The 113,827-nt window shown below is 69.8% G+C and carries 104 protein-coding genes and 3 pseudogenes (1 of these 107 cut by a window edge); 60 read left to right on the top strand and 47 right to left on the bottom strand.

What is annotated here, in order from left to right:
* The 3 genes from GA0115254_RS25565 to panB form a co-directional block, all read right to left on the bottom strand.
* On the bottom strand, positions 1-462 hold the 5' portion of the coding sequence (locus GA0115254_RS25565) for an ABC transporter permease (RefSeq protein WP_093897626.1). 387 nt of this gene lie to the left of the window's left edge; only the first 462 of its 849 coding nucleotides appear in the window; its start codon is at positions 460-462; its stop codon lies off the left edge, out of view.
* Positions 459-1,481, bottom strand: a complete 1,023-nt coding sequence (locus tag GA0115254_RS25560; RefSeq protein ID WP_093897625.1) for an ATP-binding cassette domain-containing protein — start codon at positions 1,479-1,481, stop codon at positions 459-461. The genes GA0115254_RS25565 and GA0115254_RS25560 overlap by 4 nt, the downstream gene beginning before the upstream one ends.
* Positions 1,482-1,638: 157 nt before the next feature.
* The gene (panB, locus tag GA0115254_RS25555) at positions 1,639-2,526 is read right to left on the bottom strand and encodes a 3-methyl-2-oxobutanoate hydroxymethyltransferase (RefSeq protein ID WP_093897624.1); all 888 of its coding nucleotides are present in this window, start codon (positions 2,524-2,526) and stop codon (positions 1,639-1,641) included.
* A gap of 178 nt (positions 2,527-2,704) precedes the next feature.
* On the opposite strand from panB, the gene GA0115254_RS25550 reads away from it, so the two are divergent.
* From GA0115254_RS25550 to GA0115254_RS25540, 3 genes are all read left to right on the top strand, one after another.
* Entirely contained in the window at positions 2,705-4,309 is a 1,605-nt protein-coding gene (locus GA0115254_RS25550; protein ID WP_093897623.1) for an MFS transporter, read from the top strand.
* Positions 4,310-4,445: 136 nt separating this feature from the next.
* A complete protein-coding gene (locus tag GA0115254_RS25545; RefSeq protein WP_093897622.1) occupies positions 4,446-5,120 on the top strand; it encodes a TetR/AcrR family transcriptional regulator in 675 nt (224 codons plus the stop codon).
* A gap of 165 nt (positions 5,121-5,285) precedes the next feature.
* Complete coding sequence (locus tag GA0115254_RS25540; RefSeq protein ID WP_093897621.1) at positions 5,286-6,317, top strand: endonuclease/exonuclease/phosphatase family protein; 1,032 nt, start codon at positions 5,286-5,288, stop codon at positions 6,315-6,317.
* Between the two features lie 45 nt (positions 6,318-6,362).
* On the opposite strand, the gene GA0115254_RS25535 is transcribed toward GA0115254_RS25540, so the two are convergent.
* The 7 genes from GA0115254_RS25535 to GA0115254_RS25510 all read right to left on the bottom strand — a co-directional run bounded on the left by GA0115254_RS25535 (position 6,363) and on the right by GA0115254_RS25510 (position 13,320).
* The gene (locus tag GA0115254_RS25535) at positions 6,363-7,271 is read right to left on the bottom strand and encodes a CPBP family intramembrane glutamic endopeptidase (RefSeq protein ID WP_218105579.1); all 909 of its coding nucleotides are present in this window, start codon (positions 7,269-7,271) and stop codon (positions 6,363-6,365) included.
* A gap of 192 nt (positions 7,272-7,463) precedes the next feature.
* On the bottom strand, positions 7,464-9,218 hold the full coding sequence (locus tag GA0115254_RS25530; RefSeq protein WP_093897732.1) for an NAD+ synthase: 1,755 nt from the start codon (positions 9,216-9,218) through the stop codon (positions 7,464-7,466).
* A 77-nt stretch (positions 9,219-9,295) separates the two neighbouring features.
* Positions 9,296-11,005: a multicopper oxidase family protein gene (locus GA0115254_RS25525; protein WP_093897620.1), complete on the bottom strand. Its 1,710-nt coding sequence runs from the start codon at positions 11,003-11,005 to the stop codon at positions 9,296-9,298.
* 63 nt (positions 11,006-11,068) lie between these two features.
* Positions 11,069-11,239, bottom strand: a complete 171-nt coding sequence (locus GA0115254_RS44690; protein WP_176740281.1) for a hypothetical protein — start codon at positions 11,237-11,239, stop codon at positions 11,069-11,071.
* 149 nt (positions 11,240-11,388) lie between these two features.
* A complete protein-coding gene (locus tag GA0115254_RS25520) occupies positions 11,389-11,814 on the bottom strand; it encodes a CBS domain-containing protein (protein ID WP_093897619.1) in 426 nt (141 codons plus the stop codon).
* Positions 11,815-11,941: 127 nt separating this feature from the next.
* Entirely contained in the window at positions 11,942-12,646 is a 705-nt protein-coding gene (locus tag GA0115254_RS25515) for a DUF305 domain-containing protein (RefSeq protein ID WP_256102765.1), read from the bottom strand.
* Complete coding sequence (locus tag GA0115254_RS25510; protein ID WP_093897618.1) at positions 12,643-13,320, bottom strand: DUF3105 domain-containing protein; 678 nt, start codon at positions 13,318-13,320, stop codon at positions 12,643-12,645. Before GA0115254_RS25510 ends, GA0115254_RS25515 begins: the two co-directional genes overlap by 4 nt.
* 245 nt (positions 13,321-13,565) lie before the next feature.
* On the opposite strand from GA0115254_RS25510, the gene glnA (GA0115254_RS25505) reads away from it, so the two are divergent.
* On the top strand, positions 13,566-14,927 hold the full coding sequence (gene glnA, locus GA0115254_RS25505; protein WP_093897617.1) for a type I glutamate--ammonia ligase: 1,362 nt from the start codon (positions 13,566-13,568) through the stop codon (positions 14,925-14,927).
* A gap of 1,003 nt (positions 14,928-15,930) precedes the next feature.
* Positions 15,931-16,608: a GAP family protein gene (locus GA0115254_RS25495; RefSeq protein WP_093897615.1), complete on the top strand. Its 678-nt coding sequence runs from the start codon at positions 15,931-15,933 to the stop codon at positions 16,606-16,608.
* Between the two features lie 200 nt (positions 16,609-16,808).
* Here GA0115254_RS25495 and GA0115254_RS25490 read toward each other — a convergent pair whose 3' ends face one another.
* Positions 16,809-17,399, bottom strand: coding sequence for an acyl-CoA-like ligand-binding transcription factor (locus GA0115254_RS25490; protein WP_093897614.1), 591 nt, complete (start codon positions 17,397-17,399; stop codon positions 16,809-16,811).
* A 480-nt stretch (positions 17,400-17,879) separates the two neighbouring features.
* On the opposite strand from GA0115254_RS25490, the gene GA0115254_RS25480 reads away from it, so the two are divergent.
* Complete coding sequence (locus tag GA0115254_RS25480; protein WP_093897612.1) at positions 17,880-18,680, top strand: putative protein N(5)-glutamine methyltransferase; 801 nt, start codon at positions 17,880-17,882, stop codon at positions 18,678-18,680.
* 39 nt (positions 18,681-18,719) lie between these two features.
* On the opposite strand, the gene GA0115254_RS46440 is transcribed toward GA0115254_RS25480, so the two are convergent.
* Positions 18,720-18,830: a DUF6191 domain-containing protein gene (locus tag GA0115254_RS46440; RefSeq protein WP_256102764.1), complete on the bottom strand. Its 111-nt coding sequence runs from the start codon at positions 18,828-18,830 to the stop codon at positions 18,720-18,722.
* A gap of 76 nt (positions 18,831-18,906) precedes the next feature.
* Between GA0115254_RS46440 and GA0115254_RS25475 the strand changes: the two genes are divergently transcribed.
* The gene (locus GA0115254_RS25475; protein ID WP_093897611.1) at positions 18,907-21,897 is read left to right on the top strand and encodes a bifunctional [glutamine synthetase] adenylyltransferase/[glutamine synthetase]-adenylyl-L-tyrosine phosphorylase; all 2,991 of its coding nucleotides are present in this window, start codon (positions 18,907-18,909) and stop codon (positions 21,895-21,897) included.
* A gap of 135 nt (positions 21,898-22,032) precedes the next feature.
* On the opposite strand, the gene GA0115254_RS25470 is transcribed toward GA0115254_RS25475, so the two are convergent.
* On the bottom strand, positions 22,033-22,665 hold the full coding sequence (locus GA0115254_RS25470) for a TetR/AcrR family transcriptional regulator C-terminal domain-containing protein (protein WP_093897610.1): 633 nt from the start codon (positions 22,663-22,665) through the stop codon (positions 22,033-22,035).
* Between the two features lie 151 nt (positions 22,666-22,816).
* Between GA0115254_RS25470 and GA0115254_RS25465 the strand changes: the two genes are divergently transcribed.
* Both GA0115254_RS25465 and GA0115254_RS25460 read left to right on the top strand, forming a co-directional pair.
* Positions 22,817-24,289: an APC family permease gene (locus GA0115254_RS25465; protein ID WP_093897609.1), complete on the top strand. Its 1,473-nt coding sequence runs from the start codon at positions 22,817-22,819 to the stop codon at positions 24,287-24,289.
* An 11-nt stretch (positions 24,290-24,300) separates the two neighbouring features.
* Positions 24,301-25,899, top strand: a complete 1,599-nt coding sequence (locus GA0115254_RS25460; protein ID WP_093897608.1) for an amidohydrolase — start codon at positions 24,301-24,303, stop codon at positions 25,897-25,899.
* Positions 25,900-26,047: 148 nt separating this feature from the next.
* On the opposite strand, the gene GA0115254_RS25455 is transcribed toward GA0115254_RS25460, so the two are convergent.
* Positions 26,048-27,022 carry a phosphatase PAP2 family protein gene (locus GA0115254_RS25455; RefSeq protein ID WP_093897607.1) on the bottom strand — a complete coding sequence of 325 codons (975 nt, stop codon included), beginning with the start codon at positions 27,020-27,022 and terminating at the stop codon, positions 26,048-26,050.
* Positions 27,023-27,129: 107 nt separating this feature from the next.
* A complete protein-coding gene (locus tag GA0115254_RS25450; protein ID WP_093897606.1) occupies positions 27,130-28,197 on the bottom strand; it encodes a LacI family DNA-binding transcriptional regulator in 1,068 nt (355 codons plus the stop codon).
* A 357-nt stretch (positions 28,198-28,554) separates the two neighbouring features.
* Between GA0115254_RS25450 and GA0115254_RS25445 the strand changes: the two genes are divergently transcribed.
* The 9 genes and pseudogenes from GA0115254_RS25445 (at position 28,555) to GA0115254_RS25405 (ending at position 45,068) form a co-directional block, all read left to right on the top strand.
* A complete protein-coding gene (locus GA0115254_RS25445) occupies positions 28,555-29,829 on the top strand; it encodes an extracellular solute-binding protein (RefSeq protein WP_093897605.1) in 1,275 nt (424 codons plus the stop codon).
* A 19-nt stretch (positions 29,830-29,848) separates the two neighbouring features.
* A pseudogene (locus tag GA0115254_RS25440) lies at positions 29,849-30,853 on the top strand (carbohydrate ABC transporter permease); the annotation flags it as partial.
* Positions 30,854-30,862: 9 nt separating this feature from the next.
* Positions 30,863-31,756 (top strand): sugar ABC transporter permease, encoded by an 894-nt coding sequence (locus GA0115254_RS25435; RefSeq protein WP_093897730.1) that lies wholly within the window; start codon positions 30,863-30,865, stop codon positions 31,754-31,756.
* A 298-nt stretch (positions 31,757-32,054) separates the two neighbouring features.
* Positions 32,055-33,731: a glycoside hydrolase family 13 protein gene (locus GA0115254_RS25430; protein WP_093897604.1), complete on the top strand. Its 1,677-nt coding sequence runs from the start codon at positions 32,055-32,057 to the stop codon at positions 33,729-33,731.
* Positions 33,716-34,783 (top strand): LacI family DNA-binding transcriptional regulator, encoded by a 1,068-nt coding sequence (locus tag GA0115254_RS25425; RefSeq protein WP_093897603.1) that lies wholly within the window; start codon positions 33,716-33,718, stop codon positions 34,781-34,783. The genes GA0115254_RS25430 and GA0115254_RS25425 overlap by 16 nt, the downstream gene beginning before the upstream one ends.
* Positions 34,784-35,195: 412 nt before the next feature.
* Positions 35,196-36,902, top strand: coding sequence for a carbohydrate-binding module family 20 domain-containing protein (locus GA0115254_RS25420; RefSeq protein WP_093897602.1), 1,707 nt, complete (start codon positions 35,196-35,198; stop codon positions 36,900-36,902).
* Between the two features lie 154 nt (positions 36,903-37,056).
* Complete coding sequence (pulA, locus tag GA0115254_RS25415; RefSeq protein ID WP_093897601.1) at positions 37,057-42,369, top strand: pullulanase-type alpha-1,6-glucosidase; 5,313 nt, start codon at positions 37,057-37,059, stop codon at positions 42,367-42,369.
* Between the two features lie 189 nt (positions 42,370-42,558).
* Positions 42,559-44,593, top strand: a pseudogene (locus GA0115254_RS25410) (NB-ARC domain-containing protein).
* Between the two features lie 124 nt (positions 44,594-44,717).
* Complete coding sequence (locus tag GA0115254_RS25405) at positions 44,718-45,068, top strand: 5-carboxymethyl-2-hydroxymuconate Delta-isomerase (RefSeq protein ID WP_093897600.1); 351 nt, start codon at positions 44,718-44,720, stop codon at positions 45,066-45,068.
* 12 nt (positions 45,069-45,080) lie between these two features.
* Here the strand turns inward: GA0115254_RS25405 and GA0115254_RS25400 are convergent, their stop codons facing one another.
* From GA0115254_RS25400 to GA0115254_RS25375, 6 genes are all read right to left on the bottom strand, one after another.
* Entirely contained in the window at positions 45,081-45,803 is a 723-nt protein-coding gene (locus GA0115254_RS25400; RefSeq protein WP_093897599.1) for a TetR/AcrR family transcriptional regulator, read from the bottom strand.
* 250 nt (positions 45,804-46,053) lie between these two features.
* Positions 46,054-47,136 (bottom strand): PDR/VanB family oxidoreductase, encoded by a 1,083-nt coding sequence (locus GA0115254_RS25395; protein WP_093897598.1) that lies wholly within the window; start codon positions 47,134-47,136, stop codon positions 46,054-46,056.
* Positions 47,137-47,138: 2 nt separating this feature from the next.
* A complete protein-coding gene (locus GA0115254_RS25390) occupies positions 47,139-48,044 on the bottom strand; it encodes a metal-dependent hydrolase (protein ID WP_093897597.1) in 906 nt (301 codons plus the stop codon).
* 76 nt (positions 48,045-48,120) lie between these two features.
* Positions 48,121-50,085: a hypothetical protein gene (locus GA0115254_RS25385; protein WP_093897729.1), complete on the bottom strand. Its 1,965-nt coding sequence runs from the start codon at positions 50,083-50,085 to the stop codon at positions 48,121-48,123.
* A gap of 84 nt (positions 50,086-50,169) precedes the next feature.
* Positions 50,170-50,817 (bottom strand): LuxR C-terminal-related transcriptional regulator, encoded by a 648-nt coding sequence (locus GA0115254_RS25380; RefSeq protein ID WP_093897596.1) that lies wholly within the window; start codon positions 50,815-50,817, stop codon positions 50,170-50,172.
* Positions 50,802-52,070, bottom strand: a complete 1,269-nt coding sequence (locus GA0115254_RS25375) for a sensor histidine kinase (RefSeq protein ID WP_093897595.1) — start codon at positions 52,068-52,070, stop codon at positions 50,802-50,804. Before GA0115254_RS25375 ends, GA0115254_RS25380 begins: the two co-directional genes overlap by 16 nt.
* 288 nt (positions 52,071-52,358) lie before the next feature.
* Here GA0115254_RS25375 and GA0115254_RS25370 point away from each other — a divergent pair, with 288 nt between their 5' ends.
* Positions 52,359-54,497, top strand: a complete 2,139-nt coding sequence (locus GA0115254_RS25370; protein ID WP_176740280.1) for an MMPL family transporter — start codon at positions 52,359-52,361, stop codon at positions 54,495-54,497.
* A 78-nt stretch (positions 54,498-54,575) separates the two neighbouring features.
* On the opposite strand, the gene GA0115254_RS25365 is transcribed toward GA0115254_RS25370, so the two are convergent.
* The 4 genes from GA0115254_RS25365 to GA0115254_RS25345 all read right to left on the bottom strand — a co-directional run bounded on the left by GA0115254_RS25365 (position 54,576) and on the right by GA0115254_RS25345 (position 59,421).
* On the bottom strand, positions 54,576-55,190 hold the full coding sequence (locus tag GA0115254_RS25365; RefSeq protein ID WP_093897594.1) for a winged helix-turn-helix domain-containing protein: 615 nt from the start codon (positions 55,188-55,190) through the stop codon (positions 54,576-54,578).
* 421 nt (positions 55,191-55,611) lie between these two features.
* Positions 55,612-56,655 (bottom strand): glutamine synthetase, encoded by a 1,044-nt coding sequence (gene glnII / locus GA0115254_RS25355; protein WP_093897592.1) that lies wholly within the window; start codon positions 56,653-56,655, stop codon positions 55,612-55,614.
* A gap of 145 nt (positions 56,656-56,800) precedes the next feature.
* Positions 56,801-57,934: an ARPP-2 domain-containing protein gene (locus GA0115254_RS25350; RefSeq protein ID WP_093897591.1), complete on the bottom strand. Its 1,134-nt coding sequence runs from the start codon at positions 57,932-57,934 to the stop codon at positions 56,801-56,803.
* Entirely contained in the window at positions 57,931-59,421 is a 1,491-nt protein-coding gene (locus GA0115254_RS25345) for a hypothetical protein (protein WP_093897590.1), read from the bottom strand. The genes GA0115254_RS25350 and GA0115254_RS25345 overlap by 4 nt, the downstream gene beginning before the upstream one ends.
* Before the next feature lie 209 nt (positions 59,422-59,630).
* On the opposite strand from GA0115254_RS25345, the gene GA0115254_RS25340 reads away from it, so the two are divergent.
* Positions 59,631-60,542, top strand: a complete 912-nt coding sequence (locus tag GA0115254_RS25340) for a Gfo/Idh/MocA family protein (protein ID WP_093897589.1) — start codon at positions 59,631-59,633, stop codon at positions 60,540-60,542.
* Positions 60,543-60,907: 365 nt separating this feature from the next.
* On the opposite strand, the gene GA0115254_RS25335 is transcribed toward GA0115254_RS25340, so the two are convergent.
* The gene (locus GA0115254_RS25335) at positions 60,908-61,336 is read right to left on the bottom strand and encodes a MarR family transcriptional regulator (RefSeq protein ID WP_256102772.1); all 429 of its coding nucleotides are present in this window, start codon (positions 61,334-61,336) and stop codon (positions 60,908-60,910) included.
* Positions 61,337-61,439: 103 nt separating this feature from the next.
* Between GA0115254_RS25335 and GA0115254_RS25330 the strand changes: the two genes are divergently transcribed.
* Positions 61,440-62,294, top strand: coding sequence for an alpha/beta fold hydrolase (locus tag GA0115254_RS25330; protein ID WP_093897587.1), 855 nt, complete (start codon positions 61,440-61,442; stop codon positions 62,292-62,294).
* A 19-nt stretch (positions 62,295-62,313) separates the two neighbouring features.
* On the opposite strand, the gene GA0115254_RS25325 is transcribed toward GA0115254_RS25330, so the two are convergent.
* Positions 62,314-62,673 (bottom strand): arsenate reductase family protein, encoded by a 360-nt coding sequence (locus GA0115254_RS25325; protein WP_093897586.1) that lies wholly within the window; start codon positions 62,671-62,673, stop codon positions 62,314-62,316.
* Positions 62,674-62,793: 120 nt separating this feature from the next.
* On the opposite strand from GA0115254_RS25325, the gene GA0115254_RS25320 reads away from it, so the two are divergent.
* Together GA0115254_RS25320 and GA0115254_RS25315 are read left to right on the top strand one after the other, a co-directional pair.
* Positions 62,794-63,063, top strand: a complete 270-nt coding sequence (locus GA0115254_RS25320) for a hypothetical protein (RefSeq protein WP_093897585.1) — start codon at positions 62,794-62,796, stop codon at positions 63,061-63,063.
* Positions 63,064-63,429: 366 nt separating this feature from the next.
* The gene (locus GA0115254_RS25315; protein WP_093897584.1) at positions 63,430-63,915 is read left to right on the top strand and encodes a hypothetical protein; all 486 of its coding nucleotides are present in this window, start codon (positions 63,430-63,432) and stop codon (positions 63,913-63,915) included.
* A 57-nt stretch (positions 63,916-63,972) separates the two neighbouring features.
* Here GA0115254_RS25315 and GA0115254_RS25310 read toward each other — a convergent pair whose 3' ends face one another.
* From GA0115254_RS25310 to GA0115254_RS25295, 4 genes are all read right to left on the bottom strand, one after another.
* A complete protein-coding gene (locus GA0115254_RS25310) occupies positions 63,973-64,878 on the bottom strand; it encodes a helix-turn-helix transcriptional regulator (protein WP_093897583.1) in 906 nt (301 codons plus the stop codon).
* 271 nt (positions 64,879-65,149) lie between these two features.
* Positions 65,150-65,977, bottom strand: coding sequence for a hypothetical protein (locus GA0115254_RS43945; protein ID WP_141720905.1), 828 nt, complete (start codon positions 65,975-65,977; stop codon positions 65,150-65,152).
* Positions 65,978-66,326: 349 nt separating this feature from the next.
* Entirely contained in the window at positions 66,327-66,539 is a 213-nt protein-coding gene (locus tag GA0115254_RS25300) for an acyl-CoA carboxylase epsilon subunit (RefSeq protein WP_093897581.1), read from the bottom strand.
* Positions 66,536-68,134 carry an acyl-CoA carboxylase subunit beta gene (locus GA0115254_RS25295; protein WP_176740279.1) on the bottom strand — a complete coding sequence of 533 codons (1,599 nt, stop codon included), beginning with the start codon at positions 68,132-68,134 and terminating at the stop codon, positions 66,536-66,538. The genes GA0115254_RS25300 and GA0115254_RS25295 overlap by 4 nt, the downstream gene beginning before the upstream one ends.
* Positions 68,135-68,230: 96 nt before the next feature.
* Between GA0115254_RS25295 and GA0115254_RS25290 the strand changes: the two genes are divergently transcribed.
* On the top strand, positions 68,231-69,277 hold the full coding sequence (locus tag GA0115254_RS25290) for an acyltransferase domain-containing protein (RefSeq protein ID WP_256102763.1): 1,047 nt from the start codon (positions 68,231-68,233) through the stop codon (positions 69,275-69,277).
* Here GA0115254_RS25290 and GA0115254_RS25285 read toward each other — a convergent pair.
* Positions 69,238-71,448, bottom strand: coding sequence for a multicopper oxidase family protein (locus GA0115254_RS25285; protein ID WP_093897579.1), 2,211 nt, complete (start codon positions 71,446-71,448; stop codon positions 69,238-69,240). The genes GA0115254_RS25290 and GA0115254_RS25285 overlap by 40 nt on opposite strands.
* A gap of 111 nt (positions 71,449-71,559) precedes the next feature.
* Here GA0115254_RS25285 and fabG point away from each other — a divergent pair, with 111 nt between their 5' ends.
* From fabG to GA0115254_RS25235, 10 genes are all read left to right on the top strand, one after another.
* Positions 71,560-72,300: a 3-oxoacyl-ACP reductase FabG gene (gene fabG / locus GA0115254_RS25280; protein WP_093897578.1), complete on the top strand. Its 741-nt coding sequence runs from the start codon at positions 71,560-71,562 to the stop codon at positions 72,298-72,300.
* Between the two features lie 10 nt (positions 72,301-72,310).
* Positions 72,311-73,795 carry a peptide MFS transporter gene (locus GA0115254_RS25275; protein ID WP_093897577.1) on the top strand — a complete coding sequence of 495 codons (1,485 nt, stop codon included), beginning with the start codon at positions 72,311-72,313 and terminating at the stop codon, positions 73,793-73,795.
* A gap of 180 nt (positions 73,796-73,975) precedes the next feature.
* A complete protein-coding gene (locus tag GA0115254_RS25270) occupies positions 73,976-74,296 on the top strand; it encodes a TcmI family type II polyketide cyclase (RefSeq protein ID WP_093897576.1) in 321 nt (106 codons plus the stop codon).
* 49 nt (positions 74,297-74,345) lie between these two features.
* Positions 74,346-74,771 (top strand): cupin domain-containing protein, encoded by a 426-nt coding sequence (locus GA0115254_RS25265; RefSeq protein ID WP_093897575.1) that lies wholly within the window; start codon positions 74,346-74,348, stop codon positions 74,769-74,771.
* Entirely contained in the window at positions 74,768-76,033 is a 1,266-nt protein-coding gene (locus tag GA0115254_RS25260) for a beta-ketoacyl-[acyl-carrier-protein] synthase family protein (protein WP_093897574.1), read from the top strand. The genes GA0115254_RS25265 and GA0115254_RS25260 overlap by 4 nt, the downstream gene beginning before the upstream one ends.
* Positions 76,030-77,247 carry a ketosynthase chain-length factor gene (locus tag GA0115254_RS25255; RefSeq protein ID WP_093897573.1) on the top strand — a complete coding sequence of 406 codons (1,218 nt, stop codon included), beginning with the start codon at positions 76,030-76,032 and terminating at the stop codon, positions 77,245-77,247. The genes GA0115254_RS25260 and GA0115254_RS25255 overlap by 4 nt, the downstream gene beginning before the upstream one ends.
* A gap of 61 nt (positions 77,248-77,308) precedes the next feature.
* A complete protein-coding gene (locus GA0115254_RS25250; RefSeq protein ID WP_093897572.1) occupies positions 77,309-77,563 on the top strand; it encodes an acyl carrier protein in 255 nt (84 codons plus the stop codon).
* A 1-nt stretch (position 77,564) separates the two neighbouring features.
* Positions 77,565-78,032, top strand: a complete 468-nt coding sequence (locus tag GA0115254_RS25245) for an SRPBCC family protein (RefSeq protein WP_093897571.1) — start codon at positions 77,565-77,567, stop codon at positions 78,030-78,032.
* A complete protein-coding gene (locus tag GA0115254_RS25240) occupies positions 78,029-78,352 on the top strand; it encodes an antibiotic biosynthesis monooxygenase family protein (RefSeq protein ID WP_256102762.1) in 324 nt (107 codons plus the stop codon). Before GA0115254_RS25245 ends, GA0115254_RS25240 begins: the two co-directional genes overlap by 4 nt.
* Before the next feature lie 16 nt (positions 78,353-78,368).
* Positions 78,369-78,803, top strand: a complete 435-nt coding sequence (locus GA0115254_RS25235) for an SCP2 sterol-binding domain-containing protein (RefSeq protein ID WP_093897570.1) — start codon at positions 78,369-78,371, stop codon at positions 78,801-78,803.
* A gap of 126 nt (positions 78,804-78,929) precedes the next feature.
* Here the strand turns inward: GA0115254_RS25235 and GA0115254_RS25230 are convergent, their stop codons facing one another.
* Both GA0115254_RS25230 and GA0115254_RS25225 read right to left on the bottom strand, forming a co-directional pair.
* Positions 78,930-79,670, bottom strand: coding sequence for a SchA/CurD-like domain-containing protein (locus GA0115254_RS25230; RefSeq protein ID WP_093897569.1), 741 nt, complete (start codon positions 79,668-79,670; stop codon positions 78,930-78,932).
* Between the two features lie 16 nt (positions 79,671-79,686).
* Entirely contained in the window at positions 79,687-80,133 is a 447-nt protein-coding gene (locus GA0115254_RS25225) for an anthrone oxygenase family protein (protein ID WP_093897568.1), read from the bottom strand.
* Positions 80,134-80,376: 243 nt separating this feature from the next.
* On the opposite strand from GA0115254_RS25225, the gene GA0115254_RS25220 reads away from it, so the two are divergent.
* The 5 genes from GA0115254_RS25220 to GA0115254_RS25200 are packed head-to-tail and all read left to right on the top strand — an operon-like array spanning position 80,377 to position 83,340.
* Complete coding sequence (locus tag GA0115254_RS25220; protein WP_256102761.1) at positions 80,377-80,814, top strand: anthrone oxygenase family protein; 438 nt, start codon at positions 80,377-80,379, stop codon at positions 80,812-80,814.
* Positions 80,815-80,865: 51 nt separating this feature from the next.
* Complete coding sequence (locus GA0115254_RS25215) at positions 80,866-81,918, top strand: methyltransferase (protein ID WP_093897724.1); 1,053 nt, start codon at positions 80,866-80,868, stop codon at positions 81,916-81,918.
* A 48-nt stretch (positions 81,919-81,966) separates the two neighbouring features.
* Positions 81,967-82,716, top strand: a complete 750-nt coding sequence (locus GA0115254_RS25210) for an SDR family NAD(P)-dependent oxidoreductase (RefSeq protein WP_093897567.1) — start codon at positions 81,967-81,969, stop codon at positions 82,714-82,716.
* 1 nt (position 82,717) lies between these two features.
* On the top strand, positions 82,718-83,029 hold the full coding sequence (locus GA0115254_RS25205; RefSeq protein WP_176740278.1) for an antibiotic biosynthesis monooxygenase family protein: 312 nt from the start codon (positions 82,718-82,720) through the stop codon (positions 83,027-83,029).
* Positions 83,029-83,340 (top strand): antibiotic biosynthesis monooxygenase family protein, encoded by a 312-nt coding sequence (locus tag GA0115254_RS25200; RefSeq protein ID WP_093897566.1) that lies wholly within the window; start codon positions 83,029-83,031, stop codon positions 83,338-83,340. Before GA0115254_RS25205 ends, GA0115254_RS25200 begins: the two co-directional genes overlap by 1 nt.
* Before the next feature lie 295 nt (positions 83,341-83,635).
* Here GA0115254_RS25200 and GA0115254_RS25195 read toward each other — a convergent pair whose 3' ends face one another.
* From GA0115254_RS25195 to GA0115254_RS25185, 3 genes are all read right to left on the bottom strand, one after another.
* A complete protein-coding gene (locus GA0115254_RS25195; RefSeq protein WP_093897565.1) occupies positions 83,636-84,637 on the bottom strand; it encodes a beta-ketoacyl-ACP synthase 3 in 1,002 nt (333 codons plus the stop codon).
* A 129-nt stretch (positions 84,638-84,766) separates the two neighbouring features.
* Positions 84,767-85,801: a hypothetical protein gene (locus GA0115254_RS25190; RefSeq protein ID WP_256102760.1), complete on the bottom strand. Its 1,035-nt coding sequence runs from the start codon at positions 85,799-85,801 to the stop codon at positions 84,767-84,769.
* A gap of 173 nt (positions 85,802-85,974) precedes the next feature.
* Positions 85,975-86,490 carry a MarR family winged helix-turn-helix transcriptional regulator gene (locus GA0115254_RS25185; protein ID WP_093897564.1) on the bottom strand — a complete coding sequence of 172 codons (516 nt, stop codon included), beginning with the start codon at positions 86,488-86,490 and terminating at the stop codon, positions 85,975-85,977.
* Between the two features lie 160 nt (positions 86,491-86,650).
* On the opposite strand from GA0115254_RS25185, the gene GA0115254_RS25180 reads away from it, so the two are divergent.
* Positions 86,651-87,076: a DUF6069 family protein gene (locus GA0115254_RS25180; RefSeq protein ID WP_093897563.1), complete on the top strand. Its 426-nt coding sequence runs from the start codon at positions 86,651-86,653 to the stop codon at positions 87,074-87,076.
* Between the two features lie 98 nt (positions 87,077-87,174).
* Positions 87,175-89,043, top strand: coding sequence for an asparagine synthase (glutamine-hydrolyzing) (asnB, locus tag GA0115254_RS25175; protein WP_093897562.1), 1,869 nt, complete (start codon positions 87,175-87,177; stop codon positions 89,041-89,043).
* A gap of 68 nt (positions 89,044-89,111) precedes the next feature.
* Here asnB and GA0115254_RS47235 read toward each other — a convergent pair whose 3' ends face one another.
* Positions 89,112-90,896, bottom strand: a complete 1,785-nt coding sequence (locus GA0115254_RS47235) for an AfsR/SARP family transcriptional regulator (RefSeq protein WP_305137709.1) — start codon at positions 90,894-90,896, stop codon at positions 89,112-89,114.
* Between the two features lie 272 nt (positions 90,897-91,168).
* Here GA0115254_RS47235 and GA0115254_RS25165 point away from each other — a divergent pair, with 272 nt between their 5' ends.
* Both GA0115254_RS25165 and GA0115254_RS25160 read left to right on the top strand, forming a co-directional pair.
* Positions 91,169-92,767, top strand: a complete 1,599-nt coding sequence (locus GA0115254_RS25165; RefSeq protein WP_093897560.1) for an MDR family MFS transporter — start codon at positions 91,169-91,171, stop codon at positions 92,765-92,767.
* A gap of 346 nt (positions 92,768-93,113) precedes the next feature.
* Positions 93,114-93,479 carry a holo-ACP synthase gene (locus GA0115254_RS25160; protein WP_256102771.1) on the top strand — a complete coding sequence of 122 codons (366 nt, stop codon included), beginning with the start codon at positions 93,114-93,116 and terminating at the stop codon, positions 93,477-93,479.
* Here the strand turns inward: GA0115254_RS25160 and GA0115254_RS47760 are convergent.
* The 3 genes from GA0115254_RS47760 to GA0115254_RS25150 form a co-directional block, all read right to left on the bottom strand.
* Positions 93,430-93,741, bottom strand: coding sequence for a DUF6059 family protein (locus GA0115254_RS47760; protein ID WP_370740939.1), 312 nt, complete (start codon positions 93,739-93,741; stop codon positions 93,430-93,432). The two genes, GA0115254_RS25160 and GA0115254_RS47760, sit on opposite strands and share 50 nt — an antisense overlap.
* A gap of 550 nt (positions 93,742-94,291) precedes the next feature.
* Positions 94,292-94,861: a GNAT family N-acetyltransferase gene (locus tag GA0115254_RS25155; RefSeq protein WP_093897558.1), complete on the bottom strand. Its 570-nt coding sequence runs from the start codon at positions 94,859-94,861 to the stop codon at positions 94,292-94,294.
* On the bottom strand, positions 94,858-95,631 hold the full coding sequence (locus tag GA0115254_RS25150) for a GntR family transcriptional regulator (RefSeq protein ID WP_093897557.1): 774 nt from the start codon (positions 95,629-95,631) through the stop codon (positions 94,858-94,860). The genes GA0115254_RS25155 and GA0115254_RS25150 overlap by 4 nt, the downstream gene beginning before the upstream one ends.
* 971 nt (positions 95,632-96,602) lie before the next feature.
* On the opposite strand from GA0115254_RS25150, the gene GA0115254_RS25145 reads away from it, so the two are divergent.
* The 10 genes from GA0115254_RS25145 to GA0115254_RS44685 all read left to right on the top strand — a co-directional run bounded on the left by GA0115254_RS25145 (position 96,603) and on the right by GA0115254_RS44685 (position 102,942).
* Entirely contained in the window at positions 96,603-96,911 is a 309-nt protein-coding gene (locus GA0115254_RS25145; protein ID WP_093897556.1) for a hypothetical protein, read from the top strand.
* Entirely contained in the window at positions 96,911-97,195 is a 285-nt protein-coding gene (locus tag GA0115254_RS25140) for a DUF6303 family protein (RefSeq protein WP_370740941.1), read from the top strand. Before GA0115254_RS25145 ends, GA0115254_RS25140 begins: the two co-directional genes overlap by 1 nt.
* The gene (locus GA0115254_RS25135; RefSeq protein ID WP_093897721.1) at positions 97,192-98,196 is read left to right on the top strand and encodes a DUF2637 domain-containing protein; all 1,005 of its coding nucleotides are present in this window, start codon (positions 97,192-97,194) and stop codon (positions 98,194-98,196) included. Before GA0115254_RS25140 ends, GA0115254_RS25135 begins: the two co-directional genes overlap by 4 nt.
* On the top strand, positions 98,193-98,705 hold the full coding sequence (locus GA0115254_RS25130; protein WP_093897554.1) for a hypothetical protein: 513 nt from the start codon (positions 98,193-98,195) through the stop codon (positions 98,703-98,705). Before GA0115254_RS25135 ends, GA0115254_RS25130 begins: the two co-directional genes overlap by 4 nt.
* Complete coding sequence (locus GA0115254_RS25125) at positions 98,702-99,040, top strand: RRQRL motif-containing zinc-binding protein (protein ID WP_093897553.1); 339 nt, start codon at positions 98,702-98,704, stop codon at positions 99,038-99,040. Before GA0115254_RS25130 ends, GA0115254_RS25125 begins: the two co-directional genes overlap by 4 nt.
* A 9-nt stretch (positions 99,041-99,049) precedes the next feature.
* On the top strand, positions 99,050-99,442 hold the full coding sequence (locus tag GA0115254_RS25120) for a DUF3307 domain-containing protein (protein WP_093897552.1): 393 nt from the start codon (positions 99,050-99,052) through the stop codon (positions 99,440-99,442).
* 13 nt (positions 99,443-99,455) lie between these two features.
* Positions 99,456-100,019: a plasmid transfer protein TraA gene (gene traA, locus GA0115254_RS25115; protein WP_093897551.1), complete on the top strand. Its 564-nt coding sequence runs from the start codon at positions 99,456-99,458 to the stop codon at positions 100,017-100,019.
* Between the two features lie 65 nt (positions 100,020-100,084).
* Positions 100,085-102,088, top strand: a complete 2,004-nt coding sequence (traB, locus tag GA0115254_RS25110; protein ID WP_093897550.1) for a plasmid transfer protein TraB — start codon at positions 100,085-100,087, stop codon at positions 102,086-102,088.
* Positions 102,089-102,306: 218 nt separating this feature from the next.
* Positions 102,307-102,759 carry a hypothetical protein gene (locus GA0115254_RS25105; RefSeq protein WP_093897720.1) on the top strand — a complete coding sequence of 151 codons (453 nt, stop codon included), beginning with the start codon at positions 102,307-102,309 and terminating at the stop codon, positions 102,757-102,759.
* 9 nt (positions 102,760-102,768) lie between these two features.
* Positions 102,769-102,942 carry a hypothetical protein gene (locus GA0115254_RS44685; protein ID WP_176740276.1) on the top strand — a complete coding sequence of 58 codons (174 nt, stop codon included), beginning with the start codon at positions 102,769-102,771 and terminating at the stop codon, positions 102,940-102,942.
* Positions 102,943-102,952: 10 nt separating this feature from the next.
* On the opposite strand, the gene GA0115254_RS25100 is transcribed toward GA0115254_RS44685, so the two are convergent.
* Positions 102,953-103,264, bottom strand: coding sequence for a hypothetical protein (locus tag GA0115254_RS25100; protein ID WP_093897549.1), 312 nt, complete (start codon positions 103,262-103,264; stop codon positions 102,953-102,955).
* Between the two features lie 113 nt (positions 103,265-103,377).
* Between GA0115254_RS25100 and GA0115254_RS25095 the strand changes: the two genes are divergently transcribed.
* From GA0115254_RS25095 to GA0115254_RS25075, 5 genes are all read left to right on the top strand, one after another.
* Positions 103,378-104,283 (top strand): bifunctional DNA primase/polymerase, encoded by a 906-nt coding sequence (locus GA0115254_RS25095; RefSeq protein WP_093897548.1) that lies wholly within the window; start codon positions 103,378-103,380, stop codon positions 104,281-104,283.
* The gene (locus GA0115254_RS46430; protein ID WP_256102759.1) at positions 104,280-104,633 is read left to right on the top strand and encodes a hypothetical protein; all 354 of its coding nucleotides are present in this window, start codon (positions 104,280-104,282) and stop codon (positions 104,631-104,633) included. The genes GA0115254_RS25095 and GA0115254_RS46430 overlap by 4 nt, the downstream gene beginning before the upstream one ends.
* A complete protein-coding gene (locus tag GA0115254_RS25085; RefSeq protein ID WP_093897547.1) occupies positions 104,630-105,805 on the top strand; it encodes a DUF3631 domain-containing protein in 1,176 nt (391 codons plus the stop codon). Before GA0115254_RS46430 ends, GA0115254_RS25085 begins: the two co-directional genes overlap by 4 nt.
* A 211-nt stretch (positions 105,806-106,016) precedes the next feature.
* Positions 106,017-106,238 (top strand): helix-turn-helix transcriptional regulator, encoded by a 222-nt coding sequence (locus GA0115254_RS25080; RefSeq protein ID WP_093897546.1) that lies wholly within the window; start codon positions 106,017-106,019, stop codon positions 106,236-106,238.
* Between the two features lie 73 nt (positions 106,239-106,311).
* Positions 106,312-107,580, top strand: a complete 1,269-nt coding sequence (locus GA0115254_RS25075) for a tyrosine-type recombinase/integrase (RefSeq protein WP_093897545.1) — start codon at positions 106,312-106,314, stop codon at positions 107,578-107,580.
* A gap of 111 nt (positions 107,581-107,691) precedes the next feature.
* Here the strand turns inward: GA0115254_RS25075 and glnA (GA0115254_RS25070) are convergent, their stop codons facing one another.
* Positions 107,692-109,101 carry a type I glutamate--ammonia ligase gene (glnA, locus tag GA0115254_RS25070; RefSeq protein WP_093897544.1) on the bottom strand — a complete coding sequence of 470 codons (1,410 nt, stop codon included), beginning with the start codon at positions 109,099-109,101 and terminating at the stop codon, positions 107,692-107,694.
* A 253-nt stretch (positions 109,102-109,354) separates the two neighbouring features.
* Here glnA (GA0115254_RS25070) and GA0115254_RS25065 point away from each other — a divergent pair, with 253 nt between their 5' ends.
* Entirely contained in the window at positions 109,355-109,822 is a 468-nt protein-coding gene (locus GA0115254_RS25065) for an RDD family protein (RefSeq protein ID WP_093897543.1), read from the top strand.
* Between the two features lie 107 nt (positions 109,823-109,929).
* Here the strand turns inward: GA0115254_RS25065 and GA0115254_RS25060 are convergent, their stop codons facing one another.
* From GA0115254_RS25060 to lipB, 4 genes are all read right to left on the bottom strand, one after another.
* Positions 109,930-110,637, bottom strand: a complete 708-nt coding sequence (locus GA0115254_RS25060; protein WP_093897542.1) for a DUF4191 domain-containing protein — start codon at positions 110,635-110,637, stop codon at positions 109,930-109,932.
* A 19-nt stretch (positions 110,638-110,656) separates the two neighbouring features.
* Positions 110,657-110,857 (bottom strand): SCO2195 family GlnR-regulated protein, encoded by a 201-nt coding sequence (locus GA0115254_RS25055; protein WP_093897541.1) that lies wholly within the window; start codon positions 110,855-110,857, stop codon positions 110,657-110,659.
* Positions 110,858-111,186: 329 nt separating this feature from the next.
* On the bottom strand, positions 111,187-112,152 hold the full coding sequence (gene lipA / locus GA0115254_RS25050; RefSeq protein ID WP_093897540.1) for a lipoyl synthase: 966 nt from the start codon (positions 112,150-112,152) through the stop codon (positions 111,187-111,189).
* Positions 112,153-112,284: 132 nt separating this feature from the next.
* Positions 112,285-113,097 carry a lipoyl(octanoyl) transferase LipB gene (lipB, locus tag GA0115254_RS25045; RefSeq protein WP_093897539.1) on the bottom strand — a complete coding sequence of 271 codons (813 nt, stop codon included), beginning with the start codon at positions 113,095-113,097 and terminating at the stop codon, positions 112,285-112,287.
* Between the two features lie 262 nt (positions 113,098-113,359).
* Between lipB and GA0115254_RS25040 the strand changes: the two are divergent.
* A pseudogene (locus GA0115254_RS25040) lies at positions 113,360-113,827 on the top strand (regulator); the annotation flags it as partial.

The following is a 113,827-nucleotide window of genomic DNA, read 5'->3' as shown; positions in this document are numbered from 1 at the left end:
GCCCATGCCCAGCAGGATCAGGGTGGCGACCATCATCCGGCCGAGCTCGACCACGATCTTGGCGATGAGCACCGAGGAGCGGGCGATCGGCATCGTCCGGAACCGGTCCATGACCCCCTTGCGGAAGTCGTCGTTGACGCCGGTGCCGACCGCCATGGCGATGTTCATGCCCATCATCGCCATCAGCCCGGGGACCAGATAGTTCAGATACTCCTGCCGACCGCCGCCCATGCTGCCGCCGACCGAACCGCCGAACACGTACACGAACAGCAGGATGAAGATGACCGGCATCAGGAGTACGTCGAACATCGACTCCGGATCCTTCTTGATCTGGAGCAGATTGCGCCGCGCCAGCGCCCCGATGTGCCGCAGATTGCCGCGCAGCCCGATCCGGCCCTCGTCATGGGGCGCCTTCGCCGGTGCGGTCTCGGTGGGGGTGGGCGTCAGAGTCGCCGTGCTCATGCCGCGACCTCCTCGGGGGTCGTGTCGGTGACGGAAGAGCTCTTCTCGCCGGTGATGGCCAGGAAGACCTCGTCCAGGCTGGGCAGTGCGGTGGCGACGTGCGCCAGCGAGAAGCCCCGGGCGCCGAGCAGGCCGATGACGGCGGTCAGCTGCTCGTCGCTGAGGATCGGTACGTACAGCAGGCCCTCGTCCGGGACTGCCTGCGCGCCCGCGACCCCGTCGAGTCCGGCCTCCCGGATCGCCTGCGCCATCGCGGGCAGCTGCGCCGGGTCCGACGGCCGGATCTGCAGGGTGCGGCCGCCGACCTTCGCCTTGAGCTCGTTCACCCCGCCCCTGGCGATGATCCTGCCCTTGTCGATGACGGTGAGCTCATTGGCGAGCTGCTCGGCCTCTTCCATGTACTGGGTGGTGAGCAGAACGGTCGCCCCCTCCGCGACCATCCGCTGCACCTCGTCCCAGACCTCGTTCCGGGTCCGGGGGTCGAGCCCCGTCGTCGGCTCGTCCAGATAGAGGACGGCCGGGCTGCCGATCATCGAGGCGGCCAGGTCGAGCCGGCGCCGCATGCCGCCGGAGTAGTCCATCGCGGCACGCTTGGCCGCGTCGGTGAGGGAGAACCGCTCCAGGAGCTCGTCGGCCCGGGACCGGGCGGTCCTGCGCGGCAGGTCGAGCAGCCGCCCGATCATGTAGAGGTTCTCCCAGCCGGAGAGCTTCTCGTCGACCGAGGCGTACTGCCCGGTCAGACCGATGGTGCGGCGCAGCTGCCGGGGCTGCTTCACCACGTCGTAGCCCGCCACGGTGGCGTGTCCGGCATCGGGGATGATCAGGGTGGACAGGCAGCGTACGAGCGTGGTCTTGCCGGCGCCGTTGGGGCCGAGCACACCGAGCACGGTGCCCTCGCGGACATCGAGGTCCACGCCGTCCAGAGCCTTGGTCGAGCCGTAGTGCTTGACCAGCCCCCGGACCTCGACGGCGTTCGGGCCGCTCCTGGGGTTCTTGTCGATTCGCGTCATGTCCACCATGGGACCAGGCGCCACCGACAGTCCACCGACAACAGGCCGACAGCCCGCCGATGGGGGATGTCGGCGGGCTGTCGGTGGTGCGGGCAGTGGCCCTGCCCAGGGCCTGATCGCGGGATCGGCCCAAGGGGACCTTCCTCCGGATCAGGCCCGGGTGGAACTAGTGGAAGGTGTGCTCGGGGGCCGGGAAGCTGCCTCCCACGACCTCCTCGGCGAACTCCTTCGCCGCGTCACCGAGCACCTTGCGCAGGTTCGCGTACTGCTTGGTGAAGCGCGGCACCTTGCCGCCGGTCAGTCCGACCATGTCGGTGTAGACCAGCACCTGGGCGTCCGTGTCGGGACCGGCACCGATGCCGACGGTCGGGATCTGCAGGGTGCGGGTGACCTCGGCGGCCAGCTCGGCCGGTACGAGCTCCAGGACGACGGCGAACGCGCCCGCGTCCTGCACGGCCTTGGCGTCGCGCAGCAGTTGCTGGGCCGCCTCCTCGCCGCGGCCCTGCACCCGGTATCCCATCGCGTTGACGGACTGCGGGGTCAGACCGATGTGGGCCATGACCGGGATGCCGGCATCGACCAGCAGCCGGATCTGCTCGTGGCTGCGCTCACCGCCCTCCAGCTTGACCGCACCGACACCGGACTCCTTGATCAGCCGGGTTGCGTTGCGCAGGGCCTGGACGGGCCCTTCCTGGTACGCCCCGAAGGGCAGGTCGGCGACGATCAGGGCGCGCTTGGTGCCCCGTACGACAGCGGCGGAAAGGATGGCGATCTCGTCCATCGTGACGGGCACGGTGGTCTCGTAACCGAGGTGACAGTTGCCCATGGAGTCGCCGACGAGCATGACCGGGATACCGGCCTCGTCGAAGACGGACGCGGTCATCGCGTCGTAGGCGGTGAGCATGGGCCACTTCTCACCGCGCCCGGTGGCGGCGGCGATGTCATGGATGGAGATACGGCGGGTGCTCTTGCCCCCGTACAGCGCCTTGCTGCTGTCGGTGGGGGCACCCGCGGGGGATGCGGCGGAATTGTTCTGCGCAGCCTGAAGCGACATTGCCAACGGCTCCTTCGTCATCTCGAGGCGCCCTGACGGCGTCCCCGGACCGGTTCCATGGTGGCATCCCGTGGCCGTCCACGGGAAGTGGGCCCGTACACGTCCCCAGGAGGCGCCCACCCGGTAAAGACTTTATAATACGAGACGGTATCGTATCGAAATCGTATAACCTCCTGGCATGTCAATACCGTCGGGCGCTCGCGCCGCCCTGCCCCAGGTCCCCGAGGCGGTCCACCGCCGCCGTTGGGCGATCCTCGTCGTTCTGATGTTCAGCCTGCTCATCGTGGTGCTGGACAACTCGATCCTGAACGTCGCGGTCAAGACCATCGCCAGCCCCGCACCCACCGGCCTCGGTGCCACCCAGAGCGAGCTGGAGTGGGCGATCAACGCCTACACGCTCGTCTTCGCCGGACTCCTCTTCACCGCCGGTCTGCTCGGTGACCGCATCGGCCGCAAGAAGGTGCTGCTCTCCGGCATCCTCCTCTTCGGCGTCGGTTCCGCCCTCGCCGCCATGTCCGGCTCGCCCGGCGAGCTGATCACCTGGCGTGCCGTGATGGGCTTCGGCGCGGCCTTCGTCATGCCGGCCACGCTCGCCGTCCTGGTGAACGTCTTCGAACGCGACGAGCAGCCCAAGGCCATCGGAATCTGGGCCGGCAGCGTCGGCCTCGCCATCGCCATCGGCCCGATCACCGGCGGACTGCTGCTCGAACACTTCTGGTGGGGCTCGATCTTCCTCGTCAATGTGCCCGTGGTGATCGTCGCGCTGATCGCGATGGCGGTGCTGGTGCCGGACTCCAGGGACCCGAACCCGGGCCGGACCGACCCGCTCGGTGTCGTGCTGTCCGTCGTCGGTCTGGTCCTGCTGGTGTACGGCATCATCCGCGGCGGCCAGCTCGCCGACTTCGCCGACCCCACCGTGCTCCTCTCGATCACCGGCGGTCTGGTCGTCCTGGCCGCATTCGTCCGGCACGAGAAGCGCACCAGCCACCCGGCCATCGACATCTCGTACTTCAAGGCGCCGTCGTTCTCCGCTGCCGTCGCCGCCATAGCGCTCGCCTTCTTCGCGCTGATGGGCGTGACCTTCTTCTCCGCCTTCTACATGCAGAGCGTGCGCGGCTGGAGCGCGTTGCAGGCCGGTCTGCTGATCCTGCCGCTGGCCGTCGCCCAGATGATCTTCGCGCCGCGCGCCCGGCTGGTCGTCGACCGGTTCGGCGCCCGCGTGGTCTGCACGGTCGGCATGCTGCTGGTCGCGCTCGGCCTCGCGGCGTTCGCGCTGTTCGACGCCACCACGCCGGTCTGGGTGCTGTGCGTGCTCTTCTTCGTCCAGGGCACGGGCATGGCGCATGTGATGACACCGGTCACGGTCTCGGTGATGCAGGCACTGCCCAGGGAGAAGGCCGGTTCCGGATCGGCCATCAACAACACGTTCCGGCAGGTCGGTGGGGCGCTCGGCATAGCCGTGCTCGGCTCGGTGCTCTCCACCGTCTACCGCGGCGGCATCGAGGGGCACCTCGGTGCGCTCCCGGCCGGTGCCAGGGAGGCGGCGGGTGAGTCGATCGAGGCGACGCTCGGCCTCGCGGACAAACTGGGCCCGGCGGGCGCCCCTCTGGTCGCCGCGGCGAACGACGCGTTCCTGAAGGCGATGCACGTCACCGCCATCGGTTCGGCGACCATCGCCCTGGTGGGCGCTCTCGTGGTCGCGATGTTCCTGCCGGGGAAGACACCCGCCGGACAGAAGTCCGGCGAGGGCGAACGGTCGGTACGGGCCGGGGCGGGCCGGTGACAGCCACGGCCCCGGAGAACTGAAAACGCCGCCCCAGGGTTCCGGGCGGCCCCGGAACCCTGGGGCGGTTCACAGAGGCACCGCCGGTGTCGGCGAGAATCGGAACGGCGGACGGTGCGGCGAGAGGTGGATTCACATGCAGGCAGAGGCGCAGGTACAGGGCCAGGGCTGCCCGGTCCGGAAGGATCCGGAACCGCGAAGGGGCCGGCCGCGCAGTGCGGCGGCCGAGCGGGCGATCCTGGACGCCGTCGTCGAGCTGCTGGAGGCCGGTGAGCCCCTCGCCGGCCTGTCCATCGAGCGGATAGCCCGGACCGCCGGGGTCGGCAAGGCGACCATCTACCGGCGATGGAGCGGCAAGGAGGAGCTCTTCGTCGATGTCCTGCGCGACATCGAGCCCCCGGAACCCACCGTCTCCGGCACCGCCGGACTCGACGACCTGCGGCTGCTGCTGGAGTCACTGCGCAGGCGCGGTCTGGCCCAGCGCTCCTCCGTCCTGCTCCACAACGTATTCGCGCAGATGAAGAGCCACCCCAAGCTGTGGTCCGAATACCAATGCACCGTCATAGCCCCCCGCCGCGCCGCCATGCTGGCCGCCGTGCAGCGGGCGGTCGACGCCGGCGAGCTCCGCGGGGACCTGGACGTGGAACTGATGAATGACCTGTTCCTGGGGCCCATGCTCGTACGCACCATTCACCGGCCCGAAGCGCCGCTGCCCGAGGATCTCGCCGACAGCATCATCCGGGTTCTGGCCGAGGGCCTCGCCCCCGGCCCGCCGTCGACGGCTGACACCCCCGGACCCGCCCGAGTGTGATCGTTCTGTCACAAGCCCCCGCAGATCCCTCCCGACCGGAACCCGCCGGACCCCGTCCTTCGTCCTCGTGGCAGTACAGCCGTCGTGGACGGCGCGAAACACGCCGCCCATCGCCTAGGGTCGAGGGCGCGGCGACATGCACGGCAAGGCAGTGAGGACAGCGCGATGGTGCAGGCGTACGGAGCGGACACCGGGAACGACCGTGCGGAGCCGCGACGTACCGGGTCCGGATCCCGTTTCCGGGACCTGCGCGACAGATGGACCCGCGACAGGGGCATCTGGCGGCGCGGAATCGTCCTTGCCGTCTGTGCGGTCCTCCTCACCCTCGTGATGATCCTCCACGCGGACATCCCGAACACCATCGGCAACCTGGGCAGCCTCACCGAGACGTTCCTGCCGTGGATCGGCGTGTTCGTCCCGCTGCTGCTGATCCTGGGCCTGGTGCGCCGCTCGGCGACCGCGCTGATCGCCCTGCTGCTGCCGGTCGTGGTCTGGCTCAATCTCTTCGGCGGGCTGATGCTCTCCGACAAGTCGGGCAGCGGTGGCGACCTCACCGTGGCCACCCACAACGTGAACGCCGACAACCCCGACCCCGCGGGCACCGCCCGGCAGGTCGCGGACTCCGGCGCCGAGATCATCGCCCTGGAGGAGCTGCCGAGCGGCAAGGTGTCGGCGTACCAGAAGGCGCTTGCCGACCGCTTCCCGTACCACTCGGTGCAGGGGACCGTCGGCCTGTGGAGCAAGTATCCGATGAGCGACACCCGGCCGGTCGACATCAAGATGGGCTGGACCCGGGCGATGCGTTCCACGGTGACGACGCCCAAGGGCGAGGTCGCCGTCTACGTGGCCCATATGCCGTCCGTACGGGTGAAGCTGCACGCGGGATTCACCGCCAACCAGCGCGACGACAGCGCGGACGCCCTGGGCGAGGCCATCGCCGACGAACGGCTGGACAAGATGATCCTGCTCGGTGACCTCAACGGCACGATGAACGACCGCTCGCTCAACGAGATCACCTCCCAGATGAGGTCCACCCAGGGCGCGGCCGGCGACGGATTCGGCTTCAGCTGGCCGGCGTCGTTCCCGATGGCACGGATCGACCAGATCATGGTGAAGGGCGTCGAGCCGATGTCGTCGTGGACGCTCCCGGCGACGGACAGCGACCACCTTCCGATCGCGGCGCGCGTGCAGCTGTGACCGGCGGCCGGTCCGGTTCCAGCGGGCTCGGCGGCGTTCAGTGCCTCAGCCCCGGTCGGTCCGGGCGCCGGGAAGCGCGAGCCTGCCCGTACGGGCGAGGACGACAACCAAGAGGGCCATGGCCAGCCAGCCGGGCCAGCCCGCGAGGCTCATGTGCAGCGGCTCCAGCGGGGCGTCCGGTTCGGCGAACTCCCTGACCATGCTCACACTGGCCGAGCTGACGAAGGCATGGCCGATCACCGCCGGTACCACCGATCCGGAGGCCAGCCGCAGCCAGGTGAAGACCGGCAGCGCGAGGCCGCAGCTCACCAGCATCGCGGGCACGGCGACGTACCACGGCTCACCGGGGTACTGCCCGCCCATCAGCAGGGTCGGCAGGTGCCAGAGCGCGAAGGCGGCACCCGTGCCCAGATAGGCGCGCAACGCACGCGTGGTTCCCTTCCCCTGAGCGAGCCGGGGGAGCAGATAGCCCTGCCAGCCCAGTTCCTCACCGAAGAACAGCGGCAGGGACAGCAGCATCTGTACGAGCGCCGTTCCGGCCCAGGCGGCCGCCCCGCTCCAGCTCGCACCCTCGAAGGGGTAGACACCCGCCGCCGTGCCGATGGCGAGCGTCGCGACGGTGAGACCGGCCGGGACCGCGACGGCCGTCAGCAGCCACCCCACCGCGCGGGGCCACGGCTTCGGAAGACGCAGCGCGAGCGCGTCGCGCACCCGGCTGTCGCCCTCCATCCACCGCACCGCCACGACGGCGGCGACGGCCGGGGCCATCATGGCCGCCGATATGCACAGGTTCTCCAGGTCGCCCGGTTGCGCCCGGCCGTCGGTGCGTCGGAATCCCTTGATCAGCAAGGGGGACATGGCCAGCCACATGCCTGAATAGGCAAGGGTCAGATAGACGATCAGGCTGCGGATCCGGGTGCGCGGAGGAAGGGCCCTCGGTGTGGTGACGGTCATGGCTACGACGCTAGGAGCGTCCGTGACGGGGTGGAAGGAAGCCCGCTCCCGTCGTGCGGTGGAGCCCGTTCCGGTCGTGGGGTGGAGCACGCTCCACCATCCAGCCGGTCCCCGTCGTCCCGGGGATACGCACCGTGGTGCCCGCCGGGACGTCCGGCGGGCGGCCGATGGTGCTCCCTGGGCGCACCCCGGTCACCCCGACTCGCGCCACCGATTGGTGATCGGCAGCCGCCGGTCCTTGCCGAAGCCCTTCGGGGAGATCTTCGTGCCCGGCGGGTACTGCCGCCGCTTGTACTCCGCCGTGTCCACCATTCGCAGCGTCTTCGCCACCAGCGCCGCGTCGAACCCGGCCGCGACGATCTCGTCCAGACCCTGGTCCCGGTCGACGTACAGCTCCAGGATCCGGTCCAGTACGTCGTAGTCGGGAAGCGAGTCCGTGTCGACCTGGCCCGGGCGCAGCTCGGCGCTCGGTGGCTTGGTGATGGACGCCTCCGGGATCGGAGGGGTCTGCCCGCGCTCCTCGGCGGCACGGTTGCGCCACTTCGCGAGGCGGAAGATCGACGTCTTGTAGACATCCTTGATCGGGCCGTACGCCCCGACCGAGTCGCCGTACAGCGTCGAGTAGCCGACCGCCAGCTCGGACTTGTTGCCCGGCGCGAGGACGATCTGGCCCTCCTGGTTGGAGACGGCCATCAGCATCGTGCCGCGCAGCCGGGACTGGAGGTTCTCCTCGGCCAGGCCGGTGAGCCCCAGCGAGCCCATGTACGCGTCGAACATCGGCTCGATCGGTACGGTGCGGAAGTTCAGCCCGGTACGGCGGGCCAGCTCGGCCGCGTCGCCCTTGGAGTGGTCCGAGGAGTACTTCGACGGCATCGAGATGCCGTACACGTTCTGTGCGCCCAGCGCGTCGCAGGCGATGGCCGCGACCAGCGCCGAGTCGATCCCGCCGGAGAGCCCGATCAGCACACTGCTGAAGCCGTTCTTGGCAGCGTACGCACGCAGGCCCACCACCAGCGCCGAGTACAGCTCCTCGTCGTCGTCGAGCCGCTGCGCGTAACCGCCGGTCAGCTCCGAGTCGTACGCCGGGAGGGGCTCCTCGGAGAGCACCACGCGGTCGATTCGCAGCCCGTCGTTCACGACACCGGACGGCGCCTCGGCCGCGGCGGCCGGCAGGTCCAGGTCGAGGACGACGCTGCCCTCGGCGAACTGCGGGGCGCGGGCGATCACTTCGCCGTTCCGGTCGACGACGATCGAGTCGCCGTCGAAGACCAGCTCGTCCTGGCCGCCGATCATCGCCAGATACGCGGTCGTGCAGCCGGCCTCCTGGGCCCGCTTGCGGACCAGTTCCAGCCGGGTGTCGTCCTTGTCCCGCTCGTACGGCGAGGCGTTGATCGACAGCAGCAGCCCGGCGCCGGCGGCCCGCGCGGCCGGTACCCGGCCGCCGTCCTGCCAGAGGTCCTCGCAGATCGCGAGCGCCACATCGACGCCGTGGACCCGCACGACCGGCATCGAGTCGCCCGGAACGAAGTACCGGAACTCGTCGAAGACACCGTAATTGGGGAGGTGGTGCTTGGCGAAGGTCAGCGCGACCTGCCCGCGGTGCAGCACCGCGGCGGCGTTCTGCGGGGCGCCGGCGGGCTGCCCGTAGCGCGGCTGGGCCGTCTCGGAGCGGTCGAGGTAACCGAGGACGACCGGCAGTTCCCCGAAGCCCTCCGCGTCGAGACGGGCGGCGAGCGCACGCAGCGCCTGACGCGAGGCCTCGACGAAGGACGACCGCAGGGCCAGGTCCTCGACGGGGTAGCCGGTCAGCATCATCTCGGGGAACGCCACCAGATGGGCGCCCTGTTCGGCGGAGTGCCGGGTCCAGTGGACGATCGCCTCGGCGTTGCCGGAGAGATCACCGACGGTCGAGTCGATCTGATTCAGTGCGAGGCGTAGTTGAGGCACGCGCACCAGTGTAATCGTCTGACTGACGCGATGTCCTGGCGGGCCGCGCGGTCGCGGAGCCGCCCGCCAGGAACGGGTCAGTGGCGGTAGCCGACGACCGTCATCATGCCCACGTCCGAGTGGTAGATGTTGTGGCAGTGGAGCATCCAGAGACCCGGGTTGTCCGCGTCGAACTCCACGGCGATCGAGGTGCTCGGCCGGACGATCGCGGTGTCCTTGCGCGCCCATGCGGCCTCGCGCCGGTGGGAGGCCCGGCGCTCCGGCCCCGCCGATCCCACCAGCCCGAACGAGTGCCCGTGCAGATGGATGGGATGCCACATCTTCGTGACGTTGTAGAACTCCATCCTGACCCGCTCGCCCGCCTTCACCGGATGGCGCTGTCCGGGCCTGTACGGCTTGTGGTCGAAGCCCCAGTTGTACGCGGCCATGTTGCCGGTCAACTTGAACCGCAGGGTCCGGTCGGGCTCGCGGACGGACAGTGCCACGGATTCGTCCGGCGACAGGTCGCCCGCCTCCACCAGTTTTCCGTCCAGCTCCTTCGGCCGTACGGAGGCGGTGGGCGCCGCGCCCTGTCCGGTACGGAGCAGGGCCAGCGCCGACGCCCCCTTGCCCTCGGCGAGCGCGGTCAGTGGGAACACCCCGTCCCCCGCGGTGACCACCACGTCGTACCGCTCACCCATGCCCAGTAGCAGGGCGTCCGTCGTGGTGTGCCGGCACGGGTAGCCGTCCGTGTGGGTGATCGTCATCCGGTGGCCGCCGAGCGCGACACGGAAAGCGGTGTCGCCGCCCGCGTTGATGATGCGAATCCGGATCCGGTCGCCGGGCTTGGCGGCGAAGGAGGTGGGGGCCTTCGGGATGCGGCCGTTGATCAGGTAGTGCGGGTAGTCGACATTGCCCCCGTGGCTGTCGAGCAGTTCGCTGAACGAGTTCCTCATGACCCGGGAGGGGCCGGAGCGGCGCTTGGGGGACTTGGGGGACTTGGGGGAACCTCCGTGCCCGGTGTTGCCCGAATCGCTCTTGTCGCCCATCCCGTCATGGCCCATCCCGTGGCCCATGCCGCCCCGGCCTCCGCTGAGTTCGTCGAGCACCCCGTCCGGCGTGGAGCCGTCCACCCCGTCGACCCAGTCGTCGAGGACGACGACCCACTCCTTGTCGTACTTGAGGGGCTCCTTGGGGTCGTCGACGATCAGTGGCGCGTACAGACCGCGGTCCTGCTGGACGCCCGTGTGCGGATGGAACCAGTACGTTCCCGGATGCGGCACCTTGAAGCGGTACGCGTATTCGGCGCCCTGCTTGATGGGCGGCTGGGTCAGGTCGGGTACGCCGTCCATGTTGTTGCGCACATTGAGCCCGTGCCAGTGCAGGCTGGTCGTCGCCGGAAGGTGGTTGGCGAGGGTGAGCGCCAGGGTGTCGCCGACCGCGACCCGGAGTTCCTTGCCGGGCAGCCGCCCTTCGTAGGCCCAGGAGCCGACGACGAGCCCGCCGCCCAGATCGAGGCGGGACGGGGTGGCGGTGAGGTGGATCTTGTGTACGGGGCCGTGACCTCGCCCGGCCTCGGCCGCGGCGACCTCCTCCCCGTCGGGGGAGACGTACTCGCCCTCGGGTTTCGTGTGGGGGGCGGTCCCGTGGTTCGCACCGCTGTGGCTCGTGCCGCCGGCGTTCGCGCCGCCGGCCTTCGTACCGCTGCGGGCCGTGTCGGATTCGCCGGAGCAGGCGGCCAGGACTGCCGTACCGGCAGTGGCGACAGCGGCGCCGAGCACGGCGCGTCGGGTGGGTGGAGTACGCATGGCGGAAGCACCTCGGGGTGTTGTCGGTATTTCGGTCTGCTGGGGGAGGGGGAGGCACCCCTCCTATATGCACAGCACCGACAACGAGGCGAGAGGGGTACGGCCCGGCCGGGAAACCGGCCCCGCGGCCGACGACACCTGCGCCACGACGTCCCCGAGGAGGTGAGCGATGGAGATGAGCAGCGCAACGAACAGCGACAACTGTCCGTACGTCGCACATCCACTCAGGGTCATGCCGAGCACCCTACCCCCGCCTCGTATGCATTGCGCGCGGAAACGTATCGCCGCAGCAATACAGGGCCCGTCGGCGAGAACGCACAGCGACCCGGCACCCCTCGTGGGCAAGAGGTACCGGGCCATTGGGCTGGGTGGTCGCGAGCCGGTCAGCCGGGGGCGTAGACCTTCTCCACCCAGAGGGCGATCTGCTCGTCGGACAGGTGATGCGCCAGATCGGCTTCGCTGATCATGCCGATCAGCTTCTTGTTCTCGACCACGGGAAGCCTGCGGATCCGATGGGTCTGCATTTCCTCCAGAACCATGTCCACATCCGCCTCTGCGTCGATCCAGCGAGGGGTGCCCTGGGCGAGGTCGCCCGCGGTCATCCTCGACGGGTCGTGCCCCATCGCCACACAGCCGACCACGATGTCGCGGTCCGTGAGTATGCCGATCATCCGGTCCTGTTCGCCTTCGGCCGAGATGGGCAGCGCGCCCACTTTGTGGTCGCGCATCAGCTGTGCGGCGCGGTCGAGCGTCTCGTGCGCGGGGATCCATGTGGCCCCGGTGTGCATGATGTCCTTGGCGGTGGTCATGAGGGATTCCTCCTGCGTGCCGGTGGGCATGCTGTACGACCCCGAGCGAACCCATCGTCATGGGCCCGTTCGGGGCACGCGAGCGCTATCACCCATTCGGGTGCATATATGGCTCGGAGGGAATCTTTCAGGACCGGGGCTTCGCACCTCGCGCCGCCAGCATCCGGGCCATCATGTCCAGCTCGGACTGCTGGGCCTCGACCATTCCCCGGGCCAGCCGCTTCTCCACCTTCACCGTGCACAGCCGGGCGCAGCCGCGGGCCATGTCGACGCCGCCCTTGTGGTGGTCGGTCATCAGCTGGAGGTACAGGATCTCGGCCTTCTCGCCGTTCGCCCTGCGGAGCCGGTCCAGCTCGGTCCTGGTGGCCATACCGGGCATGAGGGAGCCGTCATGGGCCCGGTAACCGGTCCCCATGCCCGCCATGCCGTCCATCGTGTGTCCCTCGTGCCCCGCCGCCATCCAGGCCATCGGCTCCTGCCCGGCGGCCGCCTTCGGCAGCTCCCACAGGTCCAGCCAGCCGAGCATCATGCCCCGCTGGTTGGCCTGCGTATTGGCGATGTCGTACGCGAGACGCCGCACGTCCTCGTCCTTCGTACGGTCACGCACGATGAAGGACATCTCGACGGCCTGCTGATGGTGAACCGCCATGTCGCGGGCGAAACCGGCGTCCGCCGAGTCCACCGCGGGTGTGTGCGGGGCGGGGGCGGCGGTGTGGTCCGCGCCGTCGTCCCGCGCGGAGGCGACCGTCGCCACCCCCGCGAACAGCAGCGCGAGCACGACGGCGGAGCCCGCCACCCACTGGATGCGCCGGTCGCGTCTCACCGCGGTCACCGGGCCCCCAGCCCGCCCGTGCACGCGGCACCGGGCTCGGGCGTCTGCGACCCCTGGACGAACTTGGCGAAGAACTGGTCGACCCGCCGGTCATCGGCGCTGTCCACCGTCACCTGATTGCCCCAGGCACTCAGCATGATCGTCCCGGCCTGGCCCTCGTACGGACTCATGAGCGAGTACGGCGTCCTGCCGACCCGCTCGGCGAGCTTGGCCACATCGGCGTCCGAGGTCTTGTCCGTGTACGTCACCCACACCGAACCGTGCTCCAGCGAGTGCACGGCGTTCACGTCGGGGATCGGCTTTTTGTACACCTCGCCGTCGCAGTTCATCCATACGGGGTTGTGGTCACCGCCGACCGGGGGCTTCATCGGGTACGTGACGGGCTCGGTGACGTGGTTGCGGGTCAGCTTCTTCGCGTCCCACGTCTTCAGCCCCTCGATCGGCTCGGCGGCGAGCTTCTTCTGCTCCGCCGCGGACGCCTTGGCGTCCTCCGCCTGAACGGCCTTCTTCTTCTCCGACGCCTCGGACTTGTCCAGCACCATGTACGAGCCGAAGCCGACCAGGCCCACGACGACGAGGACGCTCAGGCTTATGGCCAGGACACGGTTGCGGCGCTCCCGCGCGTGGTCGGCGTTGCGCATCTGCTCTATGCGGGTCCTGCGGTCGAAGCTCATGTCGTCAGGTCCTTCTGCGAAGGGGCGGGGAGGGACAAGAAGCGGTCGGGAAAACCGGTGCGTACCGGGCAGTCGCGAAGCCGCTCCGTCCCGTGCGCACCATGGGCGCCGATCGTAGTGGGTGGCCGAGTGCTCCATCTCACGTCGTGTGCGTAATCTGGGTGAAATCCCGGGTCGTGATACTGGAGCTTCTTCCCTACCCCGGGCGGTGGTGCACGGACCGTCTGAACTGCAAGGATGTGGCTATGGACAAGCAGCAGGAATTCGTCCTCAGGACGCTTGAGGAGCGCGACATCCGCTTCGTACGGCTGTGGTTCACCGATGTGCTCGGCTACCTCAAGTCCGTTGCCGTGGCCCCCGCCGAGCTGGAACAGGCGTTTGACGAGGGCATCGGCTTCGACGGGTCGGCCATCGAGGGCTTCGCCCGGGTGTACGAGTCCGACATGATCGCCAAGCCCGACCCGGGTACGTTCCAGATCCTGCCGTGGCGCGCGGAGGCCCCTGGCACGGCCCGGATGTTCTGCGACATCCTGATGCCCGACGGTTCGCCGTCCTTCGCGGACCCGCGCTATGTCCTCAAGCGCATCCTTGCCAAGACCTCCGACCTGGGCTTCACCTTCTACACCCACCCGGAGATCGAGTTCTTCCTGCTGAAGGACAAGCCGGTCGACGGCAGCCGCCCCACCCCCGCCGACAGCTCCGGCTACTTCGACCACACCCCGCAGAACGTCGGCATGGACTTCCGCCGCCAGGCGATCACCATGCTCGAATCGATGGGCATCTCGGTCGAGTTCAGCCACCACGAGGGCGCTCCCGGCCAGCAGGAGATCGACCTGCGGTACGCGGACGCGCTCTCCACCGCCGACAACATCATGACCTTCCGCCTGGTGATGAAGCAGGTCGCGCTGGAGCAGGGCGTGCAGGCGACGTTCATGCCGAAGCCGTTCTCCGAGTACCCCGGCTCGGGCATGCACACCCACCTCTCCCTCTTCGAGGGTGACCGCAACGCCTTCTACGAGTCGGGCGCCGAGTACCAGCTGTCCAAGGTCGGCCGCTCCTTCATCGCCGGTCTGCTCACCCACGCCGCGGAGATCTCCGCCGTGACGAACCAGTGGGTCAACTCCTACAAGCGCATCTGGGGCGGGTCCTCCCGCGCGGCGGGTGCCGGCGGCGAGGCCCCCTCGTACATCTGCTGGGGGCACAACAACCGCTCCGCGCTCATCCGTGTCCCGATGTACAAGCCCGGCAAGACCGGCTCCGCCCGTGTCGAGGTCCGCTCCATCGACTCCGGCGCCAACCCCTACCTGACGTACGCGGTGCTGCTTGCCGCGGGCCTCAAGGGCATAGAGGAGGGCTACGAACTCCCGGCCGGCGCCGACGACGACGTCTGGGCACTGTCCGACGCCGAGCGCCGCGCGATGGGCATCGAACCCCTGCCGCAGAACCTCGGCGAGGCCATCTCGCTGATGGAGAAGAGCGAACTGGTCGCCGAGACGCTCGGCGAGCACGTCTTCGACTTTTTCCTGCGCAACAAGAAGCAGGAGTGGGAGGAGTACCGCAGCGAGGTCACGGCCTTCGAGCTGAAGGCGCTGCTGCCGGTGCTGTAAGGGCTGGTCGGTCAGCGCTGTTGGAGCGCCTTTACGCGGCTTCGGGCCGACGGTGTCGCACCGTCGGCCCGAAGCTGTTTCACTCGCTCCGGGCCGTCTGCGGGCCGTCCGGTGCCGCATCGACGGATTCGTACGCAGACCTGCCGCCCGAACGCTGCCGTGCGTTGCGCACGGTCGGGCGGTGGCCGGGCCTCTGATCAGCGGAGGCTGCTGTACTTCCCTGCTGTACAGCAGGGATTGTGATCGCCGGTCGCTTGCCGTGCCGTTGCATCAGCCGGCCTCATCGGGCCGGGCCGAGTACCTCGTCGGCGCTGCGCGGTTCTGTACGCGCGCTCGGGGTGAGCTGACTGGGTTGCACCTGTCGTCGCAGTCATCGTGAGATTCTCCTGCCCCGGATCGGTCCGAGAGTCGCCAGGCGCCCGGAGGTCTACCGGCGATCCTCCATCGAGCGCCACAAGCTCAACCAGCAGCCCAGCGTTGGCGAGCATGGCGAGATCCTCACGCAGCGCATCCGCATGGCCCGGCTTGATCTTGGTGAAGACGGTGAACTCGCTGCAGACCCCATCCGACCTGCCCGGGCATGCAGGGTGCCGATCTGGCGCACCGCCGCATGGACCCTCTCGTCATCCGAGCATGAGGCGCCATCGTCCTCACATGTCAATCCTCACTGCGGATGCACTGCCTCGCATCCCGGGTCCTGGGCATTGTGGTCGCCTGATGTGGGTTCCCGGGAAACTCCGGCACCGCGGGGGCCAGCCTGATTCCTCCCGTCCCGAGAAGCTTCCGAGGACAGATCCGGCCAGGCGCAGGAACATGGAACCGGTGGGATGTGCCGAGTGCGGCGTCGTCACCCATTCTCGGGCAGTCACTTCCGCAGGGCCGTGAAGACAGTGGCGCAGCCGATCGCACACCAACCCGTTGCGCCGCCGAGGCGGTCGAGGCACCCTCTCGTGCCAAGCCCTACTCAACTGGATCGCCACCCGGACCCCACACGGAGGCAACCATGGGCGCAGTTCTCGGTGACGTACTGGGTTTCGCGGCCGCCGTCGCGGTCAGCCCGCTCCCGATCATCGCCATCATCCTCGTACTCGCCACGCCTCGGGGGCGTCGCAACGGAGTCCTCTTCACCATCGGCTGGATCCTGGGACTCTCAGTACTGGGCGCGGTGATGCTGGCGATCGCTTCCCCGGCAGGTGCCTCCGCCCACAACCACCCGGCCACCTGGGTGGGAGCCCTCAAGCTCGCCCTGGGCCTGTTCCTCGTCCTCTTCGGCGCCCGGCAATGGCACCGGCGCCCAAAGGATTCCTCGCAAGCTCAGCTGCCGAAGTGGATGAGCGCGATCGACCGCCTCACGCCGGTCAAGGTCTTCGCACTCGGACTGGCCCTGGCCGCGCTCAACGCCAAAAACGCCCCGCTGACCATCGCCGCGGGCGCCGCGATCGGCTCAGCCGGACTGCCGGTCGGGCGACAGATCGCATCGCTGGCGATCTTCGTCCTGATCGCCACCCTCGGCCTGCTGGCCCCACTGGGAGTCTTCCTTCTCGGGGGCGAGCGAGCCAGGACCACGCTCGGCAACTGGAAAGACTGGGCAGCCCAGCACAACGTCGCCGTGATGGCGGTCCTGTTCTTCGTCCTCGGACTGAAGCTGCTAGGAGACGGCATCGGCATCCTCACCTCCTGACGGGCATGCTCGCGTCGCCGTGTTCGAGGTGGCTCGGAGCGCGTACAGCTTCCTGCGCAACAAGAAGGCAGGAGTGCGAGGAGTACCGCAGCGAGGTCACGGCCTTCGAGCGGAAGGCGCTGCTGCCGGTGCTGTCCGAGCGAACGCAAGCGGCTTCGGGCCGGCGGTCTCGCACCGCCGGCCCCTCGCCGTATCCCGTCTCAGTCGAACCGGCAGGCCATCTCGTCCAGGATCTCGTCGATCACCTCGACCGGCTCCCGGGCCAGGTCCTCCTCGATCCACATGCGCATGGCGATCCGTAGCGAGGAGAGGAACGCCGCGGCCAGGACCAGGGGGCGGACCGACTTCTCCGAGGGGCTCTGGCGGGACGCCACGGCCTCGGCCAAGTCCCCTTCCAGGGCCGCGTGGTTGGCGAGCTGCCGGGCGAGCAACGAGGGGTGCTGCATCGCCAGCCTGGTCCGCAGGGCCCACTCGCGTTCCGGTGGTGCGACCCGTTCGGCGAACTGTGTCATGGCCGCCCGCAGCGCCGCCCATGCGGTCTCCTCGGCGGGCCGCTCGCGCACGGTCCGCACGAGGTCCCTGATCTGCTGCTCCTCGCCGTGGAGGAGGGCGTCCTCCTTGCCCGTGAAGTAGTTGGAGAACGTTCTGCGGGAGATCCCGGCCGCGTCCGCGACGGCCTCCACCGTGACGTGATCGAAGCCGTGTTCGACGGTCAGCCGCAATGTCGCCTCGTGCACGGCCTGTCTGGTGGCTTCCTTTTTGCGTTCCCGCAGTCCCGCAGAGCTCTCCATGGGTTCATTGTCTCCGTGCCGAGAACGATTGCGCAGTGCGCAAAATTGCTCGTACATCGCCGTGACCCCGCTCTCGCCGTCGTTGCGAGCCTCGCGGCCGGCATGGCGATGTCCGGCGGAGCAGCCTTCTTCGGCCGGTACTTCCGGATCGGCCGCACCCACCGTCACCGACCGAGGCCGGTGACGGCGGGTGCGGGGGGAGAGCCGTCGAGGCGGGGCGCGCCTGAGCGCGCAAAGAGCTGACGATGACCCAGGCCCGCGCCACCGCGCCGGACATCTCCGCCAGGTGGCCTTCCCGGCCGGGATGCCACCCGAGGCCGCGACTGGGGTAATGTGACCCCTCCCAACACGGGGACCGACCAAGGAGGTGAGACCCATTACCGCTGTATCAGGCTGGGTGCTCACCCCTCACGATCGCGTGGTCGACCCGACATAATCGACCGCGGAGCGCCCATCGGCTTTCCCGAAAGGCTCCGCTTCATGTCGGTTTCCGCTTCACCGCTCGCCGTTTCCTCCATCGTCACCACACTCCGCGCCGCCGGCTGCGTATTCGCCGAGGACGAGGCGGAGTTGATCGTCTCCACGGCCGCCGACCACGCCGAACTCGCGGCCATGGTCGAACGGCGGGTGGCCGGTCTGCCCCTCGAACACGTCCTCGGGTGGGCCGAGTTCAGCGGTCTTCGGATCGCCGTGGACCCCGGCGTCTTCGTACCCCGTCGCCGCACCGAGTTCCTGGTCCGACAGGCCGCCGCCCTCGCCGGGCCCGAGGCGGTCGTCGTCGACCTCTGCTGCGGTTCGGGAGCCCTCGGCGCCGCGCTCGCCGCAACGCTGGACCGGGTGGAACTGCACGCTGCCGACGTCGAACCCGCAGCCGTACGGTGCGCCCGCCGCAACGTCGGCGACGCGGGCCGGGTGTACGAGGGCGACCTCTTCGCGCCGCTGCCCGGCTCGTTGCGCGGCCGGGTGGAGATCCTGCTCGCCAATGTGCCGTACGTACCGACGGAGGACGTCGAACTGCTTCCCCCGGAGGCCCGTATCCATGAGCCCCGCGTCGCACTCGACGGCGGCCGGGACGGCCTCGACGTCCTGCGGCGGGTCACCGCCGAGGCCCCGCGATGGCTGGCACCGGGTGGGCATCTACTGGTCGAGACGAGCGAGCGCCAGGCAGCACGGGCCGAGGAGACCGTCGCCCGCAGCGGCCTGATCCCGCGCGTGGTCACCTCCGACGAGCTGTACGCGACCGTCGTCATCGCGACCCGGCCGGAGCCGTCCGGGAACTGAGCGCGGACGGGCGCAGGGGCGGTCCGGTCCGGTCCGGGCTCAGGATTCCGGCTTCCGCCTGACCACCGCCGTCCCGGCGTCCAGGTCCACCCCCATGCGGGGCGGCGCGCCGTCCAGCGCGTCGTCCTTCAGGAAGTGCGGACGGTGCACCCGCTACGAACTCATCGGTGCGAGGCTAGGCTCGGAACGCTGGAGTGTGTGTGGGCGGCGAGCAGGAGAGCACGGAATGACGACGGTGCCGGGGCGCAGGAGCAGTACGTTCACCCGACTGCTGCGGCACGGATTCACCGACCCCTCCGCCGCCGAGCGGCTCCTCGACCTGCCCGAACTGTCGTCCGTACGCTCCGATCCGGTGCTGCTCGACGCACTCGGGGCCACCGCCGACCCCGATCTGGCACTGCGCGGCGTCGTCCGGCTGGTGGAGGCCGAGGAGCCGGACGAGCGGCAGGTCCTCCTGGACACCCTCGTCACCGCCAAACCGCTGCGGGACCGGCTGCTCGGGGTGCTCGGGGCGTCCGAGGCGCTCGGTGACCATCTCGCCCGCCACCCCCGCGACTGGCATGCGCTCGTCACCTACGAGGCCACCGATCTGCACCCCGGGGTGGCCGAATTCGAGCAGGGGCTCTCCGGGGCCGACGACCCCGACTCGCTGCGCGTCGCCTACCGCCGGTGCCTGCTGGCCATAGCGGCCCGCGATGTGTGCGGTACGACGGACGTCGCCGAGGCGGCCGCCGAACTGGCCGATCTGGCCACGGCGACCCTGCGGGCGGCGCTTGCCATCGCCCGTACGGCCGCGCCCTCCGACGCCGCCCAGTGCCGGCTCGCCGTCATCGCGATGGGCAAGTGCGGTGGGCACGAGCTGAACTATGTCTCCGACGTCGACGTCATCTTCGTCGCGGAACCCGTCGACGGGTACGAGGAGAGCGCAGCCGTACAGGCGGCCACCCGGCTGGCCGCGCACATGATGCGGATCTGCTCCGACACGACCGTCGAGGGCACCATCTGGCCCGTCGACGCCAACCTCCGTCCCGAGGGCCGCAACGGGCCCCTCGTACGGACGCTGTCCTCGCACCTCGCGTACTACCAGCGCTGGGCCAAGACCTGGGAGTTCCAGGCGCTCCTCAAGGCCCGGCCGGTGGCCGGCGACCCCGAACTGGGCGCGGAGTACGTCGAGGCCGTCTCACCGCTCGTATGGCAGGCCGCGGATCGCGAGAACTTCGTCGCCGACGTACAGAAGATGCGCCGTCGAGTCGTCGACAACATCCCCGCCGACCGCGTCCACCGCGAGATCAAGCTCGGTCCGGGCGGGCTGCGGGACGTCGAATTCGCCGTACAGCTGCTCCAGCTGGTGCACGGCCGCAGCGACGCCACCCTGCACAGCGGCACCACGCTGGAGGCCCTTCGGGCGCTCGCCGCGGGCGGCTATGTGGGGCGGGTGGACGCCGCGCAGCTGGACGACGCGTACCGCTTCCTGCGCGCCATGGAGCACCGGATCCAGCTCTACCGGCTGCGCCGCACCCATCTGGTCCCCGAGGACGAGTCGGATCTGCGGCGGCTCGGGCGCTCCCTCGGGATGCGTACGGACCCGATCACCGAGCTCAACCAGGCGTGGAAGCGGCACGCCTCCGTGGTGCGGCGGCTGCACGAGAAGCTGTTCTACCGGCCGCTGCTCGACGCCGTCGCCCAGCTCGCGCCCGGCGAGTCCAGGCTCAGCGCGAAGGCGGCCAAGCACCGGCTCGAAGCGCTCGGATACGCCGATCCGGCCGCCGCGCTGCGGCACCTGGAGGCGCTGTCGTCCGGGGTGTCCCGCAAGGCCGCCATCCAGCGCACCCTCCTGCCGGTGCTGCTCGGCTGGTTCGCGGACTCCGCCGATCCGGATGCCGGGCTGCTCGGCTTCCGCAAGGTGTCCGACGCACTGGGCAAGACCCCCTGGTACCTGCGGCTGCTGAGGGACGAGGGCGCGGCCGCGGAGAACCTCGCCCGGGTGCTCTCGGCCGGCCGGCTCGCCCCCGACCTGCTGCTCCGTGCGCCCGAGGCGGTGGCGATCCTCGGCGATCCGCAGGGGCTGAAGCCGCGCAGCCGGGAGCACCTGGAGCAGGAGGTGCTGGCCGCGGTGGGGCGCGCGGAGGGTGCCGAATCCGCCGTCGCCGTGGTCCGCGGGGTGCGTCGGCGCGAGCTGTTCCGGACCACGGCCGCGGACCTCATCGGCTCGTACGGTACGGAGGAGAGCCCCGCCGAGGAGGACCCCGGTGCCCTCGTCGACCGGGTCGGCAACGCTGTCACCGATCTCAACGCCGTCACGATCGCGGGCGCCCTGCGCGCCGTCGTACGTGAACAGTGGGGGGACACCCTCCCCACCCGGTTCGCGGTCATCGGCATGGGCCGTTTCGGCGGACACGAGCTCGGCTACGGCTCCGACGCCGATGTGCTGTTCGTCCACTCACCGCGCGAGGGCGTCGACGAGCAGGAGGCGGGCCGGGCCGCGAACCAGGTGGTGTCCGAGATGCGGAGACTGCTGCAACTGCCCACCGCCGACCCGCCGTTGATCATCGACGCGGATCTGCGGCCGGAGGGCAAGAGCGGGCCGCTCGTGCGTACGCTGAGGTCGTACGAGGCCTACTACCGGCGGTGGTCGCTGGTCTGGGAGAGCCAGGCACTGCTGCGCGCCGAGCCCATGGCCGGTGACGAGGAACTCGGCCGTGACTTCATCGAGTTGATCGATCCACTGCGCTACCCGATGGAGGGTCTCGGGGAGGACGCGGTCCGTGAGATCCGCCGTCTGAAGGCCCGGATGGAGTCCGAACGGCTGCCGCGCGGCGCCGACCCGACGCTCCACACCAAGCTGGGGCGCGGCGGGCTGAGCGATGTCGAGTGGACGGTCCAGCTGATGCAGATGCAGCACGGCTGGGTGGAACCGGGGCTGCGGACGACCCGTACCCGCGAGGCGCTGGCCGCGGCGTGCGCGGCGGAGCTGATCTCGGGCGAGGACGCGCAGACGCTGGACGAGGCGTGGGTGCTGGCGACGCGGGTCCGCAATGCGGTGATGCTGGTACGGGGGCGGCCGGGCGACACGTTTCCGTCGGGGCCGCGTGAACTCACGGCGGTGGGACGGTATTTGGGGTACGAGCCGGGGCATGTCGGGGACATGCTGGACGACTACCGGCGGATTACGAGGCGGGCGCGGGCAGTGGCGGAGGAGCGGTTCTACGGGGCGTGAGGGGTGGCCGCTGCGGCGCGGGGCCTTTCTCGGGGCTTCCGGCCCCGGGCCCCGCTCCTCAAGCGCCGGACGGGCTGAAGAGTGTCCTCGAGCGCCGGGCGGGCTCGGTTCCGCCCGGCGCGCTGAAAGGCGCCCTCAGGCGCCGGACCGGCTTGATGCGTCCTCCGCGTCCAGCAGTGCGCGGCAATGTCCGATGAACGCGCCCAGCGCCAGTTCGAACGCCGCGTCCGCCCGGCCCGTGCCCACCGCGGCCAGGGCCTCCGCGAGGCGGGGTGTCGTGGTGTCGTCGGGGAGTTCCCACATCGTCTCCGGGGCCGCCAGGTCCAGCGCCGAGCCCAGGACCAGGTTCTCCAGAGCGGTGATCACCGTCATCACCTCGGTCATGGTGAAGCCGGCGTCCAGCAGCAGCCGTACCGCGCTCTCGTACTGCTCCAGGACCTTCGGGGCGCGCACCGGTGATGTCGTCAGCAGTGGGATCACGTGCGGGTGGGCGGCGAACGCGGCGCGGTAGGAGCGGGCCCAGGCCGTCATGGCCGCGTCCCACGGCTCCAGGTCGAGGGTCGCGGAGTCGATCGCCGCGCAGACGCGTTCCCGGACGAGCTCGACGACCCCGCCCCTTCCGTCCACATGATGGTAGAGCGACCCGGTCTGTACCCCGAGCCGCCGGGCTATCTGAGGGACGCTGAACTCGCCCTGCTCGTCGATGAGTTCGAGCGCCGTGGTGGTGATGCGCTCCCGGTCGAGCAGCGCCGTGCGCGGCCGTCCCATGTGCGGTTCTCCTGACGTAGGTCTGCACGCAAGTCTGCCGAGAGGTCTTCCCGGATGCCCTTGGGCGAGGCTACATTGCGCAAACCGAAAGCCTTTAGGTTTCTGGTTCCCGGTCCCTGCCCCGCCAGTCGCAGAAGGGCTCCCCTTTCGTATGTCTGCGCCCACCCTCAGGAAAGGCACCCTCGGCACCGCCGACATCGCCTTCTTCGTCATCTCGGCCGCCGCCCCGCTCACGGTGATGGCCGGAGTCGCTCCCATCGCCATCCTGCTCGGCGGCATCGGTGCCCCCGTCGGCTATCTGCTGGCGGGCATCACCCTCGCGGTCTTCGCCGTCGGGTTCACCACGATGAGCCGCCATGTCCGCAGCGGCGGCGCGTTCTACGCATACATCACCCGAGGGATGGGCCGCCCCATCGGCATCGCCGCCGCTCTGCTCGCGATGCTCGGCTACAACGGTATGGAGATCGGCGTCTACGGGCTCCTCGGATCGGCCACCGCCGACACCGCCCAGGCCCTGTGGGGCATCGACCTTCCGTGGCTGCCGATCTCCCTCGCCGGACTGCTGCTCATCTGGTACGGAGGCTTCCGCTCCATCGACTTCGGCGCCAAGGTCCTCGGGGTGCTGCTCGTCGCCGAGACCGGCATCCTCGTGCTGCTCGCGGGCGGTGTGCTGCTGGACGGCGGAGCCGACGGGATCTCGCTCGCCTCGTTCACGCCCGGCAATGTCTTCGTACCCGGCATGGCGGCCGTACTGGCCTGCGCCTTCGCCGCGTTCACCGGCTTCGAGTCCACGGTGATCTATCGGCGCGAGGCACGGAACCCGGACCGCACCGTCCCGCGCGCCACCTATATCGCCGTCGCGTTCCTCGGACTCTTCTACTCCTTCATCGTCTGGACCGTCATCCAGGCATTCGGCGACGCACAGGTCGTCAAGGCCGCCGCCACCGACCCGGGCGGACTGTTCTTCTCCGCCATCACCCACTACGTCGGCGGCTGGGCCGCGGACCTGATGCACATCCTCATCGTCACCAGCGTGCTCGCCTCGCTGCTCGCCTTCCACAACGCCATCAACCGGTACGGGCTCGCGCTCGCCGAGGAGGGTGTGCTGCCCGCCGCCCTCGGCCGCATCCACCCCCGGCACCGTTCTCCGTACGTGGCCGGTCTCGCCCAGATCGCGCTCGGCGCCGTGATCGTCATCGGCTTCGCGGCGGCCGGCGCCGATCCGTACTCGCAGCTGCTGCTCTGGGTCAACACTCCGGGAATGATCGGCCTGATGGTGCTCCAACTGCTCGCGGCGATCGCCGTACCGCTGTTCTTCCGGCGGTTCGAGCACGGCGAGGGCAGGCTCCGTACCGTCGTCGCGCCGGTCGTCGCGGCCGTGCTGCTGGCCGCCGCGATCGTCCTGGTCACGGACAACGTCGATCTGTTCTCCGGGGCCTCGACCGGCGTGAACATCGTGCTCGTCTCGCTGGTGCCCGCGGTCTTCCTGATCGGGCTCGTACTCGCGCACCGGCTGAAGCGCACCAGACCCGAGGTGTACGCCCGGTTCGCGGCCGAGCCGTCACCGCCGGAGGGGGCCGTGACCGCCCCCGGCCCCGCCACACCCACCTCCCTCACCGTCTAAGGAGTCCCACCGTGCCCGCAGCCGATCTCCTCCTCACCGGAGCCCGTGTCCGCACCCTCGACCCGGCCCGGCCCGAAGCCACCGCCGTGGCGGTCAAGGATGGGGTGATCACCGCCGTCGGCGACGAGGCCGAACTGCGCGAGTGGCACGGGACCGGCACGGAGAGAGTCGATCTGGCCGGGGCCACCCTCACGCCCGGCCTGGTCGATGCGCACAGTCACCCCGTCTGGGGCCTGGAGATGGCCACCGGCACGGACCTCACCGCTGTCCGCGACCTCGGCCGACTGCGGGCCGCACTCGCCGGGGCCGAACGGACCGAGGGCTGGGTCATCGCCTGGGGCCTGGACCACAACGCCTTCGGCGGCCGGCCCGTCGACCGGGCCCTCATCGAGGACGCCATCGGTGGCGCACCCGCCTTCATCCGGCTCTACGACGGGCACTCCGCCCTGGTCAGCGGCGCGGCCCTGGAACGAGCCGGGATCACAGGCCCCCGCACCTTCGCCCAGCGCTCCACCGTCGTCTGCGACCCCGACGGGCGTGCCACCGGCCATCTGATCGAGCACGCCGCGATGGATCTGGTCGCCGGACTGCTGCCCAGGCCCTCGTACGCCGAGCGCCGCACCCGCCTCGTGGAACTCCTCTCCGGCATGGCCGCCACCGGTCTGACCGGGGCTCATGTGATGGACCTCGGCGACGGTTCCGTGCCCGAGCTGCTGGCCGCGGTGGAGGAGGAGACGGATCTGCCGGTACGGCTCCGGCTGGCGCCCTGGTGCATGCCGGGCGCCGACAAGGAGGCCCTGGACGAGCTGGTACGCGTGCAGAGCAAGGCGGGCCGGCTCTGGCGGGTCGGCGGCGTGAAGTTCTTCATGGACGGCACCGTCGAGGGCGGCACCGCGTGGCTGGAACACGCCGACTGCCACGGGGAGGGCACGGAGGCGTTCTGGCCGGACCCGGAGGCGTACACCGCTGCTGTTCACCATCTGCACCGCGCCGGGGTGGGGACCGCCACGCACGCCATCGGGGACGCGGCCGTGCGGCATGTGCTGGACACGGTGGAGGCGCTGGGGGAGAGCGGTCGGCTGCGCCACCGCATCGAGCACATCGAGACCGTGCCGCGGGTCCTGGCCGCCCGGTTCGCCTCGCTCGGGGTGATCGCCTCGATGCAGCCCACGCACACCGCGTACACCCGTGCCGACCACACCGACGAGTGGTCGAAACGGCTCGGCGACGAGCGGGCCGGCCGGGCCTGGCGCTGCCGGGACCTGCGCGATGCCGGGGCGTATCTGGCGCTGGGCTCGGACTGGCCGATCGCCCACTACGACGTACGGCAGGTGCTGGCCACGGCCCGGCTGCGGCGGCTGCCCGGGGCGTACGACACCGAGCCGGTCACCGCTGAGCAGGCGCTGACGGGGCTGATGGCCCTGGAGGGATGCACCTCGCACGCGGCGGTCGCTGCCGGGGAGCAGGGGGTCGCGGGGCGGATCGCCGTGGGATACCGGGCCGATCTGACGGCGCTCGGGGTGGACCCGGTGCTTGCCCCGGCGGACGAGGTGGGGGAGGCACCGGTGAGGGTCACGGTGTGCGGGGGGCGTGTGGTGCACAGGGGGTGAGGTGGGGCGGGGCGGCGTGGAGAGGGCGGGCGCCCGCGGCGGGCCGGTGCCCCACCCCCGTCCCTTCCCGGCAGCGCCGATATGCGGCTGCTCCGCCCCGGCCCCCGGTCCTCGAACGCCGGACGGGCTGAAAGATGTCCTCGAAGCGTCAAGCGCCGGACGGGCTTGAATCGCGTGCTGCCGTCTCCGTCGCCGGGCGCTGTGTCCGGATCGGCGTGCCCGCGGACAGGCCGGCCGGCCGCGGCCTCTCCCACGGCAGCGGAACCTGCTTCGGGAGGTGGTGCGGCAGCGAGTCGTACCAGGCGTACGAGATCGCGTAACCGAAGGCCAGACACGTCATGCCACCCAGCGCGTCCAGCCAGAAGTGGTTGGCTGTCGCCACGATCACCAGCAGGGTGACTGCCGGGTAGAGCAGGCCCAGGATGCGCGCCCAGGGGGCGGAGGCCAACGCGAAGATGGTCAGGCCGCACCAGAGAGACCAGCCGATGTGCATCGAGGGCATCGCCGCGTACTGGTTCGACATGTTCTTGAAGTTGCCCGAGGCCATCGACCCCCAGGTCTGATGGACCAGGACGGTGTCGATGAAGTGGCCGCCGTTCATCAGGCGGGGCGGCGCCAGTGGATACAAGTAGTAGCCGAGCAGTGCCACGGCCGTAGTCGCGAACAGGGCCAGACGGGCCGCCGCGTAACGGCCGGGGTGACGGTGGAACAGCCACACCAGCACACAGACGGTGACGATGAAGTGCAGTGTCGCGTAGTAGTAGTTCATCGACACGATCAGCCATGTCACTGAATTCACCGCATGGTTGACCGTCTGCTCCACGGCGATGCCCAGGTAGGTCTCGACCGACCAGATCCAGTCGGCATTGTGGAGGGCTTCGGCCTTCTGCTCGGGGACGGCGTTGCGCACCAGCGAGTACACCCAGTAACTGGCTGCAACCAACAGGATTTCGAACCAGATGCGCGGCCGACGAGGGGATCGCAGGGAACGCAGTCTCGCCGGGCCGCCGCCCTGCCCCCCGGCGTTCTGCCGAGCGTTCGCCGTGGGGGCCGCCTCGTCCACGATGGGTGACGGGGTGGCCTCCGGCCGGCCTTCCTGTGCAGTCACGCTCAATTCACCCATAGGCACAGAGTCTGCCAGAAATGTTGCCCCCGCCCGATCATCCTCCGATCGGTTCGGGGCTGCACATCTGACTGCTGGTAATGCGCGCCAAGATCTTCAGTACGCTCCTAAGAGCGGGCGTGTGATCCCGGAACGGCTCCGACGGCGGAGGCCGGAGCGGGCCCGGGACCCGCGGCCGTTGAACCACGAACGACCAGTTCGGGCATGAAGACGAACTCGCTGTGCGGAGCGGGTGTGCCGCCGATCTCCTCCAGGAGGGTGCGCACGGCGGCCTGGCCCATGGCCGTGACCGGCTGACGGATCGTGGTCAACGGCGGATCGGTGAACGCTATGAGCGGCGAGTCGTCGTAACCGACCACCGACAGATCGCGCGGCACCTCCATCGACAGCCGGCGGGCGGCCCTGATCGCGCCGAGCGCCATCATGTCGCTCGCACACACCACCGCCGTGCAGCCCCGTTCCATCAGCGCCGACGCGGCGGCCTGCCCGCCCTCCAGGGTGAACAGCGAGTGCTGGATCAGCTCCTCCACCTCGTCCGGGGCGAGGTTCAACTGCTCCTGCACGGTGGAACGGAAGCCCTCGATCTTGCGCAGGACCGGCACGAACCGCTTGGGCCCGACCGCCAGTCCGATGCGCTGATGGCCCAGCGACACGAGGTGGGTCACCGCGAGCCGCATCGCGGCCCGGTCGTCCGGCGAGATGAACGGTGCCTGGACCTTGGGCGAGAAGCCGTTGACCAGGACGAACGGGACGCCCTGGGCGCGCAGTTGCTCGTAGCGCTGCATATCGGCCGAGGTGTCGGCGTGCAGCCCGGAGACGAAGATGATGCCCGAGACGCCACGGTCGACCAGCATCTCGGTCAGCTCGTCCTCGGTGGAACCGCCGGGGGTCTGGGTCGCCAGCACCGGGGTGTAGCCCTGCCTGGTCAGAGCCTGGCCGATGACCTGGGCCAGCGCCGGGAAGATGGGGTTCTCCAGCTCGGGCGTGATCAGCCCGACCAGTCCCGCGCTGCGTCTGCGCAGCCGTACGGGCCGTTCGTAGCCGAGAACGTCGAGCGCGGCGAGGACGGATTCACGGGTGGCCGCTGCAACACCGGGCTTGCCGTTCAGTACACGGCTGACCGTCGCTTCGCTGACCCCCGCCTGAGTTGCGATATCGGCAAGCCGTGCGGTCATGGAAGTGGACTGTACCGGGCGTATGTCGGATTGCCCACCATCCGCAGGAATCGGGCGACCGTACCTGTGGGGTGGTCCGGGGTGGGATCGCGGCAACATCTTGCAAGGTCTTGCGAGCCCGGATTGCAGAGGGCAGTCAGATCATCGCACTACGGGAGCGTGGGCTGTGGCCTGCCTCTGCCAGGGATTGATGGCCCGCGTCAAGAGGCTTGACGGCAACCGTGAGGACACGCGAATGTAACGATCGGCGGCGCTTGCAGAAATCTTCCGCAAACTCTTTCCGCGTTCTTTCATCCTTGTTACGTTCACGTCGACCCGGCGCCGCGACGGAGCGGTACGGCAGTTGAAGGAGTTCAGATGCGACGTGGCATAACGGCCACCGCCCTGGTCGCGGCCCTGGCGCTCGCGGCGACCGCCTGCGGCAGCGACAGCAAGTCCGACGGCACGAGCAAGAGCTCGGGCGAGCTCTCCGGCACGGTGACGTGGTGGGACACCTCCACCGCGGGCAGCGAGGACAAGGTCTTCAAGAAGATCGCTGAGGACTTCACCAAGCAGCACCCGAAGGTCCACATCAAGTACGTCAACGTGCCCTTCGGCGATGCGCAGAACAAGTTCAAGAACGCGGCCCAGTCCGGCTCCGACGCCCCCGACGTCATCCGCTCCGAGGTCGCCTGGACCCCCGAGTTCGCGGACCTCGGCTACCTCGCCCCGCTCGACGGCACCGCCGCGCTGCAGAAGCCGGACGACTTCCTGAAGCAGGCCGCCGCGTCCACCAAGTACAAGGACAAGACGTACGCGGTGCCGCAGGTCATCGACTCCATGGGTATCTTCTACAACAAGAAGATCTTCAAGGAGGCCGGCGTCGAGGTCCCCAAGACCATCGACGAGCTGAAGACCGTCTCCAAGAAGATCAAGGACAAGACCGGCAAGACCGGCATGTACCTGCGCGGCGACGACGCGTACTGGTTCCTCTCCTTCCTGTACGGCGAGGGCGGCGACATGGTCGACGCCTCCACCAAGTCCGTCACCATCGACAACCCCGAGGGCGTCAAGGCGATGAAGGTCGTCAAGGACCTCGTCGACTCCGGTGCGGCCAAGACCGATGCCACGGACGGCTGGGAGAACATGCAGGCGTCCTTCAAGGACGGCAAGGTCGCCATGATGATCAACGGCCCGTGGGCCGTCGCCGACACCTACGCCGGCAAGGAGTTCAAGGACAAGGCCAACCTGGGTATCGCCCCGGTCCCGGCCGGCTCCGCCGCGCAGGGCGCCCCGCAGGGCGGTCACAACCTGGCCGTGTACGCGGGCTCGAAGAACCTCGACGCCTCCTACGCGTTCGTCGACTACATGACGTCCGCCGACACCCAGGCCAAGGTCACCAAGGAGCTGAGCCTCCTGCCGACCCGTACCTCCGCCTACGCCAAGCAGGACGTCGTCGACAACGAGATCGTCGGCTTCTTCAAGCCCGTTGTCGAGACCGCCGTCGAGCGCCCCTGGATCCCGGAGACCGGCAGCCTCTTCGCGCCGCTCGTCACCGAGTACACCAAGGTCCTGACCGGCCAGACCACGCCGGAGAAGGCCGTCAAGACCACCGGCGACTCCTACCGCAAGCTCCTCAAGGGCTGGAAGTAACAGGAAGGCAGGCCGACTGATGGCTGTCCACACCAGCCAGTCGGTGGCGAAGGCCGCGGGCGACGACGTCGCCCGCGGCCGCAGCCGCGGTACTGGCAACCCCCCGCCGCCGAGCAGGCTCCGGCGGGCTCTGTCGACTCACTGGTACGCCTGGACCATGGTCGCCCCGGTCGTCGTCGTGATCGGCGTGATCATCGGCTACCCGCTGGTCCGCGGCATCTACCTGTCGATGACCGATGCCAATGAGCGCAACGTCGAGCGGTCCATCGGTGTCAACCACATGCCCGCCACATACAAGTTCGTGGGCCTGGACAACTACACCGAGGCGCTCACCGGCAATCAGTTCCTCGGCACGCTCGGGTGGACCCTGGTGTGGACGGTCTCCTGTGTGGCCATCACCTTCTCCCTCGGCATGGCCCTCGCCAACATCCTCAACCGCAGGATCGCCGGACGCTCCGCGTACCGGATGGCGCTCATCCTGCCCTGGGCCATCCCCGGTTTCGTCTCCGTCTTCGCCTGGCGCTTCCTCTACAACGAGGACCGCGGGCTGCTCAACAAGATCCTCTCCGGCGGCGGAATCGACGCCGTCCCGTGGCTGAACGACCCCACCTGGGCGAAGCTCTCCGTCATCGCCGTCAACGTCTGGCTCGGTGTGCCGTTCATGATGGTCGCGCTGCTCGGCGGACTGCAGTCGATCCCCAGTGAGCAGTACGAGGCCGCGGAGATGGACGGCGCCACCGCCTGGCAGCGGTTCCGCCACATCACACTGCCCGGACTGCGGCCGGTCTCCACCACGGTGATCCTGCTCTCCACCATCTGGACCTTCAACATGTTCCCGGTGATCTACCTGCTGACCCGCGGCGGACCCGGTGAAGCCACCCAGATCCTGGTCACCCAGGCGTACAAGTTCTCCTTCGAGATCAGCCCGCGCGACTTCGCGCAGTCCTCCACCTGGGGCGTGCTGATCCTCGTACTCCTGATGATCTTCGCCGCCGTCTACCGGCGAGTCCTGCGCACACAGGGGAGACGACTGGTGACCACCGCCCCCGCAACCACCGTCCCGGCGACCCCCGCACGGCACTCCGCGCGCAAGGTCCGGCGGCGCGGCGAGCGTTCGCCGATCGCCTCCGTCGGGCTGCACCTCACACTCATCGTCGCGTCCGTGATCGCCGTCTTCCCCGTGCTGTGGGTCCTGCTCACCTCGCTGAAGCCCGCCGCGTACGCGACCACCACGGACTTCTTCAAAGAGACGACATTCGAGAACTATACGAACCTGATCCAGAACACGAAGTTCCTCACCTGGTTCGGCAACTCCCTGCTCATCGCGGGGCTCACCACGCTTCTCGGCGTCATCGTCTCCGCCTCCACCGGCTATGCCGTCAGCCGCTTCCGCTTCCCCGGCAAGCGCGGGCTGATGTGGACGCTGCTGATCACCCAGATGTTCCCGGTCGCCGTCCTCATCGTGCCGATCTACAACATCATGTCGGGCTTGGGGCTGCTGAATCAGCCCGCCGGCCTCGTCATCACCTACCTGACCATCTCGGTGCCGTTCTGTGCCTGGATGATGAAGGGCTTCTTCGACACCATCCCGCGCGAGATCGACGAGTCCGGGCAGGTCGACGGCCTCACCCCGTTCGGCACGTTCTGGCGGCTCATCCTGCCGCTCGCCAAGCCCGGCCTCGCCGTCACCGCGTTCTACTCCTTCATCACCGCATGGGGCGAAGTGGCGTACGCCTCCGCCTTCATGGTCGGCGAGGACAACCTCACCCTCGCGGGCGGACTGCAGCTCTTCGTCAACCAGTACGGAGCCCAGTGGGGGCCGATGACCGCCGCGTCCGTGCTCATTGCGATACCTGCGGCCCTGGTCTTCCTCTTCGCCCAGCGCCATCTGGTCACCGGCATGTCCGCCGGAGCCGTCAAGGGCTGAGAGGCTGTCGGGTGACCTCTGACCGGGCGGCCACGCCCTGGCACGCACGCTTCCCGCGTTGTCGTCGGTCGGCGACTCCCCCATAGCCTCAAGGGCATGGGAGGGGCCCCCTTCGCGTCGCCTCCCTCCTCCGCCTTGGAATCGCACGCACCAGACCGCGTCCGCTTTCCGGTCCGAGGTCACCCGACAGCCTCTGACGCGGCCCGCCCCGTACGAACCGCACGCACCAAGTCACGGCGTCGCCGGAATCCCGACCCGGTCCCGGCGACGCTCCCCACCCAGACACCCCAGGGACGACATGACCCAGCACCTCGCTGCCCCCTCCACCGGCACGTCCGGCGACGCTCCGGCCCACCAGACCGGCTGGTGGCAGGACGCGGTGATCTACCAGGTCTATCCGCGGAGCTTCGCCGACGGCAACGGCGACGGCATGGGCGATCTCGCAGGCGTACGGGACAGACTTCCGTACCTCAAGGACCTCGGCGTCGACGCGGTCTGGCTCAGCCCGTTCTACGCGTCCCCGCAGGCCGACGCGGGCTACGACGTCGCCGACTACCGTGCCATCGACCCGATGTTCGGCACCCTGCTGGACGCCGACGCGCTGATCCGGGACGCCCATGACCTGGGCCTGCGGATCATCGTGGACCTGGTGCCCAACCACTCCTCCGACCAGCACGAGTGGTTCAAGCGCGCCCTCGCCGAGGGCCCCGGCTCCGCGCTGCGAGAGCGTTACCACTTCCGCCCCGGCAAGGGCGCGGACGGCGAACTCCCGCCCAACGACTGGGAGTCCATCTTCGGTGGCCCCGCCTGGACCCGGACCACCGACCCGGACGGCACCCCGGGCGACTGGTACCTGCACCTGTTCGCGCCCGAGCAGCCCGACTTCAACTGGGAACACCCGGCCGTCGCCGACGAGTTCCGCTCGATCCTGCGCTTCTGGCTCGACATGGGTGTCGACGGCTTCCGGGTCGACGTCGCCCACGGGCTCGTCAAGGCCGAGGGCCTGCCCGACCTCGGCACCCACGACCAGCTCAAGCTGCTCGGCAACGACGTCATGCCGTTCTTCGACCAGGACGGTGTCCACGACATCTACCGCTCCTGGCGCACCATCCTCGACGAGTACCCCGGCGCGCGGATCGCCGTCGCCGAGGCCTGGACCCCGACCGTCGAGCGCACCGCCAACTACGTGCGCCCCGACGAGATGCACCAGGCGTTCAACTTCCAGTACCTCTCCACCGCCTGGGACGCCGCCGAACTCCGCAAGGTCATCGACACCTCGCTCGACGCGATGCGCCCGGTCGGCGCCCCCACCACCTGGGTGCTCTCCAACCACGACGTGACCCGGCACGCCACCCGGTTCGCCAACCCGCCCGGCCTCGGCACTCAGATCCGCACGGCCGGCGACCGCGAGCTGGGCCTGCGCCGGGCCCGCGCCGCCACCCTGCTGATGCTGGCGCTGCCCGGTTCCGCGTATGTCTACCAGGGCGAGGAGCTGGGCCTGCCCGACGTCACCGACCTGCCCGACGAGGCCCGCCAGGACCCGTCGTTCTTCCGCGCGGAGGGCCAGGACGGCTTCCGCGACGGCTGCCGGGTGCCGATTCCGTGGACCCGCGACGGCAGCTCGTACGGCTTCGGCAGCGGCGGCAGCTGGCTGCCCCAGCCCGACAGCTGGGGCGGGCTGAGCGTCGAGGCGCAGACCGGCGAAGCCGATTCCACGCTGGAGCTGTACCGGGCCGCGATCGCCGCCCGCCGGGTGCACCCGGGGCTCGGCGCAGGCACCGCGGTGGAGTGGCTCCAGGCCCCCGAGGGTCTGCTGATCTTCGCCCGGCCCGGATTCGTCTGCACCGTCAACACGACAGGCCGTCCGGTACGCATCCCGGTACGCGGCACCGTCCTGCTGTCCAGCACCCCGGTCGCCGCCGACGGCGCCGAGATCGAGCTGCCCGCGGACACCACGGTGTGGTGGACGGTGTGACCGTCCCCCTGCCCAGAGGCCCTGGGGCCGGCGGTGCGCCGAGGCTCTCGGACATCGCCGGCCAGGCAGCGGTCAGCGAGGCGACCGTCAGCCGGGTACTCAACGGGAAACCGGGCGTCGCGGACACCACGCGTCAGCGGGTGCTCGCGGCGCTGGACGTCCTGGGCTACGAACGCCCCGTACGGCTGCGGCAGCGCAGCGCCGGGCTGATCGGACTGGTGACGCCCGAGCTCACCAACCCGATCTTCCCGGCGTTCGCGCAGTCCGTCGAACAGGTACTGGCCGGGCACGGCTACACCCCGGTGCTCTGCACCCAGCTGCCCGGCGGCGCCACCGAGGACGAGCTCGTCGAGCAGCTCGTCGAGCGGGGCGTCGGCGGGATCGTCTTCCTCTCCGGGCTGCACGCCGACATGTCGGCCGACCCGGCCCGGTACGCCGCGCTCACCGAGCGCGGCGTGCCGTTCGTCCTGATCAACGGCTACAACGAACGGATCAGCGCCCCCTTCGTCTCGCCCGACGACTCCGCCGCCGTACGGATGGCCGTCGGACACCTCGCCGATCTCGGCCACCGCAGGGTCGGCCTGGCCATCGGACCGCAGCGCTATGTGCCGGCCCGCCGCAAACGGGAGGGCTTCGTCGAGGCTGCCGTGAACCTGCTGGGTCTGGGCCGCGCCGCGGCCGAACTCCTCGTCTGCTCCACGCTGTTCAGCGTCGAGGGCGGTCAGGTCGCGGCCGGTGCGCTGCTCGACCAGGGGTGCACCGGCATCGTCTGCGGCAGCGACCTGATGGCGCTCGGCGTGGTGCGTGCGGCCCGGGAGCGCGGGTTCGACGTGCCGCGCGATGTGTCGGTGGTGGGTTTCGACGACTCGCAGCTGATCGCGTTCACCGATCCGCCGCTGACGACGGTGCGTCAGCCCGTACAGGCGATGGCGGCGGCCGCGGTGAGCGCCCTGCTGGAGGAGATCGGCGGCAGCCCCGTGCAGCGTACGGAGTATGTGTTCCAGCCGGAGCTGGTGGTGCGGGGCTCCACCGCCGCGGTTCGCGGCGTCTGAGGCCCGGCGCGAAGGTGTCCGGGCGTACAGGAGAGGCACCGGGAGTCGGCCCTGAATGGGCCGGCGGGGAGTGAGCGACTCCGGGTGCCTCTCTTGTCCGTGACCGGCCCGGCCGGCCGGGCGCGTGGGGTCCGGGGTCACCGGAACCCCCGGCCGACCGGACCGGAGTCGGGTCAAACGTAACAGTGCTGCAATGTTTTGCGTAAGACCTTGCAGAAAGAAAACTGCTGGATTTCGTGGATGTAAGCGGGCGGTGTCCAAAGGGTTGACCGAGACCGGACAGGCTCGTACGGTCTGCACCGCGGCAAGGTTTGCATTCTTGCAGCAAGAACCTTCAGGAGCCTTGAGGGCAGGGCGCGTTGCCACGTGAGGCTGCACCGTCACCCGCATTTCCCCCACAGCAGGAGGAAACATGGCACGCAGACCACTGTCTGCGGCGCTCGCCCTGATAGCAGGCGCCGCCGCTCTCGTGGCCCCCACCACGACCGCCCAGGCCTCCACCCCGGGCGACAAGGACGTCACCGCCGTTCTCTTCGAGTGGAAGTTCGACTCCGTGGCCAGGGCGTGCACGGACTCCCTCGGCCCGGCCGGCTACGGCTACGTACAGGTCTCGCCGCCCCAGGAACACATCCAGGGCGGCCAGTGGTGGACCTCGTACCAGCCGGTCAGTTACAAGATCGCCGGACGGCTCGGCGACCGTGCCTCCTTCGCCAACATGGTCAGCACCTGCCACAGCGCGGGCGTCAAGGTCGTCGCCGACTCCGTCATCAACCACATGGCGGCGGGATCGGGCACCGGCACCGGCGGCTCCTCGTACACCAAGTACAACTACCCCGGCGTGTACTCCGCGGCCGACATGGACGACTGCACCGCGCAGATCAGCAACTACCAGGACCGGGCCAACGTCCAGAACTGCGAACTCGTCGGCCTCGCCGACCTCGACACCGGCGAGGACTACGTCCGCGGCAGGATCGCCGGATACCTCAACGACCTGCTCTCCCTCGGAGTCGACGGCTTCCGCATCGACGCCGCCAAGCACATGCCCGCGGCCGACCTCGCCAACATCAAGTCGCGGCTGAACAACCCCGGCGTCTACTGGAAGCAGGAGGCGATCTACGGCGCGGGCGAGGCCGTCTCGCCCGACGAGTACACCGGCACGGGGGACGTCCAGGAGTTCCGCTACGCCCGCAGCCTCAAGCAGGTCTTCAACAACGAGAACCTCGCCTACCTGAAGAACTACGGCGAGGGCTGGGGCTTCATGCCCTCGTCGAAGGCCGCGGTCTTCGTCGACAACCACGACACCGAGCGCGGCGGCGACACCCTGAACTACAAGGACGGCGCGAACTACACCCTCGCCAATGTCTTCATGCTGGCCTGGCCGTACGGCTCGCCCGACGTCCACTCCGGCTACGAGTGGTCCGACAAGGACGCCGGTCCGCCCAATGGCGGCACGGTCAACGCCTGTTACAGCGACGGCTGGAAGTGCCAGCACGCCTGGCGCGAGATCTCCTCCATGGTCGGCTTCCGCAACACCGCGCGCGGGGAGGCCGTCACCAACTGGTGGGACAACGGCGGCGACCGGATCGCGTTCGGCCGCGGCGCGAAGGCATACGTCGCGATCAACCACGAGGGCTCCTCGCTGACCCGTACGTTCCAGACGTCGCTGCCCGCCGGTGACTACTGCGACATCCAGTCCGGCAAGGGCGTCACCGTCGACGGCTCCGGCCAGTTCACCGCGACGCTCGGCGCCAACACGGCCCTGGCGCTCCAGGTGAACGCCCGTACCTGCGCGGGCGGCGGCACCACGGACCCGGGCACCGGCACCTCCGGCGCATCGTTCGGAGTCGACGCCACCACACAGCTGGGCCAGAACATCTACGTGACCGGCAACCAGGCCGCCCTCGGCAACTGGAACACCGGCAGCGCGCTGAAACTCGACCCGGCCACGTACCCGGTCTGGAAGCTCGATGTGAACATGCCTGCCGGTACGTCGTTCGAGTACAAGTACCTCCGCAAGGACGCGAGCGGCAACGTCACTTGGGAGAGCGGCGCGAACCGCACCGCGACGGTGCCGCCCTCCGGCAAGGCGGCGCTGACGAGCGACGTCTGGCGCAGCTGAACCCGGCGGCCGGGCCGGGGCGGCCGACGACGTCGTCCCGGTCCGGGGGCTGAACAGGGGAGCGGGGGCCATCAGGGCGTCGGACCTCGCTCCAGCCCACAGGACCGTCCACCCCGAGAACCCCATAGCCCTCGCAACCAAGGAGACCCCGCCCGTGTCCCGTTCCACCCTCAGACGGGGAGCCGTCGCCGCACTCTGCGCGGCGCTCCTCCCCGTCGTCCCGGCGGCAGCCGCCTCCGCCGCGCCGAGACCCCCGGGCCCGCCGTCGGACGCGGCGCTCGCCGCCGAGCCCGCCCGTCACGACCTGACGCGTGAACAGTTCTACTTCGTCATGCCCGACCGGTTCGCCGACGGCGACACCTCGAACAACCGCGGCGGCCTCACCGGCTCGCGCCTGGAGACCGGCTACGACCCCACGGACAAGGGCTTCTACCAGGGCGGCGACCTCAAGGGGCTGACCGAGCGGCTCGACTACATCAAGGGCCTCGGCACCACCGCCATCTGGCTCGCCCCGATCTTCAGGAACCGCCCCGTCCAGGGCACCGGCAAGGACGCATCGGCCGGATACCACGGCTACTGGATCACCGACTTCACCCAGGTCGACCCGCACTTCGGCACCAACGCCGACCTGTCGAAACTGATCGACAAGGCCCACGGCAAGGGCATGAAGGTCTTCTTCGACGTCATCACCAACCACACCGCGGACACCGTCGACTACGCCGAGAAGAAGTACGGGTACAAGCCGAAGGGCGCCTACCCGTACCTCGACCGGGACGGCCGCCCGTTCGACGACAGCAAGGGCCTGGCGAAGGTCGACGCGGACTCGTTCCCGTACACGCCGAAGAACACCGGGGAGAAGGTCCCGGCCTGGCTCAACGACCCGACGATGTACCACAACCGCGGTGACTCGACCTACGCCGGAGAGTCCACCACGTACGGCGACTTCTCCGGCCTCGACGACCTGTGGACCGAGCGCCCCGAGGTCGTCTCCGGCATGGAGAAGATCTACGAGAAGTGGGTCCGCGACTTCGATATCGACGGGTTCCGGATCGACACCGTCAAACACGTCGACCTGGACTTCTGGACCCAGTGGGCGACCGCCCTCGACGCCTACGCGGCCAAGCGCGGGCGCAAGGACTTCTTCATGTTCGGCGAGATCTACTCCGCCGACACGGCCATCACCTCGCCCTACGTCACCCGGGGCCGGCTCGACGCGACGCTCGACTTCCCGTTCCAGGAAGCGGCACGCCAGTACGCCTCGCAGGGCGCCCCGGCCTCGAAACTCGCCGCCGTCTTCGGTGACGACTACCGGTACACCACCGACAAGGCCAACGCCTACGAACAGGTCACCTTCCTCGGCAACCACGACATGGGACGTATCGGCTCGTTCCTGAAGCAGGACAACCCGAAGGCCGATGACGCGGAACTCGTCGAGCGCGCACAGCTCGCCAACGAGCTGATGTTCCTCAGCCGCGGCAACCCCGTCGTCTACTACGGCGACGAGCAGGGCTTCACCGGCGCGGGCGGCGACAAGGACGCCCGCCAGACCATGTTCGCCTCGAAGACCGCCGACTACCTCGACGACGAGCAGTTGGGCACCGGCCGTACGCACGCCTCGGATGCCTACGACACCCGCCACCCGCTGTACCGGAACATCGCCGCGCTCTCCAGGTTGACCAAGGAGAACCCGGCGCTGCGTGACGGCGTCCAGACCGAGCGGTACGCGGATGGATCCGTCTACGCCTTCTCGCGGACGGACCCCGAGCGGTCGAACGAGTACGTCGTCGCCACCAACAACGGCACCGCGGCGAGGACGGTCGAGCTGCCCACCGCGTCGGTCGGCATGAACTTCCGTACGCTGTACGGCGGTTCCGGTACGGTTCGCAGCGGCGCCGACACGAAGCTCACCGTCACCGTGCCCGCCCTCTCCAGCATCGTGCTGCGCGCCGAGAAAACCCTGGGCGCCCCGGCAGCCAGGCCCTCGATCACGCTGACGGCACCCGCCGCCGGGGCCACCGGCACCGTCGAGATCTCCGCGGATGTCGACGGCGGATCCCTCGGCCGGGTCGTCTTCGCCGCCCAGACCGGCAACGGCAAGTGGGTCACCCTCGGCTCCGCCGACCACGCCCCGTACAAGGTCACCCAGACCGTGGGCGACACGGTTCCCGCCGGAACCCCCCTTCGGTACAAGGCGGTTGTCGTCGACCGCGCCGGCCGCACCGCGAGTGCCCTCGCCACGTCCACCGCGGGCCGGGCACCAGCCGCCGAGAAGCCCGTCGCGGTCGAGCGCGACTACGCCGTCGTCCACTACAAGCGCGCGGACGGCGACTACGACGGCCTGCAGGTCAAGTCCGGTGACACGACGGCCGACTTCATCGGACGGGACGCCTACGGCGCCTTCGCCTGGCTCAAGCTCGACGAGGGCACCACCTCGGTCCCGTACACCGTGGAGAAGTCCGGCACCCCCGACGGTCCCCGGCGCAGCATCGATCTCGCGAAGACCGGGCAGGTCTGGATCGAGCAGGGCAAGGACGGCCAGGCCGACGAGGCGCCCGACGGCGCCTACCCGCCGCAGGACACCACAAAGGCAGTACTGCACTACTACCGGGCCGACGGCGCCTACGACGGCTGGGGGCTGCACACCTGGACCGGTGCCAAGGACCCCACCGACTGGGCCAAACCGCTCCAGCCGGTGAAGAAGGACGCCTCCGGCGCCACCTTCGAGGTGCCGCTCACCGACGGCGCGACCTCGCTCAGCTACATCCTGCACAAGGGCGACGAGAAGGACCTCCCCAGCGACCAGTCGCTCGACATCGCCACCTACGGGCACGAGGTCTGGATGCTCGGCTCCACGCCCGGCTACCTGCTGCCGCAGACCGGCGGCGTACCCACGCCCGACCTCACCAAGGCCGAGGCGCAGTGGATCGACGCCGACACCGTCGTGTGGAAGGTGAAGGCGACCGAAGCCACCAGCCAGCAGCTCGTCCACGCATCGGGCGGCGGTATCTCCGTCGTCGACGGGGCACTCTCCGACGAGGGGCAGTGGCTGCGGCTCGCACCGTCCGCGCTGACCGACGCACAGAAGGCGAAGTACCCGCACCTCAAGGACTATCCGGCGTTCACCGTCGACGTCCGCGACCGGGACAGGGTGCGCGAGGCGCTGCGCGGCCAGCTGATCGCCACCCAGCGCGCCGCCAACGGTGCGCTGATCGCCGCCACCGGCGTACAGAGCGCGGGAGTGCTCGACGACCTCTACGGGAAGAACGCGGCCACCGCCTCGCTCGGCCCGGTCTTCGACCACGGCCGCCCCACGCTGTCCGTCTGGGCGCCCACCGCGCAGAGCGTCGCCCTGGAACTCGACGGGAAGAGCGTCCCGATGCGGCGCGACGGCCGCACCGGCGTCTGGTCCGTCACGGGCACCGAGAAGTGGACGGGCAAGCCCTACCGCTATGTGGTGGACGTCTGGGCGCCCACCGTGCAGAAGATCGTCACCAACAAGGTCACGGACCCCTATTCCACCGCGCTGACCACGGACTCCGCGCGCAGCCTCGTGGTCGACCTCGACGATCCGGGCCTCGCGCCGAAGGGCTGGTCCGGGCTGAAGAAGCCCGCCGCCGTCCCGCTGCGTGACGCCCAGATCCAGGAGCTGCACATCCGCGACTTCTCGATCGCGGACCGTACCTCGAAGCACCCCGGTGAATACCTCGCCTTCACCGACACCCGCTCGGACGGGATGAAACACCTCAAGGAGCTCGCCGACTCCGGCACGAGCTACGTCCATCTGCTGCCCGCCTTCGACATCGGCACCATTCCCGAGAAGAAGTCGGCCCAGCAGAAGCCGGCCTGCGACCTGTCCGTGTACGCGCCCGACTCCGAGGAGCAGCAGGCGTGCGTGGCGAAGGCCGCCGCGAACGACGGGTTCAACTGGGGCTACGACCCGCTGCACTACACGGTCCCCGAGGGCTCGTACGCCTCCGACCCGGAAGGCACCAAGCGCACCGTCGAGTTCCGGCAGATGGTCCAGGGGCTGAACGGCGCGGGCCTGCGGACCGTCATGGACGTCGTCTACAACCACACCGTCGCCTCCGGCCAGGACGACAAGTCCGTGCTCGACCGGATCGTGCCCGGCTACTACCAGCGGCTGCTGGAGGACGGCACCGTCGCCACCTCCACCTGCTGCGCCAACACCGCGCCCGAGAACACCATGATGGGCAAGCTCGTCGTGGACTCGGTCGTCACCTGGGCCAAGGAGTACAAGGTCGACGGCTTCCGCTTCGACCTGATGGGCCACCATCCCAAGGCCAACATCCTTGCCGTCCGCAAGGCGCTCGACGCGCTGACCACGGCCAAGGACGGCGTCGACGGGAAGAAGATCATCCTGTACGGGGAGGGCTGGAACTTCGGTGAGATCGCCGACGACGCCCGCTTCGTCCAGGCCACCCAGAAGAACATGGCCAATACCGGCATCGCCACCTTCTCCGACCGGGCCCGGGACGCCGTCCGCGGCGGCAGCCCCTTCGACGAGGATCCGGGTGTGCAGGGCTTCGCCACCGGTCTCTACACCGACCCCAACACCTCGGCCGCCAATGGCACGAAGGCCGAACAGAAGGCCCGGCTGCTCCACTACCAGGACCTGATCAAGGTCGGCCTCACCGGCAACCTCGCCGGCTACACCTTCACCGATTCCTCCGGCCGTACGGTCAAGGGCTCCGGCGTCGACTACAACGGGACCCCCGCCGGATACGCCGCGGTCCCCGGTGACGCCCTCGCCTACGCCGACGCCCACGACAACGAGTCGCTGTACGACACACTCGCGTTCAAGCTCCCGGCGGGCACACCAGCGGCGGACCGGGCCCGTATGCAGGTCCTGGCGATGGCGACGGCCACCCTCTCGCAGGGGCCCTCGCTCTCCCAGGCGGGCACCGATCTGCTGCGCTCCAAGTCCCTGGACCGCAACTCGTACGACAGCGGCGACTGGTTCAATGCCCTGCACTGGGACTGCCGTGACGGCAACGGCTTCGGCCGCGGACTGCCCCCGGCCGCCGACAACGAGTCCAAGTGGTCCTATGCCAAGCCACTGCTGACCGGGGCCGCGCTCAGCCCCGGCTGCGCACAGATCAACGGCGCGTCCGCCGCGTACCAGGACCTGCTCACCATCCGCTCCACGGAGAAGGACTTCGACCTCTCCACCGCCGAGCAGGTCCAGTCCGCCCTGTCCTTCCCGCTCTCCGGGAAGGACGAGACGCCGGGTGTGATCACCATGAGGCTCGGAAAGCTGGTGGTCGTCCTCAACGCGACCCCCGGAACCGAGACCCAGAAGATCGCCGGCCTGGCCGGGCAGCGGTACGCCCTGCATCCCGTCCAGGCTGCGGGCGCGGATCCTACCGTCAAAGAGTCGACGTACGAGAGGAGTTCGGGGAGCTTCACCGTCCCGGGACGCACGGTGGCGGTGTTTTCCCTGAGCTGAGCCGTACGGGACTACGCTGAGAGGCAGCAGCTGCCGGGGAGTGCCGCAACACCGCACTCCCGGGCGTGCCCTCCTACCCCCCGGCCGGTCCCGGCCCCTTTCCGGTACATCAGGCGTCCTTCCATGCCTGCGCAGTACGGGAATCAGGGGCCGGGACCGGCCGGTCCACCTGTTTCAGCGACGGTGACCATGGCGAGCAACATCCCCGAGGAGACAACGAGCTTTGTCGGACGGAAAGCGGAACTTGCCAGGCTCGAACACAGCCTCGCCGCGCACCGGCTGACCACACTCACCGGCACCGGCGGTGTCGGCAAGACCAGGCTCGCGGTCCGCGCGACCCGGCACGCGGCGACCGGACACCGCGACGGCGTCCGATGGGCGGACCTCTCACCGCTCCACGACGACGGACTGCTCATCGCGACCGTCTCCGACGCGGTCGGGCTCTGCGACCACACCCTGCGCATGCCCATCGACGCGCTGTGCGAATGGCTCGTCGACAAGGAACTGCTGCTGGTCCTCGACTCGTGCGAGCATCTGCGCTCCGCATGCGCGCATCTGCTCGGCGAAATCCTCACCACGTCGCCCGGCCTCACCGTGCTCGCCACCAGCCGGCAGCCCCTGGGCATCAAGGGCGAACAGCTCGTCGAGGTGGAACCGCTGCCCGTCGAGGGCGCGGCCGACGCACTGACACTGTTGCGGGACCGGGCGGCCGCGGCAGCCCCGGGGCTCGCCCTCGACGCCCCGGGCAACGCCGAGGCCGCCGCCGATATCTGCCGCCGCCTCGAAGGCATCCCGCTCGCCATCGAACTCGCGGCGGGAGCCCTCGGCCGGGACACCGTCGAACAGGTCGCCGTACGGATCGGCTCCCGCTTCGACGTACCGACCGACGAATCGCTCCGGCTGCCGCGCCACCGCACCCTGCGCACCGCCATCGGCTGGAGCCACGAGCTGTGCACACCGCTGGAGCGGCTGCTCTGGGCCAGGCTGACCGTCCTGCGCGGGGACTTCGACGAGGCCGCGGCCCGCGAGATCTGCGCCGGGGGGCCGCTCACCGAGGACGGTGTGACCGAGGCACTGAACGGCCTGGTCGCCAAGTCGGTCGTCGGACGGGACGGCGCACGGCACCGCATGCTCGACACCATCCGCGAGTACGGACGGATGTGGCTCGCCGAGCTCGGCGAGGAACGGGCCGCCGCCGACCGCCACGCCGCCTGCTTCCTCGGCCTCGCACGCCGCGCCCACGCGGGCTGGACCGGCGACGAACAGATCACCTGGTACCACCGCATCGCCGAGTCGCACGCAGACCTGTGTGCCGCCCTCGACCACCTGCTGGCCCATGACACCGGGGCCGCCCAGGAGATGGCGGGCCGGATCGGCTTCTTCTGGTGCTGCTGCGGCCATCTGCCGCAGACCCGCGAATACGCCCAGCGAGCCCTGGACGCCGGACCGGCCGAGGGCCCCCACCGCACCCGCGCCCTGTGGGTGCTGGGCATCACCGTCATGCTCCAGGGCGACTACCCGGCTGCCCGGCGCCTGGGCAGGGAGTGCACCAGGGCGGCGGCCCGCGACGGGACGGACGAGGGCATCCTCGCCGCCGCCTATCTGTGCGGCCTCACCCATCTGATGACCGGCCGCCCCGAGGCGAGCCTCCGCCAGGTCGACCGGGTACTGCGCACCACCGGCACCGCCACCCCGCTCGAAACGGCCTACCGGCTGCGCTGCCACCTCATCACCGTCTTCGCCCTCACCAGCCTGGGGCGGCTGGACGAGGCGGAGGCGGCGGCCCTGTCCCTGCGCGCGGCCTGCGAGGCCCAGGACGAGTGCTGGACCCGTAGTTACGTCGACTACCAACTCGCCCTGATCGCCCTGTTGCAGGGCGACGCGGACACCTCCGCCGCGCACGCCCGCTCGATGCTCGCGGGCAAGCACCGCCTCCGGGACAGCTTCGGCATCGCGCTCGGCCTGGACATTCTGGCCGCGGCGATCGCCGCCAGGGCGCGGCGCCCGCGCCGCCCGGGTGTACGGCACGGGACAGGTCTACTGGCGCATGGTCGGCCACCCGCAACGCGGCACCCCGGAACTGGGCCCCCTGCGCGAGGCCTGCGAACGCCAGGCCCGCGCGGCCGTCGGCGACGCCGCCTACCAACGCGCCTTCGAGAGGGGCCGGGCGGACAACGCGGAGGCGGGTCTCGCGGCCGCGCTCCAGGGCGAACTGCTGACGTAGGGCCTGAGGGCACCCGGAGCATCCGGATCAAGAAACGAATCCTCTTGTGCGGCCGTGCCGACCAGCGTAGATCTGAGGTCCGACAACCAGCCGTACCCGCTGTACCCGCACCCAGGAGCGCAAGATGCCGCAGATCACCGTCGACTACTCCGCCGAGCTCGACGACAGCTTCGACCGCCGCGGCTTCGCACGCGCCCTGCACCCGCTGGTCGCCGAGACGGTCACCACGAAGATCGCCGCCTGCAAGACCCGCTTCCGGCGCGTCGAGGAATTCGTGGCGGGCGACACGGCCACCGGCGACGCGGTCCTGAACATTTCGATAGCCCTGCTGCCCGGCCGTACCGAAGAGCTCAAGGCACAGCTGACCGATTCCGTACTGGAGCTGCTGGCCGCCCACCTCAAGCCCGTCGACGGCGTCACCGTCCACGCGTCGGCGGAGACCCGCGATCTGGACCCGTCCTACCGCAAGCGCTGAGCCGCAGGGCCGTTACGGCAGCCGCTGCACGGGAACGGCCGGCACGGCGGGCGCCAGAGCGGAGAGCCGGTTCAGCAGCTCCCCGAACGGCCCGTCCGCCGGCTCCTGTGCGAAGACCCGCAACACGATGCCCGCCATCTCCGTGTTGTACGCGGCACTCACCGCGGCCAGCGCCGCGAAGTCGTGCACGAGTTGCAGCTCCAGCTCCGCGCGCGCAATTCGCCGCCCGTCCAGCCAGATCAGCGCCGTCGACTCGGCCAGCGAAACCCACGACCGTACGACCAACTCCAGCCGCGCCGGAGGATCTTCGACCCCCAGATGGGCCAGGATCTGCTCGTAGGCCGCCTGCCGCACCCCGTCGATCATCGCGTTCGCCGTCGACGACCCGACCGCGGGCCCGCCCCGCATCAGCGCCGAGAACCCCGGACCGTGCTCCTCGACAAAGTCGAAGAACCGCCCCATCACCCTCAACAGCCGTGCCCCGAGCGGTCCTTCACGCGGTTCCACGAACCGTGCCGCCAACTCGTCGGCCGCCCGCCGCAGCGCGGCCTCGTACAGGCTCTGCTTCCCCGGGAAGTAGTGATAGACCAACGGCCGCGAGATCCCCGCAGCGGCCGCGATCTCGTCGATCGACACCTCGTCCGGGGAGCGGTGACTGAACAACTCCAGCGCGACACCGATCAACTGCTGCCTGCGCTCCTCGACGCCCATCCTGCGCCGCACCCCGGTCGTCATGGTGGACAGGGTACCCAGTGGGGCTGTGGGGGAGCCGTGGTGGGCAGCGGCCGACCAGGGCGTGGAGCGGCCGCGTGCCCGCACGCCTAGTGCTGCGACCGGAAAGGTTCACCGGCTCGCGGCGTCCGGCACGGCACCTCGCCGCGTTGTCGCATCACCCGAGTACATCCAGTACGCGGGCAATGCTCCGCCTTGCGATGCACCGCACCGGACGCCGCGAGCTTTCCGGCAAACCTTTCCGGTCACAGCACTAGAGATCCAGTACCAGCCGCTCACCCCGGCACCGCGACACGCAGATCAGCATCGAGTCGTCCCGTTCCGAGTCCGTCAGCAGTTCGTCGCGGTGGTCGATCTCGCCCTCCAGAACGCGCTGTTGGCAGGTCCCGCAGAAGCCCTGTTCACAGGAGTACGAGACGTACGGCAGCTCCTCGCGCACCGCGGCCAGTACCGACTGGCCCGCCGCCACCCGGACCGTGCGGCCGGAGCGGCGCAGTTCGACCTCGAAGGGTCCGGAGCCGGCCGAGGACGTGGTCGCTGCCGTGAAGCGTTCCAGATGCAGCGTGCGACCGGGCGGGAGGGCGGCGGTGACCGCGTCCATCAGGGGCTCGGGTCCGCAGCAGTAGACCGCCGTGCCCTCCGCCGTGTCCGCCAGGGCCACGACCGTGTCCGGGTGGCCCGCCTCGTCCCCGGGGACGATCGTCACCCGGTCGCCCTCCGCCCCCAGCTTCTCGATCTCGTCCAGGAACGGCATCGTGGCGCGGGACCGTCCGCCGTACAGCAGCCGCCAGTCGGCGCCCGAGGCGGCGACGGAACGCAGCATCGGCAGGATCGGGGTGATGCCGATGCCGCCCGCGACAAAGAGGTACGCGGGGGCTTCGACGAGGGGGAATCGGTTGCGGGGGGCGCGGACCTCGATCTCCTCGCCCTCGTGGAGCCGGTCGTGGACCTCGCGGGAGCCACCCCGGCCGTCCTCGACCAGCCGGGTCGCGATGGTGTACGTGTCGGGATCGGCCGGGTTCCCGCAGAGGGAGTACTGGCGGACCAGACCGGAGGGCAGCAGGAGGTCCAGGTGCGCGCCGGGCTGCCAGGCGGGCAGGCCGGGTCCCTCCATGCGGAGTCGGACCACGCCGTCGGCGGGTTCGGTCCGCTCGGTGATCAGCAGGCGGCGGGTAGCGGTGGAACGGCGGTCGGAGTGGCCCGAGACCGGGTTCTCCAGGGCCGGCAGCGGCCAGAGCGGGGAGTTCTCGATGCGGTGGCGCATGGCCCGCTTCGCGAGCAGCGCGACGCCGGCGACGAGGACCACGGTGCGCAGACGGGGCAGGGGGAGAGGCATGGTCAGCTGGTTCCCGTCATACGGGCCTCGGCGGCCGTGGCCGCGGGCGAGTGGGCGAGATAGTCGACTGCCTGGGCCGTACTGCCCTCCTGCGAGGGGTGGTAGGCGTGACTCAGATAGCGGGGGATGGAGCGCAGCAGATCACCGGTCGCGGGCAGGGTGCCGCGCCTGCCGCTGATGTAGAACTCCTTGAACGACGCCTTGCCGTGCAGCAGGCTCGGATCGTTCTCCATGAAGAAGCGCGTGCCGCGCTGCCAGAGGAAGAGCAGCGCGGCGAATGCCGCGGCCCAGGTCCGTATTCGCCGCCGGTAGCCGCCGTCGACATGCATGAACACATCGAAGGCGACCGAGCGGTGCTCGACCTCCTCCGCGCCGTGCCAGCGCAGCAGATCCAGCATCGTCGGGTCGGCGCCGCGCCGGTCCAACTCGTCGGCGTTCAGCACCCAGTCGCCGAGGAACGCGGTGTAGTGCTCGATCGCCGCGATCGTCGCCACCCGCTCCATCAGCCACCACTTCCGCGCCCGGCCCGGCGGCAGCGTCCGGTCGCCGAGGAGCTTCTCGAAGAACCAGTCGACCTGCGCGGTGTACGGCGTCGGATCCAGACCGAGCTGCTTCAGACGGGGCAGGACGTCGTCGTGGGCCTGGGAGTGCACGGCCTCCTGGCCGATGAACCCGATGACGTCCTGGCGCAGCTGCTCGTCGTGGATGTACGGCAGCACCTGTCGGTACACCTGGATGAACCAGCGCTCCCCGGCGGGCAGCAGCAGATGGAGCACGTTGATGGTGTGCGTGGCGAACGGGTCGCCCGGTACCCAGTGCAGGGGCGTCTTCTCCCAGGCGAAGGAGACCTTGCGGGCCTTGAGCTGCGTGCGCTCCGACGCGACCGGCACTGGCTGCGTGTTAGACATGTTGTCAATGTACTGATGGGTATGTGGGGGGAACAGGGGCGTGCGGCGAATTCCTGAACCCCGGGGAAGCCCGGAGTCAGCGCAGGGCGCCCACCCGACTGCCGTCCGTGAGCGTCCCGTTCAGCCGTGCCCGGTCGCCCGCCCTGGCCGGTACGGCGAGGAGACGGCTGTCGGACCGCCCCTCCACCCCACCCGAGGTGGTCAGCGAGGCGAACTGCTCGCTGCCCGCGGCCAGTACGTACCAGCGTCCGCCGCGCGACTTCCACAGCACCCCGGCCAGCACCCGTGGATCGCGCAGCCCGCAGGCCGGTGTGTCCTCGGCCCGGGCCGCCACCGCCCCGGGCGGGCCGCCTGTCGCGGCGGAAGGCGCCGATACGGCCTGGAACTGGGCGAGGACCCGGCTTCCGGTACCGCGCCAGGTCTCCGCCCTGGTGCAGAGCCAGTGCGCGGAGCCGTTGTTCTCGGGCAGCAACTGCTCGGCGTACTGCCAGGAGTTCACCGACCGTACGCCGTGCGAACGGACCGAGGACAGCAGGCAGGCGGTCCGCGCCCAGCTGTCCCGCTCCGCCCGCCCGGAGACATCGTGCGCCGCGGACGGGGGGCCCGACGTCAGCCGGGCGGGGGTCAGCTCGCCGAGGTCCGTCAGCAGACGCGTCGCCGAGCCGTCACGCAGCTCGATGGCATCCCGGGCGCGGCAGCTCCCGGCCGTCGCCGGGCTGGTCAGCGCGGCGGTCACGCCGTCGGGGGTGCGGCGCAGCGGCCGCGGGGCGCTGCCCGGCGCGAGCAGATTCCGTACGGAGACCGCATGCACCCAGGGCGCGGTCAGATAGCGGACCCGGTCGTGCGTACGGCCCGCGATCAGGGCACCCGCCGAGGCCATGTCCGCACCGTCGACCCGGGCGAAGTCGAGCGCCACGCCCCCGGCCGGAGAGGCGTCACGCGGCTCCGCGTACCGCACGATGCGCAGCCCGTCGTAGAACAGCACCACCGTCGCCCGGTCCACCGCGCCCGCGTACAGCAGTTGCGGCGCACCCATCGGCGGGCCGACAGGTGTCCTCGGAGTCGCCGACGCACGCACCGCGCCGTCCGGATGCGCCCATACGGTGAGCGCCCGGCGCAGCAGCCGGGTGTCTCCGGCGCGGTCGCCACGCGTGGGCCATGAGGTGAAATCGGTACGGGCCGAGCGCCGCCAGAACGTGGGCGACACCCGGTGCAACGCATCCGGATCCAGGGCCTGTTCGGCGGCGGCGTTGCGGGTGTACGGCGATACGGGCGGAGTGCCGCGCCGCCGGTCGTCGCCCGCCCAGCCGTTGCCCGCCCAGCCGTTGCCCGGCAGTCCCAGCAGCGCCCCGCACACCAGCAGCGCCGCGACGGCCGCCACCGCCGCCTTCGCGTGCCGTCGGCGGCGCAGCAGATCCGGTGGGCGGGCCTGGAGCGAACAGGGGTCGAACTCCGGGGAGTCGAGCAGCGCGTACGGCGCCGAAACTCCCTCCGCCTCCGCGAGCGCAGCATGCGGGTCGGCCACCCCGGCAGCGGCGAGGACCCGCCGCACCTCCGCATCGGGCAGCCGCTCCAGTCCGCGCAGCACGCAGGCGGCACGGGCGGGAGCGGAGAGAGCCGACAGGGCCTGATCCAGGGCGAGTTCATCCGATCCGCCGGAACGCGGGAACAGCCGCAGCCCCCACACCAGCGGCAGGAGGGGCGTCACCCGGACGCGGCGCAGCGGACGGCCCGCCTCCAGCGCCCCACGCAGCACCCTCCCGCGGACGTACGCACAGGACGGGGCCACCACCACCGCACCGGCGGACCTGCGCAGTGGTGGAACGCCGCCCTCGGCCACACGCCCTGCCCCGCGTCCCGACAGCAGCGCCCGCTGGGCCAGGGCGTGCGCCGTCAGAACACGGCGATGGCAGCCGAGGGACGGCGGCAGTACGAGATAGCCGAGCCGGACGAGTCGCGGATAGTGCTCGACGAGCGCGGCCCCGGCCTGCTCCACATCGACCGGGGCGGCTGCGGAAGGTACCTCTGGCAGTGGGCGCACGTTCAACAGAACGAGCGAATCGTGCGATGGTCACCCCGGTGCGCTCAGGACCCACTCATGCACACCGGCCGGGAACGGTGTGACTCAGCCCCGGTCCAGATAGGCGAGCACCGCGAGAACACGGCGGTTGTCGTCGTCGGACGGCGGCAGGCCGAGCTTCCCGAAGATGTTCGAGGTGTGCTTGGCCACCGCCCGCTCCGTGATCACCATCTGTGAGGCGATCGCCGCGTTCGAACGGCCCTGTGCCATCAGCTCCATGACCTCCAGCTCACGCGGAGTCAGCCCGCCCATCGGCTTGTCCTGCGAGCGCCGCGACAGCAACTGCGAGATCACCTGCGGGTCCATCGCGGTGCCGCCCGCGGCGACCCTGCGTACCGCATCGATGAACTGCTCCGCGTCGAAGACCCGGTCCTTGAGCAGATAGCCGATGCCCCCGTTGCCGTCCGCCAGCAGCTCGCGCGCGTACAACTGCTCCACATGCTGCGAGAGCACGAGCACCGGCAGCCCCGGCCTGGCCTGCCGGGCCGCCAGCGCGCACTGCAGGCCCTCGTCCGTGTGGGACGGTGGAAGCCGGACGTCGACGACCGCGACGTCCGGCTCCAACTCGTCCAGGGCCCGGGTCAGTTCGGGTCCGGTCTCCACCGCTGCCGCGATCTCGAAGTCGTACGCCTCCAGTAGGCGGACCAGCCCGTCGCGCAGCAGGAAGAGATCTTCGGCTAGGACAACTCGCAAGGGATCTCCATGGTCACCATGGTGGGACCGCCCGCAGGGCTGCTGACGGCCATGATGCCGTCGAATGTACCGAGTCGGCGTTCGATTCCGCTCAGGCCGGAGCCGGATCCGACCGCCGCACCGCCCCCGCCGTTGTCCGTGACGGAGACCCGCAGTACGGCGTCCGCGTGGTGGATGTCCACCCAGACGCGATCGGCCCCCGAGTGCTTGGCCGCGTTCGTCAGCGTCTCGCTCACCGCGAAGTACGCGGCCGACTCGATCGCGGCGTCCGCCCGGCCGCTCAGCTCCACCCGGACCTCCGACGCGAAGGGCAGCCGCAGCGCCAACGCCTTGACCGCGTCCCCGAGTCCGCGTTCGGCGAGGACCGGCGGGTGGATGCCCCGGACCAGATCGCGCAGCTCCGTGAGGGCTTCGGCCGATGACTCGCGGGCCATGGCGAGGAGTTTCTTCGCCTGCGCCGGATCCTTCTCGATGAGCGCCTCCACGGTGCCCAGGTTCATGCCCATGGCGACCAGCCTGGCCTGCGCACCGTCGTGCAGGTCCCGCTCGATGCGCCGCAGTTCGGAGGCGGCGGTGTCCACGGCCTCGTGCCGCGTCTCGGTCAGCCGGTCGATGCGCCGGGCCAGTTCCTGCTCCTGGGTGGGGGCCAGCATCGCGCGGGCGATCACGAAGTGCAGCCGCAGCAGCGGTTGGCCGACCAGCAGACCGATCGCGAAGAACACCACACCGAGCGCGGCGGCGGCAAGGCCTGTCGCCTGGCTGTCGACCGGCACGAACGCATACCAGTAACGGTCGTCGGTGAAGACCCGCCACAACCCGGCCGCCAGGACGAAACCCTCCAGCGGATACACCATCAGCCCGGCGGCCAGGACCGCCACCACATAGCCGGCGGTCATGTCGACCAGCAGCCACTGGATGTCACGCCAGGTCGCCGGGTCCTTCAGCAGCAGCGTGGTCCGCTCCACCTGCCCGGTGAAGCCGGAGCGCACATCCTTCGGGAAGGGGCGGTACGGGACCGGGATGCGGACGTCGCACCAGGTGACCGCGAGCAGCCTGCGCCGGTTGGCGTGCTTGCGGACCAGCTCCAGCACGTAGGGGGTGGTGACCAGGCCGATGCCCAGCGGGATGAAGACGATGGAGAGCACGGCCCACACGAAGAGGGTGATCGACCCGAACAGGCTGGCGATCGATACCACGACGCCCCGCCAGGCTGCCAGCAGCGCGCCCCGTGTCCGGGTCCGTATCGCGTTCATCTCGGTCCGTCTCCCCTCGCCGGGCCCTCGTGCCGGACCCGTCCGAAGACAGTCTCACCCGGCCGGCTCCCTGGGTGTCAGCCGTTTCGCCACCCGGGCCGGGGTGTACCCAGCACCACCCCGACGACTTCGCCCTACGGCTCCGTGAGAGGGGGCTTCGGCGGCTGGGACGGGCGGCGTCCCGTTCCTAGATTCATCGACGACGCATTCGACGTCGACTTCCTCTTACTTCCTCGCACTTCTTCCACTTCCATCTGATTCCGTCTGACTTCTGGGGGCGAACACGCCATGAGGCGCAACCTCGCGGCACGCATCGGTGTGTGGAGCGCACACCACCGCAAGACCGCCATTCTCGGCTGGCTGCTTTTCGTCGTGCTCGCCACGGGCATCGGCGGTGCATCCGGGCTGGTCGAGATGACCGACTCGGAGAACGCCGCAGGTGATTCGGCGCGGGCCGAACAGATCCTCGACGACGCCGGGCTGGGGCAGCCCGCCGGCGAGCTGGTCATGGTGTCCACCGCGAAGGCGGGCGACTGGCAGGATGTCGCCCGCGAGGTCTCCGCCGCCATCGGGAGGACCGGCGAGGTGGCGAACCTCGCGCCGCCGATCCCTTCCGAGGACGGCAAGGACGCGCTGATCACCTTTGACATGAAGGGGGACGCGGCGACGGCGCCGGACAGGGTGCAGCCCGTGCTCGACGCCGTGTCCGCCGTCCGGGCGGACCACCCCGACGCCACCATCCACCAGTTCGGCGAAGCCAGTGCCGGGAAGTGGCTCGGCGATCTGCTCTCGGAGGACTTCAAGAAGGCCGAGTTCACCGCCGTACCCCTGGCCCTGGGCATTCTGCTGGTCGCCTTCGGTGCCGTCGTCGCGGCGCTGCTCCCCGTCGGGCTGGCACTGACCGCGTGCATGGCCGCCTTCGGACTGCTGTCGCTCGCCAGCCACCAACTGCACCTGTTCCAGACCACGTACTCCGTGATGTTCCTGATGGGCTTCGCCGTCGGCGTCGACTACTGCCTCTTCTACCTGCGGCGCGAGCGCGACGAGCGGGCGGCGGGACGCGATGCCGAGACGGCGTTGCGGATCGCGGCGGCGACCAGCGGCCGGGCCGTGCTGGTCTCCGGGCTCACGGTCATGGTCGCGATGGCCGGCATGTTCCTGTCCGGACTGATGCTGTTCAAGGGCTTCGCCCTCGCCACGATCATCGTGGTCTTCATCGCGATGCTGGGGTCGGTGACGGTGCTGCCCGCGCTGCTGTCCTGGCTGGGCGACCGGATCGACGCGGGACGTGTGCCGTTCCTCAACCGGCGCCCGAGCCGACGTGACAACCGGCGCGCACGCATCAGTGGCGGGCTCGCCGGCACGGTGCTGAAGCCCGTCCTGTCCAGGCCGAAGATCTTCGCGGTCGCCTCGGTCGTCGTGCTGCTCGCCCTGGCCGCGCCCGCGCTCGGCATGAAGACCGAACAGCTGGGCCTGGAGAAGCAGTTCGGCTCCGACTCGCAGCTGTCGGTCGCCTACCGGCAGATCAGTGAGAGCTTCCCCGGCGGCCCCGCTCCGGCGCGGGTGGTGGTCAAGGCCGACAACATCGAGGCGCCCACGCTGCGCAAGGCGTTCGACGGCTTCGACAAGGTGACCGTCCACAGGGCGCAGAACGTCGCGGAGATCGAGGTGCCGCTCCCCGACGGCAAGGCCGGCCTTGCCGAGCTGCGCAAGGAGCGGCTGCCCGCCGCGTTCGACGGGACCGGGGCCCAGGTGTACGTGACCGGGGAGATCGCCGGATCCGTCGACTTCAACGACCAGCTGAAGCGCGGCATCGTCCCCGTCTTCGCGTTCATCACGGCGGTGACCTTCCTGCTGATGCTGTTCTGCTTCCGCTCGTACGTCATCGCCGTGACCTCGATCCTGCTCAACCTGCTCTCCGTGGCCGCCGCGTACGGAGTGATGGTCGCCGTCTTCCAGCACGGCTGGGGGGCCTCGCTGATCGGCTCGGAAGGGGTCGGTGCGATCGAGGCGTGGATTCCGCTGTTCGTCCTGGTCGTCCTGTTCGGACTCTCCATGGACTACCACGTGTTCGTGGTCTCCCGGATCCGTGAGGCCCGCGACCGCGGTCTGCACACCCGGGCCGCGATCGACGAGGGCATCCGGCGGACGGCGGGGGCGGTGACCGGGGCGGCCGTCATCATGGTCGCGGTGTTCGCGGTCTTCGGGACGCTGTCGATGCAGGACATGCAGCAGATGGGTGTCGGCCTCGCTGTCGCGGTGCTGCTGGACGCCACGATCGTACGGATGATCCTGCTGCCTTCCGTGATGGCGCTGCTGGGGGAGCGGAACTGGCGGACTCCGCGCGGACTGACCCGACTGCCGGTCCTGGAGCACGGCGAGCCGGAGACGGGCGAGGTTCCGGTGGGGTCGGGGGCGCGGGGCTGACAGGCCACCCGGCATAGGAGAGCGGCCCTGGTCCGGTACGTACCGGACCAGGGCCGCTCCCACGTTCTGTCGGTCTTGTCAGGGGGCGTACTTGTAGCCGACACGCCGCACCGTCTGGATCGACCGGCGGTGCTCGGCGCCCAGCTTGCGGCGCAGCCGGGCGACATGGACGTCCACGGTGCGTCCGTCGCCCACATGTCCGTAGCCCCAGACCGTGGTCACCAACTGGTCGCGGGTGTGCACCCGGTGCGGGTGCGCGACCAGATGGGCGAGCAGTTCGAACTCCAGGAAGGTGAGGTCGAGCGTCTTCCCGTCCACCGCGGCGGTGCGCTGTACGGGGTCGATGCGGACCGGACCCGTGGTGGCCGGGTCCTCCACCGGCGTCGGCACCACGTACTGGGCGGCCGCAGCGGTAATGGCAGGCTGCTGATCGGCCGGTACGAGCACCAGGTAGCCGATCATCGGCGGCCGGCCCGGCAGTGCCGGAACCGTGTGCTGGGGTGCGGGCAGCCAGGTGGCACCCGGCGGCAGGAACTCGGCGACATCGGCCGGCTGGACGACCTCATCGGGGTCGACGGCGCGCAGCCGGTGGCGGTTGGGGGAGAGGGGGCGGGCAGAGTTGGTGGCCGCAGCGGTCGCCGAAGGCGCCGCGGTGGCAGCGGCTGCGGCGGAGAAGGTACGGGTGTTCGCCATGAGGGTCAGCTCTTTCGCGCGAAGGAGTCGTCGATGGACGGACTTGCTTGCGTGCGCGCGGACCGAAGGCCGGGTGAGCGGCTTTAGAGGGCCTGCGCGTTCAACGCGCGGCAACACACCCGGTCGAAGTCGTGGTGCTGACGGGACGGCCAGAACGGTTCGAGGTCGCTGCGACCTGTCGAGGTGTACTGGATGCTGGCCATGCCCCCATTGAATCAGAGAACGCGACGGCGCAGCAGGCCTCTCCCACTCGTCGATACGGACGCTTCGCGTTACGTTCCTCACCCCGGGATGCCGCAGCCGACGAGCCGTCATCCGCCTCGCCCCTCGGACCCGTCGCCTCGGCACGCGCGTGATGCCACGACGAGGGGGCGCCCACCCGGCCGGGTGGGCGCCCCCTCGTGCGGACGGCGGAACGGGGTCAGACCTGGTCGGCCTTCTCCAGCGCGGTGCAGCAGGTGTCCACGATCAGCCGCGTGACGACGTACGGGTCGACGTTGGCGTTCGGGCGGCGGTCCTCGATGTAGCCCTTCCGGTCCTGCTCGACCTGCCACGGGATACGGACCGACGCGCCGCGGTTGGAGACGCCGTAGCTGTACTCGTTCCACGGGGCGGTCTCGTGCAGACCCGTCAGACGGTCGTCGATGCCCGCGCCGTAGTTCTTGACGTGGTCCATCGGCTTCGAGCCCTCGCCCAGGGACTCGCACGCGGTGATGATCGCGGCATAGCCCTCAGGTCCTTCGCGCATCGCCTTGGTGGAGAAGTTGGTGTGCGCACCCGCACCGTTCCAGTCGCCCTTGACCGGCTTCGGGTCGAGGGTCGCGGAGACGTTGAAGTCCTCGGCGGTGCGGTACAGCAGCCAGCGGGCGATCCACAGCTGGTCGGAGACCTCCAGCGGGGACAGCGGTCCGACCTGGAACTCCCACTGGCCGGGCATGACCTCGGCGTTGATGCCGGAGATGCCGAGGCCCGCCGTCAGGCAGTTGTCGAGGTGCTTCTCGACGATCTCGCGGCCGAAGATCTCGTCGGCGCCGACACCGCAGTAGTAGCCGCCCTGCGCGGCCGGGAAGCCGCCCTCGGGGAAGCCGAGCGGGCGGTGGCCGTCGAAGAAGGTGTACTCCTGCTCGATGCCGAAGATCGGCTCCTGGCCGGCGAACTGCTCGGCCACCGGACGCAGCACAGCACGGGTGTTGGACTCGTGCGGGGTCATGTCGATGTCGAAGACCTCGCACAGGACGAGAATGTCGTCACCGCCGCGGATCGGGTCCGGACACGTGAAGACCGGCTTCAGCACCCGGTCGGAGGCGTGGCCCTCGGCCTGGTTGGTGCTCGAACCGTCGAAGCCCCAGATCGGCAGCTCCGCGACATCCTGCGACGGGCTCCCGGCCATGATCTTCGTCTTCGAACGGAGCTTGGCGGTCGGCTCGGTGCCGTCGATCCAGATGTACTCAGCCTTGAACGTCACGGAAGCCATCCTTTGCGGGTCCTGCGGTGCTGCGGTCCGGTCTGTGCAGCGCAGCTTCGCAAGACGCGATTTCCCGTCCGTTGCCCGGATGTGAACCCCGTGTTACCGAGGTTTCCTGCGTTGTGCGCGGGCCCTCAGCGGCCCTTCATGCGCGGGCCCTGAGCAGCGACTCGAAACCGGCGGAACGGATCCGGCGCACCAGTTCCTCCTCGCTGGTGCCCAGCGCCACGGCCGCCTGCGCGAGCCGCCAGTCCGCGTCGGAGAGCCGGTGCAGCAGATGACCACGCCTGATCTGGGCCTCGGACAGCCGGAACGTCTTCAGATACGCGACCTGCCCCTTGTGATCGGTGATCGTCTCACCGATGTGCTGGCCCTCCCCATTGCGCAGGAACGGCGGCAGGAACCGCCACAGTGTGAACGAGCCCATCCGGTACACCCGGTCGAAGGCGTACGAGGTGTCCAGCAGCTCACGTGCGAACAGGGTGTCGTGCGCCTCGGCCCACTCCCGCTCCTGCGCCCGCGCCGCCGCCCGGAGACCGGCGAGCGTCCGCAGATGCGGTCCATCGGAGATCCGCGCCGCGAACTCCGCCACCGGCGCGCCGTACAGCGCGTACTGGTGGACCAGTTCCCCGTACAGATCCTGTACGAGCGAAGGGTGCAGCAGACGGTAGTCGTCCGGGTGCGGCAGAACGAAGGCGGCAGCGAGCGCATCGGCCGCGTACACCATCACCCCGCACTGGCCGGGATGGATCTCGAAGGCCCGCAGCGCGTCGCCGAGCCCGCGCACCGACCACCCCATGTAAGCGTCCTCGGCACGCGGCGAGAGCCCGTCGCGCAGCGCCTGCCGCGACCACTCCTCCCAGGCGACCGCGGGGCCACCGAAGTGCAGGGCGAGATAGCCCTCCATCGCGAGGTGCAGCGGCAGGAAGCGCAGCCGGTCGCCCGGCTGCCGCTTGGCCATGCGGTGGTGGCGGTTGCGCTGGAGCCGTGCGGTCCGGGGCGGCGCGTTCCCGGGCGAGGCGCCCGCGCCCAGCTGCGTACCGTACGCGGCGGACCGGGCGCCCTCGCCGGACCAGTCGGCGACGAAGCCGTGCGGGATGTACGAGGTGTAATGCGTGCGCGGACCGACGTCCACGACGCCGTTCCCGTAACCCGTGTAGATCTCCCGGTGCAGCCGAAGCCCCTCGACCGGCTGCTCGCGCACCAGCGGCACCAGCCGGATGCCGCCCCACACCTGGGCGGGGCGGGTGGCGAGCCCGGCAAGTTCGAGCCTGTTCACGATGCGGCTCCCGCCTTCCGCGCACTCACGAAACGTGCCACCTGCCGGTCCAGATAGGCGTACAGGGCCGCCGGTCCCGTGCGTCCCTCGGCGAACTGCGCGATCTCCACCAACGCCGGCAGGTCCTCCGCGTCCCGGATCCCGGCCGTGGGCACGCCCTGTGTGAGGCGCCGCACATCGAAACCGTCCGCGTCGTATACGGGGTTCAGATGAACCACAGCAGTTCGCCGGTCCGGATCGAGCCGGGTCCGCCACACCCGCAGCACCTCGCCCGCGAGTCCGGGCGGCGCGTTGTCCCAGCCGTCCGAGACGATGACCAGCCGGTCCGGGCCGTGCTCCAGGGCGTCCAGTACGCGGGTGCCGAGCGGGGTCGGGCCCCAGGGCCTGACCAGCAGCGGATCGGTGCCGCCCGAGGTCCACAGCGGGATGTACGCGCCCGGCGCGGCCAGCGCCTCCAGCAGGAAGTGGCAGGCCAGCGCCACGGCCAGCGGACGGCGCCGCTTCTCGCCCGACCCGGACGACGAGTAGCTGTCGTCCAGCACGGCGGCGACCCGGCCCCAGCTCCCGGCGTGCGGGCCAGCCGCTCGGCGGGCGGCGGCCCGCAGGGCATGGGTCAGCTCCTTGCGGTGGAGCCCCCGCACCTCGAAACCGAGCGACAGGACGTACAGGGCGAGCCGGGTCAGCGGCATCACCGTCAGGTCGATGTCCGTGGGCAGCCGCGCATCGTTTCCGGTGCCGCGCTGCCCCTGGGTCCGCAGCCGCTCCAGGCGGGTCATCCGGGGCACCATCCGATCCAGGAACACCTCGCGCTTCATCCCGTGCCGGGCGGCGAAGCCCTCGGCGACGGTGAACGGCAGCTCGTCGACGGCGCCCTGCTCGTAGTGGGCGCGCCGCCACGCGTCGAGCAGCTGGTGCCGGTAGCGCGGCCGCCGCCCCGGCCGGAACAGGAAATCCCCGGTCTCGCCCGGCTCATCGGGCCCGCCGAACCGGAGATGGACATGGCGTGCGGCGGTCTTCAGACCGGCGCGGTACTTCACGGCATCGTGCGCCGGATCCGGCCGGGCGGCCAGCCAGTCGCGCATGATCGCGCGGGTGCGCCGGTTGTTCACCTTGGCCCCGCGCAGCGCCCGGAACAGCCGGTACACGCGCTGCGGCGGCAGCTTCGCCAGCCGGGCGGCGATCAGCCGGCCCTCGGTGCGCTTCTCCTCGGCGGTCGCGTCGGAGGCGCTCTCCAGCAGGCCCTGGACGATGCGCACGGCGTTGTGGTCGTTGATGTCGAGGGCGAGCGCGGCAGAGTACACCCGGCGATAGTTGACCCGTACGTACTCATGGAGGAAGTCCAGCGAAAGCCGCTGCTGACACGCCGTCGAGCGGAACTCACGCTGCCCGGTCGCGGTGATCGCCGCGTTGACGAAGAGGAGTACGTCCTCGGCCGCGACGAGGTCGGCACCGGTCCCGGTGCGAGTGGTCTCGGTGCTGGTCGCCATGGTTTCCCCCGTGGTGTCACGCGCCGCCGTACGCAGGGGCGGAGCGCCGGCCGGGGAATGGGGGCGCGAACAGCGAAATCACTGCTTCATAGGCAAGTCCCGGAAGTCGCGCCGGAGTCCCGCGGCCGGCCCCGCAAACGTAGCCACTGAAGCCCACTCTCCGCCATCTCAATACGGGAGTGGTCCGGCGAACCCGGCAGACTTGCCCCATGACGACACTTCCCGCGACCCCCCTGCGCATCGGCCTCGTCGGTACGGGCCCCTGGGCCCGGAACACCCAGGCCCCGGCCCTCGCCGCCCACCCCGGCGTCGCACTGAGCGGCGTGTGGGGCCGACGCCCCGAGGCCGCGAACGCGCTGGCCGCCGCCCACGGCACCACGGCGTACACCGGTGAGGACGGCATCGACGAGCTGTTCGCAGCCAGCGACGCCATCGCGTTCGCCGTGCCGCCGGACGTCCAGGCCCCGCTCGCCGCCCGCGCCGCGGCCACCGGCCGCCATCTGCTGATGGACAAGCCGGTGGCGACCACCGTCGCCGGAGCCCGCGAGGTCGCCCGCGCCGCCGAGGAGACCGGGGCCGCGTCCGTCGTCTTCTGCACCCTGCGGTTCGCGGCCGAGACGTCCGCCTGGATCGCCGAACAGGCCGCCCTGGACGGCTGGTTCACCGCCCGCGCCGAGTGGATCGGTGCGCTGTTCGCGCCCGGCACGACCAGCGAGTACGCCGCCTCGCCCTGGCGCCGCGAGAAGGGCGGCCTGTGGGACGTCGGCCCGCACGTCCTGTCGGTCCTGATCCCGGTACTGGGCGACGTGACACACCTGACCGCGGCCCACGGCCCGTCCGACACCACCCACCTGATCCTCCGCCACACCTCCGGCGCATCCAGCACGGTGACGCTCGCACTGGGGGCCCCGGTGGGCGCGGTAGGCACGGAGATCGAGCTCAGAGGCGAAGAGGGAACCGTCATGCTGCCGCGGTGGGGGGACGCGGTCGGTTCCTTCCGGGCAGCGGTGGACGCACTGATCGATTCGGTGCGCACGGGAGAGCCGCACCCCTGCGACGTCCGGTTCGGACTACGCCTGACGGAACTGCTGGCCGAGGCGGAGAAGCAGGCGGGGGTGTAGGGAGGCCGGGCTCGGGGGCCGGGCCGGGAAGGTGGCGCGACCCGCCCCGTACGGGCTCCGCGGCTGCATCAACCGCGTCCGGAGTCGCAGCCAGGCCTCCACCTCGGCTCTCACTGCCAAGTCCGCCCCGTCCCGGCGCAGTTGCTCACCGGCGGCCATGGAGAGAGCCTCGGGCCCGACGGGACCTGTTGTTCGCCGTGATGTGCTCCCGGGTGTACGCGGTGGCGTCCCGGGTCGCCCGTTCGGCGGCAGCCCGAGCCGGGGGAGCCGGGATGGGGCACGAGGGGATCGCCGCTTCGTCGAGCAGCCGGTCCGAGTGGTGGACGGGGACAGGCTCACGGAGTGCCCCTCCGCCGTTCCGGCAGTCAGGGAACGACGGTGACCGCCTGGTGTGCGGCGGTCAGGAAGCGCCGGACCGCGGCCGTCTCGCTCTCGTCGAACTCGCGCAGCACGGCCACCGTGCCGTCGATCAGCGGCCCGAAGAAGGACCGTCCCAGCTCCACCGCCCGTGGCGTCACGCTCAGCAGCACCCGTCGCCGGTCACGAGGATCACGCGTGCGTTCGAGGTGGTCCAGGCGCTCCAGGCGGTCGATGACCGAGGTGGTGCCCGCCGAGTTGAGGCCGAGCTGCGCGCCGAGCCACCCGGCGGTGGCGTCCGTACCGGCCCGCTCGGCGTCCAGCAGGCAGATCAGGGCCCGTACATCGGTGGTGTGCATGCCGTGCCGGTCCGCGAATTCGGCCTGGCGCAGACCGAATTCCACCGTCACCTTGCGCAGCAGGTGGACGATCTCCATTTCGGGGCCCTGGTCGATCACCCCGGTCCCTCCCTCTCGGCCCGCCGATATTATCTCGCTGAGCGAGATAATATCGGAAGGCATCCGACCGGGGAGGCATCCCATGACCACCACGTCATTCCTCGCTGCGTACGACGGAGTCCTGGCGGCCAAGTGGCCGGCCGGCACACGCGGCAGCCGGGTTCCCACCCCGTACGGCGTCACCCACGTCAACAGTTGCGGCCCCGAGGATGCTCCGCCTCTGGTACTGCTGGCCGGTGGCGGTTCCACCTCCACCGTCTGGTACGCACAGGCCGCCCACCTGGGCCGCACCCACCGAGTCCATGCCGTCGACCTCATCGGTGACCCGGGTCGCAGCGTTGCGGGGGAGCGCCCGATCCGTACGGTGGAGGACCTGACAACGTGGCTCGACGCCGTGGTGGACGGCTTGGGGGCCGGCCGCAGCGCGCTGTGCGGGCATTCGTACGGGGCCTGGATCGCCCTCCACTACGCCCTGCACGCGCCGCCCCACCGAGTCCGGAAGCTGATCCTCCTCGACCCGACCCAGTGCTTCGCCGGCTTCCGGCCCGGCTATCTGCTGCACGCGCTGCCGATGCTGCTGCGCCCCGGAGCGAAACGGACGCGGACGTTCCTGGAGTGGGAGACGGGCCGCGCCGCGCTCGACCGGACGTGGCTGCGACTGCGCTACGCGGCAGCCGACTTCCCGTCCGTCCGTCCCGTCACCGGGCCCCGCCCGGAACCCGAGGCGCTGGGCGCACTGGACGTGCCGACCCTGATCCTGCTCGCCGAACAGAGCCGGGCCCACGACCCGGCCCGTGTCGCCGCCGCGGCGGCCCGGCTGCTTCCGCACGCGCGGACGGCGACGATTCCCGGCGCGACGCACCACACCCTGCCGCTGCATGAGCCGACGGCCGGCGAACTGAACCGCAGGATCGAGGACTTCCTGATGACCCGGTAGCTCTCGCCGCGCGGGGTGCTCAGCGCTGTATGGCGTCCCGTACCGCCTCGTCCGTGCGCGCCACGACGGCGGTGCCGTCGTCCGCCGTGATGATCGGCCGCTGGATCAGCTTCGGATGCCCGGCGAGCGCCGAGATCCACCGCTCCCTCGAACCGGCCTCGCGCGGCCACTCCTTGAGTCCGAGCTCCTTCGCGTCCGCTTCCTGCGTTCGCGTGATGTCCCACGGCTCCAGCCCGAGCCGGTCGAGCACGGCCCGGATCTCGTCCGGCGACGGCACCTCCTCCAGATAGCGGCGGACGGTGTACTCGGCGCCCTCCGCATCGAGCAGCTGCACCGCGCTGCGGCACTTGGAACAGGCGGGATTGATCCAGATCTCCATGGGGCCAACGATACGGGAGGGACAGTGCGAAAGCCCTTCTGGCCAGCGACGATTGTCAGTGGTGGGCCGTAAAATAGAGGTAGTTCGTGAGGGTTTCACGATCGCGCCAGGAGGATGCCCATGGCCGTTGCCGCAGTCACGACCAAGCCGCTCCACAAACCCCTGCAGAAGAAGCCGCTCCCCGCGGGCCGCCCCCGCGAGTGGTACGTCTCCCACAATCGCCGCCTGAAGGCCATGCGCCTGGCGATCGCCCTGCTCGACACGGGCGTCTACTACCCGTCGACCGCGACCAACGACAAGATACGTACGACTGCCGAGCGCATCGGCATCCACCCGCCGTCCGACACGACCTGCCGCATGGTCCGCGCCCTGATCCGCTACGGCCGCTGACGGTGACGGCCGGCGACTGACGACCGACTGCTCACGCACCCGAAGCCTGTGCCCCCGGAACCCCGGGGGCACAGGCGCGTACGACCGCACCCGGATCGGAACCCGCTGCAGGCGGCAGTGGCGAAGACCCCGGACGCCGAGGCCGTTTGGACGGTCCCGTCGGCTGGTCCGGGACGCAGCCCGGGTCCCGGTCGCTCATGCCACCGGACTCGGACGCCGCCCGGTACGCCGCGACTCCACGGGACAGCCGCTCCCTGACGTACGACGTTCGCTCCGGCCCGGTCCATCACCCGTCCGGCGTGCACGGCATGCGGCCCCGCCCCCCGCCCCCTTGACTGGGGCGATGGGCCAGTACTGGGAGGCACGATGACGAGGAAAGCCGCGCGAGGTCTGTGGGCCGTACTGCTGACGACGGTCGTGCTGTCGACGGCCGCCGCGTGTTCCGGCGGTGGCGGCAACGCCTCCGGCACGGCGTCCAAAGCCGCGTCTGCCGCGGCGTCGGTGGCATCCAGGGGGTCCGACGTGGTGGCCTCGGCGACAGCCGCCGCGGGCGAGAAGCTGAAGGGCTTCAAGAACGGCGTGAACGCCAAGGGCGACATCAGGCTGGGCACGCCGAGCACCGGCCACGACGGTCGCGCCACCGCGAAGGTCACGGTGACGAACAGCGCCGACTCGGCGAAGTCGTACGCCGTGCAGATCAACTTCCGCGACCCGAGCGGCAACCTGCTCGACACGGTGGTGGTGACGGTCGACGACGTCGGCCCGAAGGCCTCCAAGGACGCCACGGCCCGCAGCAACCGCAAGCTGTCGGGCGACGTCAAGGTCGACGTGGGAACCGCCCTGCGGCACTGATCGCAGATCGCGCCACAACTGCCCTCACTTCTTTCTCATAGGCAGTTACCGCGCTGCTCAGTCAGTCGACAGGCGGTGCCGATCGGCCGCTGTGGACGCGTACGGCGCGTACCGCGGCGGAGCCTGCATCCGGCGAGGCCGGCAGGAAAGCGCCGTCAGCTTGCTCTCGGTGCCGGTGCCGGGTTGCGGGATCTCGAGAATGATTCGCCGATCCGAGCAGTCGTCGACTATGAGCGTGCTCTCCTCCAGCACCATACGGCCGACGAAAGGATGACGCACTTCCCGAGCGGTGGCATGGCGCCTTTCGATTTCGTGCTGCTGCCACCAATTACGGAATTCCGGGCTGTTCTGGCTCAGTTCGTCGACCAGTGAGGTGAACCACGGTTCGTGGACATACGATCCGGTGGCTGCGCGGAACTCGGCCAGTACGGATCGGGCGCTCGGCTCCCAGTTCTGAATCAGTTCACGCATATAGCCGCCGAAGAACAGCCACAGCATGTGACGGTGTTCAGGGGGGACTTTCGTGAGATCGCCGTAGACATTGGTTCTTGCCTGGTTCCAGGCAAGAATGTTGAATCGGGGACCGAGAACGAATGCCGGATGCGGATGCTGGCTGTCCAGGATGCGCTGGATAGCCGGAGAAACACCGTCCGCGGGAACGCTCGCGCTGGAGCGGGCGTCCCTGTTGGCCAAGGCCAGGAGATGGTCGCGCTCATCGGCGCTGAGGCGAAGGGCCTCGGCCAGCGAATTGAGGACCTGGTCGGAGACGCGGATGTTCCGGGCCTGTTCGAGGCGGGAGTACCAGCAGGCACTGATCCCCGCAAGGTCGGCGACGTCTTCCCGCCGCAGGCCCGGGGTTCGCCGCGATGCTCGTGACGGAAGGCCGACCTCTTCCGGCTGAAGGGCCAGCCGTCGTGTTCTGAGGAAGTCCGCGAGCTCGGCTCGCCGTTGGTCGTCATTCATCCGTTGTTCCCTTGCTGGGCGACTACTGCGGATGGTTATTACCTGGGACCTCTACCCCCACTCAGGATAGTCGGTTTCCGGATGCGCGCTCTGCGACGTGTGCGGCTGCTGCCGGAAGCCGCGTCGAACCGTTCTCACCGTCGCCGGTGTGCCGCAATGCCGCAGGGCCCGGTGGAGCGACGTGGTGGTCGCAGCACCGGGCCCTTGTTACGTCCGGCCTCACCACAAAGGGTCCGGCAGCGAGCTGCCGGACCCTCCGTGTGGGGTTGGGTCAGCGGTTCCCTCGCCCTTCTCCGTGGTTACCCTGCCCATGCTTCTTGCCCTGCTCCTGCTTCTGCCCCTGGCCCTGGCCCTGGCCCTGGCCCTGGCCCTGGGTCTGGCCCTGGGTCTGGCCCTGGGTCTGGCCCTGGGTCTGGCCCTGAGTCTGGCCCTGGGGTTGTGCCTGGGTCTGGCCCTGGGTCTGGCCGGCCGGGACTCCCGACCGAAGCTGTGCCAGCATCGCCGAGCAGCCGACGGTGGCTGCCACCTTGTTGTTGAATCCGGTGGCGTAATCCGCCCGGAAGGCCGCGCTCTTGTCGGCGTTGTTCTTGAACAGGTCGACCTTCTGCCTGCACGTTGCGTCACCGTCGTTCTCGCCGGCGGCGAGCGCCTGTTCCCGATCGGCGGCTGTGCCCGGAACCTGTGTGCCGGTTCCCGGAGGAACCTCCGTGCCCGTGGTCGTGGCCGGCTTGACAAGGTTCAGGCAGGCTTGCTGGTTCACGCCGTCGTCGGCTGTGACGGTCTCGTCAGCCTTGACCACTGCCACCGCGGTGCCGGCTCCATTGGCGTCCGCCGTCACCGAGGTGATCGCGCGCTTCCCGCTGGTGAAGGTGACGACTGTGTTTTTGGTGAAACCGCCGACGACCAGAGACGCGCTCTCATTCGGGCCTTCGGTTCCGGAGATCTTGCAGACGGCCGTCGGGGCATTCGAAGCGGCCCCCGACGCTGCACTCTTGCCAGGAGATGCGGCGTGCGCCTCGGCGGACATTGCTGGTGCCAGCGCGAGCGACGCACCAAGCGGGAAACCGACCAGGGCGAGAATTCGCTTCTTTCCTTGCATGAGATTCCCCTTTGTGATGGATCCGTGCAAGGAAAAGCGTTGCATGAGGGCCGATGGGCAACAAGAGACAGTTCATCCTGGGAGTGGAAGTCTCAGGTTTATCCTGTGGAGTTGCGAAATTAGGGTGGTCATGCATTTCGCGTGCAGAAATAAAGACATGGCTCCGGCTCTTCGGGGCGGTCAATTCCGAGTCGCCTCATATTTCCCATGGAGCGACACCCGGTCAGTCATTACGCAGGGCGCGTTCGGGTTCGTTCTTTGGTCAGTTGTCCGGCGCGTCATCGCGCCGGACGTCCCCGATACCCCTTCTGATCGGGCGGAGGTCATATGTGTTTCGCCAGGCCCCGTTCTACACGGCGCGCCACGCCGGATGGCGACGGGCGGGCCAGGCGGTGGCCGGCAGCCCCGAGGCGGGGCGGGCCCACGGGGCGGCCGCGGGAAGTGCGGCGCTGGGTGTGGTGCCGGCGTCGGCCAGGGCGCCGAGGACGACGAGGAGAGCGGCGAGTTCCTCGGCCCGCGGCGCACCACGGACAACGCGGACGATGCCGTCCCGGCCGCTCATTGGGGCTGGTTTCCGTGTTTGCGGGTGGGGAGCGGCACGTGCTTGGCACGGAGCATCGCCAGCGCGCCGATCAGACGGCTGCGGGACTGCGCCGGGTCGATCACGCTGTCGACGAGGCCGCGCTCCGCCGCGTAGTAGGGATGCATCAGCTCGGCGCGATACTCCTTCACCATGCGGGCGCGTGTGCCCTCCGGGTCGTCGGCGGCGGCGATCTCGCGACGGAAGACCACGTTCGCCGCCCCCTCGGCGCCCATCACCGCGATCTCGTTGCTGGGCCAGGCCAGAGAGATGTCCGTGCCGATGGACCGGGAGTCCATGACGATGTACGCACCGCCGTAGGCCTTGCGCAGGATCAGTTGGACGCGCGGCACGGTCGCGTTGCAGTACGCGTACAGCAGCTTCGCACCGTGACGGATGATGCCGCCGTGCTCCTGGTCGATGCCTGGCAGAAAGCCGGGGACGTCGACGAGAGTGACCAGCGGCAGGTTGAAGGAGTCGCAGGTCTGGACGAAGCGGGCAGCCTTTTCGGACGCGTGGATGTCCAGCACGCCGGCGAAGGAGGCGGGCTGGTTGGCGACGATGCCCACGGCCTGGCCGTCCAGTCGCGCGACGGCGCAGATGATGTTGGTCGCCCAGGACTCCTGGACCTCGAAGAAGTCGCCGTCGTCGACGATCTCCGCGATGACCTCCCGCATGTCGTACGAGCGGCTGGGGTCGGCCGGGACCAGGTCCAGCAGAGCGTCGGTGCGGCGGTTCGCCGGGTCCGCGGTGGGCTCGACGGGTGGCAGCTCACGGTTGTTGGAGGGCAGCAGCGAAAGCAGGTGCCGTACGTCGTCCAGGCACGCGCCCTCCTCGTCGTACGCGAAGTGCGCGACGCCCGAGACCGATGCGTGCGCGTCGGCGCCGCCGAGAGCGTCGTGCGTGATGACCTCGCCGGTGACCGCCTGCACCACGTCGGGCCCGGTGATGAACATCTGTGCCGTGCCGCGCACCATGAACACGAAGTCGGTGAGCGCGGGAGAGTAGGCGGCGCCCCCGGCGCAGGGTCCGAGGATCACGCTGATCTGCGGGATGACGCCGGAATTGCGTACGTTCCGGGTGAAGATCCCGCCGTATCCGGCAAGAGCCGTGACGCCCTCCTGGATCCGGGCGCCGGCGCCGTCGCAGAGTCCGACGACCGGACATCCCGCGGATTCGGCGAGGTCCATCAGCTTGTGGATCTTCTCCGCGTGGGCCTCGCCGAGGGCCCCGCCGAAGATCCGGAAGTCATGGGCGTACGCGAAGACCGTACGGCCGTGCACCTGACCCCAGCCCGTGACAACGCCGTCGGTGTGCGGCCGCCGGTCCTCCAGTCCGAAGCCGACGGCCCGATGCCTGCGCAGCTCTTCGACCTCCGTGAAGGTGTCCTCGTCGAAGAGAAGCGCCAGCCGCTCGCGTGCGGTCAGTTTTCCCTTGGCGTGCTGCGCTTCGGTCGCCCGCTCGCTGGGGCCGCGCCGCACGCTCTCGCGCAGCTCCCGGAGTTCGGCGGCACGGTCGCGCAGATGGCCGTCCGCAGGAGCCATGATGGTCAGGGGCGTTTCCTCGCCAACGCTCATGCGGCACAGCGTGTGCGAGGCCGCTCAAGTGGGGCTCGACGGCCTCTGGACGTGCGGGTGGAGTACGACTCGAGCCGGGACGTCCAGTCTCACGGTATGACATCCCCTCATCGCCGCTCCCTTGTCCTGATGTTCCCGGGCACGGGAGCGCAGCACGCGCGGATGGCCGCCGGGCTCTACGGATACGAGCCCGTCTTCACCGACGCCGTCGACTCGGTCCTGAGCCGTCTCGGCCCGGAGGGCTGCGCCGTGCGGAAGGACTGGTTGGCCGACGCGCCCGCCGAGACCTTGGACGCCGATACCCGTTCCGCGCCGCTGCTTTTTGCGGTGGACTACGCGATGGGGCGGCTGGTCGAGAGCTGGGGCGTGCGCCCTGCCGCGTATCTCGGCCACAGCATGGGTGAGTTCGCCGCCGCTGTGCTCGCCGGGGTGTTCGGCCTCGACGACGCGATGCGGCTGCTGTGGCAACGGGTGATGATGCAGCGCACGACCCCGGCGGGCGGCATGCTCGCCGTGGCGGCCTCGGAGCAGGAGCTGTCCGGCTATCTGGGCGACGGCGTGGTGGTGGGCGCGGTGAACGCGCCGCGGCACACGGTGCTGTCGGGGCCCGAGGAGCCGCTGCGCCGGGTGGCGGAAAGGCTCGCCGCGGACGGCAGAACCTGCCGCCGGCTTGCCTCCCGCACCCCATATCACAGCCCCGCGCTGGCGCCCCTGGTACCGGAGAGCGAGGCGCTCATCGGCGGGCTGCGGCTGGCCCGGCCGCACACCCCGCTCTACTCCGCCTACACCACACGGCTGTTGAGCGACGAGGAAGCGGTCAGCCCGGCGTTCTGGGCGGTGCAGCCCATGGCACCTGTGCTGTTCGGGCCGACGCTGGACCGGGTGCTGCGCGAGGGTGACCGTCTGCTGGTCGAGGCGGGCCCGTCGCAGAGCCTGGCGGTGCTGGCCCGGGGGCACCGGGCCGTGCGCTCGGGTCGCAGCGCGGTGGTGTCCACGCTGCCGCCCCGGGCCATGGGCCCCGGGGCGGACCGGCGGAGCGTGCGCGCGGCGCGCGGGGAACTGCTCGCCGGGACGTGCCGTCCGCAGGAGATCTCGGCCCCGGGTCACTCGGGCCGGTTGCCGGTGGACCTCCCTGTTTCGTAGGGGCTCGACACGCCGTCGTACGCGAGGTGCAGCACCATGCCGTCGCGCGCGTGGTCGAGATTGTGGCAATGGTCCATCCACAGGCCCGGGTTGTCGGCGCGGAAGGCGACCTCGTACCGCTCGCCCGGCGCGACGTTGAGGGTGTCCGTCCACCAGGGGCTGCCGGTTGCCTTCTCGCCGTTCCTGGAGAGCACGAGCATGCGGTGCCCGTGCAGGTGCATGGGGTGGTCGTCGAGGCTCCGGTTGACGAAGGTGGTGCGCACCAGATCCCCCTCCTTGACCAGCAGGGCCGGGATGTCCGGGTAGACGGCGTTGTTGATCGTCCAGAGCACCATGGGCCGGCCGTCGAAGAAGCCGAAGCTGTTGCCCAGGACGAGATGGAAGTCGCGGTCGAAGTGCGGTGAGGAGCCGAAGGGGGTGTCCGCGGGCGTGCCGTAGCGCAGGGGGTCGAAAAGGGGGCCGGCGGCGGGCGCGGGTTCCGAGCCGCCACCACCGTCGAGCAGCAGGGACGCCGTCTCGACCCGGCCCTTCCCGTAGGCGCCGTCCTCGCCGCAGCCCTCGAAGCTGTGACTGGCACTGGATGCGTTGGCGTCGCCGACCACGGTCAGGCGGACCGGCCCCGCGGGCTGCCGGAAGGTGAGGTCGTACCGGCCGCCGCCCGCGAGCCGAAGCCGCGCGTTGTGCAGTTCGGTGGGGCCGGACACCTCGTTTCCGTCGATGGCCGCGACCTTGAAGGCGGCTCCCGCGAGGAGGTAGGTGCGCGGGCAGTTGTCCGCATTGACCAGGCGCAGCCGCACCGGGGTTCCCGGCGGAACCTCCTCCTTCCGCATCCGGGTGTCGTCGCCGAACGCGGTGCGCAGCGTTCCCCCGGCGCCGTTCACACCGCTCAGGGCGCCGCCGCCATGGCCACCGCCACCGCCGCTGTCGACGGCCCAGGCATGCGCCACGACAGTGCGGTCCACGGCCTCCGGGTCCTTCGCCGCCTCGGGCTCCTCCACCACCAGCGCGCCGAACAGGCCACGCGCCACCGCGCTGCTGGACTGCTGGTGCGAGTGGTACCAGAAGGTGCCCGCACGGTCCGGCCGGAAACGGTACACATGGCGTCGGCCGGGCAGTACCGCGTCCTGCGTCACCCCGGCCACGCCGTCCTCGGCGTTGGGTACGTCCACACCGTGCCAGTGCAGAGTGACCCCGTCACGGACGTTCCGGTTGACCAGGGTCACCTCGACCAGTTGCCCTGACCGCACACGCAATTCGGGGCCCGGAAGCTGCCCGTTGAACGCAAGGGCAGCCACTTTCTCGCCGGACGCAAGACGCATCGTCCGATCCGTCGCGGTCAGTGTGAAGCGCCGGTCGGGCTTGCCCGCGCGGTCGCCGGTGAGGTCGTCGACGGTGCGCAGGGGAGCCTGCCCGGCGGAGGGTCCGCCGCCGGTGTCGAAGGAGTGCTGGTGTGCCGAACCGCCGATCCGGCCCGGCAGCCTGCTCTGTTCGGCTGCCAGCGAGCAGCCGCTGACGGCCAGCACGGTCAGAGTGGTCACCACGGCCGTGGCGCGCAGCATGCGCTTCGCTCGTGACGGCGGGCGCCAGTCGGGGGCCCCGACCGCGGTCCGGCGCTGCTGCTGGAGCAGGACCAGCCCTCCCGCGGCGGCGAACAGCAGGGTCAGCTCCACGACGAGCGTCAGGGTGAACGGAGGCGTGGGCGGATGAAGAGTGCAGGCGGCGCCCAGGAATGCCGCGACGCAGCCGACTTGGACCGGGACCACCAAGCCCATGCGGGAGGCCAGTTGGCGCAGCATCGACGGATCCGGCGGCTGCGCCCCCTCTGCCGCGGCTTCCGGATGCCGGGTGGCGCGCACCACCCGCCAGTACGCGGGCACCGAGAGCGCGACGACGGCCGCGCCCGCGAGCACCAGGGGCAACGCGCCGAACAGCACGTAGTCGGCGCCCCCCAGCCACCCGGCCGCGCCCGCCAGCGCGAGGGCCGCCGCGACCCTGACGACGAGCACCACCAGGGCGGTGCACAGGAGCACCAGCCCGAGCCGGGCCCTGCGCCGGACCGACACCGCCGTGGGCCTGGTCGCCAGCTTTCGTGCCCCGCGGGCCGCGAAGCCCCAGAAGACGGCCGCGAGTACGGACCAGAGGATGTTCTGTTCGAAGAGGTTCTCCACCATGGGGCTCACCCTGGCGTGCCGTCTTCGAGTCTGCCTCGAGGCGACTGGACGATGCTCGCGCACGGCCGCGGCAGTCGCCCCGGCCGTGCCGCACAGGGGAGGAGACACGAGATGCGCAAGAGGCGCAGTGCGCTGGTCACCGGCGGATCGCGGGGCATCGGGCGCGCGGTGGCGGTTCGGTTGGCACAGTCGGGGTACGACGTCGGATTCTGCTCGCGGTCCGCGGACGAAGCCGCGCTGGAGACGGTACGGCTGATCGACGAGGCCGGCGGCAGGGCTCATCACGCGGTCTGTGACGTCACCGACGCCGATGCCGTGCGCGCCTTCGTCGGTGAGGTGGAGGAGAAGCTTGCGCCGGTGTACGCGGTGGTCAACTCCGCCGGTGTGCTGCGCGACCGCCCGATGGCACTGATGGCCGCGAAGGACTGGCAGGCCGTCGTCGGGACGAGCCTCGACGGCACGTTCAACGTCTGCCGTGCCGTCATGCGCGGTCTGATCACTCGCAGGTCCGGCGCGCTGGTGAACGTGTCGTCCGTCATCGGCGTCTACGGAAACGCCGGCCAGACCAACTACGCGGCCGCGAAAGGCGGTTTGAACGGGCTCACCCGCGCGCTGGCGAAGGAGGTCGCCCCGTACGGGGTGCGGGTGAACGCCGTGGCGCCGGGGTTCATCGACACCGACATGCTCGACGGGATGACGCCCAAGGCCCGGGAGGCCGCCCTCGGAAAGATCTCCATGGGCCGCTTCGGAAGTGCCGAGTCCGTCGCCGAACTGGTCGCGTTCCTGCTCTCCGACGGCGCCGACTACATCACCGGCCAAGTGGTGCAGATCGACGGTGGGATATCGCTGTGAGGAGAGCGTCATGACCGCCGACAGCAGCACTGCCACGACCCCGGTCGCGCCGCTGGACGATCCTGGACGGCCGCTCCGGTCGATGTTCCGTGAACGCTGGTTCAGCACCCTGTTCATGACCGACATGTGGGAGCGTTTCAGCTTCTACGGCATGCAGGCGCTGCTCTTCCTCTACGCGACGGCACCGGCCGCGGAAGGCGGTCTCGGGCTGTCCGACGGCACGGCCGGTGCGCTCTTCGGCCTCTACATCTCCGCATCGTTCCTGGCCGCCATGCCCGGCGGCTGGCTCGGCGACCGGGTGCTGGGCACTCACCGGGCGATGCTCTGCGGGGCTCTGATCATCATGGCCGGTCACCTCTCCATGGCCGTGCCCGCGCACGCCACCTTCTATCCCGGGCTGTTCCTGGTGGCCTGCGGCACCGGGCTGCTCAAGCCCAACCTTCCCGTGATGTTCGACCAGATGAACCCGGGCGCGAGCAGCAGCAGGCGGCAGGCGGCCTTCTCGCTCTTCTACATGAGCATCCAGGTCAGCGCCCTGATCGGTCCGCTGGTCACGGGTGCACTGGGCGAGCGGGTCGACTGGCACCTGGGATTCGGCGCCGCGGCGGTCGGCATGGCCTTCGGCGTCCTGCAGTACATGCACGGGGCCTCGTCACTGCGTGGAACGGCCACCGGCCCCAGCCGCCCGCTGCCCCCCGACGCGCTGCGCCGCCTGATCCGCCACGGCTGGGCCGCCCTGGCGGCCGCGGTGGTCCTCGGCGGTGGCCTCGCGGCCGCGGGCGGCCTGCCGCTGAGGCCGGTACTGGCCCTGTGCGGGCTGGCGTCCCTTGCCGCGCCTGTCTGGTACTTCAGACGACTGCTGCGCGGCGCGGAGCTGGACGAGGCCGCGCGGCAGCGGATCCGCGGCTACCGACGCGTCTTCGTTCCTTCGGTGGTGTTCTGGGCGATGTACGGGCAACTGGGGTCGGTGTTCAGCCTGTTCGCGCGGGAGCACACAAACCGTCAGGTCGCCGGCCATACCGTGCCCGCCAGCTGGTTCCAGTCGGCCCACCCGCTCTTCCTGCTGCTCCTGGCCCCGCTCTTCGCATGGCTGTGGTTGCGGATCGGTGCCCGCGTGGGAGTGGCCGGAAAATTTTCCGCCGGACTGCTGTGCGCCGGTGGCGGATTCGCCGTACTCGCCGTCGCGGCCCGGTTCGCGTCCGACGGGGGCATGCCGGTGTCCGCGTTCTGGCTGCTGGGCGCCTTCCTGTGCATGACGTGCGGCGAGCTCGTCTTCGGCCCGGTGGGGCTGAGCGTCACCGCGGAATCGACCCCCGAGGGTCACAACAGCCGGATGATGGGCCTCTTCTACCTCGGTGCGGCTCTGGGTGCGGGTCTCGGAGGCCAGTTGTCGCACCTCGTGGGTGTCCTGCCGCTCTGGACGTATCTGGCGGGATTCGCCGTAGCGGCCGCTGCGACGGCGCTGTCACTCCGCCACAGAACGGCACGAATGTGAGGTCGAGTTGAGCTGGACGAGGGCTCAAGCCCACAGGACCAGCATCGCTTTCGGACAGGTGCCCGACCGCTTGCGGGCACGACGTCCGTCCGCTCACGGGCTGGGTGCCCGTCCGCTCACAGGCACCCCGACTGCCCGACCTGCCGGGCCGCTCCCGGCGATATCCGTGAAGGAGTCCCCATGGCGCACCGCACTCTCATCGTCGCGCGGATGGATCACGACGACGCGGACAAGGTGGCCGCGCTCTTCGCCGAGTCCGACGCCACCGAACTGCCGCACATGATCGGAGTCCAGCGACGCACGCTGTTCCGCTTCCGTGGCCTGTACTTCCACCTGGTCGAGGCCCAGGCGCCCATCGACGCCAGCCTCTACAGGTCCCGCGACCACCAGCTCTACCAGGACATCAACACCCGGCTGCAGGAGTTCATGACGCCTTACGACCCGTCGTGGCGCGAGCCGAAGGACTCCATGGCCGAGCCCTTCTACAGCTGGACACCCTGAGTCCGCCGCACCCCGTCCCCGGCTTTCCCTCCCCACCTGTGGAGCACCTATGCAGACCTCCGACCTGACCAAGGTCGCCATGGACGATGTGCCGCCGAACCGTAAGCGCGGTGGCGATCTGCGTGTCCTGCTGAGTCCCAAGACCTGTGGAGCGACCTCGGGTTTCATGGGCGTGGGCACGTTGGAGCCCGGAGAGTTCGTCTCCGAGCACTACCACCCCTACTCCGAGGAGTTCTTTCACGCCATCCGCGGGCGTGTCCTGCTGCGAGTCGAGGGCCGGGAGGTGGTGCTGGAGCCGGGCGAGTCATTCATGGTCCCGATCGGCGTGCGGCACCGCATCGAGAACCCCGGCGCCGAACAGGCGTTCGTCGCCTTCTTCCTCAGCCCTCTCGCCCCGCGCCCCGAACTCGGCCACGTGGACTGCGAGCCGCTGCCGGGAGAAGGCACCCTGCCCGAAGTGGGGGACGTGCGATGACCGCACGCGCGGTGATCACCGGTATCGGTGTCGTCGCCCCCGGCCGGCCGGGCCGCGAGGCGTTCTGGGAGATGATCGTCAAGGGCCAGACCGCGACCCGGCGCATCACCCTCTTCGACCCGACGCCCTTCCGCAGCCGGATCGGGGCGGAGTGCGACTTCGACCCCGAGCAGAACGGGCTGTCCTTCCAGGAGATCCGGCGCACCGACCGGGCCGGGCAATTCGCGATCGTCGCCACCCGGGAGGCGGTCGCCGACAGCGGCATCGACCTCGGCGCACAGGACCCGCACCGGATCGGCGTCAGCGTCGGCAACGGCGTCGGCAACGCCATCTCCATGGAGCAGGAGTACCGCACGGTCAGCGACAACGGCCGCCAGTGGCTGGTCGATCCCGGCTACATGGCTCCGCACCTCTACTCGTACGTGATGTCGAGCTCGCTGGCGACCGAGGTGGCCTGGGCCGCCGGCGCCGAGGGCCCGGCGACCGTGGTCAGCTCCGGCTGCTGCGCCGGCATCGACGCGGTCGGCTATGCGGTGGACCTGATCCGTGAGGGCTCGGCGGAGGTGATGGTGGCGGGCGCCACGGACGCGCCGATCTACCCGATCACCGTCTCCTGCTTCGACACCCTGCGCGCCTCCTCCACGAGCAACGACGATCCCGAACACGCCTGCCGCCCGTTCGACAGGCGGCGCAACGGGCTGGTGCTGGGCGAGGGCTCGGCCGTGTTCGTGATCGAGGAGCTGGAGCACGCGCGTCGCCGCGGCGCGCGGATCTATTGCGAGGTCGCGGGCTACTCGGCCCGCGCCAACGGTTACCACATGACCGGACTGCGGCCGGACGGGCGGGAGATGGGTGAGGCGATCACCGCCGCGCTCGACGAGGCCCGGATCAATCCACACGAGATCGACTACGCCAACGCTCACGGCTCGGGCACCAAGCAGAACGACCGGCACGAGACCGCCGCGTACAAGCGCAGCCTCGGTGAGCACGCGTACCGGATCCCGGTGAGTTCCATCAAGTCGATGGTCGGGCACTCGCTCGGCTCGATCGGCTCGATCGAGATCGCCGCGAGCGCGCTGGCGATCGACCGCGGCACGATCCCACCCACCGCCAACTACGAGGAGCCCGACCCCGAGTGCGACCTCGACTACGTGCCGGGCACGGCACGCGAGGCCGATCTCGACGTCGTCCTCAGCGTGGGCAGCGGCTTCGGCGGGTTCCAGAGCGCGGTGGTGCTCACCTCACCGAGGAGGATCGCATGAGCGCGAGCGCACCCGTCATCACCGGCGTGGGCGTGGTCGCGCCCAACGGCCTGGACCGCGAGGCATGGTGGCAGGCGACGCTGGACGGAAAGTCGGGCCTCGGCCGGATCAGCCGGTTCGACCCCGCCCGCTACCCGGTGCGGATCGCCGGCGAGGCCACCGGCTTCGAAGCGGCCGACCACGCGCCACCACGGCTGGTCAGTGAGACCGATGCCATGACGCAGTACGCCTTCGCGGCCACGAACGAGGCCCTGGCGGACGCCGTGGTGGACCCGGACGCGATGACCGACCTCGACATGGCCGTCATCACCGCGAATTCCTCCGGCGGCGTCGAGTTCGGCCAGCGCGAGCTGCAGAAGCTCTACAGCGAGGGACCGCAGGCCGTGGGGGCCTACATGTCCATCGCCTGGTTCTACGCGGCCACCACGGGACAGCTGTCCATCCGGCACGGCATGCGTGGCCCCTGCGGTGTGCTGTGCTCCGAGCAGGCCGGCGGCCTGGACGTCCTGGCGCAGGCCAGGCGTGTTCTCGCCAAGGGCACCCGGCTGGTGCTGTCCGGCGGCACCGACGCCTCCTTGTCCCCGTACGGACTGGTCTGCCAGCTCTCCACCGGACGGCTCAGCGAGGAGCCGCGGAGCGGCCGGGCGTACGTGCCCTTCGACCGTGCGGCGAGCGGCTATGTGCCGGGGGAGGGCGGGGCGATCCTCGTCGTGGAGAGCCACGACGAGGCACGTGCCCGGGGAGCCGAACGGATCTACGGCGAGATCGCGGGGTACGCGGCGACCTTCGACCCGCGCCCGGGTTCCGGGCGCCCGCCCGGCCTGCTGCGCGCTGCCGAACTGGCCCTGGCCGACGCCGGAACGACGCCCGCCGAGATCGACGTGGTCTTCGCGGACGGTCACGGCCTGCCCGAACTCGACCGTCAGGAGGCCGAGGCGATCAACGCGGTGTTCGGCCCGGGCGGCGTGCCGGTCTCCGTCCCCAAGACGATGACCGGCCGGCTCTACGCGGGTGGCGCGGCACTGGATGTGGCCGCCGCGGTGCTGGCCCTCCGGGACCAGGTGATCCCACCCTCGGTCAACGCCCGTCCCGACCCGGTGTACCGCCTCGACCTGGTCACCGATCGTCCACGTGAGGCCGGTCTGCGGACCGCCCTGGTCCTCGCGCGTGGCTACGGGGGCTTCAACGCCGCCGTGGTCCTCAGATCCGTCTGACAGCCGGCACCGCTCGCACGACCCGTCCGGCTCCCCTTTTTCACGTCCCCAGGAGGAACAGATGAACAGCATCAGCTTCGAGGATCTCAAGGCGATCATGAGCCGGTGCACCGGCGAGCTCGACGGCATGGAGCTCACCGAGGCCGACCTCGCCACCTCGTTCACCGAGATCGGGTACGACTCGCTCGCGGTGCTGGAGATCGCCAGCCAGATCCAGCGCGAGTACAACCTGCAGATACCGGACGAGGCCATCGAGGAGATGGACTCCCCGAAGGCCGTGATCGACTACGTCAACGCGGGCCTGGCGGCGGTCTGACATGGCTGCCACCGACAACGCGATCGTCATCGCCGCTCCCATGGAGCTGGTGTGGGACATGACCAACGATGTGGAGTCCTGGCCCGAGCTGTTCTCCGAGTACGCCAAGGCGGAGATCCTCGGCCGTGAGGGCGCGACCATCACCTTCCGGCTCACCCTGCACCCCGATGAGGACGGAGCGGTCTGGCACTGGGTCTCCGAGCGTACTCCGGACCCGGTCCGGCGGACCGTGCGGGCACGGCGCATCGAGACCGGCCCCTTCGAGTTCATGAATCTCCTGTGGACCTACGCCCAGACCGACGCGGGGGTGGAAATGCGCTGGCGCCAGGAGTTCGCGGTCAGGTCCGGGCTGCCCTTCGGCGACAAGGAGATGACGGAGCGACTGAACACCAACACGCGCCGGGAAATGCTCAGGATCAAGGAACTGGTGGAGAAGGCGGCGGCGGGCCGGCCGGCGGTGAACCGGTGAAGCCCGGGCTGCGGGTGCTGCTGCGGATCCGTATCACCGAAGGACACGAGGCGGAGTTCGAGGAGCTGTGGCGCGCCCACGCCGAGACCGTCAGCCGCTTTTCGGACAATCACGGACAGCAACTGCTGCGCCAGACCTCGGAGAGCGGCAGCTACACCGTGCTGACCGACTGGACGGACGAACCGTCCTTCCGGGCCTTCGAGCAGAGCCCGGAACAGCAGGCCTACCTCAAGCGGCTCTGGGCGATCCGGGCCGGCGGGGAGATGCAGCTGCTCGAAGTGATCGGCGAACTGACACCGGCCGTCACGGCCGAAGCCTAGAATCCGGGAGGAACGGATGAGTGTGCAGCAGGAACAGGTGACCGAGCTCGTCGAACTGGTCGAGTCGACCCCGCCCAAGGAACTGGAAGCCGCGGTAGCGCAGCGCGAAGGCGGGCTGGACGCCGCCCTGACACTGATCTTCGATCTGCTGGTGTCGGAGTTCAATCCGGACAAGGCGAAGGGGCAGAAGGGTGTCTTCCAGTTCGACATAGCATCCGCCGACGGCAAGAAGCTCCATTACGTGCACGTCGAGAACGACACGTGCCGCACCGACAAGGGCCTGCACGAGAACCCCGACATCACCATCGGGATCAAGTTCCCCGACATGATGGCGATGGGTGTCGGCAAGCTGCCGGGCGCAAAGGCCTTCCTGACCGGGAAGCTGAAGCTCCGCGGCAGCCCGTTCATGGGCACCAAGCTGGGCGAGTGGTTCGACCACCCGGAGATCTGACCCGGTGATCCGACGAAGCCGCCGCCGCACCGAGAGGCGCGGCGGCGGCTTCCTGGTGTCCGGCGGGCAGAGCGGTCGACAGGTGCCGACCGGTTCGAGCACGCGGACGATGCCCCGTGGCGGGCGTCAGTCGACTCCCAGGACGGACATGTGGGCGATCGAGAGCATCGCCTGCTGGTGGACGAGGGCCAGATAGGCGTCCGGGTGACCGGGCCGTTCCGTCCCGTCCAGATAGGGAACGAGCCACGCCTCGGCGTCGTCGCCGAAGCAGCGATCCGTCAGATAGCCGACGACGTCGTACGGGTGGCCGTCGTACTGCACGACCCGCACCAGGGTGTCGTTGTGCAGGAAGAGGGCCGTACGGACGATTGTCGGGTGTTCCTCGGACAGCCGCAGCGAGGCCCGCCGATTCGCTGTGGCGCGGGCCGCGGACAGTTCCGCCCCGGCCCCCCTCCGCAGCGGATACCGCAGGGCGACCGTGCCGGCGGCGGGGCGCTCGTCGGGGCTGTGCTGCTCCAGTACGGTCATCAGGCTGCGGTGAAAGTGCTCCCTGAAGCCCTCGGGGGTCTCGGTATCCCGCCGTTCGGCGAGATACGGCAGGATCGCTCGCTCCGCTTCGTGCACTCCTTTCTGCACCGACATGTGCCGGGCGATCTGCGCGGCGCCGGCGCCGTCGTGGTGGATCACCCGGACCATGGTGTCCCCCTGGACGAACAGGCCGGTTCCGAGCAGCATCCCGATGGTCTCCCCCGAGCTGTCCTTGATCACGGGGGAGTCGACCCGGGTGAAGTTGTGTGGCGAGAAGACCTCGGTGAGCTCCTCCTCGTGACCCGGAACGACGCGATAGGTGACGGCGTCCAGTGGCATGGCGGTTCCTCCTCAATCAGCGGGTGGCGAGTACCGCGACGGTGTCGGCGGCCAGGGCGACTGCGGCAAGCCCCGTACGCAGGCGGTGCCAGGCACGCCAGAGCGGCCGCGGATCGGACCAGGGACCGTCGGCGGCGAGAGTGCTCAGGGAGCGGTTGATCGGGACGTTGCCGAGATGCGAGACCGCCTGCACCCCGATGAGCAGCACCGACGCAAGCGGGAACAGGATGTTGCCCGGCGGCCCGGCGAGCCAGGCGAGGGCGAACCCGCTGAGGGTCACGACGTTGACCAGGATCGGCATCAACGGGTGGTAGCCCTTTCCCAGCAGGGCGTGGGCACGCAGGTAATCGGCCCGTCCCATGGCCGACATGGCGGGACCCACGCTGACCGCGACGGCGACGAAGATGCCGGTGACGGTCCCCGTCCCGCTCAGCACGATCCCGCTCAGCACTTCCTCAAGCATCACGACTCCCGGTCGATGGTGTGGTGTATCCGTCACCGTGCCGTGAACTGCTCGATTCGCTGTGGAGGGGCGCTCGACGGCCGGACGCGCGGAGATCTTCCGCAGTCGCGCCGTTGGCCATCGAGCCGTCTTCGAGTCCCTTTCGACCAACGGCTCCGACAGTCGACGCAACGGTCCGCCGGATCGGGCGGCGGCAGATCGAGAGGGTGAATCGTGGCTGAGCTGGTCCGGATACTGATGCCCATGGCACTGTTCGCCGGCGGTCTGGCGGCCGGCGGGCTGGCGATCTCGGTGCTCGCCGCCCCCCTGTTCACCACGCTGCCCACCGGGATGTACGTCCCGGTGCACAAGGGTCTGGTCACGCGCTTCGACCCGTTCATGCCGATCTCATTGCTCAGCTGCCTGCTGTGCGATCTGGTTCTGGTGATCGCGACAGAGGACACCCGTGTACGGCTGCTGTCGGCGCTGGCCGCCCTGCTGCTGGCCTGTGCCATCACGGTCTCGCTCACCAAGAACGTGCCGATCAACCGGTGGCTCGCGACGCTCGATCCGCAGCAACTGCCCGCGGACTTCGAGCGGCTCGACCCCCGCGAGCGCTGGATCCGCTGGAACCGCGTGCGGGGCGCGCTGGCCGTCACCGCTCTGGTGGCCAACGTCAGTGCCGCCGCAATGCTTATCTGACGCATCGTCATTTCATCACCCACCCCCGGCCTAGGAGAACGTGTGGACCCCATGACCGGTGTGGTCGGCCCGGCGATGACCGCCGCGCTGCCGCCCCACGTAAGGCTCTTGCTGCTGACGGACGGCAAACGGATATCCCGGGTGCTGCATGTGGTCGCCGAGCTGGGCATAGCCGACGAGCTGGCCGACGGTCCGCTCGCGGTGCCCGAACTGGCCTCGCGCACCCGCACCCATGCCGATTCGCTGGGACGTGTGCTGAGGGTGGCCGCCGCATTCGGGATCTTCGAGGAACAGGAGGACGGCCGGTACACGCTGACGGAGATCGGCCAGGTCCTGCGCTCGGATGTCCCCGGCAGCCAACGGGACATGGTGCTCTACAACGGCACCGAGATGCTCTGGCGCTCGTACGGCTCGCTGATGCACACCGTACGGACCGGGCAGCCCGCCTTCGAGGACGCCTACGGACACGGCTTCTTCGAGCACCTGGAGGAGAACCCGGAGGCGAGCGCCCTGTTCGACCGCGCGATGACCGGCATGAGCCGGGCCACCGCCAGGATGCTGCTCGAAGGCTACGACTTCGGCCGGTTCACCCGCATCGCCGACGTCGGCGGCGGACGCGGCTTCTTCCTCTCCGAGGTACTGAAGCGGCACCCGGAGAGCCACGGCACGCTCATCGACCGCCCCGCCGTGGTGGAGGAGGCGCCCAAGCTGCTCGGCGAGGCGGGGGTCGCCGAACGCGTCGAGGTCGTCCCCGGTGACTTCTTCCAGGAACTGCCGAAGGGCCGCGACGCCTATGTACTCAAGGCCGTTCTGCACGACTGGGACGACGAACGCGCGGCCGCGATCCTCGGCCGGGTGCGCGAGGCGCTCGGCGACAACCCCGACGGGCGGCTGCTGATCTGCGAGTTTCTGGTGGGCCCGGCCAACCAATGGGACCGCGGCAAGCTGCTCGACCTGGACATGCTGATCCGCTTCGGCGGTCGCGAGCGCGACGAGGACCAGTGGCGTGCGCTGCTCGCGTCCGCGGGCTTCGAGCTGGTGAACGACCCGGTCCCCGGGCGCTGGGCGGTCCTGGAGTGCCGCCCGGTCGCCGTCGGCCTCTGAACAGACCTGTTCCGCACATTGACCCGACCCGAGAAGACGGAGATACGCATGGAACTGCGACTGGTGGGCAAGAACGCGCTGGTCACCGGCGGCACGCGCGGGATCGGCCGGGCCACCGTGCTGGCCCTGGCCCAGGCCGGTGCCACGGTGGTGACCTGCTACCGGAGCGAGGGGGAGGCGGCCGACAGTCTTGCCCGCGAACTCAAGGAGCTGGGCGGTGACCACGCCGTCGTCCGGGCGGACGTGGGCACGGCGGAAGGCGTGGAGTCGGTGCTCCAGGAGTGCCGCACACGATTCGAGACCCTGGACATCCTGGTCAACAACGCTGGTGTGATCAGCCAGATCCCGTTCGCCCAGCTGCCGTTCGAGGAGTGGGAGCGGGTCGTCACCACCAACCTCACCGGCCCCTTCATGGTCATCAGCAAGGCGCTCCCGCTGCTGCGCGAGGGTTCGTCGGTGATCAACATCGGTTCGCGCGGCGCCATGGCAGGCATCCCGCTGCGCGGTCACTACACCGCGTCCAAGGCGGGTCTGGTCGGGCTCACCCGGACGCTGTGCAAGGAACTGGGCGGCACGGGCATCCGGTTCAACGTCGTGGCGCCGGGCGTCATCGACACCTCCGAGCCGGACGAGCTGACCGACGAGCAGCGGGCCGCGTACAACGAACGCTACCTGCGGATGATGGCGCTGGGCCGCTTCGGGCGCCCCGACGAGATCGCCGGCGCCGTCCTCTTCCTGGCCAGCGACCTGTCCACGTACGTCAACGGCGAGACCCTGCACGTCGACGGAGGTGTCTGAGATGGCCGCGGAGCGGGTGGGAGCCTTCCGCGTCCTGCTGACCGTGCAGGTCAAGCCCGGTATGGAACCCGACTTCGAGCGGGTCTGGGCCGAGGGCAGCAAGGAGGTCACCGCACAGTCCGCGAACCTGGGCCACACCCTGGCGCGCAGCGCGCGGGAGGAATCCGTCTACTACGTGGCCAGCGACTGGACGGACAAGGACTCCTTCCTGGCGTTCGAGAGCAGCCCGGAGCACATCGCGCACCGCGAGAAGCTGCACCCGTACCGGACCGGTGGCTCGCTGGCGATGATGCACCTGGTGGAGGTGGCGTGATGAGCGGGGCTTCGGTCCGGGTCCTGCTGTACCTGCGGGCCGTCGAGGCGGATGTCCCGGCCGTGGAGGACGCGTATCACCGGATCAGCAAGGACCTGGCGGGCACACCGGGCCTGCTGGGCAACGAGTTGCTGCGCGAGGTCACCGACCCGGAGGCCTTCGCGGTGCTGAGCGAGTGGGAGAGCCTGACCGCGTTTCAGGACTGGGAGTCCGGCTCGGCGCACCGGGGGACGACCTCACCGCTGAGGCAGTTCCAGGACGGCGAACGACAGCGCCCCTTCGCGCTGTTCGAGGTGTCCGCGGCGTACTGACCCCGCGACCGCCGGCGCGACGACGGCCGTGCTGTGAAGAGCCCCGCTCTTCACAGCACGGCCGTCCGCATGTGCGGGGCACGGGCGTGTGGAGCAGGCTCCGGCCACGGGGCCGGCACCTTCCGGAAGGAGGAGGCGGCGGCGACGCGGGCGCGGGGCCGGGCGCGGGTGCGTCGTGCGTCGGACCAGGGGCCGGGGGCCTGGGCGGCTCGGGGAACGCGGACATGAAGGAAGCGGGCACCCGGCCCGTCGTGGACAGCCGGGAGCCCGCTTCGGCGCGAGGGGCGGCAGAGCCTCAGGGGAGACGGACCACCTGGCCCGCGTAGACCAGTCCGGCCCCGAAGCCGACCAGCAGGGCAAGACCGCCGCTGGGCGCCTTGCCGCCGGCCAGCAGCTCCTCCATGGCCAGCGGGATGGAAGCCGCCGAGCTGTTGCCGCTGGTGATGATGTCCCGGGCGATCGCGGTGCGTTCGGTCAGACCGAGCTGCTCGGTCACGAAGTCGGTGATGAGCATGTTGGCCTGGTGCGGGATGAAGGCGTCGAGCTCGTCCACGGTGACGCCGGACAGCTCCAGCATGCGTCGGGTGGCGGGCACCAGTTCGTTCGTCGCCCAGCGGTAGACCCTCCAGCCCGACATGGTGATGGCGGGCCGCGCCTGCGGCCGTGTACCGGTCCCGTCGTGCCAGGGCGCTGTCATCTTCAGCGCCGCGTTGCGCGAACCGTCCGCACGCCAGACCACCGGGCCGATGCCGGGCTCCTGAGAGGGGCCGACGACCACGGCACCGGCGCCGTCGGCGAAGAGGAAGGCGGTGTCGCGGTCCTCGTGGTCGAGGATGTCGGTCATCCGCTCCGCGCCGATGACCAGGACATAGTCGGAACGTCCCATCCGCACCTGATCGCTCGCCAGGGCCACGCCGTGGCAGAATCCCGCGCACGCCGCCGAGATGTCGAACGCGGCGGCCTGCCCGGCGCCCAGCCGGTGTGCGACCTCGACCGCGACGGCGGGCATCTGTTCCATCGAGGTGATGGTGGCGACGATGACCGTGCCGAGCTGGTCGGCACGGATGCCCGCGGCGGCGAGCGCCTTCTCAGCCGCGGCTGTCGCCATCGCCGGGAGTGTTTCGGCCGGGGAGGCGTAACGGCGCGAGCGGATGCCCGAGCGGCGCTCGATCCAGTCCGGGTCGAGACCGGTCCGCTCAGCGACCTCGGTATTGGGGACCGATCGTTCGGGCCGGTAGGTGCCGACCCCCAACAGACGGCTGTGACGCAGGACTTCTGTGTCCCGGATGGCGGTCATGCTTGTCCTTTCCTGGCGTACGGGAGGGCCCGGAGGCGGTGGGGCGGGGCACCGGGCGCTGTGTTTCACGGGCGGCGCGTGATCGCCGCAGGTGTCGCGGTCGTCAACGGCGCGGCGGAATAGGGCGGTTCACGACGTCCGCCCGGGTGCGGGCCGCTTTCCCCAGCGGGTCCTGTTCCAGGGCTTGTACGTGGACACGGCCGTCATGAACACCAGCGATCCCAACGCCACGGCGGCGGAAGCGGTCATGGACCATCCGACGGTGTCCAGTTCGCCTCCGCGTACCGGCGCGCCGGCGTCGACCAGCTCATTGGCCCTGAGGATCAGCTGGTGGATGACGGAGAACCCGAGCAGCATGACGCCCATGGTCAGGAAGAACTTGACCGCCACCCACGTGCGCTGCAGCAGGCCCCACTTGGTGCCCGCGCCGACGACGATGCCGGTGATGAGCGCGAACATGCTGGTCATGCCGAGAAAGATCTCGTCCAGCAACGACATGGTGCGGTACATCGCGGCCTGCTGTTCGGTACTGCCCGTGGTGACACCGGCCAACGACATGGCGAACATCCCGGTCACCAGCCCCAACCAGCCGACCGAAATGGCCACATGGGCGGTCAGGACGGCCTTGCGCAGCCGCTGCGGGATCGTACGGCTCTGTGTGCGCACCGCCGCCATCCACCGGTTCGCGGACGGGGCGAAGAGCAGGACCAGACCGACGACGGAGGCCACCAGGCTCACCACTGCCAGACTTCCCTGCAGCAGTCCGACCAGCGGCCGTCCACCGAGCCCGGCGAGGCCGAGGCCGGTGAAGACGATGCCCAGCGACGTGAACACCGTGAGCAGCACCCGGCCCCACTGGCGGCCGGCTCTGAGCATCTCGGCGAAGAAACCGAACAGCGCACAGAAGGCGATGGTCAGGGCGAGGTCGCCGGTGGTCGCGGCGCCTGCGACGCCGGTCTCGACCTGGTGGGCGATCTCGAAGACGTTGCTGGCGATCGCGGCGAGCGTCGCCACGATCACCATGACGTAGGCCCAGCCGATGGCGGTCGGGGGCCGTCCGGTCGGAGCCGCGCCGTCGGCCGGACGGAGCGTCCGCACCGACGGGCGGCGATCGCCCCCCGCCTTGGTGATCTGTCGTCGGTCCGTCTGGTCTGTCGTACTCACCGTCGCGCCTCCTTCGGAACAAGGCGCGGACGTCCCGCGGCAGCGGGGCTTCGACGCGCCGTCGATGTGCGGGGTTCTGGCGCGATCAGCCTCGCTGGGCGGGCTCGAAGGTCACTCGAAGGCGGGTGGACGAAGGACTCGGCGGCGGGCGGTGAGGCGCTGCCCGGACAACGTCAGCCGCGGCTGGCGCCGTCCAGGGAGTGGACGAACTTGGTGAGCAGCCGCGCGAACTCCTGCTGCTCGTCCTGGTCCCAGCCGTCGAGCACATGGGAGTAGAAGTTCTGTCGGGTGCGGTGCGCCGCGGCCACGGCCTCCTCCCCCAGGGCGGTGAGCTCCAGGCAACTGCGTCGGCCGTCCTCCTGCGAGGCCACGCGGCGCACGAAGCCGGACCGGACCGCGTCGGCGACGATGCGACTGGCCCGTGAGGGGTCGATGGCGAGCCGGTCGGCCACGAACCCCACCGTGACGTCCTGGCCGCTCTCGCTCGTGCCCTCGTCGACGGCGTCGACGACCGCGAGCGTATGGAGGTCCACCGGCTCCGCCATGCCCTTCATGACGGGTCTGGCAAGGCTGCGCCGGGCCTGCCGGCGGCGGATGCGGATCATCGCCGTCTCGACGGCGGTCAGCACGGCCTCGTCGACCGGTGCCTCATCGTCCCGATTCCGGGCTTTCGTCTCGATGGTGTTCATGCCTTTCACCCTTCGAGGTTACTTGCATACGACTGGACCGCGCATTTCTGGGTGTGAGACCATTATATGCGAACCTCATGTATATGTTTAATGCACAGTATCCGTGTGCCGTGTCCACTGCGCCATCCACTTCGAGCATTTTTGACCGAAGGAGAAGGAAATGTCAGCGTCCCCCACCACTCGTACCGGCAGTCCGACGCGCACCCGAGCCCTCGCCGTCGTGGGAGTCGTGTTACTCGACGCGCTGATCTGGATCGCCGCGAGCAATGTCTTCGACATCGAGCTGAGGGTCCCGGACGGCCCCGGTTCCACCAGTACCAGCGAGCTCGCCCTCCCCGTCGTGATCATCTCGGTGGCCGTGGTCTCCCTCGTCGGATGGGGCCTGCTGGCCCTTCTGGAACGGCTGACCGCCCGTGCCCGCACCGTGTGGACGGCCATCGCCTCGGCGGTCGTCGTGCTCTCTCTCTTCGCGCCGCTGTTCTCCGAGAACCTGACGGCGGGCAACCGGACCACGTTGGTCTGCCTGCATTTGGCGGTCGGCGCGGTGCTGATCCCGGCATGCCGCAAGGACGCCCGTCGGGCGTGATGCGGGGGTGCCGGTCCAGCACCCCTCCAGCCCGCTTCGAGGGCACCGGGAGATCTTGAGCCCCCGAGGCACCCGCAGGTCACGGAAGGAGATCCCGTATGTGCGGCATCGCAGGCTGGGCCGTCCACGAGAACGGCCGGCCCTGGGACGACCCCGAAGTCGCCGACTCCATGGCACGCACGATGGCCTGCCGGGGCCCCGACGACCAGGGCATCTGGACGGACCGGCACGCGACGCTCGTCCACACCAGAATGGCGGTCATCGACCTGGCAGGTGGCCGCCAGCCCATGGCCGCGGAGGAGGGAGAGGAACCGGCGGCGACCCTGACCTACTGCGGCGAGATCTACAACTTCCGTGAGCTGCGGGCGGAGCTGACCGGTCGCGGCCACCGGTTTCGCACCCGCAGCGACACCGAGGTGGTGCTCCGTTCCTATCTGGAGTGGGGCGAGCACTGTGTCGAGCGCCTGGAGGGCATGTTCGCCTTCGCCATCTGGGACCCGCGCAGGCGCACGCTGTTCCTGGCCCGCGACCGCTTCGGCATCAAGCCGCTCTCCTACGCGCAAACCCCCGAGGGGCTGGTCTTCGGCTCCGAACCCAAGGTGATCCTCGACCACCCCGCCGTCCGTCCGGTGGTCGATCTCGACGGCTTGCGCGTGCTCTTCTCCATGGCGCGGGCCCCCGGCGAGAGCGTCTACCGCGACATCCGCGACCTGCCGCCGGGACACACGCTCGTCCAGGGTCCCGGCGGCGAGGTGACCCTGCGCCGGTACTGGCAGTTGGAGGCGCGGCCGCACGAGCACGGTCTGAAGGAGACCATCGGCACCGTGCGCGAGCTGCTGGAGAGCAGCGTGGCGCGGGAGCTCGTCTCCGACGTCCCCCTGAGCGTGATGCTCTCCGGAGGTCTGGACTCCAGCACCGTAGCGGCGCTCGCGGCCCGCGCGCTGGCCGCCGAGGGGGCGGGACCGGTCCGCACCACGACCGTCACCTACAGCGGCTACAGCGACAACTTCCAGGCCGACCTGGTGCGCAGCGCGCCCGACTCCCCGTACGCCCAGGCCGTCGCCGACCACATCGGCGCCGACCACCGGGAGATCGAGCTCAGCACCGCGGACCTGATCGACCCGGTCGCGCGACGCACCGTGCTGCGCGCCCAGGACGTCCCCGCTCCTTTCGGGGACATGGACACCTCGACGTACCAGGCTTTCGCGGGCGCGCACCGGCACTCCAAGGTGGCGCTGACGGGGGAGAGTGCCGACGAGATATTCGGTGGTTACAGCTGGGTGCACATCCCCGACCTGGCCGACGAGGAGCAGTTCCCGTGGGTCGCCTTCGAGCAGTGGCACCCCGGGACCCGCGCGGGCCTGGGGCAGGGACTCCTCTCGCCGGCCTTCAAGTCCCGTCTGGACATGGGTTCGTACTACGCGGAGCGGTACGCGCAGGCGATGGCGGAGATACCCCGGCTGCCCGGTGAGGGTGACGAGGAACGCCGTGCCCGCGAGATCTGCCACCTTCATCTGACCCACTGGCTGCCCCGGCTGCTGGAGCGCAACGACCGGCTCAGCATGATCTCGGGTCTCGAGGTGCGGGTGCCGTTCTGTGACCACCGGCTCGTCCAGTACGCCTACAACATCCCCTGGGCGATGAAGACCTATGACGGCCGGGAGAAGAGCCTGCTGCGGGCGGCCGCGAGCGACCTGCTGCCGGAGAAGGTACTCGACCGGCCCAAGGCGCCTTTCCCGGTGAGCCAGGACGCGACCTACACCAAGGCCCTCCACCAGGAACTCGCCGAAGTGCTGGCGGACCCGGGCTCGCCGGTACTGCCGATGCTGGACGTGGCCGCGGCCCGTCGCGTGATCGTCCGGGAAGGCGACGACCAGGCCCAGGACTGGCTGCACCGCATGAACATCGAGATGGTGCTCCAGGTCAACACCTGGCTCCAGGGGCTCGGGGACTGCCTGGAACTGTGAGCGCGACGGGCAGGGCGGTACAACGCTTCAGGGGGCGCCCCGAAGGGCGCCCCCTGACGTACGTACGGTCAGACGCAGGTGCGTACCTGCTGCATCGCGCGCAGCGCCGTGCGAACCAGCGGAGGCAGGCGGTACTGGAAGAACCGCTCCGTGGTCGGATCGCTGGCCATGTCGACGTCGAGGAGGTAGAACTCGACAAGTTCCTCGAGGAGTTCCTCGGCCTCGTCCGCGTCCCTTCCGAGGATGGACGCCGCCTGCTCCACCGTCAGGTCGCCGGTGGACTCCCAGGCCAGCTTGGACAGTGCATCCCGGAGCCGGGACTCGAGTCTGCCGCAGCGCCGGACGACGTAGTGGAAGGGGTGGGGTCGTTGGTGGTCGACAAAGGTCGGCCGGTCCCGGCTCAGCCAGTCGACCAGCTGCCGGATCGACCAGTGCGGCCGCAGCGCCAGTAGGGCCACGGCCTCGAGCATCGGGCCGGGCAGATCGCCGCAGAGGGCGAGCATCGTGCGGAGGCCGGGAACATCGCCCGGTGCGCGGTCCCTGCCGAGCGTGCCCTGGAACAGTTCCGACGAAAGCTTTGTCTCCAGTGGCGGAAGGTCCGCCCGCGCCTTGAACTGACTGCCGTACAAACGCCGGTAGCCCGCGACGAGCACAGCGGAACCGGCGTCGGCGGGCAGGAGATCGGTGACCTGGTCGGTGGCCGCCACGTCGTCGATGACCAGCAGCACCCGGCGGCCGGCAGTCCAGGCGCTGAACATCCGGGCGCGGTCGGCGCAGTGCGGTGGCAGATCACTGCGCCGGTGGCCGATCGCCTCGAGAAGGCTCGCGAGCACCTCGTCGGTGGTCAGCGGGTCCGCCGGGTTCCCGAACGACACGTACAGCCGGCCGTCGGGGAAGGAATCCGCCAGCCGGTGGGCGAGATGGACGGTGAAGGCCGTGGTACCCGCACCGGGCGCGCCCGACACGGCGACACACCGCGGGCCTTCGGTCCCCCCCGGTTCCGACAGCATCCTGCCGACGTGCCGCAGTTCGTCCTCCCGGCCCACCAGCGAGACGTCCGGCGGCAGCGTGACCGGTGGCCCGCCCACCGGTGCGCCGTGGACGGATGTCTGACCGCCGGGGAGGTCGAGCCCGTGGTCGCCGGCCAGCACCTGCTGGTGCAGCCTCTGGAGTTCCGAGCAGGGTTCCAGGCCCAGCTCCCGGGTGAGCACCCGGCGAATGCGCTGGAACACCTCCAGCGCCTCCGGCCGCCGGCCCGCCCGGTAGAGCGAGAGCATGAGCTTGGCATGCAGTCCCTCACGCGTGGGATTGTCCGCGGCCAGCGCCGTCAACTCGCTGATGAGCCGGTGGTGCCGGCCCAGGAGCAGGTCGGCGTTGATGCGCTCCTCCAGTACCTCGTAGCGCTGTTCCTCGAGCCGCAGCGCGTCGATGCCGACGATCGGGCCGGGAGCCAGATCGCTGAGGGCAGGCCCTCGCCAGACGGTGAGTGCCCGCTGCAGCAGATCGGCGGCCTCGGCCACGGACCCTCTTTCCATCGACTTCCGCCCGCGCGCTGCGAGTTCGCCGAACTCCTGGGCGTCGAGGCAGTCCGACGGCACGGAAAGCCGATAGCCGCCCGGTGTGGTCAGGAGGGTTCGGGAGCCCACGGCGAGTCCGGTGAGCTGCGGATCGCAGAGCCCCGGCAATTTGCGCAGCTGGTAGATGTACGTCTGCAGCGTCGTGGCCGCGCTGGACGGTGGGTGCTCCTCCCAGAGCTCCTCGACGAGCTGGTGCAGCGGGACCGTCGTGTTGGCCCGCAGGGCCAGCAAGGCCAGAACTTGTCGGACCTTTGGTGCGGATGGCGTGACATGCACGCCGGCGTGGACGACTTGCAGGGTTCCAAGTAAGCCGATCTGCAGCACTGGCCCTCCCGTTGGTTTGCATCGTCGATACGGCCTGATGCACTTCGTGAGCGTGAGGTCGATTACTTGACTTCTGCTGGAGCGGTACTCGACGGGGCAGCGACAGGGCACGGTCTGTCAGACCTCCATCCCCCGAAGGCCCGGACGCTGAGCTATGCGAGACATTTATATGCTAGTGGCATACACTTGCCAAGTACCTTTATGTGTGGCCTGAGGAGGACTCGATGACCGACGCCGGATCAGGCCGTCCGCAAGGACCGCCGACCACCACTGCGCCCCCGCTCCCGCCCCGCTTCCCTCTGCTCCTTGCCGCCCTGCTGCTGACCAGCGCGATGTCGATGCTCGACCAGTCGATCGTCGCCACCGCGGGTCCGAGTCTTACCTCGGATCTGGGCGCCCTGAACCTCTACAGCTGGACCTTCACGGCGTACATGCTGACCTTCAGCGTGGCCATGCCCGTCTACGGGAAGCTCGGTGACCTCTTCGGCCGCCGGGTGGTCTATCTGTCTGCCGTTGTGATCTTCCTGGCCGGGTCTGCGGCCTGCGGCGCGGCCGACTCGATGGGCCAGCTGATCGCGTTCCGCGCGCTCCAGGGTCTGGGCGGCGGGGGGCTCCAGGTCAGCGCGTTCTCCGTGCTCGGCGATCTGATGCCTCCCCGCCAACGCGCCAAGTACCAGGGGTGGTTCGCCGGGGTCATGGTCATCGCCAACCTCGCGGGGCCGTTGGCCGGCGGCTTCCTGACCGACCAGTTCGGCTGGCGCTGGATCTTCTACATCAACCTGCCCCTCGGCCTTCTCGCCATGGCCGGTATCCGGACCCTGCTCCCTCGCGACAACCGCGGCGCGGCCCGGCCCCGTATCGACTACGGCGGGACGGCGCTCCTGGCCGGGGTCATCGTCTGCCTGGTCCTGGTGACCGACCTGGCCGGGCGCTACGGCTGGGGTCACACGGCGGTCATCGCGCTCGGAGCGGGCGCCGTGCTGCTGGGCGCGTTGTGGCTGCGCCATGAACGGCGTACCGAGGAGCCCGTCGTACCACTGACGCTGTTCGCCGACCGGACGTTCACCATCTGCGTGGTCGTGGCGTTCGCCGTCAGCTTCGCCTTCTTCGGCTGTGTCAACTTCGTACCGTTGCTCTTCCAGACGGTCGAGGGTGTCAGCGCCACCCGCACCGGGCTGCTCTTCCTGCCCGCGATGATCGGCATGGCCGTGGCGACGGTGGTGGCCGGGCAGGTGATCGCGAAGACCGGACGCTACAAGTGGTTCCCGGTGGCCAGCACCGGCCTCGCCGCGGTGGCAGCCGGATTCATGGCCCTGACCTCCGCGGATACCGGAGCCGCAACGGTCAGCGCGCTGCTCGCCGTCATGGGTATCGGTGTCGGCCTCTCGTCGCAGGTGACCACTCTCGTCGCCCAGAGCACGGCGTCCCGGCAGCACATCGGGGTCAGTACCTCCACGGTCGGGCTCGCCCGCAACATCGGCGTGGCCTTCGGTGCCACGGTGTTCGGTTCGCTGCTCAACGCGCGGCTGGCCACAGAAGCCGTACGGCAACTGCCCCCGGACGTGGCGGACCGGGTCGTGGGGGGCACATGGGAGTCGCAACAGACCGAAGCCCTCGATCCGCAGACCGTCGCGGCGGTGGCCGACGTCTACAGCGGGGCGCTGTCCACGGTCTTCCTGTCGGCCGTGCCCGTGCTGGTGCTCGGTCTGATACTCGCGCTGATGCTGAAGGACGTCCGGCTGGAGGCGCGTGGCCCGGGGGGCCCTGGAGGCCCGGGGAAGCCGGTGGCCGCTGAGCGCCCGGGCGACACGCGGAAGGGCTGACGGCCTCCCCTCCACGACAGGAAGTGGGGGAGGCCGTCAGCGGGCGCACCCAGGGGCCCGCCCCGTCAGAACCGGACACGAACCGGCCCCAGGACCGACCGGGGTGCCGGACGCACCGGACCCGGGGCGGCCCGACGCCCGGACCCCGTCGGGCCCGGCTCGCGAGATCTTCGAGCGGCCGTCGAGCAGGCGGTGACAGCCTGCCGACATGCGAAGCGACGACACCTCCGCACTGGGTCCGTTCGACAACTTCCTGACGGGCATCGGCCAGTGGCTGGTCTGGCTCCTGCCGTACCCGCTCGTCGGTCCGTATCCGGCTCAGCCGCCTCCTGCCCGGTCGCCCTCGATCGTCGGCGTCGGGATAGACGTGGCGGCCATCGACCGGTTCGGCCAGGCACTGGAAGGCAACCCGGGCCTGGCCGATCGGCTCTTCACCCCGGCCGAACGGTCTCTCCCCTCGGGTGCCCCGCGCGGCACGGCCTCTCTTGCGGCGCGGTTCGCAGCCAAGGAGGCGCTGGCCAAGGCGCTCGGGGCGCCCGGCGGGCTCCGCTGGCACGACACCGAGGTCCGTACCGGTCCGGGGGGCCGCCCCGTCCTGCACGTCCGCGGCACCGTCGAGGCCGCGGCGGCCCGGCACGGCATCACCTCATGGCATCTGTCGCTCACCCACGACGCGGATGTGGCTTCGGCCGTCGTGATCGCGGCGTGCTGATCGCCGTACCCGGGTCTTCACGCTCCCACATGTCTTCCAGCCGACGGCACGTCGCCCGCTCCGGCCCGGACCATTCCGAGACCGGGACCAGACGCTCGGGATGACCCGGCACCGGCGTGCCGTCGTCGGCCGCCGTCCCTGCCACCGGTCCGAGGCCGTAGCACTCCGGTGGGGTGTACGCGCCGAGGAACTGGCCCACGGCGACCAGACCGGCCCCCAGGTCCTTCCCCACCCGCCGCACCCAGTTCGGCACCCGTCCCATGTTGCCCACCTGCCCATCGCCCTCTTCCGGGCGGTGTGCGCCCGGGCCCGGCGGCGAGGTTAGTAGGGCGCCCTCGAAGGAAGGTGGAGGACGGAAGCCGACGCGGCGTCAGCCTTCCAGCGACCGACGAGCGTCTCTCGAGTGCTCACCGGCACAGTGGCTCACGGGGGCGGGCCCACGGCCTGGCGCGTCCCCTCGGCGGCGGCCGGAGCGGTGTGCGTTCCCCCGTGGCGCAGCGCTCCGCCCGCCGCTTCGCTTCGTCCCCTCAGGCATCCGCGTCCTCAGCGGCCCTGCACGGACGCGTGGCCGGTGCTACGGCCGAGGGCCGCCACCCCAGCCGGGGTGGCGGCCCTCACCGTTCGTTTCCAAGGCTCCCGCCGGGGTCACCCGGCTCAGCCGCTCAGATGTCGAAGAACTGATGTCCCGTACGCGCCACCTCAGAGTTCGTGATCTGTGATAGCTCTGACCAGCGGGGGAGCGGTCATCGTTGGTCGTTGATGGTTGCCGTTGGGCGCCCTTGGACGGCCCGTGGACGGCCCCGCAGGGATTGTCAGTCAGCGAGCGATACCGGCGTCGGAGCAGGGGTTTCATCCGCGAATTCGTGCCGGACCGGCTGCGTCGCACGCTGGGCGAGCCACCCTGACACACGGGGCCCACCGTTTACGGCGCCGCCTTCCGTGACGGTCCTCACGTGCGCGAATCCGTGGCGCAGGTAGTACTGCTGAAGTTCGTGATTCGTTGTCCACGCGTCGAGCCGCAGCCATTTCGCCCCCGCCTGGTGGGCCCGGTCGCCCGCCCAATCAAGGAGCCTGCCACCAATGTCCTGTCCGGCATGCGTGCGAGCCACCGTGAGCTTATTGACGAACATCGACGGTTCACTCAGTTCCGCGTCCGTCCAGAGCCCATCCTCTGCCTCAGAAGTCAGGGTGATCGTTGCAGCCGTCGTCTCCTGATCGCGCAGCATGAAGACGGTTCCGGTTTCGATGGTGGCCAACAGCCGGTCCGCCGGGTACGGGCGGCTCCATTGATCGGAGCCAAGGCCCTGCAGCCAAGCAGCCGCCTCCTCTCGGAAGGCGAGCAGCTTGGGCAGGTCGGACGGCTGAGCGGGCGTGATCTTCACCGAGGCTCGCTCTCGCTTCGGGCGGACAGGTCGCCGATCTCGTAGTTCATCCGGTTCAGGTCGCCCCGGAACGTCGTGATGGTGCACCGGATCGGGCATTCATCGGAGTAGCCGGTACGCGTCCACAGCAGGACAGGAACGCCTGCACCGATCTCCAGCAGTCGCGCCTCTTCAGGCGTCGGCATGCGGGTTGCGATCTCGTCGAAGTACCCGATCTGCGTGATACCGAGGGAGGTGAGGTAGCGAGTCGTACCCTCCGCGATATCGCCCGGCTCGGTAAGGCGCGGCCCCCTTTTTACGAGCCACTCGGGATAGTGCGTTGCTTGCGTCGACCACGGCACGTCGTCTACGAATCGATGGCAATGCCGCAGAACAGTTGTGGAGCCAGCGGTGATCAGCAGCCGTTCCGCGACGTAGGCAGGTGCGGGTTGCAACTCCACCCGGAACGTCTGATGCGGCCGACGCCCCGCGTTCGTGACATCGGTGCTGTACGCGTCCCCGTTCTGCGGGAAGCTCAGATTCTCGAACCGGGAGGCGTTCAGCTCGAACACCTCATGCTTGGTCACCTCGTAGCCGAGCCCTTGACTGGACGAGATCAACCCTTGCGTGACCAGCAGGCTTAGCCCCGACCGCACAGTGTTGCGGGATGCGTCGAAGCGGGTTGAGAGGTCGCTCTCGGAGGGCAGCCGCGACCCCGGCGGATAGGTCCCGTTGTCGATCTCGCGACGCAGTGCGTCGGCCACCTGCCGGTACTTCGGCTGCTTATTCATGCGCCCATCATGACGCACTCGCTCAACTTGTTGGTACATGTTGACCCCAATCGCTTGACGACTCACGGTCCGTGGGTGCAGCATCACTGCATCAGCTTGTACCAACAAGTTGAGCAAGCGGTGCAGCTCCTTCAAGTGTGCCCGCTTGTGCAGCATTCCCCCGCTTTCGAGCAGGTGGACGCACGACCGCAGAACGCCCGGCGGGTCTCGTGAGGACGAGAACCCCTCTCACCAGGGGATACCGCGCTTGCCGGGGAGGGTCTGGTCTTTGAGAACTGAACAGAGAGCGAACGATTCGACGGGGTGGAAGTCCCTGTCCCCGCGGACGACCGGGTGATGTCGTCGGCGGCCCCTTCCGCGTGCTGGCTCTGGAGAACAGCCCTGGTGATCATCCCTTCATTCCTGGAGGTCAACGCCTTGGCTGCCACCCGGTACGCGCCGCCCTGCTGGCGTCAGAGCAGTGACGATGACGCACCGATTCGCAGGCTCGGGACTGGTCGGTCGTGGTAACGGCCGACCAGCAAAGTTCTGCCCGGTTGCCTCCCTCGCCCGTCCGGCCTTTTCGGGCTGTACGGGCGGGGCTGAGGGGAGCCGGAATCCCCTGGTTCCAATGAGTGCGCCGCCCGGAGAGGCAACTCCGGGCGGCGCTGACAGGCACCTGAATAGGAGGTCCCTGTGGTGACGAGTCTGACAGATGCGGAGCGGGCCGAGCTGGCCCGGAAGAACGCTGAAGCGAACAAGCGCAGCCAGGACGACGCCCGTGCGCGTGGCGGCCGGTGACCGGCCGCGGTGAGCACGGGCGGGACGAGCGTCCGCCGCTGCCGGTACGGCCCCCGAGGCCGCACCCGCACGCGGCCGGCGTCGACCGCTGAGCAGATCTGCAGTTCCGCCATTTGAACGGCCCGCGGCCCCGGTGTTCGAGCACCGGGGCCGCAGTTTCGGGCCGTCCCACCGCTAGGAGAAAACGACCCATGAAGAACATCGTTGCTGGTCACGAGGCCGTTACGGCCACCGAGTTCACTGAGCTGGCACTCGGTATCGATCTGGAGCTGTTCACTGGTTCGGCCACGGAGTCCGCGATGGAGCGGGCGGCGCGGCTGGACGTGGCGCACGAGGTCCTCGCGGAGCTCCGCGAGAGTGACCCGGAGACCGCCGCGTACGCCGAGTCGCTGCTGCGGACGCTGCCGCTGAAGACCCGACGGCCGGACGGCCGGCGTCCGCGCCGTGCGGTCCGCCGCCCGGTGAAGGGCTGCATGGCCGGTTCGGCGGTGGCCGCGTGATGGAGCACACCGCGCAGATGTCCAACCGTGCCGGCCGGTGGCGCCTGTACGTGGTGCTGCTGGGCGGCTTGGTCTCCCGGTGGCCTGAGCACGACTTCGGCCTGACGGCCACTGTTCCGACGGTGGCGGAGCGTTCACGGGCACTCGCCGCGCTCGGCTTCGTGTTCACCGACGGTGCCGAGTGGAATTGGATCGAGGACTGCGAGACGCACGGTGACGACACGTCGCCGGTGCTGCTGCTGGCCTCGATCCGCGTGTGTTCACGGGACGGGGGCACGTCGTGAACAGTGCTCAGATCCGTTCAGCGGACCGTGCCCTGTCGGTCGGCACATGGTTGATCGTGGCAGGGGCGATGCTCTACTCGATCCTCACCGTCACCCCCCTCGCGGCCCGTCACACCCCCCAGGAATGGCGCTGGACGGCCCCCATCCTTCCGTTGGTGGTCGACGCGGCGGTCGTCATCGTGGTCCGCCTGGACGCGACGCTGGCCCGGCTGGGCGGGCACGGCGGGCGGTGGCCCATCGTCCTGCGGTGGATGACCGGCTGCATGACTCTCGCCCTGAACGTGGCCGACTCGGCCTTGCAAAAGGACCTGGTCGGCGTGGCTGTGCACTCGGTGGCGCCGCTGCTGCTGATCGTCACGGCAGAGACCGGACTCGCCTACCGGCGGGCCATTGCTGCGGCGCTGAACGACTTGAACGCCCGGCAACAGGCCGAGAAGGAAGCCCGCGAACAAGCGGCTGCGCAGCGGCGGGAAGCAGCCGAGCGCAGTGCCCGTGAGGAGCGCGAGCATCAGGCCGCGCTGGTGCGTGAACAGCGGGAGCACGAAGCCCGCTTGGCCCGTGAACAAGCTGAACGCGAGGACCGGGCACGGCGCGAAGAGCAGGCGCAGACCGAGGCTCGCGAGCGGGCTGAGCGTGAGGCCCGTGAACGCGCCGAGGGCGAGCGTGAACAGCAGCAGCGCGAGCGTGAACGCCGTGAACGCGAGGCAGCCCAGCGGCGCGAGAACGAGCGTCGTCAGCGCGAGCAGGACGCCCGCCGGCAGGAGACCGAGCTCCGGGAGCGTGAGGCACGTGAACGTGCCGCGCTGCTGTCCGGCGGGCCGGTGAACGAGAAGCTGCCCGAGCCCAGGGCCCGGCAAATCGTCGCCGCCGCGGTCGAGTCCGGGCTGCCGGTGCGCACGGCCGCCGAGCTGTGCGGTTGGTCGACCGGCTGGGTCTCCGCCCGCTACCAGGAACTGCGCGACGCCAAGACCACCCCCGCCCTTGAGGGAGTTTCCGCATGATCGCCGTCGTACGCACCCGCACCCTGCACGCCCTACGAGCCAGCAGGTCCGAGGCGGAGACGGCGACCGCCGCCGCCCGCGCCGAGGCCGAGCAGCACCAGCTGGAAGGTGCTCTCGCCACCGACTCCGCCATCCGGGCGGAGAGCGCCGTGGAGGAACTGCGCGCTGCACTCGCCCGCACCATCGCCGATGCTGCCCGGCTCGAAGGCGAGGTGGAGACCCTGCGCGCCCAGTCCTTGCTCGACACCGAGGACCGGCAAGCGCTGCGGATGCTGCTGCGCACCACCCGGAAGCAGAGCACCCGGGCCGACCGCGTCTACGTCCTCTACCGCCTCGGGGAAATGCACAGCGTGCACGCCACGCGGGACGCGGCAGAGATCGCGGCCGAGGCCGAGGGCGCCGCGCGGGACGGATGGACCTCGTCCACCACCTGCTGCGACGGGTTCCCGGCCCCGGCCTCCGAGGTCCCGTGGCGCATCCGGCCGGTCCCGCTCGGAGGTACCCGGTGAACACGCTGCCGGTCTACCGGTGGCGCCTCGCACCGGACGGCCTGGCCACCCGCCGCCAGCTCCGCGCCCTCGGGCTCCGGCCCGGCGGTCAGGACGTCGCCGCGCAGCTCGAACGGCCGCGCCGCCGTCGCGGCCCGCTGGTGGCGTACCTGTACCTCGTCGACCGTGCCAAGCCGGTCCGCCCGATGACGCCGGCCAAGTGGGCGGCGCTCGCCAAGGCGAACACGGCCCGCCGTACCTGCCCCAACTGCCGCCGCGATGCGGGGTACTGCATCCCGCCGTCGCTCGGCATGTGCGTGCCCTGCCACGACTCCGCTCCCGCTCTCGCCGCTTGAGGAGAAGACGTGTTCGCTGACCTCGCGTTCCTGCTCTACGTCGGCCACCTGATCGCCGATTACCCGCTGCAGACGGACCACCAGGCCGGGCACAAGGCTCTGCCGGGCGTGGCCGGTTGGCGGGCGAACTTCGCGCACGCCGCCACGCACGTCGTGGTCTGCGCGACCCTGCTCATTCTCGGTGCGGCGGTGCTGGGCTGGTCGCTTCCGGCCCTGCCCGCTCTGGCCGCGGTCCTGTGGATCGGCGTCACGCATGCGGTGATCGACCGGCGTTGGCCCGTCACGGCCTGGATGCGCCTGGCCCGCCAGGACTCCTGGGCCGCCAACGGCGGTGCCGCGCAAGTCGACCAGACCGCCCACATCGCCGCACTCGTCGTCGCGGCGCTCTGCCTCTCCGCCTGAGAAGGGGATCACCATGGCAAGCAACAGCACCCGTACCACCAACCGGTCGCGTACCCGGACCAGCGGCGGACCGGCCCCCGCCAGCAAGGGCGCCAAGTTCGCGAACAACGCGGGCGCGGCCGTCGGCGGTTTCGTCGGCGCGGTGGGCGGCTCGTTCGTCCCGCCGATCAACGTCACCGTCAACAACAACAAGAACGTCCCCGGGCCCCGGGCCGCGCAGTCGCAGAGCCTGCTGCCCGCCCCGGAGTTCAGCAGCCCCGCGCAGATCCGCAACTACTGCAACAGCCTGCGGGCCGCCGCCGTGATGCTCTCCTTCGAGGTCGCCATGGGCGCCGAAATCCTCAAGGCCGTGCTGGGCACCGTCCCGGACCCCGAGGGCCGGATGGGCGGCGCGAAGATCCGCGCGTTCAAGGTCTCGCGGAAGATGCAGCGCGCGGCCGACGAGCTGCGCAACGCGGCCAAGCTTGCTGCGGCTTGCTACGCCCAGTTCCAGCAGGAGTACGAGGGCGAGCTCGGCGCCCACCGCCACCGCGCCCAGCGCCCGGAGCGGCCCCGCATGAACTGGACCGCGCAGTGAGCCGCCGGTGGGTCGACCAGGACGGACGAGACGTGGAACGAGAGCTGGAAAGGATGGAACGAGGGATGAGGAACCGCGGCGAGCACAGCACATCGACCGGCGGCGGCATCGGGGCGTACCTCCTGCACCGGGCCAAGCCCCACCTCCCGCCGTGGCTCGGCGTCGCCGGAGTCGGTGTCGCCGGGAGCGGTGCCCACCTGGTGTGGGCTGACTCGGTCGGGGCGGGGGTCGGGCTGACCCTGTCCGCCGTCGCCCTGACCAGCGCCACGTGGTGGGCCGGTCGGGAGACCAGCCCTCAGCGGCGCCTGCACTCCGCCATCACCGTGGCGTCCGCGTCGGCGTGGGTGACCGCGGCCGCGCTCGAAGGACCGCTGGCCGGCATCCTGCCGGACACCTTCCTGATGGGCGGGGTGGTCCTCGCCCTGTCCTGGAACGTCCGGATGGCGCTGCGGACGTCGGACGGTGCGGGCGAGCAGTCCGGGGACAAGGGGCTGCTGGAGAAGGTGGGGCTGGCCAAGGCGAAGATCGGCCGGACGCAGGTGGAGCCGAACCGGGTCACTGCGGCGCTCAGCCTGCCCGCTGGGGAGCAGACCAACGACGACGTGGCCCGTGCCCTGGTGCGGATCGCGTCGGCGCTGGATCTCCCGCAGTCCGCGGTGCGCTACCAGCCCGACCCCGACTCGGTCCGGCGCGGCGAGCTGGTCATCGTGCCCAGGGACATGCTGGGCGAGACGGTGGAGTGGGAGGGTCCGTCCCTGCCGGGCGGGTCCATCACCGATCCGCTGGTCATCGGCCAGTACGACGATGGATCGCCGCTCGTGGTGTGGCTGCCCGGCGACCCGGAGGCCGGGCGCAACGCGTCGCACTTCCTCATCGCCGGGGGCACCGGGTCTGGCAAGGGCGACGCGGCCCTGAACCTGCAAACGGAGATCCTGTCCCGCAAGGACGTCATCTTCTGGCTCAGCGACCCCAAGGCGTTCCAGGACTTCAGGCCGCTGCTGCCCGCCTACGACTGGGCGGTGGAGGGCGGGGCGGGCACCGAGGCGATGGTCGCCGCACTCCAGCAGGTCATCCCGGCCCGGACCGGGTGGCTCGGGAAGCACTCCTACCGGCAGTGGGCACCCGAGGCCGCGCAGAAGCAGAGCGACCCGGCGCACTCCTGCCGCCCCGACCGCACCCCGTGCGGCTGCCCCGGCATGCCGTACATGGTCGCGTGGATGGAAGAGGCCGCGAACACGCTCCGCGCCCTGGGTGACGACGCGTTCACCGGCATCGCGCAGGAAGCCCGGTCGGCCGGCGTCTCGCTGATCGTGTCGCTGCAGCGCCCTTCCTACGACCAGATGTCGACCAGCACCCGGGCCTCTCTCCCGTCCGTGATCGCGCTCGGCTGTGACCCCCGCGACGAAGGGTTCAGCCTGCCCGAGTCCGTCATCGACCAGGGCGCGCACCCCGGAGCGTGGGGCAACCGTAAGCCCGGCTACTGCTACGTCGTCTCCGGCGGGATCGCCCCCGAGCGGTACGCCTCCCCGGGCCGCACCCAGCAGTTCACCACCCGGGCCGTGTCCCTCATGGAGACGCTCGCGCAGTGGGCCGTGCGCAACGGCGCCACTGCCGACCCGATCACCGCCGGGGCCGCGAAGGCGGCCGTGGGCAACGCGTACACCGGCCGCCGTACCGACACTGACGAGACGGAGCAGACCGCCGTGCCGGAACAGGACGACACCATCCAGACCGGCACCCTCCTCGACCCCGAGGACGCCGCCATGGACCCCGAAGCCGACCTCCCCGCGGCCCAGCAGGGCGACGATGCCCCGCTGTTCGGTCAGGACACCGGCCGCAAGCCGTCCCCGGAGGAGGCGCGGGAGCTGTTCGCCCGCGCCCTCGACGAGTTCGAAGAGGCCGGGCAGATGGTCGTCGGGCCGAAGGACTTCATGGACTGGTGCGACGCCAACGGCTACAGCCGACCGTGGGTCTCCGCGAGGCTCCGGGACGCCGCCCTGGAGGGCCGCCTGCAGCCGACGAACCAGACCGGCCGGTGGCGGATCGTCCCCGCCCTGACACCCGCGTGACGCCTGACACCGTCACGGGCCCCGTGACACCCAAACCCCTAGGCGGGAGCGGGTGTCACGCGCCCTGACACCAGGCCCTGACACCCGCGTGATACCCCCCTGACACCGCACGTGACATCCCCACCCGGGGCCCCTCGCCGCACCGCGCGCAGGGGCCCCGGCCCGCCCGGGAGGACCACCCCGTGAACCGATCCGACCACCCCGTCCACCCGCTCCCGATGACCGACGCCGAGGCCGCTGCCGAAGCCGCACGGATCATCACCGACGCCTACCGGCCCACCCCCGAAACACCCACCGCCTACCGCGACACGACCCCCCTGCCCCGGTACGGCACCGCACTCCCGGTAGCCCAGCCGGGCATCCCGCCCATGTCCCAGACGGCCACCGACGCGAGCAGGCTCATGCTGACCGCCGGACTCGCCACCGTGCCGCCGGGCCTGATCGCGATCGGCCTGCTCATCGCCTCCCAGCACGCCGACCCCACCGTCCTCGCCCTGCTCCTCGGGGCCCCCGCCGTCCCGATCCTCGCCCTCGCCCGGCTGATCCGCCGCGGCAAGGAAGCACTGCCGGACGTGCACCACCACCACTACGAGGGCCCCGTCCACCAGGACCGGCGCAACGTCCACACCACCACCCGTGGTGTGTGGGCCAAGACCAACAACCAGCAGTGAGCAGCGGTCATGCCGTTACTCGACTGGCGCGACAGCAGGCACTTCGACCCGCACCGGGACCTGCCCTGCGTGCTCTGCCGCCGCCCCACGCCGATGCGCTCCCACGACCGCGAACCCGTCCACAAGGTCTGCGCCGAAGCCTGGTGTGACCAGCACCCCGAATCCAACCGCTTCCACAACTGACCGACAGGCGCTACGTCGGACCGGGCAGTTCCTGGTCAAGCCGCTGCTCGAAGTCCTCGTCAGCGAGTTCAGCCGCAACGAGCAAATCACGCCAGTCGAGTTGCGCGAGACGGACGGCAGACCTCAGGCGACCGATGTCCCCACGCGCAAAGAGCACCACTGCAGCCATCAGACGCTCGTCGCCAACACCGACCATCCCGTCGGGCCCCAATTTCTTGACCAGGGAGCGCAAGGCCCCCTCGGCACCCTTCGCGACCTCAGCGTCAGGAAAGTCGCACCTGACCCGCCTCCGCAGTCGGTCGCTGACCTCAGCCTCACCCATCACGCTCTCCCTACCCGCCCCGCAACCCGGAAAAGGCCAGGGCGGCCGTCTCTCGCCAAAGTCACGGCCGCCCTTGTCTGCCAGCACTCACTACAGAACTGGAGACATCCAGAATGCCCCATGAGCGCAACACCCCGCTGCTCTCCGCAGCGTTAGAGGCCGCCGAACGCGGCTGGTACGTCCACCCCTTGCGCCCCGGCGGCAAAGCCCCCGCCCTGCATGGAGAAGACCACTGCACCAGCACCGGAGCCTGCACAACCGGCCACCGCAAGTGGGAGCAGCGCGCCACCCTGGACTCCGACCGCATCCGCGGGGCTTGGGCCCTCAAGCCGTTCAACATCGGTTTGGCACCAGGTCCTTCGGGGCTGGTCGTGATCGACCTCGACATGCCCAAGCCTGAAGACGATGCGGACACACCTAGCGGTGTGGATTCCTTCAAGGCGCTCTGCGAGCGCGCCGGGCAGGCCGTCCCCACCACCTACCGGGTGCGGACTCCGAGCCGTGGAATGCACCTCTACTTCACCGCCCCCAGCACGGTCCAGATCCCCAGCAGCAAAGGGAAGCTGGCCAAACGGATCGACACCCGGGCATGGGGCGGCAACGTCGTCGCCCCCGGCAGCACCGTCAACGGCCAGGCATACGAGGTCACCGACCCCGCCCCCGTGGCCGAACTCCCCGCATGGCTGCTGGACGCTCTCACACCCGCACCGGCGCCCGCACAGCAGGTACGCATCCAGGTACCCCGGTTCGGCAACCGGGCCGCCGATGCCGCCCTGGAACGCGAGACCGCCACCGTCCGCGCCACCACCGAGGGCGGCCGCAACGAGCAGCTCCTCAGGAGCGCCCGCGCCGTGGGCCGTTTCGTCGCGTGGGGCGACCTCCCCCGGCACGAGGTGGAACAGGCTTTTCAGGCGGCGGGCGAGTCGACCGGACTCCCGGCTGCCGAGTGCCGCACCACGGTCCGCAGCGCCCTCAACTGGTCCATCCGAACCTGCCGGCCGAGGGGGACCGCCGCATGAGCACCCAGCGCCGCCCCCACCTGAAAAGCCTCCCCCCACCGTCCACCGGCCCCAGCACCGCCGAACCCGTCCCCACCCAGTCCGGCAGTAGCGCGCCGAGGGTCGTCGGCCGTAAGGCCGTCCTTTCATCTGTTCGTCCTGACCCGCAGACCGGGGACGGCCGGTACCCGATCGCTTGGCTCACCATCAGCGCCCCGCGCGGCGCGGTCCCCACCGCAACCAGCATCTGCGAGTGCGGCCGCAACCTCTTTGCCGCAGGTCACCGCAAGGCACTCGCTCTGATCGCAGACCACACCGCCCACCGGACCCGCTGCCCGCTGCGCACCACCGAGGAAAGGATCGCCACATGACCGCGACACCGCCCACCCCGCCCATCGACGGTGCCGCCCTGCTGGCCGAGGTGGAAGCCTTTCATCGCCGCTTCAACGTGTTCCCGACCGAAGCCGCTTACGTGGCTGTGGCCCTGTGGGATGCGCACGCGCACCTGCTCGACTGCTTCGACTCCACTCCGCGGCTGGCGTTCCTCTCCCCTGAGCCGGGCTCCGGGAAGTCACGCGGCCTGGAGATCGTGGAAACGCTCGTTCCTCAGCCGATGGTCGCCGTCAACGCCAGTGCTGCGGCCCTGTTCCGGGCGGTGTCGGCCAGTGAGGGTCGCCCCACGATCCTCTTCGACGAGATCGATACGATTTTTGGTCCCAAGGCCGGGGACAACGAGGAACTGCGCGGCTTCCTGAACGCTGGCCACCGACGCACCGGAGTCACATACAGATGCGTCGGGGACGGGGGCAACCAGACCGTTCAGGCGTTCCCCTCGTACACCGCGGTGGCCGTCGCCGGACTCGGCTCGCTGCCCGACACGATCCTCACCCGCTCCGTCATCATCCGCATGCGGCGCAGGGCCCGGAACGAGAAGGTCGAACCCTTCCGCGCCCGCATCCACGAGAAGGAGGGCCATGCCCTGCGTGACCGGCTCGCCGCCTGGGCAGAGCAGGCCCGCGGCTTCGTGATGGGTGCCTGGCCCGACATGCCCGAAGGTGTCACCGACCGGCCCGCCGACGTGTGGGAGCCCCTGCTCGCCATCGCGGACGCGGCAGGCGGGGACTGGCCCGACAGGGCCCGCGACGCCTGCGTGAAGCTCGTGAAAGCATCCCAGGCCGACGACAAAGGAAGCCTTGGGATCCGCCTGCTCACCGACCTCCGCGACCACGTCATGGTCGGCATTGATCGGCTCCCGACCATCGCCATCGTCGACCGGCTGAACGCGCTCGACGACGCCCCGTGGGCCGACCTGCAGGGCAAGCCGCTCGACTCCCGGCGGCTGTCCCGCATGCTCCACGACTACGTCACCGCGGACAACGAGCCCATCGCCTCCCGCAACATCCGCACATCCGGCGGGGTCCTCAAGGGCTACTACTCCACGGATCTCCACGACGCGTGGCAGCGCTACTGCCCGCCCCCTCTCGTACAGCCGCTACAAGCGCTTCAGCCGCTACAGCCCAGCTCAGAGGCCATCCCCGCGTAGCGGACCCGCCTCGATGTAGCGGCTACAACACCCGCACCACCGCTACCGGCCGCACCACCCACCGGGCGGCCGGTAGCGGTCGTAGCCGCTACATCCGCACGACCCGCTACAGAAAACACCCTGCTGACCTGCGATGTAGCGGTGAAGCGGATGTAGCGGACCTAGCAGAAGGGGGCCGAAACCCCCAACCCCGCCATCAAGGAGAGGCCGAATGGCGACCGCCATCAGGACAACGCTCCGCGCTGGACTCCCCGACCGCTACCTCACTCCGGAGGACATCGCCGACCTGTTCTCGGTCCCGCTGGAAACCGTCTACGCCTGGCGTAAAAAGCGCACCGGACCGCCCGGATTCCGCATCGGCAAGCACCTGCGCTACGCCCCCGAAGCCGTCCACGCCTGGATTGGCACTCGCATCGAAGCCGACGCCGCCTAACCAAACCCGCCACCACCGCAGGGGCACGACCCACACGGGCCGTGCCCCTGCCGCATAACCGCAGGAGCACCCCTTGGCAGGCCACATCCAAGACCGCTGGTACAAGTCCGAAACCAATCCGGGAGGCAAGACCACCCGAGTCAAGACCGAGCGCTACGGAACGGGCATGCGCTACCGCGCGCGCTACGTGGCGCCGGACGGGAGCGAGCGCAGCCGCTCCTTCCCCGACAAGCAGAAGCGGCTCGCCGAATCGTGGCTCACGCAGATCGCGGCCGACATGACGCGCGGCCAGTACGTCGACCCGTCAGCGGGGAAGGTGACGTTTCAGCAGTTCGCCACTCAGTGGCTCGCTTCGCAGACGACGGACGCCGCCACCATCGTGGCCATGGAGCTGCGGTTTCGGCTGCATGCCTTCCCACACATCGGGTCGCGGTCCCTCAGTGCCTTCCAGCCCGGCCACATCCGCACGTGGGCCCGGACGCTCAAAGACTCCGGGATCGCGTCGTCATATCAGCGCGTCATCTTCGCCAATGTCTCCGCTGTGTTCGGTGCGGCAGTCGACGACGGAATCATTGCTCGAAACCCGTGCCGCGCCGGATCGGTGCGCGCGCCGAAAGTGGACGCAAGGAAGCTCAAGCCGTGGACCCGCGAGCGTGTTCTCGCGGTCAGAGATGCTCTGCCGGCGCAGTACGGCAGGGCCGTGGATGTGGGTGCGGGCTGCGGGTTGCGGCAAGGTGAGATCTTCGGGTTGGCCGTCGATGAAGTCGACTTCCTCGGGGGCGTCGTGCACGTCAACCGGCAAGTCAAGATGGTTGGCCCGCACCTGGTCTTCGCTCCACCCAAGGGCGGCAAGCTTCGCGACGTGCCGCTGCCCAACTCGGTGTCCTATGCGCTGGCTGCGCACGTCACCCTGCGCCCACCCATCGAAGTCACGCTGCCATGGAAGACCCCCGACGGGCCGCCCGTCACCGCCACGCTCATGTTCTACTCGCGCGAGCGGAAGGCGCTGAATCGGAACTACTTCAACATGTACCTCTGGAAACCGGCGCTGGTCTCTGCGGGAGTCATCCCGGAGCGCCTGGCGGGAGAGCGGTTCAAGCAGTCGCGTGAGCACGGGATGCACGCGTTGCGGCACTACTACGCGTCGGTACTCCTGGACGCGGGGGAGAACATCAAGGCGCTTGCCGAGTACCTCGGTCACTCGGATCCGGGCTTTACGCTGCGCACGTACACGCACCTGATGCCGAACAGCCAGGATCGCGCCCGGAAGGCCATCGACGCGGCGTTCGGCACGGACGCAGACAACGAGGGTTCCGGCGGGGCGTCGGCTGCCGCGGCCTGAGCGCAGTCCGCAGAAAAGGCCGTCGGCCGTGTCTTCCGAGAGGGGAAGAACACGGCCGACGGCCCACAGGCGGCCCAGGCGAGCGGAAACCTGCTCTGACCTGCGGCGTTCTTAAATGTCGAAGTACAGCTCGAACTCGTGCGGGTGCGGACGCAGCTGGATCGGAGCGATCTCGTTGGTGCGCTTGAAGTCGATCCACGTCTCGATCAGGTCGGACGTGAAGACGCCACCGGCCTGCAGGTACTCGTTGTCCGCCTCCAGCGCGTCCAGGACGGCCGGGAGGGAGGTCGGGACCTGCTGGACGTTCGCGTGCTCCTCGGGAGCCAGCTCGTACAGGTCCTTGTCGATCGGCTCGGCGGGCTCGATCTTGTTCTTGATGCCGTCGAGGCCGGCCATCAGCAGAGCGGAGAAGGCGAGGTACGGGTTGGACGACGGGTCCGGGGCGCGGAACTCGACGCGCTTGGCCTTCGGGTTCGAGCCCGTGATCGGGATACGCATGGCGGCCGAGCGGTTGCGCTGCGAGTACACCATGTTGACCGGGGCCTCGAAGCCGGGGACCAGGCGGTGGTACGAGTTCACCGTCGGGTTGGTGAAGGCCAGCAGCGACGGGGCGTGCTTGAGGATGCCGCCGATGTAGTAGCGGGCGATGTCCGAGAGGCCCGCGTAGCCCTGCTCGTCGTAGAACAGCGGGTCGCCGCCGGCCCACAGGGACTGGTGGACGTGCATGCCCGAGCCGTTGTCGCCGAAGATCGGCTTCGGCATGAAGGTGGCGGTCTTGCCGTTGCGCCAGGCGACGTTCTTCACGATGTACTTGAAGAGCATCAGGTCGTCGGCCGCGGCGAGCAGCGTGTTGAACTTGTAGTTGATCTCGGCCTGGCCCGCGGTGCCGACCTCGTGGTGCTGGCGCTCGACCTGGAGGCCGTTCTTGTCCAGCTCCAGGGAGATCTCGGCACGCAGGTCGGCGAAGTGGTCGACCGGCGGGACCGGGAAGTAGCCGCCCTTGTAGCGGACCTTGTAGCCGCGGTTGTTCTCTTCCGACCCGGTGTTCCAGGCGCCGGCCTCGGAGTCGATGTGGTAGAAGGACTCGTTCGCCGAGGTCTGGAAGCGGACGTTGTCGAACACGTAGAACTCGGCCTCGGGGCCGAAGTACGCGGTGTCGGCGATGCCGGTGGAGGTGAGGTAAGCCTCGGCCTTCTTGGCCACGTTCCGCGGGTCACGGCTGTACTGCTCGCCCGTGATCGGGTCGTGGATGAAGAAGTTGATGTTGACGGTCTTGTCGCGGCGGAACGGGTCGACGCGGGCGGTCGACAGGTCCGCGCGCAGCGCCATGTCGGACTCGTGGATGGCCTGGAAGCCGCGGATCGACGAGCCGTCGAAGGCGAGCTCCTCGGTCGGGTCGAAGGCCGCCGCCGGGATGGTGAAGTGCTGCATCACACCGGGCAGGTCGCAGAACCGGACATCGATGAACTTGACGTCTTCGTCGGCGATGTACTTCTTCGCGTCGTCGGCGTTCTGGAACATCCAACTCCTCCTACTCCCGGCCCGGGAGGGACGGGGTTGTAGCTCGTGGTGCGGCCAGTGCGGTGGCACACGCTGGACCCGACCATAGGCAGACCGGATTTCTCAAGCATGACCCATTTGTTTCGCAGAAGTTAACCGAGCCGGGTGTGAGCGGCACCTCGTGGCCGGTCCGGGGCCCTCGTCCCTGCCGGGCGACAGCCCGCAGCGGCCCCCGCCCGGCAGGGTGCGCAGTCGGGCGCAGTACCGTGGTCGGGTGGACAACAGGCAAGCAATCGGATCGTGGCTCTCCGGGCCGCGCGCGGCCGCCGAGGAGATGGGGGCCGACTTCGGCCACCGGGGCAAGCGGCTCGGTCTGCCCGAGCACGGGCCGGGATCCGTGGCGCCGCTCGGCCGGCGCTTCGGTGCGCTCTTCATCGACTGGGTCCTGTGCATGGTGATCGCATACGGGCTGTTCGCTCGCGGTGACCAGCAGGCGGCCGGGAACTGGGCGCTCGGCGTCTTTCTCGTGCTGAGTGTGCTCACCGTCGGGACCATCGGCTGCACGCCCGGCAAGCGACTCCTGGGCATCAGGGTCGTCGCCGAGAACGGTGGCCGGCTCACTTTCGGCCGGGTGATCGTCCGGAGTGTGCTGCTCTGCGTGGCGATTCCGGCTCTGGTCTGGGACCGCGACGGCCGGGGTCTGCACGACCGGCTGGCCCGCGCTGTTCAGGTGCGTATCTGAGCCGGGGACGGATACCGCGCACGGCATGAGAAGAGGGCGGGTTGCGAACCGAACCGGTTCGCAACCCGCCCTCTTCGTGCGTACAGCGGATACGGGCGACGGAAGCGTCAGCGCATCTTTCCGCCGCGCGGCATCCGCATGCCCTTCGGCATCGGGCCCTTGGGCAGCGGCATGTTGCTCATCAGGTCGCCCATCGCGCGCAGCCGGTCATTGGCGGCCGTCACCTGCGGGCCGGTCAGGACGCGCGGCAGCTTCAGCATCTTGGTGCGCACCTTCTTGAGCGGCACCTGGCCCTCGTCGTTGCCGACGACGATGTCGTGCACCGGCACATCGACCAGGATGCGCGCCATCTTCTTCTTCTCGGCCGCGAGCAACAGCTTCACCCGGTTCGGGTTGCCCTCGCCGACCAGGACGATGCCCGCCTTGCCCACGGCGCGGTGGACGACGTCCTGGCTGCGGTTCATCGCGACCGCAGGGGTCGTGGTCCAGCCACGGCCCACCCGGTCCAGCACTGCCGCCGCAGCGCCCGGCTGTCCCTCCATCTGCCCGAAGGCCGCGCGCTCGGCACGCCGTCCGAAGACGATCGCCATCGCGAGGAGGGCCAGCACGAAGCCCAGGATGCCCAGGTAGATCGGGTGGCCGATCAGGAAACCGACCGCGAGGAGGACACCGAAGGTGACGATTCCCACACCCGCGACGACAAGACCGATCTTGGAGTCGGTCCGCCGGGTCATCTTGTAGGTCAGGGCGATCTGCTTGAGTCGCCCCGCGTTCTCGGCGCTGTCCGCGCCTTCAGTGTTTGCCTTCCTCGCCATGTACGGAAGTTTACGTGGCTCAGGAACGGTGGTTGGCCGCGGCCTCCAGTACGTACTCGGCCTCGACCCGGTCCTTGGCCCGGCGCCGGTCCTCCAGGACGGCTGTCCAGGCGTTGCGGCGGGCGGTGCGCTGGCCGCTGCTCAGCAGCAGCGACTCGACGGCACGGAGAGCATCGGTGACGGAAGGGATGGCGGTGGCGCGTACCGGCACGGCCTGCATCGTGGAAATCTCCTCGGAGCGGATGTGCGGACTGAGTTGCGTGGACTCAGCTGCCCGGGCCGATCTGCCCGGGACTGCGTTGCGCGAAGTGGGTGGTGTGCGCTGGGTGCGGGGAGCAGGGGTGGCAGCGGCCCGCAGAGTCGCTGCGCCGTTGCACCCAGCGTCATTGCTCGGTGTTACCAGCGCATGACCGGTCGGTCAAACACCAATGAAACCTTGATATGGGCGCAGCGCACGCCGACGCGGCCCATACGCGCCCCCGACCTGCGGGGAGCGTAGGGGCCGCGTCGAATCAGCTATTACCGATCGGTAGCTTCTTGTGCTCGGATTCACACAGCGGGCGCCGCCGCGACGGCGTCACGCCGCTCGATCGCCTGCTGGAAAAGACGGCCCGCGCGGTACGAGGAACGGACCAGCGGCCCGGACATCACGCCGGAGTAGCCGATCTCGTCGGCCTCCTCCTTGAGCTCCACGAACTCGTGCGGCTTCACCCAGCGCTCGACCGGGTGGTGGCGCACGGAGGGCCGCAGGTACTGCGTGATCGTGATGAGCTCGCAACCCGCGTCGTACAGATCCTGGAGCGCCTCGCTGACTTCCTCGCGGGTCTCGCCCATGCCGAGGATCAGGTTGGACTTGGTCACCAGGCCGGCCTCGCGGGCCCGCGTGATGACCTCCAGGGAGCGCTCGTAACGGAAACCGGGGCGGATCCGCTTGAAGATCCGCGGCACCGTCTCGACGTTGTGCGCGAGCACCTCGGGACGCGAGGAGAAGACCTCGGCGAGCTGCTCGGGCACCGCGTTGAAGTCGGGGATCAGCAGCTCGACCTTGGTGCGGCCGGCCTCCCGGTCCGCGGTCAGTGCGTGGATCTGGCGCACGGTCTCCGCGTACAGCCAGGCACCGCCGTCCTCCAGGTCGTCGCGCGCGACGCCGGTGATGGTGGCGTAGTTCAGGTCCATCGTGACGACGGACTCGCCGACCCGGCGGGGCTCGTCCCGGTCCAGCGCCTGCGGCTTGCCCGTGTCGATCTGGCAGAAGTCACAGCGCCGGGTGCACTGGTCGCCGCCGATGAGGAACGTGGCCTCGCGGTCCTCCCAGCACTCGAAGATGTTGGGGCAGCCGGCCTCCTGGCACACCGTGTGCAGACCCTCGCTCTTCACGAGCTTCTGCAGCTGGTTGTACTCGGGGCCCATCTTCGCCCGGGTTTTGATCCACTCGGGCTTGCGCTCGATGGGGGTCTGGCTGTTCCGGACCTCAAGGCGCAGCATCTTGCGCCCGTCGGGTGCGACAGCGGACACTCCGGCACTCCCCTTTGCTTTCACTGCATTGGATTCTTCGGCGAACACCAGGGTACGCCCGTAGTTCAAACGGCTTTACGTCTGGCCAACCTGTGGCCGACAGGGCCTATTCCCCGCAGGGAGTCCAGACTGTCACGCCGTGGCCACGGCATCCGACGGGCGCTCGATGGTGCGCGGGGCGAGCTGCGCGTTCTCCAGGACGTCCTTGAGGTGCTTCTCGACGACCGGGAGCACCTCCGCGATCGCGATGTCGCGACCCAGTTCGTACGCGAGGGACGTGACGCCCGCGTCCCGGATGCCGCACGGCACGATGCGGTCGAACCAGGTGTTGTCAGGGTTCACATTGAGCGAGAAGCCGTGCATGGTCACGCCCTTGGCCACCCGGATGCCGATCGCGGCCAGCTTGCGGTCCTCGCGGCGCTGCCCGGCGTTGGACGGGGCGTACTCGGGGCCGTTCAGCCGCGGGTCGAATTCCTCGTCCTGCAGCCGCGGGTCGAAGTCGAGGGAGAGGCCGCCGATCGACGGACGGTCCTCGACCGGGTCGCCGAGGACCCAGACCCCGCTGCGGCCCTCGACCCGGGAGGTCTCCAGCCCGAATTCGGCGGCGGTACGGATCAGCGCGTCCTCCAGCCTGCGGACATGCGCGACGACATCCACCGGACGGGGCAGCTTCTGGATCGGGTAGCCGACCAGCTGTCCGGGACCGTGCCAGGTGATCTTCCCGCCGCGGTCCACATCGATGACCGGGGTGCCGTCCAGCGGGCGCTCACTGTCGGTCGTGCGCCGCCCCGCCGTGTAGACGGGCGGGTGTTCCAGCAGCAGACAGGTGTCCGGGACGGTGTCCTCGAATCTGGCCGCGTGCACCTCGCGCTGCTTCTGCCATGCCTCCTGGTAGTCGACGGCTTCCTCGCCGAATCCCAGCCGGACGAACCGAAGCTCGGTCACGACAGATGCCTCCCTACTCGCGGTGCCGGGAGCCGGGGGTGCCCGGAGCCACGCCACCATGCACTGAATCAGCCCCGAGCCACTGTACGACCGGACCCCGGGCGGTGGCCCAGCAGGTCGTCCCCGTCAGCGCCACCCACAATCCTCACACGATCGGATGAAAGTGAAGCGAAGGTGGCTGCGGCCGCCGCAGAGGCCGCTAAATTCACGCCGTCCATGAGGGCTGCCCGCCCGGCCCCGAAGGCAGGAGACCGTACAGCTGATGTCGGAACGACCTCCGCAGCGCACCCCCAACCGCCGACTCGCCTCGCTCATCACCGAAGCCGGCTTCTCCAACGCCGGCCTCGCCCGCAGGGTGGACCAACTCGGCCTGGAACACGGCCTCGACCTGCGGTACGACAAGACCTCCGTGACCCGCTGGCTGCGCGGCCAGCAGCCACGCGGAACCACCCCCGCGCTGATCGCCGAGGTCTTCACCCGGCGGCTCGGGCGCCGCCTCTCCGCGCAGGACCTGGGCCTCGACTCGTGCGCCCCCGTCTACGCGGGCCTGGAGTTCGCGGCCACGCCCGCCGAGGCGGTCGACATCGTCAGCGGACTGTGGCGGAAGGACTCGGGCAGCCAAGCGGAGCTGCGCAAGATCGCCTTCACCCCGGCCGGGCTCGTCGTCCCCAGCAGGGACTGGCTGATCGGCCGGGCCGATGAGTGGGTGGGACGGGGGAGCGAGTCCTCG

It is taken from the genome of Streptomyces sp. Ncost-T10-10d (genome assembly GCF_900091955.1).
In the GTDB taxonomy this organism is placed as follows: Bacteria; Actinomycetota; Actinomycetes; order Streptomycetales; family Streptomycetaceae; genus Streptomyces.
The sequence above is the reverse complement of the archived record's forward strand: the minus strand, read 5'-3'. Positions and strand labels throughout refer to the sequence as shown.

Coding starts and splice junctions, on each gene's coding strand:
- GA0115254_RS25560 (WP_093897625.1), bottom strand. CDS start 1,481: ATGGTGGACATGACGCGAATCGACAAGAACCCCAGGAGCGGCCCGAAC.
- panB (WP_093897624.1), bottom strand. CDS start 2,526: ATGTCGCTTCAGGCTGCGCAGAACAATTCCGCCGCATCCCCCGCGGGT.
- GA0115254_RS25550 (WP_093897623.1), top strand. CDS start 2,705: ATGTCAATACCGTCGGGCGCTCGCGCCGCCCTGCCCCAGGTCCCCGAG.
- GA0115254_RS25545 (WP_093897622.1), top strand. CDS start 4,446: ATGCAGGCAGAGGCGCAGGTACAGGGCCAGGGCTGCCCGGTCCGGAAG.
- GA0115254_RS25540 (WP_093897621.1), top strand. CDS start 5,286: ATGGTGCAGGCGTACGGAGCGGACACCGGGAACGACCGTGCGGAGCCG.
- GA0115254_RS25535 (WP_218105579.1), bottom strand. CDS start 7,271: ATGACCGTCACCACACCGAGGGCCCTTCCTCCGCGCACCCGGATCCGC.
- GA0115254_RS25525 (WP_093897620.1), bottom strand. CDS start 11,005: ATGCGTACTCCACCCACCCGACGCGCCGTGCTCGGCGCCGCTGTCGCC.
- GA0115254_RS44690 (WP_176740281.1), bottom strand. CDS start 11,239: ATGACCCTGAGTGGATGTGCGACGTACGGACAGTTGTCGCTGTTCGTT.
- GA0115254_RS25520 (WP_093897619.1), bottom strand. CDS start 11,814: ATGACCACCGCCAAGGACATCATGCACACCGGGGCCACATGGATCCCC.
- GA0115254_RS25510 (WP_093897618.1), bottom strand. CDS start 13,320: ATGAGCTTCGACCGCAGGACCCGCATAGAGCAGATGCGCAACGCCGAC.
- glnA (WP_093897617.1), top strand. CDS start 13,566: ATGGACAAGCAGCAGGAATTCGTCCTCAGGACGCTTGAGGAGCGCGAC.
- GA0115254_RS25495 (WP_093897615.1), top strand. CDS start 15,931: ATGGGCGCAGTTCTCGGTGACGTACTGGGTTTCGCGGCCGCCGTCGCG.
- GA0115254_RS25490 (WP_093897614.1), bottom strand. CDS start 17,399: ATGGAGAGCTCTGCGGGACTGCGGGAACGCAAAAAGGAAGCCACCAGA.
- GA0115254_RS25480 (WP_093897612.1), top strand. CDS start 17,880: ATGTCGGTTTCCGCTTCACCGCTCGCCGTTTCCTCCATCGTCACCACA.
- GA0115254_RS25475 (WP_093897611.1), top strand. CDS start 18,907: ATGACGACGGTGCCGGGGCGCAGGAGCAGTACGTTCACCCGACTGCTG.
- GA0115254_RS25470 (WP_093897610.1), bottom strand. CDS start 22,665: ATGGGACGGCCGCGCACGGCGCTGCTCGACCGGGAGCGCATCACCACC.
- GA0115254_RS25465 (WP_093897609.1), top strand. CDS start 22,817: ATGTCTGCGCCCACCCTCAGGAAAGGCACCCTCGGCACCGCCGACATC.
- GA0115254_RS25455 (WP_093897607.1), bottom strand. CDS start 27,022: ATGGGTGAATTGAGCGTGACTGCACAGGAAGGCCGGCCGGAGGCCACC.
- GA0115254_RS25450 (WP_093897606.1), bottom strand. CDS start 28,197: ATGACCGCACGGCTTGCCGATATCGCAACTCAGGCGGGGGTCAGCGAA.
- GA0115254_RS25445 (WP_093897605.1), top strand. CDS start 28,555: ATGCGACGTGGCATAACGGCCACCGCCCTGGTCGCGGCCCTGGCGCTC.
- GA0115254_RS25430 (WP_093897604.1), top strand. CDS start 32,055: ATGACCCAGCACCTCGCTGCCCCCTCCACCGGCACGTCCGGCGACGCT.
- GA0115254_RS25420 (WP_093897602.1), top strand. CDS start 35,196: ATGGCACGCAGACCACTGTCTGCGGCGCTCGCCCTGATAGCAGGCGCC.
- GA0115254_RS25405 (WP_093897600.1), top strand. CDS start 44,718: ATGCCGCAGATCACCGTCGACTACTCCGCCGAGCTCGACGACAGCTTC.
- GA0115254_RS25400 (WP_093897599.1), bottom strand. CDS start 45,803: ATGACGACCGGGGTGCGGCGCAGGATGGGCGTCGAGGAGCGCAGGCAG.
- GA0115254_RS25395 (WP_093897598.1), bottom strand. CDS start 47,136: ATGCCTCTCCCCCTGCCCCGTCTGCGCACCGTGGTCCTCGTCGCCGGC.
- GA0115254_RS25390 (WP_093897597.1), bottom strand. CDS start 48,044: ATGTCTAACACGCAGCCAGTGCCGGTCGCGTCGGAGCGCACGCAGCTC.
- GA0115254_RS25375 (WP_093897595.1), bottom strand. CDS start 52,070: ATGAACGCGATACGGACCCGGACACGGGGCGCGCTGCTGGCAGCCTGG.
- GA0115254_RS25370 (WP_176740280.1), top strand. CDS start 52,359: ATGAGGCGCAACCTCGCGGCACGCATCGGTGTGTGGAGCGCACACCAC.
- GA0115254_RS25365 (WP_093897594.1), bottom strand. CDS start 55,190: ATGGCGAACACCCGTACCTTCTCCGCCGCAGCCGCTGCCACCGCGGCG.
- GA0115254_RS25345 (WP_093897590.1), bottom strand. CDS start 59,421: ATGGCGACCAGCACCGAGACCACTCGCACCGGGACCGGTGCCGACCTC.
- GA0115254_RS25340 (WP_093897589.1), top strand. CDS start 59,631: ATGACGACACTTCCCGCGACCCCCCTGCGCATCGGCCTCGTCGGTACG.
- GA0115254_RS25335 (WP_256102772.1), bottom strand. CDS start 61,336: ATGGAGATCGTCCACCTGCTGCGCAAGGTGACGGTGGAATTCGGTCTG.
- GA0115254_RS25330 (WP_093897587.1), top strand. CDS start 61,440: ATGACCACCACGTCATTCCTCGCTGCGTACGACGGAGTCCTGGCGGCC.
- GA0115254_RS25325 (WP_093897586.1), bottom strand. CDS start 62,673: ATGGAGATCTGGATCAATCCCGCCTGTTCCAAGTGCCGCAGCGCGGTG.
- GA0115254_RS25320 (WP_093897585.1), top strand. CDS start 62,794: ATGGCCGTTGCCGCAGTCACGACCAAGCCGCTCCACAAACCCCTGCAG.
- GA0115254_RS25315 (WP_093897584.1), top strand. CDS start 63,430: ATGACGAGGAAAGCCGCGCGAGGTCTGTGGGCCGTACTGCTGACGACG.
- GA0115254_RS25310 (WP_093897583.1), bottom strand. CDS start 64,878: ATGAATGACGACCAACGGCGAGCCGAGCTCGCGGACTTCCTCAGAACA.
- GA0115254_RS43945 (WP_141720905.1), bottom strand. CDS start 65,977: ATGCAAGGAAAGAAGCGAATTCTCGCCCTGGTCGGTTTCCCGCTTGGT.
- GA0115254_RS25300 (WP_093897581.1), bottom strand. CDS start 66,539: ATGAGCGGCCGGGACGGCATCGTCCGCGTTGTCCGTGGTGCGCCGCGG.
- GA0115254_RS25295 (WP_176740279.1), bottom strand. CDS start 68,134: ATGAGCGTTGGCGAGGAAACGCCCCTGACCATCATGGCTCCTGCGGAC.
- GA0115254_RS25290 (WP_256102763.1), top strand. CDS start 68,231: ATGACATCCCCTCATCGCCGCTCCCTTGTCCTGATGTTCCCGGGCACG.
- GA0115254_RS25285 (WP_093897579.1), bottom strand. CDS start 71,448: ATGGTGGAGAACCTCTTCGAACAGAACATCCTCTGGTCCGTACTCGCG.
- fabG (WP_093897578.1), top strand. CDS start 71,560: ATGCGCAAGAGGCGCAGTGCGCTGGTCACCGGCGGATCGCGGGGCATC.
- GA0115254_RS25275 (WP_093897577.1), top strand. CDS start 72,311: ATGACCGCCGACAGCAGCACTGCCACGACCCCGGTCGCGCCGCTGGAC.
- GA0115254_RS25270 (WP_093897576.1), top strand. CDS start 73,976: ATGGCGCACCGCACTCTCATCGTCGCGCGGATGGATCACGACGACGCG.
- GA0115254_RS25265 (WP_093897575.1), top strand. CDS start 74,346: ATGCAGACCTCCGACCTGACCAAGGTCGCCATGGACGATGTGCCGCCG.
- GA0115254_RS25260 (WP_093897574.1), top strand. CDS start 74,768: ATGACCGCACGCGCGGTGATCACCGGTATCGGTGTCGTCGCCCCCGGC.
- GA0115254_RS25255 (WP_093897573.1), top strand. CDS start 76,030: ATGAGCGCGAGCGCACCCGTCATCACCGGCGTGGGCGTGGTCGCGCCC.
- GA0115254_RS25250 (WP_093897572.1), top strand. CDS start 77,309: ATGAACAGCATCAGCTTCGAGGATCTCAAGGCGATCATGAGCCGGTGC.
- GA0115254_RS25245 (WP_093897571.1), top strand. CDS start 77,565: ATGGCTGCCACCGACAACGCGATCGTCATCGCCGCTCCCATGGAGCTG.
- GA0115254_RS25235 (WP_093897570.1), top strand. CDS start 78,369: ATGAGTGTGCAGCAGGAACAGGTGACCGAGCTCGTCGAACTGGTCGAG.
- GA0115254_RS25230 (WP_093897569.1), bottom strand. CDS start 79,670: ATGCCACTGGACGCCGTCACCTATCGCGTCGTTCCGGGTCACGAGGAG.
- GA0115254_RS25225 (WP_093897568.1), bottom strand. CDS start 80,133: ATGCTTGAGGAAGTGCTGAGCGGGATCGTGCTGAGCGGGACGGGGACC.
- GA0115254_RS25220 (WP_256102761.1), top strand. CDS start 80,377: ATGGCACTGTTCGCCGGCGGTCTGGCGGCCGGCGGGCTGGCGATCTCG.
- GA0115254_RS25215 (WP_093897724.1), top strand. CDS start 80,866: ATGACCGGTGTGGTCGGCCCGGCGATGACCGCCGCGCTGCCGCCCCAC.
- GA0115254_RS25210 (WP_093897567.1), top strand. CDS start 81,967: ATGGAACTGCGACTGGTGGGCAAGAACGCGCTGGTCACCGGCGGCACG.
- GA0115254_RS25205 (WP_176740278.1), top strand. CDS start 82,718: ATGGCCGCGGAGCGGGTGGGAGCCTTCCGCGTCCTGCTGACCGTGCAG.
- GA0115254_RS25200 (WP_093897566.1), top strand. CDS start 83,029: ATGAGCGGGGCTTCGGTCCGGGTCCTGCTGTACCTGCGGGCCGTCGAG.
- GA0115254_RS25195 (WP_093897565.1), bottom strand. CDS start 84,637: ATGACCGCCATCCGGGACACAGAAGTCCTGCGTCACAGCCGTCTGTTG.
- GA0115254_RS25185 (WP_093897564.1), bottom strand. CDS start 86,490: ATGAACACCATCGAGACGAAAGCCCGGAATCGGGACGATGAGGCACCG.
- GA0115254_RS25180 (WP_093897563.1), top strand. CDS start 86,651: ATGTCAGCGTCCCCCACCACTCGTACCGGCAGTCCGACGCGCACCCGA.
- asnB (WP_093897562.1), top strand. CDS start 87,175: ATGTGCGGCATCGCAGGCTGGGCCGTCCACGAGAACGGCCGGCCCTGG.
- GA0115254_RS25165 (WP_093897560.1), top strand. CDS start 91,169: ATGACCGACGCCGGATCAGGCCGTCCGCAAGGACCGCCGACCACCACT.
- GA0115254_RS47760 (WP_370740939.1), bottom strand. CDS start 93,741: ATGGGACGGGTGCCGAACTGGGTGCGGCGGGTGGGGAAGGACCTGGGG.
- GA0115254_RS25150 (WP_093897557.1), bottom strand. CDS start 95,631: ATGAATAAGCAGCCGAAGTACCGGCAGGTGGCCGACGCACTGCGTCGC.
- GA0115254_RS25145 (WP_093897556.1), top strand. CDS start 96,603: ATGAAGAACATCGTTGCTGGTCACGAGGCCGTTACGGCCACCGAGTTC.
- GA0115254_RS25140 (WP_370740941.1), top strand. CDS start 96,911: ATGGAGCACACCGCGCAGATGTCCAACCGTGCCGGCCGGTGGCGCCTG.
- GA0115254_RS25130 (WP_093897554.1), top strand. CDS start 98,193: ATGATCGCCGTCGTACGCACCCGCACCCTGCACGCCCTACGAGCCAGC.
- traA (WP_093897551.1), top strand. CDS start 99,456: ATGGCAAGCAACAGCACCCGTACCACCAACCGGTCGCGTACCCGGACC.
- traB (WP_093897550.1), top strand. CDS start 100,085: ATGAGGAACCGCGGCGAGCACAGCACATCGACCGGCGGCGGCATCGGG.
- GA0115254_RS25105 (WP_093897720.1), top strand. CDS start 102,307: ATGACCGACGCCGAGGCCGCTGCCGAAGCCGCACGGATCATCACCGAC.
- GA0115254_RS44685 (WP_176740276.1), top strand. CDS start 102,769: ATGCCGTTACTCGACTGGCGCGACAGCAGGCACTTCGACCCGCACCGG.
- GA0115254_RS25100 (WP_093897549.1), bottom strand. CDS start 103,264: ATGGGTGAGGCTGAGGTCAGCGACCGACTGCGGAGGCGGGTCAGGTGC.
- GA0115254_RS25095 (WP_093897548.1), top strand. CDS start 103,378: ATGCCCCATGAGCGCAACACCCCGCTGCTCTCCGCAGCGTTAGAGGCC.
- GA0115254_RS46430 (WP_256102759.1), top strand. CDS start 104,280: ATGAGCACCCAGCGCCGCCCCCACCTGAAAAGCCTCCCCCCACCGTCC.
- GA0115254_RS25085 (WP_093897547.1), top strand. CDS start 104,630: ATGACCGCGACACCGCCCACCCCGCCCATCGACGGTGCCGCCCTGCTG.
- GA0115254_RS25080 (WP_093897546.1), top strand. CDS start 106,017: ATGGCGACCGCCATCAGGACAACGCTCCGCGCTGGACTCCCCGACCGC.
- glnA (WP_093897544.1), bottom strand. CDS start 109,101: ATGTTCCAGAACGCCGACGACGCGAAGAAGTACATCGCCGACGAAGAC.
- GA0115254_RS25060 (WP_093897542.1), bottom strand. CDS start 110,637: ATGGCGAGGAAGGCAAACACTGAAGGCGCGGACAGCGCCGAGAACGCG.
- GA0115254_RS25055 (WP_093897541.1), bottom strand. CDS start 110,857: ATGCAGGCCGTGCCGGTACGCGCCACCGCCATCCCTTCCGTCACCGAT.